Origin of the sequence: Lactobacillus sp. ESL0228 (assembly GCF_003692825.1) — a bacterium.
Classification (GTDB): domain Bacteria; phylum Bacillota; class Bacilli; order Lactobacillales; family Lactobacillaceae; genus Lactobacillus.
Map to the genome: position 1 here is coordinate 173,015 of NZ_REHJ01000008.1, position 113,697 is coordinate 286,711.

The 113,697-nt window shown below is 34.6% G+C and carries 132 protein-coding genes and 2 other annotated features (2 of these 134 only partly in view); of the genes, 20 read left to right on the top strand and 112 right to left on the bottom strand.

The features are described from left to right. A protein-coding gene (locus F5ESL0228_RS04225) for an SAM-dependent methyltransferase (protein ID WP_122018223.1) crosses the window boundary here: on the bottom strand, positions 1–309 show its start. Its footprint begins 444 nt before the window's first position; the window shows 309 of its 753 coding nt (coding positions 1–309); its start codon is at positions 307–309; the stop codon falls past the left edge of the window. 84 nt (positions 310–393) lie between these two features. On the opposite strand from F5ESL0228_RS04225, the gene lepB reads away from it, so the two are divergent. After that, the gene (gene lepB / locus F5ESL0228_RS04230) at positions 394–972 is read left to right on the top strand and encodes a signal peptidase I (RefSeq protein WP_122018224.1); all 579 of its coding nucleotides are present in this window, start codon (positions 394–396) and stop codon (positions 970–972) included. Positions 973–1,020: 48 nt separating this feature from the next. Next, positions 1,021–1,212, top strand: coding sequence for an LBP_cg2779 family protein (locus F5ESL0228_RS04235; RefSeq protein ID WP_122018225.1), 192 nt, complete (start codon positions 1,021–1,023; stop codon positions 1,210–1,212). A gap of 64 nt (positions 1,213–1,276) precedes the next feature. On the opposite strand, the gene F5ESL0228_RS04240 is transcribed toward F5ESL0228_RS04235, so the two are convergent. The 8 genes from F5ESL0228_RS04240 to F5ESL0228_RS04275 form a co-directional block, all read right to left on the bottom strand. After that, the gene (locus F5ESL0228_RS04240) at positions 1,277–2,101 is read right to left on the bottom strand and encodes a hypothetical protein (RefSeq protein ID WP_122022958.1); all 825 of its coding nucleotides are present in this window, start codon (positions 2,099–2,101) and stop codon (positions 1,277–1,279) included. After that, a complete protein-coding gene (locus F5ESL0228_RS04245) occupies positions 2,101–2,805 on the bottom strand; it encodes an ABC transporter ATP-binding protein (protein WP_122022959.1) in 705 nt (234 codons plus the stop codon). Before F5ESL0228_RS04245 ends, F5ESL0228_RS04240 begins: the two co-directional genes overlap by 1 nt. A 4-nt stretch (positions 2,806–2,809) precedes the next feature. Beyond that, entirely contained in the window at positions 2,810–3,169 is a 360-nt protein-coding gene (locus F5ESL0228_RS04250) for a GntR family transcriptional regulator (protein WP_122022960.1), read from the bottom strand. 865 nt (positions 3,170–4,034) lie between these two features. After that, positions 4,035–5,276 (bottom strand): peptidase T, encoded by a 1,242-nt coding sequence (gene pepT, locus F5ESL0228_RS04255; RefSeq protein WP_122022961.1) that lies wholly within the window; start codon positions 5,274–5,276, stop codon positions 4,035–4,037. 12 nt (positions 5,277–5,288) lie between these two features. Beyond that, on the bottom strand, positions 5,289–6,086 hold the full coding sequence (locus F5ESL0228_RS04260) for a Nif3-like dinuclear metal center hexameric protein (RefSeq protein ID WP_122018232.1): 798 nt from the start codon (positions 6,084–6,086) through the stop codon (positions 5,289–5,291). Next, entirely contained in the window at positions 6,079–6,762 is a 684-nt protein-coding gene (locus F5ESL0228_RS04265; RefSeq protein ID WP_122018233.1) for a class I SAM-dependent methyltransferase, read from the bottom strand. The genes F5ESL0228_RS04260 and F5ESL0228_RS04265 overlap by 8 nt, the downstream gene beginning before the upstream one ends. Before the next feature lie 180 nt (positions 6,763–6,942). Beyond that, positions 6,943–8,457, bottom strand: coding sequence for a hypothetical protein (locus tag F5ESL0228_RS04270; protein ID WP_122022962.1), 1,515 nt, complete (start codon positions 8,455–8,457; stop codon positions 6,943–6,945). Then, positions 8,450–9,322 (bottom strand): ATP-binding cassette domain-containing protein, encoded by an 873-nt coding sequence (locus F5ESL0228_RS04275; protein ID WP_122022963.1) that lies wholly within the window; start codon positions 9,320–9,322, stop codon positions 8,450–8,452. Before F5ESL0228_RS04275 ends, F5ESL0228_RS04270 begins: the two co-directional genes overlap by 8 nt. A 193-nt stretch (positions 9,323–9,515) precedes the next feature. Here F5ESL0228_RS04275 and F5ESL0228_RS04280 point away from each other — a divergent pair, with 193 nt between their 5' ends. Together F5ESL0228_RS04280 and F5ESL0228_RS04285 are read left to right on the top strand one after the other, a co-directional pair. After that, on the top strand, positions 9,516–9,956 hold the full coding sequence (locus F5ESL0228_RS04280; RefSeq protein ID WP_122022964.1) for an 8-oxo-dGTP diphosphatase: 441 nt from the start codon (positions 9,516–9,518) through the stop codon (positions 9,954–9,956). A 17-nt stretch (positions 9,957–9,973) separates the two neighbouring features. Next, entirely contained in the window at positions 9,974–11,170 is a 1,197-nt protein-coding gene (locus F5ESL0228_RS04285; protein WP_122022965.1) for a CPBP family intramembrane glutamic endopeptidase, read from the top strand. Positions 11,171–11,261: 91 nt separating this feature from the next. Here the strand turns inward: F5ESL0228_RS04285 and rpoD are convergent, their stop codons facing one another. The 10 genes from rpoD to rpsU all read right to left on the bottom strand — a co-directional run bounded on the left by rpoD (position 11,262) and on the right by rpsU (position 21,378). After that, positions 11,262–12,383, bottom strand: a complete 1,122-nt coding sequence (gene rpoD, locus F5ESL0228_RS04290) for an RNA polymerase sigma factor RpoD (protein ID WP_122022966.1) — start codon at positions 12,381–12,383, stop codon at positions 11,262–11,264. 13 nt (positions 12,384–12,396) lie between these two features. Then, a complete protein-coding gene (gene dnaG, locus F5ESL0228_RS04295; RefSeq protein WP_122022967.1) occupies positions 12,397–14,199 on the bottom strand; it encodes a DNA primase in 1,803 nt (600 codons plus the stop codon). Positions 14,200–14,224: 25 nt separating this feature from the next. After that, entirely contained in the window at positions 14,225–16,291 is a 2,067-nt protein-coding gene (gene glyS / locus F5ESL0228_RS04300; protein ID WP_122022968.1) for a glycine--tRNA ligase subunit beta, read from the bottom strand. Then, positions 16,284–17,201 (bottom strand): glycine--tRNA ligase subunit alpha, encoded by a 918-nt coding sequence (gene glyQ / locus F5ESL0228_RS04305; protein ID WP_122022969.1) that lies wholly within the window; start codon positions 17,199–17,201, stop codon positions 16,284–16,286. Before glyQ ends, glyS begins: the two co-directional genes overlap by 8 nt. 252 nt (positions 17,202–17,453) lie before the next feature. After that, complete coding sequence (recO, locus tag F5ESL0228_RS04310) at positions 17,454–18,209, bottom strand: DNA repair protein RecO (RefSeq protein ID WP_122022970.1); 756 nt, start codon at positions 18,207–18,209, stop codon at positions 17,454–17,456. A gap of 3 nt (positions 18,210–18,212) precedes the next feature. Beyond that, the gene (era, locus tag F5ESL0228_RS04315) at positions 18,213–19,121 is read right to left on the bottom strand and encodes a GTPase Era (protein WP_122018242.1); all 909 of its coding nucleotides are present in this window, start codon (positions 19,119–19,121) and stop codon (positions 18,213–18,215) included. Further along, positions 19,121–19,645 carry an rRNA maturation RNase YbeY gene (gene ybeY / locus F5ESL0228_RS04320; RefSeq protein WP_122022971.1) on the bottom strand — a complete coding sequence of 175 codons (525 nt, stop codon included), beginning with the start codon at positions 19,643–19,645 and terminating at the stop codon, positions 19,121–19,123. The genes era and ybeY overlap by 1 nt, the downstream gene beginning before the upstream one ends. Continuing rightward, positions 19,645–20,601: a PhoH family protein gene (locus tag F5ESL0228_RS04325; protein ID WP_122022972.1), complete on the bottom strand. Its 957-nt coding sequence runs from the start codon at positions 20,599–20,601 to the stop codon at positions 19,645–19,647. The genes ybeY and F5ESL0228_RS04325 overlap by 1 nt, the downstream gene beginning before the upstream one ends. 23 nt (positions 20,602–20,624) lie before the next feature. Continuing rightward, entirely contained in the window at positions 20,625–21,068 is a 444-nt protein-coding gene (locus F5ESL0228_RS04330) for a GatB/YqeY domain-containing protein (protein ID WP_122018245.1), read from the bottom strand. Positions 21,069–21,201: 133 nt separating this feature from the next. Beyond that, positions 21,202–21,378 (bottom strand): 30S ribosomal protein S21, encoded by a 177-nt coding sequence (gene rpsU, locus F5ESL0228_RS04335; RefSeq protein WP_046306945.1) that lies wholly within the window; start codon positions 21,376–21,378, stop codon positions 21,202–21,204. 200 nt (positions 21,379–21,578) lie between these two features. On the opposite strand from rpsU, the gene F5ESL0228_RS04340 reads away from it, so the two are divergent. Both F5ESL0228_RS04340 and msrA read left to right on the top strand, forming a co-directional pair. Next, the gene (locus tag F5ESL0228_RS04340) at positions 21,579–22,406 is read left to right on the top strand and encodes a pyruvate, water dikinase regulatory protein (RefSeq protein ID WP_122018246.1); all 828 of its coding nucleotides are present in this window, start codon (positions 21,579–21,581) and stop codon (positions 22,404–22,406) included. 69 nt (positions 22,407–22,475) lie between these two features. Continuing rightward, positions 22,476–23,018, top strand: coding sequence for a peptide-methionine (S)-S-oxide reductase MsrA (gene msrA / locus F5ESL0228_RS04345; RefSeq protein WP_122018247.1), 543 nt, complete (start codon positions 22,476–22,478; stop codon positions 23,016–23,018). A 224-nt stretch (positions 23,019–23,242) separates the two neighbouring features. Here the strand turns inward: msrA and F5ESL0228_RS04350 are convergent, their stop codons facing one another. The 4 genes from F5ESL0228_RS04350 to F5ESL0228_RS04365 form a co-directional block, all read right to left on the bottom strand. Next, positions 23,243–23,431, bottom strand: coding sequence for a type II toxin-antitoxin system Phd/YefM family antitoxin (locus F5ESL0228_RS04350; RefSeq protein ID WP_158592482.1), 189 nt, complete (start codon positions 23,429–23,431; stop codon positions 23,243–23,245). Between the two features lie 252 nt (positions 23,432–23,683). Next, positions 23,684–24,472, bottom strand: coding sequence for a hypothetical protein (locus F5ESL0228_RS04355; protein WP_122018249.1), 789 nt, complete (start codon positions 24,470–24,472; stop codon positions 23,684–23,686). Between the two features lie 15 nt (positions 24,473–24,487). After that, the gene (locus tag F5ESL0228_RS04360) at positions 24,488–25,036 is read right to left on the bottom strand and encodes a hypothetical protein (protein ID WP_122022974.1); all 549 of its coding nucleotides are present in this window, start codon (positions 25,034–25,036) and stop codon (positions 24,488–24,490) included. Further along, a complete protein-coding gene (locus F5ESL0228_RS04365) occupies positions 25,026–25,661 on the bottom strand; it encodes an ATP-binding cassette domain-containing protein (RefSeq protein ID WP_122022975.1) in 636 nt (211 codons plus the stop codon). The genes F5ESL0228_RS04360 and F5ESL0228_RS04365 overlap by 11 nt, the downstream gene beginning before the upstream one ends. Before the next feature lie 957 nt (positions 25,662–26,618). On the opposite strand from F5ESL0228_RS04365, the gene F5ESL0228_RS04380 reads away from it, so the two are divergent. The 3 genes from F5ESL0228_RS04380 to F5ESL0228_RS04390 all read left to right on the top strand — a co-directional run bounded on the left by F5ESL0228_RS04380 (position 26,619) and on the right by F5ESL0228_RS04390 (position 29,638). Further along, positions 26,619–27,497: a YitT family protein gene (locus F5ESL0228_RS04380; protein WP_122018253.1), complete on the top strand. Its 879-nt coding sequence runs from the start codon at positions 26,619–26,621 to the stop codon at positions 27,495–27,497. Between the two features lie 402 nt (positions 27,498–27,899). Beyond that, complete coding sequence (locus F5ESL0228_RS08305; protein WP_158592483.1) at positions 27,900–28,046, top strand: hypothetical protein; 147 nt, start codon at positions 27,900–27,902, stop codon at positions 28,044–28,046. Positions 28,047–29,278: 1,232 nt separating this feature from the next. Continuing rightward, a complete protein-coding gene (locus tag F5ESL0228_RS04390; RefSeq protein WP_122018254.1) occupies positions 29,279–29,638 on the top strand; it encodes a hypothetical protein in 360 nt (119 codons plus the stop codon). 188 nt (positions 29,639–29,826) lie between these two features. Here the strand turns inward: F5ESL0228_RS04390 and lanKC are convergent, their stop codons facing one another. The 6 genes from lanKC to msrB form a co-directional block, all read right to left on the bottom strand. Then, positions 29,827–32,424: a class III lanthionine synthetase LanKC gene (gene lanKC, locus F5ESL0228_RS04395; RefSeq protein ID WP_122022978.1), complete on the bottom strand. Its 2,598-nt coding sequence runs from the start codon at positions 32,422–32,424 to the stop codon at positions 29,827–29,829. A gap of 21 nt (positions 32,425–32,445) precedes the next feature. Then, positions 32,446–34,170 (bottom strand): ABC transporter ATP-binding protein, encoded by a 1,725-nt coding sequence (locus F5ESL0228_RS04400; protein WP_122018256.1) that lies wholly within the window; start codon positions 34,168–34,170, stop codon positions 32,446–32,448. A gap of 73 nt (positions 34,171–34,243) precedes the next feature. Beyond that, entirely contained in the window at positions 34,244–34,372 is a 129-nt protein-coding gene (locus tag F5ESL0228_RS08545; RefSeq protein WP_255409433.1) for a hypothetical protein, read from the bottom strand. A gap of 252 nt (positions 34,373–34,624) precedes the next feature. Beyond that, positions 34,625–34,963 (bottom strand): N-6 DNA methylase, encoded by a 339-nt coding sequence (locus F5ESL0228_RS04405; RefSeq protein ID WP_158592484.1) that lies wholly within the window; start codon positions 34,961–34,963, stop codon positions 34,625–34,627. Positions 34,964–35,496: 533 nt separating this feature from the next. Beyond that, a complete protein-coding gene (locus tag F5ESL0228_RS08620) occupies positions 35,497–35,595 on the bottom strand; it encodes a type I restriction-modification system subunit M N-terminal domain-containing protein (RefSeq protein ID WP_122018258.1) in 99 nt (32 codons plus the stop codon). A 264-nt stretch (positions 35,596–35,859) separates the two neighbouring features. Continuing rightward, positions 35,860–36,291, bottom strand: a complete 432-nt coding sequence (gene msrB / locus F5ESL0228_RS04415; RefSeq protein WP_199713315.1) for a peptide-methionine (R)-S-oxide reductase MsrB — start codon at positions 36,289–36,291, stop codon at positions 35,860–35,862. Positions 36,292–36,438: 147 nt separating this feature from the next. Here msrB and F5ESL0228_RS04420 point away from each other — a divergent pair, with 147 nt between their 5' ends. Together F5ESL0228_RS04420 and tpx are read left to right on the top strand one after the other, a co-directional pair. Continuing rightward, the gene (locus F5ESL0228_RS04420; protein WP_122022979.1) at positions 36,439–37,635 is read left to right on the top strand and encodes an aminotransferase class I/II-fold pyridoxal phosphate-dependent enzyme; all 1,197 of its coding nucleotides are present in this window, start codon (positions 36,439–36,441) and stop codon (positions 37,633–37,635) included. Positions 37,636–37,721: 86 nt separating this feature from the next. After that, complete coding sequence (gene tpx / locus F5ESL0228_RS04425) at positions 37,722–38,216, top strand: thiol peroxidase (protein WP_122018260.1); 495 nt, start codon at positions 37,722–37,724, stop codon at positions 38,214–38,216. Between the two features lie 76 nt (positions 38,217–38,292). On the opposite strand, the gene F5ESL0228_RS04430 is transcribed toward tpx, so the two are convergent. The 8 genes from F5ESL0228_RS04430 to prmA all read right to left on the bottom strand — a co-directional run bounded on the left by F5ESL0228_RS04430 (position 38,293) and on the right by prmA (position 46,664). Continuing rightward, the gene (locus tag F5ESL0228_RS04430) at positions 38,293–38,574 is read right to left on the bottom strand and encodes an SLAP domain-containing protein (RefSeq protein WP_122022980.1); all 282 of its coding nucleotides are present in this window, start codon (positions 38,572–38,574) and stop codon (positions 38,293–38,295) included. Between the two features lie 36 nt (positions 38,575–38,610). After that, positions 38,611–39,111, bottom strand: coding sequence for an NUDIX hydrolase (locus tag F5ESL0228_RS04435; RefSeq protein ID WP_122022981.1), 501 nt, complete (start codon positions 39,109–39,111; stop codon positions 38,611–38,613). Positions 39,112–39,219: 108 nt separating this feature from the next. Then, the gene (aspS, locus tag F5ESL0228_RS04440; RefSeq protein WP_122022982.1) at positions 39,220–41,067 is read right to left on the bottom strand and encodes an aspartate--tRNA ligase; all 1,848 of its coding nucleotides are present in this window, start codon (positions 41,065–41,067) and stop codon (positions 39,220–39,222) included. 4 nt (positions 41,068–41,071) lie between these two features. Beyond that, entirely contained in the window at positions 41,072–42,358 is a 1,287-nt protein-coding gene (gene hisS / locus F5ESL0228_RS04445; protein ID WP_122018264.1) for a histidine--tRNA ligase, read from the bottom strand. 274 nt (positions 42,359–42,632) lie between these two features. After that, positions 42,633–43,070 carry a D-aminoacyl-tRNA deacylase gene (gene dtd / locus F5ESL0228_RS04450; RefSeq protein ID WP_122022983.1) on the bottom strand — a complete coding sequence of 146 codons (438 nt, stop codon included), beginning with the start codon at positions 43,068–43,070 and terminating at the stop codon, positions 42,633–42,635. Then, positions 43,070–45,310, bottom strand: coding sequence for a bifunctional (p)ppGpp synthetase/guanosine-3',5'-bis(diphosphate) 3'-pyrophosphohydrolase (locus F5ESL0228_RS04455; RefSeq protein ID WP_122022984.1), 2,241 nt, complete (start codon positions 45,308–45,310; stop codon positions 43,070–43,072). The genes dtd and F5ESL0228_RS04455 overlap by 1 nt, the downstream gene beginning before the upstream one ends. A 14-nt stretch (positions 45,311–45,324) precedes the next feature. Next, positions 45,325–45,678, bottom strand: coding sequence for a hypothetical protein (locus tag F5ESL0228_RS04460; protein WP_122018267.1), 354 nt, complete (start codon positions 45,676–45,678; stop codon positions 45,325–45,327). 41 nt (positions 45,679–45,719) lie between these two features. Then, entirely contained in the window at positions 45,720–46,664 is a 945-nt protein-coding gene (prmA, locus tag F5ESL0228_RS04465) for a 50S ribosomal protein L11 methyltransferase (protein WP_122022985.1), read from the bottom strand. A gap of 62 nt (positions 46,665–46,726) precedes the next feature. Between prmA and ybaK the strand changes: the two genes are divergently transcribed. Both ybaK and F5ESL0228_RS04475 read left to right on the top strand, forming a co-directional pair. After that, positions 46,727–47,227: a Cys-tRNA(Pro) deacylase gene (gene ybaK / locus F5ESL0228_RS04470; RefSeq protein WP_122022986.1), complete on the top strand. Its 501-nt coding sequence runs from the start codon at positions 46,727–46,729 to the stop codon at positions 47,225–47,227. Between the two features lie 87 nt (positions 47,228–47,314). Continuing rightward, on the top strand, positions 47,315–48,259 hold the full coding sequence (locus F5ESL0228_RS04475; protein WP_122018270.1) for a sugar-binding transcriptional regulator: 945 nt from the start codon (positions 47,315–47,317) through the stop codon (positions 48,257–48,259). Here F5ESL0228_RS04475 and citX read toward each other — a convergent pair. From citX to F5ESL0228_RS04555, 17 genes are all read right to left on the bottom strand, one after another. Further along, positions 48,256–48,798 (bottom strand): citrate lyase holo-[acyl-carrier protein] synthase, encoded by a 543-nt coding sequence (citX, locus tag F5ESL0228_RS04480; RefSeq protein WP_122022987.1) that lies wholly within the window; start codon positions 48,796–48,798, stop codon positions 48,256–48,258. The genes F5ESL0228_RS04475 and citX overlap by 4 nt on opposite strands. Before the next feature lie 132 nt (positions 48,799–48,930). Next, complete coding sequence (gene citF, locus F5ESL0228_RS04485) at positions 48,931–50,469, bottom strand: citrate lyase subunit alpha (RefSeq protein WP_122018272.1); 1,539 nt, start codon at positions 50,467–50,469, stop codon at positions 48,931–48,933. Beyond that, positions 50,459–51,373 (bottom strand): aldolase/citrate lyase family protein, encoded by a 915-nt coding sequence (locus tag F5ESL0228_RS04490; RefSeq protein ID WP_122018273.1) that lies wholly within the window; start codon positions 51,371–51,373, stop codon positions 50,459–50,461. Before F5ESL0228_RS04490 ends, citF begins: the two co-directional genes overlap by 11 nt. Positions 51,374–51,378: 5 nt before the next feature. Continuing rightward, a complete protein-coding gene (citD, locus tag F5ESL0228_RS04495) occupies positions 51,379–51,672 on the bottom strand; it encodes a citrate lyase acyl carrier protein (RefSeq protein WP_122018274.1) in 294 nt (97 codons plus the stop codon). Beyond that, the gene (citC, locus tag F5ESL0228_RS04500) at positions 51,662–52,717 is read right to left on the bottom strand and encodes a [citrate (pro-3S)-lyase] ligase (RefSeq protein WP_122018275.1); all 1,056 of its coding nucleotides are present in this window, start codon (positions 52,715–52,717) and stop codon (positions 51,662–51,664) included. The genes citD and citC overlap by 11 nt, the downstream gene beginning before the upstream one ends. A 12-nt stretch (positions 52,718–52,729) precedes the next feature. Further along, positions 52,730–53,530, bottom strand: coding sequence for an alpha/beta fold hydrolase (locus tag F5ESL0228_RS04505; protein WP_122023202.1), 801 nt, complete (start codon positions 53,528–53,530; stop codon positions 52,730–52,732). Then, on the bottom strand, positions 53,530–54,996 hold the full coding sequence (locus tag F5ESL0228_RS04510; RefSeq protein ID WP_122022988.1) for a DASS family sodium-coupled anion symporter: 1,467 nt from the start codon (positions 54,994–54,996) through the stop codon (positions 53,530–53,532). The genes F5ESL0228_RS04505 and F5ESL0228_RS04510 overlap by 1 nt, the downstream gene beginning before the upstream one ends. Positions 54,997–55,011: 15 nt before the next feature. Continuing rightward, on the bottom strand, positions 55,012–55,710 hold the full coding sequence (locus F5ESL0228_RS04515) for an RraA family protein (RefSeq protein ID WP_122018278.1): 699 nt from the start codon (positions 55,708–55,710) through the stop codon (positions 55,012–55,014). 19 nt (positions 55,711–55,729) lie between these two features. Next, complete coding sequence (locus tag F5ESL0228_RS04520; RefSeq protein ID WP_122022989.1) at positions 55,730–56,659, bottom strand: L-lactate dehydrogenase; 930 nt, start codon at positions 56,657–56,659, stop codon at positions 55,730–55,732. A gap of 336 nt (positions 56,660–56,995) precedes the next feature. Further along, positions 56,996–58,393: a flavocytochrome c gene (locus F5ESL0228_RS04525; protein WP_122022990.1), complete on the bottom strand. Its 1,398-nt coding sequence runs from the start codon at positions 58,391–58,393 to the stop codon at positions 56,996–56,998. A gap of 24 nt (positions 58,394–58,417) precedes the next feature. Beyond that, positions 58,418–59,821, bottom strand: a complete 1,404-nt coding sequence (locus tag F5ESL0228_RS04530) for a class II fumarate hydratase (protein ID WP_122022991.1) — start codon at positions 59,819–59,821, stop codon at positions 58,418–58,420. Between the two features lie 153 nt (positions 59,822–59,974). Continuing rightward, on the bottom strand, positions 59,975–61,348 hold the full coding sequence (gene brnQ, locus F5ESL0228_RS04535; RefSeq protein ID WP_122022992.1) for a branched-chain amino acid transport system II carrier protein: 1,374 nt from the start codon (positions 61,346–61,348) through the stop codon (positions 59,975–59,977). Between the two features lie 61 nt (positions 61,349–61,409). Further along, positions 61,410–61,644 (bottom strand) — a binding site (T-box leader). Between the two features lie 69 nt (positions 61,645–61,713). Further along, positions 61,714–62,358 carry a copper homeostasis protein CutC gene (locus F5ESL0228_RS04540; RefSeq protein WP_122018283.1) on the bottom strand — a complete coding sequence of 215 codons (645 nt, stop codon included), beginning with the start codon at positions 62,356–62,358 and terminating at the stop codon, positions 61,714–61,716. Between the two features lie 216 nt (positions 62,359–62,574). Next, positions 62,575–63,990 carry a DASS family sodium-coupled anion symporter gene (locus F5ESL0228_RS04545; protein ID WP_122022993.1) on the bottom strand — a complete coding sequence of 472 codons (1,416 nt, stop codon included), beginning with the start codon at positions 63,988–63,990 and terminating at the stop codon, positions 62,575–62,577. Between the two features lie 20 nt (positions 63,991–64,010). Then, positions 64,011–65,057 carry an FMN-binding protein gene (locus F5ESL0228_RS08550; RefSeq protein WP_255409565.1) on the bottom strand — a complete coding sequence of 349 codons (1,047 nt, stop codon included), beginning with the start codon at positions 65,055–65,057 and terminating at the stop codon, positions 64,011–64,013. Beyond that, positions 65,054–65,821: an FAD-binding protein gene (locus tag F5ESL0228_RS08555; RefSeq protein WP_255409566.1), complete on the bottom strand. Its 768-nt coding sequence runs from the start codon at positions 65,819–65,821 to the stop codon at positions 65,054–65,056. Before F5ESL0228_RS08555 ends, F5ESL0228_RS08550 begins: the two co-directional genes overlap by 4 nt. A 14-nt stretch (positions 65,822–65,835) precedes the next feature. Next, the gene (locus F5ESL0228_RS04555; protein ID WP_369916848.1) at positions 65,836–67,629 is read right to left on the bottom strand and encodes an FAD-binding protein; all 1,794 of its coding nucleotides are present in this window, start codon (positions 67,627–67,629) and stop codon (positions 65,836–65,838) included. A 199-nt stretch (positions 67,630–67,828) separates the two neighbouring features. Between F5ESL0228_RS04555 and F5ESL0228_RS04560 the strand changes: the two genes are divergently transcribed. Next, a complete protein-coding gene (locus F5ESL0228_RS04560; RefSeq protein ID WP_122018286.1) occupies positions 67,829–68,719 on the top strand; it encodes a LysR family transcriptional regulator in 891 nt (296 codons plus the stop codon). A gap of 76 nt (positions 68,720–68,795) precedes the next feature. Here the strand turns inward: F5ESL0228_RS04560 and F5ESL0228_RS04565 are convergent, their stop codons facing one another. After that, a complete protein-coding gene (locus F5ESL0228_RS04565; RefSeq protein ID WP_122022994.1) occupies positions 68,796–69,416 on the bottom strand; it encodes an SLAP domain-containing protein in 621 nt (206 codons plus the stop codon). Positions 69,417–69,582: 166 nt separating this feature from the next. Between F5ESL0228_RS04565 and F5ESL0228_RS04570 the strand changes: the two genes are divergently transcribed. Together F5ESL0228_RS04570 and F5ESL0228_RS04575 are read left to right on the top strand one after the other, a co-directional pair. Beyond that, positions 69,583–70,437 (top strand): glycosyltransferase family 8 protein, encoded by an 855-nt coding sequence (locus tag F5ESL0228_RS04570; protein ID WP_122018288.1) that lies wholly within the window; start codon positions 69,583–69,585, stop codon positions 70,435–70,437. 165 nt (positions 70,438–70,602) lie between these two features. Next, a complete protein-coding gene (locus F5ESL0228_RS04575; protein WP_122018289.1) occupies positions 70,603–70,884 on the top strand; it encodes an HU family DNA-binding protein in 282 nt (93 codons plus the stop codon). A gap of 51 nt (positions 70,885–70,935) precedes the next feature. On the opposite strand, the gene F5ESL0228_RS04580 is transcribed toward F5ESL0228_RS04575, so the two are convergent. The 4 genes from F5ESL0228_RS04580 to F5ESL0228_RS04595 form a co-directional block, all read right to left on the bottom strand. Continuing rightward, positions 70,936–71,637: a methionine ABC transporter permease gene (locus tag F5ESL0228_RS04580; protein ID WP_122018290.1), complete on the bottom strand. Its 702-nt coding sequence runs from the start codon at positions 71,635–71,637 to the stop codon at positions 70,936–70,938. Next, positions 71,630–72,691: a methionine ABC transporter ATP-binding protein gene (locus F5ESL0228_RS04585; protein WP_122022995.1), complete on the bottom strand. Its 1,062-nt coding sequence runs from the start codon at positions 72,689–72,691 to the stop codon at positions 71,630–71,632. The genes F5ESL0228_RS04580 and F5ESL0228_RS04585 overlap by 8 nt, the downstream gene beginning before the upstream one ends. 18 nt (positions 72,692–72,709) lie before the next feature. Then, entirely contained in the window at positions 72,710–73,567 is an 858-nt protein-coding gene (locus F5ESL0228_RS04590) for a MetQ/NlpA family ABC transporter substrate-binding protein (RefSeq protein ID WP_122022996.1), read from the bottom strand. A 37-nt stretch (positions 73,568–73,604) separates the two neighbouring features. Next, positions 73,605–73,846, bottom strand: a binding site (T-box leader). 64 nt (positions 73,847–73,910) lie between these two features. Then, positions 73,911–74,414, bottom strand: a complete 504-nt coding sequence (locus tag F5ESL0228_RS04595; protein WP_122022997.1) for a dihydrofolate reductase — start codon at positions 74,412–74,414, stop codon at positions 73,911–73,913. Positions 74,415–74,501: 87 nt separating this feature from the next. Between F5ESL0228_RS04595 and F5ESL0228_RS04600 the strand changes: the two genes are divergently transcribed. Continuing rightward, the gene (locus tag F5ESL0228_RS04600; protein WP_122022998.1) at positions 74,502–74,837 is read left to right on the top strand and encodes a TipAS antibiotic-recognition domain-containing protein; all 336 of its coding nucleotides are present in this window, start codon (positions 74,502–74,504) and stop codon (positions 74,835–74,837) included. An 83-nt stretch (positions 74,838–74,920) separates the two neighbouring features. Here the strand turns inward: F5ESL0228_RS04600 and pnuC are convergent, their stop codons facing one another. The 6 genes from pnuC to F5ESL0228_RS04625 form a co-directional block, all read right to left on the bottom strand. Continuing rightward, on the bottom strand, positions 74,921–75,634 hold the full coding sequence (gene pnuC / locus F5ESL0228_RS04605; protein WP_122022999.1) for a nicotinamide riboside transporter PnuC: 714 nt from the start codon (positions 75,632–75,634) through the stop codon (positions 74,921–74,923). A gap of 112 nt (positions 75,635–75,746) precedes the next feature. Beyond that, positions 75,747–75,893: a hypothetical protein gene (locus F5ESL0228_RS08470; protein WP_233551593.1), complete on the bottom strand. Its 147-nt coding sequence runs from the start codon at positions 75,891–75,893 to the stop codon at positions 75,747–75,749. Between the two features lie 90 nt (positions 75,894–75,983). Next, positions 75,984–76,253, bottom strand: a complete 270-nt coding sequence (locus tag F5ESL0228_RS08475) for a MerR family DNA-binding transcriptional regulator (protein ID WP_233553535.1) — start codon at positions 76,251–76,253, stop codon at positions 75,984–75,986. Between the two features lie 357 nt (positions 76,254–76,610). Beyond that, positions 76,611–77,279 carry a hypothetical protein gene (locus F5ESL0228_RS04615; RefSeq protein WP_122023000.1) on the bottom strand — a complete coding sequence of 223 codons (669 nt, stop codon included), beginning with the start codon at positions 77,277–77,279 and terminating at the stop codon, positions 76,611–76,613. Between the two features lie 845 nt (positions 77,280–78,124). Continuing rightward, the gene (locus F5ESL0228_RS04620) at positions 78,125–79,249 is read right to left on the bottom strand and encodes an ImmA/IrrE family metallo-endopeptidase (protein ID WP_255409567.1); all 1,125 of its coding nucleotides are present in this window, start codon (positions 79,247–79,249) and stop codon (positions 78,125–78,127) included. Next, complete coding sequence (locus F5ESL0228_RS04625) at positions 79,227–79,895, bottom strand: hypothetical protein (protein WP_122023002.1); 669 nt, start codon at positions 79,893–79,895, stop codon at positions 79,227–79,229. The genes F5ESL0228_RS04620 and F5ESL0228_RS04625 overlap by 23 nt, the downstream gene beginning before the upstream one ends. A 527-nt stretch (positions 79,896–80,422) precedes the next feature. Here F5ESL0228_RS04625 and F5ESL0228_RS04630 point away from each other — a divergent pair. Then, complete coding sequence (locus F5ESL0228_RS04630) at positions 80,423–80,872, top strand: hypothetical protein (RefSeq protein ID WP_122023003.1); 450 nt, start codon at positions 80,423–80,425, stop codon at positions 80,870–80,872. Between the two features lie 67 nt (positions 80,873–80,939). Here F5ESL0228_RS04630 and F5ESL0228_RS04635 read toward each other — a convergent pair whose 3' ends face one another. The 33 genes from F5ESL0228_RS04635 to F5ESL0228_RS04800 all read right to left on the bottom strand — a co-directional run bounded on the left by F5ESL0228_RS04635 (position 80,940) and on the right by F5ESL0228_RS04800 (position 105,480). Beyond that, on the bottom strand, positions 80,940–81,485 hold the full coding sequence (locus tag F5ESL0228_RS04635; RefSeq protein ID WP_122023004.1) for a peptidoglycan recognition family protein: 546 nt from the start codon (positions 81,483–81,485) through the stop codon (positions 80,940–80,942). Then, positions 81,485–81,796: a phage holin, LLH family gene (locus F5ESL0228_RS04640; protein ID WP_122023005.1), complete on the bottom strand. Its 312-nt coding sequence runs from the start codon at positions 81,794–81,796 to the stop codon at positions 81,485–81,487. Before F5ESL0228_RS04640 ends, F5ESL0228_RS04635 begins: the two co-directional genes overlap by 1 nt. A gap of 31 nt (positions 81,797–81,827) precedes the next feature. Beyond that, positions 81,828–82,079 carry a hypothetical protein gene (locus F5ESL0228_RS04645; protein ID WP_122023006.1) on the bottom strand — a complete coding sequence of 84 codons (252 nt, stop codon included), beginning with the start codon at positions 82,077–82,079 and terminating at the stop codon, positions 81,828–81,830. Between the two features lie 11 nt (positions 82,080–82,090). Next, complete coding sequence (locus F5ESL0228_RS04650; RefSeq protein WP_122023007.1) at positions 82,091–82,474, bottom strand: hypothetical protein; 384 nt, start codon at positions 82,472–82,474, stop codon at positions 82,091–82,093. Next, positions 82,455–82,610 (bottom strand): XkdX family protein, encoded by a 156-nt coding sequence (locus F5ESL0228_RS04655; RefSeq protein ID WP_122023008.1) that lies wholly within the window; start codon positions 82,608–82,610, stop codon positions 82,455–82,457. The genes F5ESL0228_RS04650 and F5ESL0228_RS04655 overlap by 20 nt, the downstream gene beginning before the upstream one ends. After that, positions 82,603–82,977 (bottom strand): hypothetical protein, encoded by a 375-nt coding sequence (locus F5ESL0228_RS04660; RefSeq protein ID WP_122023009.1) that lies wholly within the window; start codon positions 82,975–82,977, stop codon positions 82,603–82,605. The genes F5ESL0228_RS04655 and F5ESL0228_RS04660 overlap by 8 nt, the downstream gene beginning before the upstream one ends. A gap of 20 nt (positions 82,978–82,997) precedes the next feature. Continuing rightward, positions 82,998–84,020: a hypothetical protein gene (locus tag F5ESL0228_RS04665; RefSeq protein WP_122023010.1), complete on the bottom strand. Its 1,023-nt coding sequence runs from the start codon at positions 84,018–84,020 to the stop codon at positions 82,998–83,000. Positions 84,021–84,031: 11 nt separating this feature from the next. Continuing rightward, on the bottom strand, positions 84,032–85,321 hold the full coding sequence (locus F5ESL0228_RS04670; RefSeq protein WP_122023011.1) for a hypothetical protein: 1,290 nt from the start codon (positions 85,319–85,321) through the stop codon (positions 84,032–84,034). 15 nt (positions 85,322–85,336) lie between these two features. Further along, positions 85,337–85,996 (bottom strand): putative phage tail protein, encoded by a 660-nt coding sequence (locus tag F5ESL0228_RS04675; RefSeq protein WP_122023012.1) that lies wholly within the window; start codon positions 85,994–85,996, stop codon positions 85,337–85,339. Then, positions 85,989–87,137, bottom strand: coding sequence for a baseplate J/gp47 family protein (locus F5ESL0228_RS04680; protein WP_122023013.1), 1,149 nt, complete (start codon positions 87,135–87,137; stop codon positions 85,989–85,991). Before F5ESL0228_RS04680 ends, F5ESL0228_RS04675 begins: the two co-directional genes overlap by 8 nt. Continuing rightward, positions 87,127–87,597 carry a DUF2634 domain-containing protein gene (locus F5ESL0228_RS04685; RefSeq protein ID WP_199713317.1) on the bottom strand — a complete coding sequence of 157 codons (471 nt, stop codon included), beginning with the start codon at positions 87,595–87,597 and terminating at the stop codon, positions 87,127–87,129. Before F5ESL0228_RS04685 ends, F5ESL0228_RS04680 begins: the two co-directional genes overlap by 11 nt. Before the next feature lie 2 nt (positions 87,598–87,599). Further along, entirely contained in the window at positions 87,600–87,977 is a 378-nt protein-coding gene (locus F5ESL0228_RS04690) for a DUF2577 domain-containing protein (protein WP_122023014.1), read from the bottom strand. Further along, a complete protein-coding gene (locus F5ESL0228_RS04695) occupies positions 87,959–89,014 on the bottom strand; it encodes a hypothetical protein (RefSeq protein WP_233553539.1) in 1,056 nt (351 codons plus the stop codon). The genes F5ESL0228_RS04690 and F5ESL0228_RS04695 overlap by 19 nt, the downstream gene beginning before the upstream one ends. Continuing rightward, entirely contained in the window at positions 89,011–89,697 is a 687-nt protein-coding gene (locus tag F5ESL0228_RS04700; protein WP_233553541.1) for a hypothetical protein, read from the bottom strand. The genes F5ESL0228_RS04695 and F5ESL0228_RS04700 overlap by 4 nt, the downstream gene beginning before the upstream one ends. 20 nt (positions 89,698–89,717) lie before the next feature. Further along, entirely contained in the window at positions 89,718–92,819 is a 3,102-nt protein-coding gene (locus F5ESL0228_RS08480; protein WP_233553543.1) for a tape measure protein, read from the bottom strand. Between the two features lie 199 nt (positions 92,820–93,018). Next, entirely contained in the window at positions 93,019–93,450 is a 432-nt protein-coding gene (locus F5ESL0228_RS04715; RefSeq protein ID WP_122023016.1) for a hypothetical protein, read from the bottom strand. A 13-nt stretch (positions 93,451–93,463) separates the two neighbouring features. Continuing rightward, a complete protein-coding gene (locus F5ESL0228_RS04720; protein WP_118896691.1) occupies positions 93,464–93,952 on the bottom strand; it encodes a phage tail tube protein in 489 nt (162 codons plus the stop codon). 16 nt (positions 93,953–93,968) lie between these two features. Further along, the gene (locus F5ESL0228_RS04725; protein ID WP_122023017.1) at positions 93,969–95,363 is read right to left on the bottom strand and encodes a phage tail sheath family protein; all 1,395 of its coding nucleotides are present in this window, start codon (positions 95,361–95,363) and stop codon (positions 93,969–93,971) included. Then, entirely contained in the window at positions 95,360–95,764 is a 405-nt protein-coding gene (locus F5ESL0228_RS04730; protein WP_122023018.1) for a DUF6838 family protein, read from the bottom strand. Before F5ESL0228_RS04730 ends, F5ESL0228_RS04725 begins: the two co-directional genes overlap by 4 nt. Continuing rightward, entirely contained in the window at positions 95,761–96,204 is a 444-nt protein-coding gene (locus F5ESL0228_RS04735; protein ID WP_122023019.1) for an HK97-gp10 family putative phage morphogenesis protein, read from the bottom strand. The genes F5ESL0228_RS04730 and F5ESL0228_RS04735 overlap by 4 nt, the downstream gene beginning before the upstream one ends. After that, positions 96,201–96,566: a hypothetical protein gene (locus F5ESL0228_RS04740; RefSeq protein WP_118898254.1), complete on the bottom strand. Its 366-nt coding sequence runs from the start codon at positions 96,564–96,566 to the stop codon at positions 96,201–96,203. The genes F5ESL0228_RS04735 and F5ESL0228_RS04740 overlap by 4 nt, the downstream gene beginning before the upstream one ends. After that, the gene (locus tag F5ESL0228_RS04745; protein ID WP_122023020.1) at positions 96,566–96,931 is read right to left on the bottom strand and encodes a hypothetical protein; all 366 of its coding nucleotides are present in this window, start codon (positions 96,929–96,931) and stop codon (positions 96,566–96,568) included. Before F5ESL0228_RS04745 ends, F5ESL0228_RS04740 begins: the two co-directional genes overlap by 1 nt. Positions 96,932–96,933: 2 nt before the next feature. Next, positions 96,934–97,902 carry a capsid protein gene (locus F5ESL0228_RS04750; protein WP_199713320.1) on the bottom strand — a complete coding sequence of 323 codons (969 nt, stop codon included), beginning with the start codon at positions 97,900–97,902 and terminating at the stop codon, positions 96,934–96,936. After that, positions 97,902–98,489 (bottom strand): phage scaffolding protein, encoded by a 588-nt coding sequence (locus tag F5ESL0228_RS04755; RefSeq protein ID WP_233553545.1) that lies wholly within the window; start codon positions 98,487–98,489, stop codon positions 97,902–97,904. Before F5ESL0228_RS04755 ends, F5ESL0228_RS04750 begins: the two co-directional genes overlap by 1 nt. Before the next feature lie 121 nt (positions 98,490–98,610). Then, entirely contained in the window at positions 98,611–98,949 is a 339-nt protein-coding gene (locus tag F5ESL0228_RS04760) for a YjcQ family protein (protein ID WP_122023021.1), read from the bottom strand. Positions 98,950–98,957: 8 nt separating this feature from the next. After that, complete coding sequence (locus tag F5ESL0228_RS04765; protein WP_122023022.1) at positions 98,958–99,167, bottom strand: hypothetical protein; 210 nt, start codon at positions 99,165–99,167, stop codon at positions 98,958–98,960. Positions 99,168–99,179: 12 nt separating this feature from the next. Beyond that, positions 99,180–100,595, bottom strand: a complete 1,416-nt coding sequence (locus tag F5ESL0228_RS04770; RefSeq protein ID WP_158592486.1) for a minor capsid protein — start codon at positions 100,593–100,595, stop codon at positions 99,180–99,182. Further along, complete coding sequence (locus tag F5ESL0228_RS04775) at positions 100,567–102,009, bottom strand: phage portal protein (RefSeq protein ID WP_122023024.1); 1,443 nt, start codon at positions 102,007–102,009, stop codon at positions 100,567–100,569. The genes F5ESL0228_RS04770 and F5ESL0228_RS04775 overlap by 29 nt, the downstream gene beginning before the upstream one ends. Further along, positions 102,000–103,250: a PBSX family phage terminase large subunit gene (locus F5ESL0228_RS04780; protein ID WP_122023025.1), complete on the bottom strand. Its 1,251-nt coding sequence runs from the start codon at positions 103,248–103,250 to the stop codon at positions 102,000–102,002. The genes F5ESL0228_RS04775 and F5ESL0228_RS04780 overlap by 10 nt, the downstream gene beginning before the upstream one ends. Then, positions 103,234–104,019: a terminase small subunit gene (locus F5ESL0228_RS04785; protein ID WP_233553547.1), complete on the bottom strand. Its 786-nt coding sequence runs from the start codon at positions 104,017–104,019 to the stop codon at positions 103,234–103,236. The genes F5ESL0228_RS04780 and F5ESL0228_RS04785 overlap by 17 nt, the downstream gene beginning before the upstream one ends. A gap of 73 nt (positions 104,020–104,092) precedes the next feature. Then, positions 104,093–104,473, bottom strand: coding sequence for a type II toxin-antitoxin system HicB family antitoxin (locus F5ESL0228_RS04790; RefSeq protein ID WP_122023026.1), 381 nt, complete (start codon positions 104,471–104,473; stop codon positions 104,093–104,095). 36 nt (positions 104,474–104,509) lie between these two features. Then, positions 104,510–104,698: a type II toxin-antitoxin system HicA family toxin gene (locus F5ESL0228_RS04795; RefSeq protein ID WP_122023027.1), complete on the bottom strand. Its 189-nt coding sequence runs from the start codon at positions 104,696–104,698 to the stop codon at positions 104,510–104,512. Positions 104,699–104,919: 221 nt separating this feature from the next. Then, complete coding sequence (locus tag F5ESL0228_RS04800; protein WP_122023028.1) at positions 104,920–105,480, bottom strand: hypothetical protein; 561 nt, start codon at positions 105,478–105,480, stop codon at positions 104,920–104,922. A gap of 401 nt (positions 105,481–105,881) precedes the next feature. Here F5ESL0228_RS04800 and F5ESL0228_RS04805 point away from each other — a divergent pair, with 401 nt between their 5' ends. Next, the gene (locus tag F5ESL0228_RS04805) at positions 105,882–106,160 is read left to right on the top strand and encodes a type II toxin-antitoxin system RelB/DinJ family antitoxin (RefSeq protein ID WP_158592487.1); all 279 of its coding nucleotides are present in this window, start codon (positions 105,882–105,884) and stop codon (positions 106,158–106,160) included. After that, positions 106,147–106,422, top strand: coding sequence for a type II toxin-antitoxin system YafQ family toxin (locus F5ESL0228_RS04810; protein ID WP_122023030.1), 276 nt, complete (start codon positions 106,147–106,149; stop codon positions 106,420–106,422). Before F5ESL0228_RS04805 ends, F5ESL0228_RS04810 begins: the two co-directional genes overlap by 14 nt. 28 nt (positions 106,423–106,450) lie before the next feature. On the opposite strand, the gene F5ESL0228_RS04815 is transcribed toward F5ESL0228_RS04810, so the two are convergent. The 14 genes from F5ESL0228_RS04815 to F5ESL0228_RS04875 all read right to left on the bottom strand — a co-directional run. Next, a complete protein-coding gene (locus F5ESL0228_RS04815) occupies positions 106,451–106,921 on the bottom strand; it encodes an ArpU family phage packaging/lysis transcriptional regulator (protein WP_158592488.1) in 471 nt (156 codons plus the stop codon). Between the two features lie 18 nt (positions 106,922–106,939). Continuing rightward, the gene (locus F5ESL0228_RS04820; RefSeq protein WP_122023032.1) at positions 106,940–107,416 is read right to left on the bottom strand and encodes a RusA family crossover junction endodeoxyribonuclease; all 477 of its coding nucleotides are present in this window, start codon (positions 107,414–107,416) and stop codon (positions 106,940–106,942) included. A gap of 71 nt (positions 107,417–107,487) precedes the next feature. Beyond that, positions 107,488–107,985 carry a hypothetical protein gene (locus F5ESL0228_RS04825; RefSeq protein ID WP_122023033.1) on the bottom strand — a complete coding sequence of 166 codons (498 nt, stop codon included), beginning with the start codon at positions 107,983–107,985 and terminating at the stop codon, positions 107,488–107,490. Positions 107,986–107,997: 12 nt separating this feature from the next. Beyond that, the gene (gene ssb, locus F5ESL0228_RS04830; protein WP_122023034.1) at positions 107,998–108,468 is read right to left on the bottom strand and encodes a single-stranded DNA-binding protein; all 471 of its coding nucleotides are present in this window, start codon (positions 108,466–108,468) and stop codon (positions 107,998–108,000) included. A 191-nt stretch (positions 108,469–108,659) separates the two neighbouring features. Further along, positions 108,660–108,803, bottom strand: a complete 144-nt coding sequence (locus tag F5ESL0228_RS08310) for a hypothetical protein (protein WP_158592489.1) — start codon at positions 108,801–108,803, stop codon at positions 108,660–108,662. Beyond that, a complete protein-coding gene (locus tag F5ESL0228_RS04840) occupies positions 108,800–108,991 on the bottom strand; it encodes a hypothetical protein (RefSeq protein ID WP_122023036.1) in 192 nt (63 codons plus the stop codon). Before F5ESL0228_RS04840 ends, F5ESL0228_RS08310 begins: the two co-directional genes overlap by 4 nt. A 19-nt stretch (positions 108,992–109,010) precedes the next feature. Further along, positions 109,011–109,130: a single-stranded DNA-binding protein gene (locus F5ESL0228_RS08485; protein WP_147441425.1), complete on the bottom strand. Its 120-nt coding sequence runs from the start codon at positions 109,128–109,130 to the stop codon at positions 109,011–109,013. A 2-nt stretch (positions 109,131–109,132) separates the two neighbouring features. Then, positions 109,133–109,384 carry a hypothetical protein gene (locus tag F5ESL0228_RS04845; protein ID WP_158592490.1) on the bottom strand — a complete coding sequence of 84 codons (252 nt, stop codon included), beginning with the start codon at positions 109,382–109,384 and terminating at the stop codon, positions 109,133–109,135. 27 nt (positions 109,385–109,411) lie between these two features. Further along, positions 109,412–110,230, bottom strand: coding sequence for a DnaA ATPase domain-containing protein (locus F5ESL0228_RS04850; protein WP_122023038.1), 819 nt, complete (start codon positions 110,228–110,230; stop codon positions 109,412–109,414). 11 nt (positions 110,231–110,241) lie between these two features. Next, positions 110,242–111,171 carry a hypothetical protein gene (locus tag F5ESL0228_RS04855; RefSeq protein WP_122023039.1) on the bottom strand — a complete coding sequence of 310 codons (930 nt, stop codon included), beginning with the start codon at positions 111,169–111,171 and terminating at the stop codon, positions 110,242–110,244. A 5-nt stretch (positions 111,172–111,176) separates the two neighbouring features. Then, the gene (locus F5ESL0228_RS04860) at positions 111,177–112,016 is read right to left on the bottom strand and encodes an ERF family protein (protein WP_122023040.1); all 840 of its coding nucleotides are present in this window, start codon (positions 112,014–112,016) and stop codon (positions 111,177–111,179) included. Beyond that, entirely contained in the window at positions 112,017–112,985 is a 969-nt protein-coding gene (locus tag F5ESL0228_RS04865; RefSeq protein ID WP_122023041.1) for a DUF1351 domain-containing protein, read from the bottom strand. Between the two features lie 230 nt (positions 112,986–113,215). Continuing rightward, on the bottom strand, positions 113,216–113,554 hold the full coding sequence (locus F5ESL0228_RS04870) for a DUF771 domain-containing protein (protein WP_233553549.1): 339 nt from the start codon (positions 113,552–113,554) through the stop codon (positions 113,216–113,218). Next, positions 113,547–113,697, bottom strand: partial view of a helix-turn-helix transcriptional regulator gene (locus tag F5ESL0228_RS04875; RefSeq protein ID WP_122023042.1) — the 3' portion only. The gene runs 68 nt beyond the window's last position; only the last 151 of its 219 coding nucleotides appear in the window; its start codon lies beyond the right edge, outside the window; its stop codon occupies positions 113,547–113,549. The genes F5ESL0228_RS04870 and F5ESL0228_RS04875 overlap by 8 nt, the downstream gene beginning before the upstream one ends.

Sequence of the window (113,697 nt, forward strand, 5' to 3'; positions counted from 1 at the left end):
TTCTTTGATTAAATCGGCGGTTGTTAAATTTGGCAAAGACCAAATGCCGTATTTAACAGATAAAAACTGACGTAAACTATTAAATAGTTGATTAATAATTTTAAATTGGTTAATTTGTTTAAAAGTAAGTGTCTGACTAATTTCTTCAACTTCGTTTGGTAAAAAGCCCAGTGGCTTTGGCGCATTGGGTAAAATATTTTTGTGTTTAACAAAAGAAATTATTTGCCTTACTTCTAAAGTTTGTTTATGAACCTGTTGTCTATTAATTGCAGCGTCTAGCTGGTTAATTTTAGTTAAAAAATCTGTCATCTTTAATACCTAATAATGATTTTACCATTCAAACGAGAGGATTTCAGTTATAATAAAGAGGAACTTGATAAAGGAGAATATTTTATGGCAAAAAACGTAACTAAAAAGCAAGATGAAAAAGAAGAAAGTTGGGGTAAATTTATTCTAGATGTTGTCGTTATGATGGCAATAATTCTTGGAATCTTTTATTTGCTATTTAATTTTGTTCTTTCAAATGACCGTGTTTCTGGTCCGTCAATGCAGCCCACCTTTGAAGATAACGAACGGCTGATTTCGGTAAGGCATTTTACTCCCAAAAGAAATGACGTTGTTGTTTTGTTAGCACCTAAGGCCGCTAACGATGTTCCGGGGGCTTTATATATCAAACGTGTTATTGGTTTACCTGGAGATAAATTAGTTTCTAAAAATGATAAAATGTATATTAATGGTAAATTGTTTAAGGAGCCATATTTAGATAATAGCTTTAAAAAAGCAGATAATGATGCTGGGCAGACCTACACATCTAATTTTACCTATAAGGTACCGAAAGGCTCATACTATGTAATGGGTGATCATCGTGACATATCAAAAGATTCGCATATTTTTGGTCCAGTAAAACGTGATGCCTTGGTTGGCAAGGTTGTGTTCAGATATTGGCCGTTTACAAAAATTCAAGGATTTTAACATTACTTTTTAAAATTTGTTAAAATAAATTGTAGAGGAGATTTTATTATGAATCAGCAATTAGAAGAATTGTCCGGTGCAATTATTAATTATGAAGTAAAGCATCACGTAACTGATACCGATTTGGCTTTTGCTAGTCATTTATCAGTTGAAAAGATTCATGCAATGAAAGCTGGTACTGGTGCGTGCACTACTGAAGAAATTAACCAAATTTACGATTATTTGGCTACTAATAATTAAAAATCATTAATATACATAACAAAAGCCATCAAGACTGTTCTTGATGGCTTTTGTTTTAAAATATTTACTTCTTTTCTTTAGCTTCAAAGTATCTAGTCATTAAAAAGATATTGATGCCCAAAAATATCAGGTCAATCACAACTAATGTTAAAATCACAATTATTAAACTATGAAAAGCATTCTGGATACCATAAAATCCTGAGTTAATAAATAACTGTCTGAGAAATTGGTTAGCCTTGCTTAATAACCACGCAAGAACCATTATAATTATGAAACGAATTACTTCCATTATCTTTTTACTTGATGATCCAGGAAGAAAATCAAGCAAGGCGCTACTGGAAAAATTAAAGAAGCTAATCAAAAAGTAACCAAGAAATGCAATTAAGATGGCTAATAATATTGCTTCTAACAAAACTGCGATAGTATTAATATCTACATTATGAAGCGAACGTTTAAATTCAGCTATGTTTCTTAGCGTATCAGTATGAAATTGTTTGTTAAGTAAAAATGTTGCACCAAATAATAGAAAGTTTGCCAGAAATTCTAAAATAGAAAAATAAACAACCGCAATAAAAGAACTTAAGGTATTATCAGCGTATAGTAAACTATCCTTAATCGGTGCTAACCGCCAAGTTTGGTTATTATTAATGTGCTCATTTTTAACACAAGTTACAACATAAAAAATAAGTATAACAAAAAAAGACAGCATTAAAAAAATAGCGCACAAACCTGCAAAAAAATCTTCAGCTTGAGTAGAATTAACAAAAACATGGCCTACAGAAAAAAATGCAATGCCTAACGAACATACAAATTGTAAGAGAAGCCATAAAAAGCAATCCTTAGTTTTTTGTTTAAAAAATTCGGTAAACAGTCGGTTAAAAATTGACATTATTCTTCCTCCCCTTGATAAAGACTTTCATAATATGTCTCTACACTAATGTTCTTTGCTCTTATATCATCCGCAGATTTATGTGTATAGATTGTCTTATTTTTAATAATCACGATTTCATCAAGTGTTGTTTCAATTTCATTAACAAAATGATCTGAAATTAAAATGGTTGCCTGATCTTCTTTCCAAAGGAGAATTGAATTAATAATTTTTTTACGAGCCATTGCATCGATTCCCGAAAAAGGTTCATCTAGCAAATATAGATCAGTTTTACGGGAAAAAGTAAGAGCAATAATTAATTTTTCTCGCATTCCTTTCGACATTTGCGATAACCGCATACCTAAATCGAGTTTCATAAATGAACGCAACTGTTCAAATTGTTCGCTGTTAAAATCTTGATAGATTACTTCATAAAAATGTACTATCTCATTTATTTTGGTTGACCCACTAAAACCAGTTAAACCATCAGTAAATGACAAGTGCTCTTTTCGTTCGGCTTCACTACTTCTACCGGCAACGGTAACTTCTCCTTGATAATTTTTAGCCATGCTGGCAATAATTCGCATGAGTGTTGTTTTACCAGCACCATTTTCACCTAGAAGTGCCACAATCTTGCCAGGCTGTAATTGTAAGTTAATGTTTTCTAATATTGTTTTATGATTCTTCTTGTAAGTTAAATCTTTAATTTCTAAAAGATTTTCCATGATTTTACTCCCTATTTAAATATCGTGTTAAAGATATTGTGATTTCTTTGTTAGTAAGTCCTAAAGCTGCCATATTGTCAACAAATTTATCTAACTCTTCTTCAATTAATTCCTGTTTAGTCTTTTCTAGCAGTTTAGTATCTTCGGTCACAAAATTACCTTCGCCTCTTTTAGTAAATAAAATTCCTTCAGTGTTCATTTGCTGCAGAGCACGTTGCACTGTATTGACATTAACTGTTAGTAAAACAGCTAATTCACGTACAGAAGGGATTTTACTACCTGGTTGCAATTTACCGGTAATAATCTGCCGATAAAGATACTGTTTGATTTGAAGATAAATAGGGATATTATCTTTAAATTCCACAACTCCACCATCCTTTTTTATACTGTATCACACTTCTAACACACGATGATAACGCACATTATTAGTTTATGCAATATTTAAGTTGGCTTTTTATAGTTTTTTGTCATAATTAACATATTAAAGGTCTAATAAGACTTTAGCTTTGCAATAGGAAAAGAGATAAATAAGCAAGAATATTAGGTCAGTACTAACAATCTGTACACCAGCCATGGTGTAAGTGCCTAAAAAGCAATCACTTCATCAGCTAAAAAATATATCTAAATCCAATAAAGGCAACTAACCCATTAAGCAGGCTAATAATCATCGTTGATAGAAAGAGTATTAAATTAGCAGTTGCGGCTATTCTGCGCAATTTCTTTTTACTATAACCAATGTTAACGAGAAACTTAAATTCCTTAATTACCTCAATGTTCTCCATAATTGTCGTAAACGACCAATGAAAATAAAGAACAAAACAGAAATCAGGGCTTGTATTAAAAATCTAGAACTATTATATTTAGCAACATCTCTATTTTTTTGAGATGAACTTATGAAGTTGATATTTATGTGCTTAAGCTCTTGGTAAAGTTGCTTACTATTGCATAAGTTAGTCTCATTAATCGTATGAATCATTTGACTAGAATGGAACACTAGGATTTTTTAATAACTTTTTCGTTGTTTCACAACTATGTAGAATTAGCACTTTAAAGAAAAAAATGCCCGTAAAACCATTTAAATCAATGATTGTATGAGCAATTTTTGCTTTCTATAGTAGATGTGTATAATTATCTGTGTTTTTCGTAAATCAAGCTTTGCTTGATATAAAAGCATTTTTTAAATTTAATTATTTTGCCAAGTAAGCGTATTCTATACAAAATTTGTTTCACTACTTATTATTGATAGCATTTAATGTAGCCATTTTCACCATAACGTCTACTGCCTTATACATTGATTCTAAGACAGTGTATTCATAGCGACCATGCATGTTTTCTTCACCAGCAAATAAATTTGGACATGGCAGACCCATATAAGTTAACTGAGACCCATCAGTTCCACCTCGAACGGGATCTTCATTAATTGGTAATCCCTCACTTTTGTAGGCCTCACGTGCTAAATTGACAATATCCATTCGTTTTGCCAATTCATCAGCCATATTGTAGTATTGATCCCACATTTTTAGTTTTATCCGCTCTGTACCAAATTTTTCATTCATTTTAGTAACAATCTCTTTGATTAGAGCTTTTCGTTTTTCTAAACCATCACGTTCAAAATCACGAATAATGTAATCTAAGTGAGCATTATCGACCGTTCCCTTAAAATTCATTAAATGAAAGAATCCTTGTCTACCTTCAGTTTTTTCAGGAACTTCCTCATGAGGTAATTGATTATGGAAGTCGATTCCAATTTGAATTGCATTAATCATTTGCTCCTTTGCTACCGCAGGATGAACATTGACGCCTTGAATATCAAGTTCGAATTGTGCTGCTGAAAAAGTTCCCCAATCAAGTTTTCCCGGTGCCTCACCATCTACAGTAAAGGCAAAATCAGCGCCAAATTCATCAACATCGAAATGACTTGCTCCAGTACCGATTTCTTCATCTGGGGTAAAAGCCAATCGAATTTTGCCGTGTTTAATTTCTGGATGATTCAAAAGATATTCTGCAAAGGTTACAAGTTCTGCGACACCACATTTATCATCCCCACCTAGTAAAGTATCACCTGAAGCCGTAATAATTGTTTGACCCTGATAATTTTTAAGGTTTGGAAAAACTTCTGGATCAAGATAAAATTCATAATCACCTAATTTAATTTTAGATTTTCCATCATAGTTTCTATGAATTTGTGGGTTAACATTTTCGGAATTAAAGTCAGCGGTGTCACTATGTGCGAGAAATCCCATTACGGGAACATCATAATCAATGGTTGCGGGTAACTCTGCGATTACGCAACCTGACTTTTGGTTATAATGGACATCATTTAAACCTAAGGTTTTAAGATCTGTCATGATTACTTGTTTTTGAAAATCTTCCTCACGTTTAGTAGACGGGAAACGAGAAGAATGTTCATCAGAACGTGAATTAACTTGAACGTACTTTAAAAATCTTGGTAATAAGTTTGGATATTCCATGGTTCTCCTTTATTAAAATAAATCTTGAAATGGATTTGTGGAAACTACAGATTTATCAATTTGAATATTCCAGTTGTTTTCATCATTCCATTGGTTTAGTTTTTCATACATTTTATCTTTAAACAGCTTTTCAGTATAATGCCCCGGATCAACAACTGTTAATCCAGAAGAAATCATATCATGTCCCGTATGATAGTAAACATCTCCAGTAATGAAGGCATCAAGCTTTTCTTTTACAGCTTGGTGCCAGTATTTGCTACCATCACCACAGATAAAACCAACAGTTGAAATCATTTTAGTCGGTTCAGCGGTAATTAATCTTACCATGTTGATTTTCATTTTATACTTAACATAATAAGCAAAATCATGCGCTGAAAAAGAGTGAGCTAACTTTCCTTTGCGTCCAATGGCAATTCCATCATCATCCAAACAAAATGGTTCGATTTCTTTTAATCCCAGTTCTTCTGCTTGCCAATCACTTGAACCATCCTGTGCTTTATCGGAATTAGTATGAATTGAATAAATTGTAATCCCATGTTTGATAATTTTGGCGTACATTTCATTTTGCGGATTGGCAAAATTGAGGTTAACTGCGGGATGGAACATTACTGGATGATGACTAATAATAAAATTAATTCCCTTGTCGATAGCTTCATCAACTACTTGAGGTCTTACATCAAGAGTAGTCATTAATCCGGTAACTGTCTGATTAAGTGAACCAATCTGTATGCCAACTGGATCTCCGCTACTTGCAATTTCTTCTGGAAAATATTGTCTTAAAACCGTCACAATATCAATAACTTTAGTCATTTAGTTCGCCTTCAATCATCCTTATTTCATTTTTAATTCGTTGAATGTGCGTTAAATCCTTTTTCTTAGCCTTATTTAAATTAGTTAGTAGTTTTTTTTGATACAGTAACTGTCCTCGCCATTTTTGATAAAAAATGGCATTTTTGTTTTTTAAAATTATTGGTCCGAAATATAATTGCTCTCTTGTTAATAATTCTTTTTTCTTAATTTTTATTGCTTTAATTAATTCGTAAATGTGCCCTGCTTCAGCAATAATTTGTTCATCTTGAATAAGATAATAATGCTCAATTAGCCACTCACGAACACCACATTCACCAATATTTGGCTCTAAAATTAGAGTATCAAAACTTAAATCATTTTCCCAAGAATTATTTAAAATTTGGGTCATGAGTTTTCCGCCCATCCCAGCAATTACCACAGTATCAATCTGATCTTCTTTAGTAATCGTGTCAAGCCCTGCACCTAAGCGTGGTTCAATCTTTTTTTCAAGTCCTGCCTCTACAATATCTTGCTTTGCATTGGCTAATGGTCCAGCAGCAATATCACTAGCAATGGCAAAATTAATTTTGCCAGATTTAACTAATTCAATTGGTAAATAGGCATGATCGGTACCAATATCGGCAACCCTACTACCTACATCTACCATGTTAGCTAACGTATTCAAACGTAAATTCACTTTCCACCCTACTTTCTGTATACTGAAATTTTAGCACATTACTTAAGTTGTTTTAATAATTAAATGTTTTTTAAAATTAATGAATTTAATTAAAAATCAATCTTTACCAAAAAGCTTCATTTTGAGTTTAATTCAAAATGAAGCTAATAAAGAATAATTTAATATGAATACTTATACGAATTATTTGCTTAACTGCTTTAAGCTATATTTTATTAAAAATAAAACTAGTGTTACACCAAGATATATTAACCAAACTGATGAATTTAGCTTATTTATGGGTAACAAGTTAGTAATCCCATTTAGATATATAAAGCAAAAAATAACCATTAAAAAGATAAACATCCGGTTACTTCTAGTTATTAATCCTAAAACTTGTGCTAGCATACAAATCATAATGCTAAAACATGTTAGTAATAAAGCAATATAACTTGACTTTATCATGAAAGGTAAAAGCAAGATTAGTGTAAATGTTAAACTAGCTACATATTCAAAAATTTGTTGCTTATTTTGTGCTTTAGGAATCGTTATCAGCCATTGATAGGAACCAGATTGAGTAATTTGTGAACCTAAATTACTTAGTAATGGTAATTCTGTTAATAAAATTAAAGGTAAAATTATTAATTGCTTTATGGTTAATGAACTAAACCATGCTGTTAACCACAAAATAATTAATGCAAGTTTATTATAAATAGATAACGGTCTCCATAATAAAGCAAACGAAGTCTTTAATAAACTACTACTAGCCGATTTTGAATGGATTTTAGAATTAATTGTTTTCAATTTACGATGATCGTGAATTAAGTTAATAGGGATTAAATTGTTACGAATTTTATTTGAGTATCTATGAGGAGAAAAAATAAAACCTGCTAAAATTAGCATTACAATACAAATTATGAGCTGAATAATAAAAATTAGTAGATCTTGATGAGTAAATTTAATCGGTTGAAAAAATAAATTCTGCTTTCCTGTTCCTTTAAAATTTCCTGAACTAAATAGCATTGTTTGCTTTAATGGTTGCCCTACCGTCTTAGCGCAAGTATCTTGAATCATTTTGAATAAATAGGAGCTACCAGATGGATTAATTATCTTTAAAAAAAGGGAATTATAATTTTCGATACTAACTCCATAACAAATTAATGAAAAAAAGCTAACAAGAATTATTCCTAGATTACCTCTTAGAAAAGGAACAATTTCTGTAAATATAGCAAGCGTCGAAATTATAAAAATACAAGGTAATAAAGTTAAAAATGGCGTTAAGAATTGATAAAAGTCAATAAATTTTCCTGGGAATTGTAAAATCACCATTATAATTGTCCCTAATATGATAATAATCCAGAGAATAAATAAAAGTAAACAATTCGCCAAAAATTTTCCACCAATGTACTTAATTTTAGAAAATGAAACTGACGCTAATAGAACATTAGTATGATTTTGATAATCAATTCCAATTGTATTTTTTAAAAACAGGTAACTAATAATTGGTAAAAACAAACCTAATACTAACACTACACTAACCGGAACCCAACTAGGATTGCTTGCTTGAATAAATACATTCGGCTCAAGTACAAATACCTTAATTGGACCTTTAATTCTTGGATATCCAATAACTGCTGCGATTAAGGCCAAGATTATTAGAGCCCAATATGACAAGCGTCGACTTCGTTCTAAAAATGTAGCTTTAACAATTCTAGTCAAACTGATCACCGCTTTCTAAAATAGCCAGACTGGCATCTTCTAAGCGTGGTGTTACATTAACGGCTTCTGCATTAGGTTTAGATTGAGAGATTACTCTAATATGAACACCATCAATTTCTTGCGTAATAGAACTAACTTTTTCTAGTTGATTAAGTACCTGATTAACTGGAGCAGTATATTCCCAAACTGAATTTGTTACCCTTTGTAAAAGTCCCTCCGGTGAACCTGTATATAAAATTTGACCCTCTTTCAAAACAATAATTTTAGAAGCAACTGCTTCTATATCAGAAATAATGTGGGTTGATAAAATAACAATATGATTAACAGCCATACCTGCCAAAACATTCCTAATAGTTACTCTTTCTAATGGATCTAACCCGGCTGTAGGTTCATCAATAATAATTACTTTTGGATCACCTAGTAATGTGGCGGCTATACCTACTCTTTGTCTCATACCGCCAGAAAAGTCGGCCAATTTTGTATTTCCTGCATTAATCAAATGAAATTTAGTTAGTAAATTTTCAATATTACTTCGTGTTTGTTTTTTAGAAATTCCTTTAAGAGCAGCAATGTATTGCAAATATTCAATTGCTGTTAAATGTGGATAATACGGAACTTGCTGTGGTAAATATCCTAATGAATTTCGCATCTTTTTGGGGTATTTAACAATGTCTGCTCCATCTAGAAATATATTTCCTTTTTCAGGTTTCAAAATAGTTGAAATTATACGCAGTAAGGTTGATTTTCCAGAACCATTTGGACCAATTAGTCCAATGAGCCCACCTGAATGTAAATTCAGGTTAATATTATCAAGTATTAGCTTTTGACCAAGCCTTAACGATACATTTTTGATATTTAACTCCATAGTCAATTCCTCCAGATGTACAAATTTAATACGGTTTTATATATTGTATTACTATGCTATTATAGTACAAAGTACAAATTGTTAATAGAATTATTGATTGTATGCAAATTAATGTATTATAAATTTATCTGGTTAATCTTTCATCTTTTTTATATAATAAATTCAATAAAAAGATGAAAGGAAGTTACACAAAATGAATAGAACTGAAAGAGTAACGTTAACAAATATGTGTATGATTAAAAATAATCAAAAAATATTAGTGATTAATCGTAACGATCCAACGTGGCCTGGACTCACCTTTCCAGGCGGACATGTTGAAGCGCATGAATCATTTCACGACTCGGTCATCCGAGAGATTAAAGAAGAAACTAATTTAACAATTAAGAAGCCACATTTAGTGGGAATTAAACAGTTTTATGACGATAATAATAATCGCTATATCGTCTTTTTTTATATTGCTACAAAGTTTAGTGGGCAGCTAAAAGCATCAAAAGAAGGAGAGCTTATCTGGATGACAAAAAAAGAATTGCAACAAAAAAAGCTTGCATATAACTTTGACCGCGATTTAAAAGTTTATTTTAATAATGATATTGATGAACATTTACTTGATGGCAAGCGTGATGAACTGTTTTAAGTCTAGAAAGGTTTTTAATGGTTACAGAGAAAAAAATAAGAAGTTGGCACCTACTGCAGACCTTATTACAATTGCTACTTGTAATATTTAGTTTAATTTATAGTTTATTTATTCATGCTGGTGGGACTACTACTTTTAAAGCATTTGTTTTGATAATTTTGATTAGTTTACAGTTTTCAGTATTAAATAAAAATGTAAATAGTAAGTTAATTCACTGCAATTATTATTTTCATGCAATTAGTATCACTAGTACCCCAATTTTTTTCTTTACTTTTGTAAGTGATCTTTTAATTAAGTATACAAATGCGACTATAACAACATTTGTTTTGTGTCTTATTACAATTTATAAAATTTTTATGTTTATTCCTATGGGCGAATTGGCTATGGGAAATGTTCAGAATAAATGGGGACGTTTTTGTTTACTATGGTTTATATATTTGATTGTCGAAATAGAATCTACTTACCCTATTCCCACTAACCCTTTTTTAAAGGCTTGTACCAATAGTGCAATTATTGGTAGTTTAAGTTTTGTTGTTACTACATGGTTTGTGATGAAAAAATGGGGATTTGTTACTCCTAATTTTAAGTTTAGTTCAAGAGTTTCAAAGTTAATTTTGAGTATTCTAATTATTTTTATTGTCATAGATTGTCTGTTTAATGGTTTTAATGATGCCAATTCATTGAACGGTATTCTTACTAACTGGAATTTTAGGGTAGCTTCAAATAGTAATCTTTTATATTTAACTTTAAATGCTTTTGCTGCTGGAATTGGTGAAGAATGGATGATGCGCTTTTGCATTTTAAGTTTTTTATTGAAGTTACTCCAAAATTCTAGTAGGCAAATCTTTTGGGCAATATTTCTTGATGGCTTAATTTTTGGTCTAATTCATTTTTTAAATACTCCTGTTCAACCATTATCAGCTACTCTTTTGCAAGTGATTAATGCAATGACAGTAGGTATACTATTTTCAGCACTCTATTTATACACTGGTACAATTATTAGCAATATTGCATACCACCTCTTATATGATTTAGCGGGGATGATTGCGTCTGGGAGTACTTCGATGTTAAGTCCTACAATATTTGACTGGCAATTATTAATTTTCATAGTTTTAATTTACCTCGGACTAGCTTTGTTTCTAGTTACAGGTAAACGTAAAAAAGTTGTCGAATATAATTTGAATCTTCAAGGATTAAATAAAAAAGCATTTTAAATTTATAAGAGAAAAAGTTAAAATTAAGATAAAGTAAAAAAAGCTTCACTTCGTTTATTGCGCGAAGTGAAGCTTTTTGTATAGTATAAAGTTAATCCAAAAAATCACGTAACTGATTGGAACGACTAGGATGACGCAATTTCCGTAAAGCCTTGGCTTCAATTTGGCGAATACGTTCACGAGTAACACCAAAGACTTTCCCGACTTCTTCTAAAGTTCTAGTTCGGCCGTCATCAAGACCAAAACGTAATCGTAAAACATTCTCTTCTCGATCAGTAAGTGTATCTAAAACTTCTTCTAACTGCTCTTTCAACATTTCATATGAAGCATGTTGTTCTGGACTAGTTGCATCTTTATCTTTAATAAAGTCACCAAGATGAGAATCGTCTTCTTCACCAATTGGTGTTTCGAGTGAAACTGGTTCTTGAGCAATCTTAAGGATATCACGTACCTTGGAAGTTGGCATATCCATTTCGGCACCAATTTCTTCAGGTGTTGGTTCACGACCTAAATCTTGCAATAACTGTCTTTGAATTCTGATCAATTTGTTGATTGTTTCTACCATGTGAACCGGAATTCTAATTGTCCGTGCCTGATCTGCGATTGCACGGGTAATGGCTTGCCTTATCCACCAGGTCGCATAAGTTGAAAACTTGAACCCTAGGCTATAATCAAATTTATCTACAGCCTTCATTAATCCCATGTTACCTTCCTGAATTAAATCAAGAAAAGACATTCCACGTCCAACATACCGTTTAGCAATTGAGACAACAAGACGTAAGTTAGCTTCAGCTAATTCCTGCTTGGCTTCTTCATCACCTTTTTCAATTCTTTTAGCTAAAGAAATCTCTTGATCGGCGTTTAAAAGCGGTACACGACCAATTTCTTTTAAATACATCCGCACAGGATCATTCATCCTCACGCTTGATGGAGCCGACATATCTTTTAGCTCGGCTTTTTCAATGTCTTTTTGTTTCTTTAAGGCTAATTTAGAAGGATCACCATTTTCATCAACGATACTTATCCCATTATCTTCAAATTCCTGAACTAATTGATCAACAGCTTTGCCCTGTAAATCATAGGGCTTAACAAGACGGTCAACAAATTCAGTTTCTGTAATTGCTTTATTCTTTTTAACATCTTTAACAACTTCTTTGACTACCTTATCAAGTGGTAATTTTTCAGTATTGTTAGTGTCTTTCTTTTCTACCATTATAAGCCCCCCTCTAACCTTGGATTCGCTTTAACTGTAAGATTTTCTGAGTAATTTTAATAATCTCTTGGTTATCCATTTTTCTTTTGGCTTCCTGAAGATCATTCATAAGATCATGCAATTGAATATTAATTTGTCGCATTTGTAAGGAATGAATTTGCTCATCAATCTCCTTGTTTGAAAAATCCTGAGGCATGTCTATCATTTCAGTATTAACTATTATACCTTGAAGTTCGCCAGGAATAAAATTTAAGAAACTATTAGCAGACGGATTTTTATGTATTTCACAAAAATTTAACCAAAGCTCCGCTAATTTTTGATAATCCTGATCGGGAAATAAAAACTTGTTTTCCAACAAATAATTACGTGCATGTTCAGAGTGAATGAATAAATATAGCAATCTGGTTTGAACAAGATCGATTTTACTAGTACCATTTCCCTCAATTGGAGAAATAATATTATCATCATTTATTGAATCTGCTATAAAAGAACTAGCTTTATGCTGTCTTGCTGTATTAAATTGTCTGCGATATTTCACTAAATTTATTTTAAGTGAATCTTTTGACACATTTTGTTGCTTAGAAATTTTGTCTAAATATAAATCCTGTTCAACGGGATTAGGTAATTGAACAATTTCTTTGACAGCTTCGTCTAAATAAACAAGTTTTTCTCTATCATTATCTAGGTTGTATTTTTGGGCTAAACGTTTTAAGAAAAAATCAGTTGGTGTAAGTGCTGCTTTAATCTCATCACGGTATTTAACAGTACCGTATTTTTTTACATACTCGTCTGGATCAAGTTTTTCAGGTAAAACAACAATTCCCAAACTGAAATTACCGGTTTTAGCAAACATTTTTGCCGCTCTTTCCTCTGCATGAATGCCTGGATCGTCACCATCGTAATTAATAATGATAGTATTAGTGATACGTCTAAGCATGTAAACTTGCTGGTCAGTTAGACTTGTACCCATAGAAGCAATCCCAGACTTAATTCCAGCTTTATAAGCAGCAATCACATCCATATATCCTTCGTATAAAATTAAATGACCTTCTGATTTTGCCGCTTTTTTAGCTTCTGCAAAGTGAAAAAGCAACTTTGATTTACTAAAAATTTTTGTTTCAGGACTGTTAATATACTTGGCCTCAGATTTATCATTTGATATCCGACGCCCAGAAAAGGCAATGACATAATCGCCTTCATTACTTAAGGGAAACATTAACCGATCACGGAAACGATCGAACATTTCCCCCTTATTAGATTGAACAAATAAACCACTTTTTATTAAATCCTCATCTTTATATTTACGTTCACGTAAATATGTTAAAAGTAAATTGTTTTGTTTAGGTGCATAACCAATACAAAAATGATCAATAATCGCAGAATCAAGTCCTCGCGAAGTGGCATATTCTAATCCTCTTTTACCCGCATTAGTTGAAATTAATACGCGATGATAGAATTTAGCTGCTTCTTCGGTAATTTCAATTAAAACATTAGAGTACCTAATTGAATGTTGCTTAAATTCAGAAATTTCAATATTGGCTATATCAGCGCCCTTTTGAACACTCTCTGGAAAAGTCAGATTTTCCTTTTCCATTAGAAAAGTAAAAACATTGCCACCTTTACCACAACCAAAACATTTGAAAAACTGTTTTGGTTCATTGACTGTAAATGAGGGTGTCTTTTCTTGATGAAAAGGGCACAAACCAACATAATCTTTGCCTTTTTTCTCAAGCGTTACATATTGACCGATTACATCTACGATATTCAGATTTTTACGAACCTTAGCAATTGTTTCTTCAGAAATTAATCCTGCCATCTTTTGATCGCCCACTACTTCATTATTATTTAATAACCAGTTTACTTAAGTCTCCTAAATAACCAGCAAGATGTGCAACAGCACTGAGTTGAGCCAATCGATTATTTTTAACTTTCACATCTTTGTCCATAATCATGTTAGTTTCAAAATAACGATTAATTAGTGGCTGTAATCTAACAAACCCATCATAAAGGTCTGTTAAATCAGTAACTTGACTTAATGACTGAACACCAGCATTTAACTCATTCTCACTATCATTTTCAAATAATTCTGAATTAACTGAATCCTGACCCTGATATTTTGCCTTCTTTAAAATATTATTAATCCGAATAAGGCTTTCAACAACTGGTTTGAATTTTTCATCGTCATGATGGATTTGTAAAACATTTGCTGCCGCCAAAATTTGAATTGGATCTTGCTGCCTTGAAGCTAATACAGCATCAATGATGTCATATTTAAAGTTGTTTTTCTGTAAGTATTGATTTATCCGATCTCGAATGAATGAAGCAATTTCTTCATCTTGGGAATCAGTGTTAGGTAATTTAGCACTTGTTTTACCATTGAGTGCAATAACAATCGCTGGTAAAACTTCATTAAACGGTAATGACCAATTTTGTTTAAGTAAAATGCGAACAATTCCGTAAGCATAACGTCTTAGTGCGTATGGATCGTTGGAAGAACTTGGAATCATACCTGCTGCAAAGAAAGTAATAATAGTATCTAGTTTATCAGCAATTGATAAAAGTGCCCCTACCGTTGTTTGAGGTAATTCACCTTCTGAAGTCGTTGGCATGTAGTGCTCTTTGATTGCAATAGAAACACTATTTTTTTCTCCTGCCAATTCGGCATAGTGCATGCCCATAACGCCCTGTAATTCAGCAAATTCACCAACCATTTGAGTAACCAAATCAAATTTATATAATTCACTGGCCCGGTCAAAGTCTACTTTTGTTTGTTCATCAAGATGCCATTTTTTGACCAAAAATTCGCCAATTATTTTTACTCGTTTAACTTTCTCGGACATGGATCCGATTTTATCATGGAATGAGACGTTATCTAATTTTTGAACAAAATGGCTTAATGGATATTTCCGGTCTTCATCATAGAAAAATTGGGCATCATCTAGTCGAGCAACGAGCACTTTTTCATTTCCTAAAATCACATTTTCTAAGAATTCTTTGTTTCCATTACGAACTGCAATAAAATGGTTAACCAATTTACCATTTTGATCATAAACTTCAAAATAGCGTTGATTATCTTTCATTGAAGTAATCAGTACTTCTTGTGGCATCTGCAGATATTTCTTGTCAAATGAGCCGGCAAACACAGTTGGGTATTCGACCAAATTAGTAACTTCTTCCAACAGGCTTTTATCTAACTTAATTTGCCAATCATGCTTCTTGACGAGACTATTTATTTGGTCAACAATCATTTCTTTACGTTTATTAGCATCAACGATAACAAACTGATCTTTTAAGGCATCTTCATAATCACTTGTTTTTGCTAAAACGATTGATTCACCGAGAAAACGATGACCATAGGTTTTTCGACCAGCGGTAATATCAAGTAATTTTACGGGAATTACGTCATTACCAAAAAGAGAAACAATCCAGTGAATTGGACGTATAAATTCAAAATCATTTGTATGCCACCTCATTTTGGTTGGAAATGTCATAGCTTTAATGACGTCACTCATTTGCAAAAGAATTTCGCTGGCAAGCTTACCTTCTTTTTTGATATGAAGATAAGCATATTCAGTGCCTTTTAATTCTTCGAAATAAATATCGTCAGTGGTCATCCCTTGACCACGTGCAAATCCTTGTGCAGCTTTAGTCCAATTTTCATCTTGATCTAAAGCTATTTTTTTCGCTGGTCCTTTCTTAATTTCGTCGATGTCTTCTTGCTTTTCTGCTAGGCTCTCAACTAAAATTGTCAATCGTCGTGGAGTTGAAAAAGTTTTAATATTTTTAAACTTTAAACCATTATCAAGTAAAAATTTTTGGGTTCGATCAGCCAATTGTTTTACACTTCGAGAAACAACATGAGCTGGCATTTCCTCTGTACCAATTTCAAATAAATAATCTTTAGTCATTTTTAAGCCCCGCCTTATTATCTTCCGCGCTCTTTAATAGCGGGAAGCCTCTTTTTTCACGTTCTTCGACAAAGCAAACTGCTACTTCATGAGCTAAATTTCTAATTCTTGATAGATAGCCAGCCCGCTCCGTTACCGAAACTGCTCCGCGAGCATCAAGCAAGTTAAATGTATGAGAACATTTTAAAATATAATCATAAGCTGGTTGCACTAAGTTTAAACCAATCAATTCTTTAGCAGTTCTCTCATATACATCAAAAAACTTTAATAAATCCTGCTGGTTTGATTCTTCAAATGCATACTTAGAGTTTTCATATTCTGCTTCTTTGAAAATATCACGGTACAAAACTCCATTGCCCCATTCTAAGTCAAAAACAGAATTAACATCTTGAATATATGATGCCAGCCTTTCGACACCATACGTAATTTCACTCATTGTTGGCTTGACGTTAAGTTCCCCCACAACTTGGAAGTAAGTAAACTGACTAACTTCCATACCATCAAGCCAGACTTCCCAACCAACACCGGCACAGCCCATTGATGGATTTTCCCAGTTATCTTCAACAAACCGAATGTCATGTTCTAAAGGATTAATCCCAAGAACCTTTAAACTATCTAAATAATATTGTTGAATTTCTTCTGGAGAAGGCTTGATTACGACCTGAAATTGATGGTGCTGGAATAAACGATTAGGATTGTCACCATAGCGACCATCTGCAGGTCGTCTTGAAGGCTCTACATAGCAAGCAGCCCATGGTTCCGGTCCAACGGCGCGTAAAAAAGTATATGGACTCATTGTTCCCGCCCCTTTTTCAACATCGTAAGAAGGCATTACCATGCAGCCTTTAGATGACCAAAATTCTTCCAATTTAAAAATCATATCTTGAATAGTTAATTTTTTCTTTGCCATTTTATATCCTTCCTGCATAAGGCCATAAAAAAAGCCTATGCAAAACTTGCATAGGGACGATTTAATCGCGGTTCCACCCTAATTCAGGGATGTTTTGTTTATTATTCCCTGCTCTTAATTAAATTGACTAGAGGTGCCTTTTCCCAGATGTCCTCACACTATCTGACACTCGCTTAACTGGTACTTTTTTAAATCCTCATCTTCATCAAAGTACAATAATATTTTATCATAATAACTATGTGAGCTAAAGGCTTAGGGCAATAAATTTAACTCATCAAGAAATTTTTTAGTCTTTAAATTTAAATCAATTGTTTCTTGATAAATTTGATCAATTGCCCGACGAGTTGCTTTTTTGGTATCTTTATTAATTGTAATGGTGCCTAATCGTTGAAATGGTACTAATCCAATTGTTCTTAAAACGGCGGTTTGCTTAGGTTGAAGATGGAGTCTGTGAGCATCCGTGTAAAAATGTTGCTTACAAAGAATACCACCGTACTTAATTGAGTAGTCAAACTCGCCATTTTTTTCCCCACAAACAACACATTTATGAAGCTCTGGTTCAACTCCATAAGCTGCTAACAATTGCATTTGTACAATTTGTGAAATCATTTCTGGATCGGATTGTTCGACGATTTTTTGTAAAGCAAATTCAGCAAGATCATAGTATTTACCCACATTTTGATATTCGACAAATGCATGGTCAATTAAATCCAAAATAAATGAGGCATAAGCATTCATTGTCAAATTGTTAAATATCCCATCAAATTGTCGTATGTTTTTGTAGGTTCGCAAGTTACTAATTCCCTGCCCAGTGGTCGAGATGACATAAGTACCGTGGGAAAAGTTAAGTAGAGCTGCTCCTAATTTTGACTTAGGTTTAAGTGCCCCATGAGCAATCATTGTTAAGATCCCGTTTTTTTGGGTTATGATCTTAGCCAATAAATCAGCTTCATTGTATTTTTGCCGTTTAAAAATAATTCCCTGAACTTCGATCAGTTCGCGTGACATGGTTTAAGATAAATCCTTTTTGTTGTATCCAATCTGTTTTAAAAATCGCGGATCAGACCGCCAATTTCGTTGAACTTTTACCCATAAATGAAGGTTTACCTTTTCTCCGAGTAACTCTTCAATTTGTTTACGAGAATTAATGCCAATTTGCTTAAGCATTTTCCCACCTTTGCCAATGATGATGCCCTTTTGACCGCTCTTTTCAACGTAAATTGTAGCTTCAATCTGGAGTTTGTTATTTTCATGCTGATTCATTTGTTCAACCCAAACTGCTGCAGCATGAGGAACTTCTTCGTCTGTTAAATTTAGCAATTGCTCACGAATTAATTCAGCAACCATAAAGTATTCCGGTCTGTCTGTGATTTGTTCTGCGTCATAGTATGCAGGTCCTTTGGGAAGATACTCATGCAAAACTTGTGTTAAATCCGAAATGCCGATTCCTTGAGTTGCAGAAATGGGAAGATATTCTTTGAAAATGTTTAACTGGCGATATTCATCAATTATTTCTAATAGATCATTTGGGTTTACACGGTCTACTTTATTAATTAATAGAAATACTGGTATTTTTACTTGTTTTAGCAGATTTACAATATAAGCATCACCCTTGCCCATCTTTTCTGGTTCGACCATAAATAATATTAAATCCACATCGTTTAAACTAGATATACTAGCCTTATCCATGTAATCGTCAAGATCACCATGTGGCTTAAAAATACCTGGAGTATCAACAAAAACCACTTGCATATCATCAGTTGTATAAATGCCAGAAATTTTATTTCGGGTTGTTTGTGGTTTATTCGAAGTTATTGCAACTTTTTGACCAACTAAATAATTCATTAACGTTGATTTACCAACATTTGGTCGACCTAAAAGGGCCACAAACCCTGATTTGTTTTGTGTGTTGCTGGTCATTACTTACCCCTGCCTTCATCTAATTGATCTGGATATAGTGGTAATCCATAATCCTCTAAAACTTTACCTTGAATACCAAACATTACTTTTGCTTCCGCAGGTTTAATATGGTCATAGCCATTAAGATGTAAAAAGCCATGAACTAAAGTGTAACCAAATTCTCGCCGCCATCCAGTTTCGTATTCCTCGCTGTGACGCTTAATAACACTAGGACACATGATTAAATCACCAATATCTTCACAAAAATTGGGATCTGAGGCAAATGCTTCTAAATCTACTTGATCATCGCCATCCTCAATTGCAAAAGAAATGACATCGGTTGGTCGATTTTTGCTGCGGTATTTACGATTAATTTCTTGGCTACGATTTTCGTCAACAAAACTAATACTCATTTCCAAGTTGTTTTTTTTAGCAATTTCTTTTTTTGCAAGTAAAAGCAACTTGGAAATCCACTTTGTCCAATCAAGCTCTGTATTTTGCAAAAATTGCACTTCATCATTATATGTGATATCGATTGAACTCATTAAGTTCGGTCTTCTCCTTTTTCATAAGCATTAATAATTTTAGCAACAACAGGATGACGAACAACGTCATTGGCAGAAAAATCAACAAATTTAATTTGATCAATATTCTTTAAAATATGTTTTGCATCAATTAGTCCACTTCGTTGACGTCCGGGCAAATCTACTTGAGTCATGTCTCCATTAACAATCATCTTGGAATTAAAGCCTAATCGTGTAAGAAACATTTTCATTTGTGCATCCGTTGTATTTTGTGCTTCATCAAGAATAATAAAGGCATCATCAAGTGTTCTTCCGCGCATGTAAGCAAGCGGGGCAACTTCAATTACACCCCTTTCCATCAAGTGATCGGTTGTATTGGTTCCTAAAATTGAGTAGAGCGAATCATATATTGGACGTAAATATGGATCAACCTTTTCCTTTAAATCGCCGGGTAAAAATCCTAATGATTCTCCTGCTTCAATAGCTGGTCGAGTTAAAACTATTCGTGAAACTTCACCTTTTTTAAATGCTGCAACAGCACAAACAACAGCAATAAAAGTCTTACCTGTACCGGCAGGTCCAATACCAAATACGACATCATGCTGTTCAATTGCTTCAACATAGTTTTTCTGACCTATATTTTTAACTCTAATCGGTTTGCCTTTAGCATCCCGAATTAAAATTTTTTTATATAAATCTGGAAAATATTCAATCGTTCCTTTATCAGCCATCTTCATAGCACTAACAATATCGGGTGCGCCAATATTAATATCAGCACTAACCAAATTGTCTAAAGCTTCTAAGACGGCAATAACTTTGCTAATTTGGCTTTCGCTACCGTCAATCATAACTTGATTTCCAGTATCAGTTATACTAACGTCATAACCATTAGCCAATAAATCAAGGTTATGATCATTAACACCTACTAGTTTTTGGATGTTTTCTGGTTTTTTTGGAATAAAATTGGTTTGAGCCAAATTAACTATACTCCTTTTCTCGTCTAGCTCAATTGAGCTTTGACCGCATTAGCAGCCATTTTACCATCAGCTCTACCTTTAATTTTCGGCATTATGACTTTCATTACCTTGCCAAAATCAGCTTTGTTACTAGCATGCACTTCATCAATTGATTCTTTAACGATTTTTTGTAGCTCTTGCTCAGAAAGCTGCTCGGGTAAATAACTTTCAATAATTCTTAACTCCGAACGAGTTTCATCAACTAAATCATCACGCTTTGCCTTCTCAAATTCTGCAATTGATTCCTCACGTTGTTTTTTTTCACGATTTAGAATAGTTAATTCTTCGTCTGGTGTTAGCTCATGACCAACTTCTATTTTTTCATTCATTAAAGCAGCTTTGATCATCCGAACAGTATTTAACTTAACTTTGTCACGCGACTTCATTGCAGTTTTCATATCAGTCATAATTTGTTCTGCTAAACTCAACTTAATTACCTCTTTCTAAACAATGTCTACTTAGATTATAGCAAATCTTTAGTTCAGTATAAAACAAATAAAAGATTATTTAACATAAAAAAACAACTTTAATCAAGGGATCAAAGTTGTTTTTTATTATTAATTAATAATGCTTACGTTTACGAGCTGCTTCAGATTTAAGCTTTCTACGTACACTTGGCTTTTCATAAAATTCGCGTTTACGGTATTCTTGTAAAGTACCACTTCTAGAAACGGAACGTTTGAAACGACGAAGAGCATCATCAATAGACTCGTTTTCGTGAACGACTGTCTTTGCCATATGTGATCCCTCCTTCCATTTCTTGACGTTACCGTCATGCATTTATTTAAATTATATCAAACCATTGTAATCGGTCAATACAAACATGCAATATTTTTTAAAATTATTTTTCATCATCGCAGTTTAACTTTAATTAATTTATACTAAATATGTTAAAGATTTCAGTTAAATTGTATAATTTAAGTAAAAAGGAGTTCAATATGGTTGAAGAAGCATCCAAAAAAGAAGTTAATATCGTAATTATTTCTGATTCTGCTGGTGATACAGCTTTTAATAATGCTGTAGCTGCAACTGCTCAATTTCCAGATATTAAGTTTAATTACAGACGTTATCCATTCATTTATACAATGGATAAGTTGAAGGAGACTTTTAATGAAATAGAAAGCTTTCCTAATCTTGTGTTAATTTATAGTTTAGTCAAAGCTGAGATGCAGTTAGCAGTAATTCGCTTTGTTAGAGAGCATCAGATTGCAAGTCATGATATTTTATCACCTGCCATGGAGGTAATTCAGAAAGTTACGGGTGTTAGACCAACCGAAAAAATTGGTGCGCAACATAAAATGAATCAAAAATACTTTGACAGAATTTCAGCTATGGAATTTGCAGTAATGTATGATGACGGAAAAGATCCTAAAGGATTTTTGGAAGCTGATGTTGTTTTACTTGGGGTTTCTAGAACTTCTAAAACACCGTTATCTCTTTTCTTGGCTAATAAGAACTTAAAAGTAGCTAATCTTCCTCTAGTTCCTGATACTCATATTCCAAAGGAAATTTATCAAATTGACTCCAAAAAAATTATTGGTTTAACTAATGATTTATCAGTTTTAAATGAAATAAGACGGCAAAGAATGATTTCCTATGGGCTTAATCCTGATACCGCTTATTCAAACACTGATGCAATAAAAAAAGAACTAGATTCTGCTCAGAAATTATATGATCAACTTGGTTGCTTCGTCATTAATGTGGCAAATCGCTCAATCGAAGAAACGGCAGCTCTAATTATGAATCATCTAGGGATTGAAGAATAACAAACAGGAATTGTCTTATTAGTATCTGTTTGTGGTTAAATAAGAACTAGGAAGAAAGAGGTTCTAACAATGGTTGATAAAGAAACAAACTCAAATTATCAAACAGCTATTTTTGCTGGTGGATGTTTTTGGTGCATGGTAAAGCCATTTGACACCCTGCCGGGTGTTAAACGGGTTATTTCAGGTTACACTGGTGGACATGTAGTTAACCCCACATACGAACAAGTTGCAAGTGGTACTACCGGTCATACAGAAGCTGTTGAAATCACTTATGATCCAAAGTTAATGTCATATGAAAAGCTACTGGACTATTATTGGCAAGTAACCGATCCAACCGATGCATCGGGACAATTCCAAGATCGAGGTGATAATTACCGTCCGGTAATTTATTATAATTCTCCCCAACAAAAAGTAGCTGCAGAAAAATCAAAGCATGACCTTCAAGCAAGTGGTAAATTTGCTGAACCAATCGTAACAAAGATCGAGCCGGCAACCGCTTTTTATCCTGCTGAAGAATATCATCAGAATTTTTACAAAAAAAATCCTGGTCGTTATGCTTTAGAAGAGTCTGGTGGCCGTGAAGCTTTCATTGAAAAAAACTGGAAAAAGTAATCCTTTAGCCAAATAGAAAGAACGCAATCTACATTTTTGATATTTTGCGTTCTTTTTTGCTTTTTTAAATATATAACTAGCTATTAAGCTAGGTCTTGAGTGGTTATTTATTAGTGGCCAAATCTTTCATCAATGATTGCAGCTGTTTCTGCTTCACTAATCATATTTCCTTTAATTGCTGCTGACAACCAAACATGTTCAATTCTAATATTTTTTCTAATTGCTTAATTTCCAATGCTGATAAAAAAACGGAATGAATCCATGATATTATCATAATCTCGTTTTGATAATAAAACGGCATCATTTTCAGTATCATCACGATTAGTAACTAACAATGCAGTAGAATCTTCGTTAACTTCAAGGATATAGTGTTTAAAATTTCTCCTAAACTCAGTATAAGAAACAGCTTCCATATGTTGTGCCTCCATTTCTATACATTGAATACTTAAAAAGACATATAAGTAAGCGGAACCTTAAACTATTTCTTAAAAGTCTTATTTATCTTGTACTTAACTTTTTCTTTCTTTGTTGCTAAAAAAAGCATTACTTTGTAGTAATGTATTTTTATTTTTACTGTTCGTAAAAATAGCGTTATTAATAATTAGCTACGATTTATAATTGATAAACAATGCTAGTACCAAAATTAGCTACTAACTTTCCTTTTTCTAGCTAGTTAACCTCTTTTCATCTATTAAGAACATTACAGTGCAGTAAATTATCATTATTAAAGTTACGCTAATTGTAACCCCTAAACTAACATTACTTGGTGCTGATTCACGTAAAAAGTCAATCGGTGAATAACTAACAAAGTCTGGTAAATAAAAAACACTATTCAATAAGAAAATTAATATTTGCAATATTAAGCCTGAACACACCGCAACAAACTGATTTTTAATCCAAATAGATGTTGACGTAACTTGCATCGCAAATAATCCACCCCAAAAAGATGCAAAACAAATGGCAATAAGTGCATGGACAAACGGATGAGAATAATAAAGGGCAACAAACATTGTATTAAATGAAGCAACCCTGATATTATAATTTATTAAATTATCCGGTTTAATATTGGGAACAATCATAAACCATGCCAAAAAGTTAATAATTAAAGGGATGGCGATGACAATTGCTCCCATGCAAAAAGCTAAACCAGCATAACTACATATAACTTTTCTAATTGGTCTTTGTAATTTAATCTTAAATAGCAAACCGCTGTTTAAATCTTCTTTTAATAAGATGGAAGCTGGTAAACTGGCAATTAATGGCAATAATAGATAGAAAATTTTGGGAAAAATGGTAAATGGATCTATCCCTAACCATCGAGTATATGGCGAATCTTCTGGATATACGGATAATATAAGGTTTAAAGGTAAGAACTGTAATAAATTAATTATTATTCCAATAATTATGGCCCAAAAAAGCCAACGTTTATTCATTCGTGACCATAAGAATTTCATATTGTACTCCTTTTTTTATTCCAACAACAATGAATATTTAAGATAATAGCTTTTATCCGGAACCAAAAAACTAAAGCGAAGTTTTTGCTCTCGCTTTTTATATAAAGATCTAGGAACCGTGAAATAGACAATGTATTTTCTATTGGTATTAATGAAATGAGGATTTCTTACTATTTTTAAAATTATTGAATGATTAGAACTATCTAAAATTTGGGACGGAGCATTATTGTTTACATAGGGAACGTTAAGAAACATATTACATGAAAAATCAGTATCTTTAGTCCATTTACCATAATATATTCCATAATAAGCTGGTCCCGTTTGCTGAAGCAATAGTTGGATTTTGACCTTTACTTCCGTCTTACTTTTAACAAGCTTAGTGCTATTAACAACAAAATTAACATTCGGTGCATAAACTAATTCGTGTCGTTTAAAAAATCTTTCTTCTTTTATTCCTCTTAGTTGCGGACGAGCATTGACCTGTTGGTAACGCTTATAACCAATAAATGTAGATATTAAGCAAAAGAATAAAATTAGAGAATAAAGTATTCTTTTATTTTTCATAAGTTATTGTGCCTTCTTCTACATTCAAACGACTTGTAGCAACTTGGTCAATAAATTGAAGGTCATGTGAAGCAATGATAAATGTAGTTCCCCGTTGGTTACAAGACTTTATCAAATCGACTAACTTAAGAATACTTTTTTGATCTAATGCGTTTGTAGGTTCATCTAGTATGATTAACGGGTATTCACCAAGAAACGCTTGTGCAATTCCTAACTTTTGTTTCATTCCTAGAGAAAATTTTTTGACCTTTTGCTTAGGAAATCTGTTGAGATCAAAATATTGAAGCGAGTCATTTATTTGTCCTATTGGAATGCTAGGATCCAATTTAATTAGTAATCCTAAATTTTTATAAGCAGTAAAATCTTCAATTAAACTTGGCTTTTCTATTAAAATACCTGCTTTAACAGGAAATGGCTTATTAGGTAGCACCTGTTGCTGATTTACTATGACGGAGCCTGTTACTTTAATTAGACCGAGAAGAGCTTTTAAAATTAAAGTTTTACCGGATCCATTAATGCCCTCAAGAACCGTAATGCTATTTTGATGAATATTGGCATTGATATCATGTAAAAGTGGCTGCTTTTTAATTACTTTGCCTACTTGCTTTAATTCAATAAAACTCATTTATTTTCTCCTTAAAGTTAAATTTGGGTAATAAATAAACTTCGTGCGATTATTAAAAATCTTTCTGCTTAATACCTATTTTCAACAATTTATAAAAAAGACCGATTAGAATAGTTACAATTATTATTCTTAGAAAAATATCTTTACCTGTATTAGGTACAACAAAGTCATAAAACAATGATATTTGTTGAGAGTCCTGTAGTCCTTTCGATAAGCAACTAATACCTAAACAAATAAAGAACGCCATAATTTTATTTTGTAAATAAAAATAAAAAATTGCAGCAATTATAGCAAAAGCCAAACAACTAAGCCACATAAAAATGCTGCGGATAAGCAGCGAAAACCAGATTTCTTTTAGAAGTATACGATATTTTCCTAGCAGGATAACCATTAGGTTAACAATCATCCAGCTAGTCTCCATTAACAAATAAGGAAATAATATTCGGTAAAGAGTTTGAAAAAAATCACGTTTCTAGTTTGGCATCTTAAAATATCTCCATTTTTAAAATTGAAAGTTGTTAAAATAATCATTATTAAAAAAGGAACAAGACAAAATGCCATCTGGTCAGTTGACAAAACTGCAAGCATTAAACTGTCAACAGAGAATTTAGAAAATTTTAGCTTTTGATATGTAACAAGACCTACCAAGACAGCAATTAAACAGGTCAAAAAATAATTTTTATAATATTTTTGACTAAGTTGATATTCATGTTTTATTACATTAGAAATCATTTATATTTTCCCCAAATACTATAAATCGCTTACAATGTCAAAATACAATATAGCAAATTACTCTTTATCTAGCAAATGCGTCAATGAATCCAGCTTTTTTAAGTAATAAATTTATATCTAAATAAATACCTTACTAATAGGATTTTTCTATTGGGTTTAAGCTACTCTTTTGTTACACTGAATTAAGTTTATTAATTATATTTTAGCAAAAAGGATAAGGAATAAATGGATCGACTTGATAGTTTTAACAGAAGATATAGTCTACTTTCAAAAATTTCTGCGGCATTTTTCTATTCCATTGCTGTTGCTGTAGCTTTAAATTTCTTTTGGGCTCCGGGGCACATGTATTCATCTGGAATAACTGGGTTTGCGCAACTAGTCAACACTTTGAGCGAACGATATTTGCCTTATACATTAACTACTTCAACGATGTATTTCGCCCTAAATGTGCCGTTACTTTTGCTTGCTTGGTTTAAGATTGGCCATAAGTTTACATTATTCACGATTATAACTGTTATTTTGGGGTCAATTATGATGCATGTTTTACAACCGGTAAATATGCATGTTGACCCATTAATTTGTGCGATCTTTGGTGGAATGATTAATGGTCTGGGAACCGGGTTTGCCTTAAAAAACGGAATTTCAACTGGAGGCCTTGACATTATTGGTATTGTCATTCAGAAAAAGACAGGTACTAGTTACGGTAAGATTAGTATTTTGATAAATCTTGTAATTATTGCAGCTGCTGGTTTTGTCTTTGGTTGGAATCGTGCACTGTATTCAGCCTTGACAATTTTTATTAATGGTCGAGTAATTGACGCTGTTTATACCCAACATCAAAAATTACAAGTGACGATTGTAACTGATCAACCCAATGCAATTATTGATGGTATTCAGAAAAAAATGCACCGAGGCATTACCATCTTTCATGATGTTGAGGGAGCATTTAGTCATAGCGAAAAAAAGGTTCTAATTACGGTGATTGACCGTTACGATATGTATGATGTTTTACAAATAGTCAAAAAGAGTGATCCGTATGCATTTATGAGTGTAACAGAAGTTGAACGCGTCTACGGTAGTTTTAAGGAACAAGAAATAGTTTAAAATGATTTCTTAATTGATATCATATGGGAAAAGCTAAACTTTTTAGACCAAAAATATAGATCAAGAATTTCTTTTTAGAGATGCTTGATCTATTTTTTCCTATTTTACTTTGAAGAGTGGCTTTGACTTTAGTCTTAAAAATTGTCAGCTGGGATTATATTGAACCTACCTTTGACGCCCGCACTTAGTTTTGGATAGTTCGATTAGTTTATCTGTTATTTGTTTCTCATATATACCTACATAAATAAGCGATTACATCATTACTTTTATAATTATACTAATAAAACTAAAACAAAAAAATTACTTATTGGTAAATTTTAAAAGCGCTTTAATGCTTAATATAAATTTGGTTTTTAAAACTATATAGTCACAAAATTTTATATATTTTAACGGAGGGAAATTATGGCAATTACAACATTATCTGATAAAGATCTAGTAACTGTCGTTGGTGGCAAAAATAACTGGGTAGACAACGCACTTGGACTTGGCCTTGGTGCAATTTGGTTGGACTGCTATAACCGGCTTAACAGGTTGATTCAGTCATACTAATCATCATAAAAAATAATTAAAAATTTGGCGAACAACTTATCAATTACAGCGAGATTAATAAAACTGAACTTTCTTCAATCATTGGAAGAAATAAATGAGGAGATGCATTCAACAATGCATTAGGAGCTGGTGGGGTTGCCGCTGGAGTGGCATGCCTTACGCTTGAATCACATAAAAAGCATAAGCGTTAATTAAAATATAGACGAAACCAAGGAATATCCTGTGTATTTCTTACTTTTTATTAAATTTGAAAGAACTTCATACAAAACGGGATAAAACTATGTTTAAAACTAAATTAACAACAAAAAAATTGAGACTTATTAGTTTTCTTCAAGTTATAATAAGTTTTATTGGTTTTATTACACTAGATTCAAATATAAAATTTACATTTATATTAAGTTTTATGTTTTTTCAATCGCTATCTGGATAACTTCTTTTCGTAAATCAGTTGCTCTAATTAATTTCTTTAAAACAAAAAATCATTTTAATTTAAATATTTTTTAGGTATGCTCTTTCTTTTATTTGGAATTCTGCAATTCATTAATAATAAAGAATTATTTTCCTTGCTACTTACAATTGATATTGGCTTGAGTTTTATGATTTTATACCTTAATTTCAATAACTATATAAAAATTAGGAGGGTCCTTAACATGAAAAAGTAATTAAATGTTTAATAATTAGTGCTTCCTCTTTACTTTTAGCACTTTCTATCTTTCCCTCAAATTAAGTCTCTAAGGATATAAATGATATAAATTATGAAAATAAACTTGATAAAGCAGTACTTAAATATTCTTATAAGCATTATTGATTAACTTTAGGCTACATTGGCTATCTTTTAAGTGATAAAACTTAAAAATATTTATATATATTTGTTTTTGGAAGTTTAGCAGCAATTTATTTAGCTAAAGCTTTTGCAAAACATTTAAAAAGATTAGAAACTAGATTTAAAAAAAACAATGTAAAAGCTTTTCGTTTATTTTGCCTAACATATTCAATCTTTGCATTATGGACATTTCTTTCAGTAAAGAGTGTATTATTTATCACTCTTTTTTTATTAATTTTTGTTTAAGTTTTATTTCAATAATATTTATAGATTTATTTAAAACCGTATAATTACATTGCTATTCTTTAGATGTCTAGCTCAATGTATATTGTTAATGAATGCTGTAAGAGCAAATCGAAGCATATATACTTCTTTATTCATTAAATTATTAAACGGAGTAGAAATTAATATGTTTGAAAATAAATTATCTAATAAGTTGGCTTTTTTTCTTTGTGGTTTGATGCAAATATTTATAGGAATAATATTTCTATTTATTGAAAGCAAGAAGTATCATTTCGTATATTTTATAATTTTTATTTTATGTGCAATTTTATTTTTCTTTGCTTCCTTTTCTCCTAAGATATCTTTTAAAAAGAATGCAAAAAAAGGTGAAATGACTGCTATAGACATTGGAGATCAAATTTTAGGAATGATTTCCTGTCTTTTTGGATTAATTACAATAATTATAATAAAAGATCCTTATTCCGGTTTACTCGCAATAGATTTTGGATTCTGTTTATTAATCCTACCTCCACTTAAGAAAGAATGATAAAATTCAAAATATGATGATTGGCTATACTCTTTAAAGTAGATCAACTTGAACAATTATATAAGCCTTACCTGAATAGCGGTACAAAGTATAGTGAAAATATTGATATGGGAATATCAAACCTACCATTTAGAGCATTGAAGTGTCTAGTTTTTTCCCTGATACTTTTAGCTATATTAATTAAAAAATCACTTACTTCTTAGAAGCGGTAGCCAAGCATTCCATGTATGTTGTTTAATATCTGTTAAAAGTAGCAGTAACCCACTGCTTCCAGTAGTCAAATCTAGGGAACACTTAAAGCCAAATCTTCCAGGGACCATTACCCCACCGTTTTGAGCAACTAAGTAATTATTAAGTAAATTGTACTTTTTATTTAAAGTTTCCTTATTATTGGTACAAATAGCAAAGGCATTATCTAAAATTAGTAAACTAAAAAAGCCATCGAATAATCCAGCAAAAAAAGTTACAAAAACATCATTTTTCTTTAATATTTTTAACAAAATTTCTAATTCTTTTTTAGTAAAAACTTTCGGATCATCTTGTAAAAATTCTATCATTAATAAAGCTAAACCAGCACTACCATGATTGACATACGGTATTAAACGTTCATATGAGTATGAATTATCCTTAATAAATGCACCATCGCTTGTAAGCAGTAATGAATTTTTAATTACTAACTGGTAAATTTTTAAAGCTTCTTGCTTGTATTGCTTTGTGTCTGTAGCAATACTTAATTTCCATAAAAATAATGCTGCACCCAACCAACCAGTAATTAATCCACTATCAGTTTTTTCAGTATAGTGTTCACGCTTAATAATTTCTATGATTTGTTGAGCAATCGCAATTGCATTTTGTAAGTAAATAGTTTTTTTAGTTTGGACATAATAGCATAAAAAAGCAAGTCCAACTCCTGCTAAGCCAGAATAAATTGAAATATCATTACCTAACTTAAATATATCAGTAGTTTGTATCTTTTCCATTATATTACAACTAATTTTAGCATAGCCTTGTTCCCATAAAACGGTTGCAATACCACTTAGACCAGTAAATAATCCAATATCTGTTGTTGGCGCAGCTAACAACTTTTTTAAATTTGGTAATTGTTGTTCAATCCAAATATTAATTTTTTGCTTATTTTTCTGATTTAAAGTTTGTGATCTGTTTAAAGCCATTATAGCCCCAAAAGCGCCATTGGCTATGGAATAATAACTAATTTCAGAACTATATTGCGGAATATCACCATAAATTAATCCTTTAAAGTTAAAGTTCAAGTTATCAATGATTCCCTTAGCTACTTCTGCAATATTTTGATTTAGCTGACTCAGTGAAAACGATGTAGACGGTACTGCTAGATTTTTGTGATAATACTGCGGGTGGCGTAAGTCAGAATTAAAATTCAAATTTAATTGTTTTTTTAAATTATGCAAAAATTCTACAATTTGATTGCCAAATTCATTGCTAATATTCTTATCTTGCACCGCCTCTAATTCAGGAGCCCAATCAAAGCCAGTTGCTGTTGGCAAAATCATATAACGTGCAATTTTGTATAACGCAATTCTATCATCTTCTTCATAAGTCTTCGCATTAAAATCTGAATAGCCTGGCGTTGCCAGACCTGGATTGTACGCAGCTGAAGTTTTTTGAGCATTTTCAAAATCAATTAACTTTAACTTATCTGTATCCAGTATGACTATATTATCCGGTTGTAAATCGCCAACTGCGATTCCCTTTTGGTGAATTTGGTTAATTGTATTTAAAAGTGCCGTAATAATTTTGACCATCTTCGTAAGATATTCATTTTTCTTTTGTTCATTTGCGGTAAAGGGATATTGGCTATCAATAAAATCAGCTAGAGTATCTCCTTGAAGATATTCTTCAACTAAATACATATGTTTCCATGCCTTAAAACTTTCATAAACATTGACAACTGTTGGTATATCAGCTAGTTGTTTTAATATCTTATACTCGTGTTTAATACGATTAAAACCATCATTCCCATTAGCATCTAAGCCCGCAAAAGAACGACCTTCTTTTAGAACCCATTCTTTCCCCTTGGAAACTGCATGATAAACTCCACCAGCATTGCTATAGTGTAAAGAAAAATCAACATTATAATTCATTAGTTTTTTGAATTCATTTTGATCATAATGTTGCACATTATTTTTCAATTGTTCAGGTTCTACAATAAAATCAGGCTGATAATAATATGGTAACCGTTTATCTTCAACTAAGTTATGTTTATTATCAATAATGGCATAAACTTCTTTACCTGCAATCACCGTTTTCATTGCCTTAAAGGCACCATAACGGTAAAAGACATGACTATCTTGCCACTCTTTATCACTTAATATATATGGCCCCTCTAAAAAATCTTGCGTAATTTCTGCTAATGCAGTAAGAAGTTGTACAAACTCAGTAGTATTTACGGGATAAACTGTAATAAACTTTCCCGACTCTGTTCGGTCACCATATTTGGAATTACTTAAAAGCATTGCATCTACTGTATTAATAAATTTATAACTAACTTTTTTATTGTTTAAGTACTGGCTTACTGTCAATAATAGTTTTTGTGCATCATTAATATTAGCAGTTAGATGAATTTTCCAGCCTTGTTGGGGCAATTTATGATCAAATAAAATATAATGCCAATAGTTATCAGTTGATTCTTGAAAGCTAGTTTTAGGCTTTATGAATTTAAATTTATTTTGGATTTTATTATTCGGATAATAAAAAAGTGAACGCTCGTTTTTAATAAATTCCAGATATTCATTACCAGTTAAGTCCATCTGTATGTTCTCTCCTTTTAATTATTTTTCAACTGCCAATATTTCTTCATTAACAAATTGTTTATATTTAGGAACCAATTGCATTAGCTCTTGATGCGTACCACTGCCGGTAATTTGATGATTATCTAAAAAATAAATTTTGTCTGCATCAACAATTGTCGATAAGCGATGCGCAATAACAATTAGAGTTGTCTGGTGATTGGCTACCAACTTATTCAAAGTATTAGTAATAATTTTTTCCGAATTGGGATCCAAGTTAGAAGTTGCTTCATCTAGAATTAAAAAATGGGCTTGGCGCAAGTATGCGCGAGCAATCTGTAGTCTCTGCCTTTGCCCACCCGATAAACCGATTCCTTGTTCACCAACCAAAGTTTGTAAACCATTAGGCATTTTTTGTACATCTTCTAATAAATTAGCTTTATCTAGGGCTACCCAAATTTCACTTTCTTCAGGAATAGCTGTCAGCCCAAAAGTTAGATTTAGATAAATTGACCCTGAAATAATGGTGTTTTCTTGAGTTACTACGGCAAATAAATTACGCCAAGTATTTAAATCATAATTAGTAGCATTTACTGAATTTAATAGGAGCTGTCCTTCATTCAATTCATACAACCTAGTTAATAAATTAATAATTGTTGTTTTACCAGCACCAGAGGGACCAACTATTGCTATTTTTTGGCCACTATTAAAACTTAAAGAAATATTTTGTAAAACCGGTTCCTTTTGATATGAAAAAGAGGCATTTTTCAACGTTAAACAACTATTCTTAGCAAACAATATTTGAGAATTAACTTGATAAACATTTTTTTCTCCTGGTGTATTCAAAATCTTATTTAATTCCAAAGTAGCTCCTTTAGCTTGCTTGTAACTGGTATAAAAATTACCCAACATATTAATTGGCTCAATTACCTGAAAGAGATAAATTAAAAAGGATACTAAGGTGCCAATACTCAAACTAGCCTGTTGTACACGAATACCACCATATATAATAATTAAAAGAATAATTCCTAAAGTAAAAACTGTTTGAATGGGACCTACAATTGAAAATATGAGATCAGTTTTATTTGAAACTTTAAATAATTCAACTACTATCTGCTTAAAATTTAACAAGACTGGGCGATAAGCATTATTCAGCTTAATACTGCGGATATTATATATGTTTTCTGTACTTTGACCAGAAAGTTCGCTTAATTTATTCTGGGTAGTGAGCGACAATTTTTCACTAATTTTTCCAATTGGATATGCAATTAAGATAATTAGTGAAAAAGATAAGACAATAAATACCGTCAATTGCCAATCTAAATGAAATAAAACGATGAATGATCCTAGCACTGTAATTAAACTATTAATGGTGGCTGGAATACTACTAGTCATGAAGCTTTGAACTACTTCAGCATCATTAATTAAATGACTAGAAAGCTGTCCGCTTTTTTTATTAGCAAAAAAGCTCATAGGCAAAGTAAGTAACTTTTGCTCAATTTCCATTCTGACTTCAGCAATTTTTAAATTTCCGGCCACACTAATTAGATATTGGCAAAAAGCACTAATAATCGCACTGAAAATAATGGTTAGTACGATTAAGGTAACTAAATGAAAATTTAAATGTGCGATTATTTGCGTTTTACCATCAATAAATCGCCGTACTATTAAAGGTATCAAAACCTCAATAAAGGTACCTAAAATTCCTAAAATTATTCCTAAAATGAACTGCCAAGAAATTGAATATAACTTTATTTTATTATCCATAAATCTCACATTCTTTTTAATTAATAAAAGGCATATCTTGTGTTAGAGATATGCCTTTTATTAATTTGTTTGCTTAAAATATACCAAAGAAAGTATGCCCGCAAATTAGCGACTTTCGTTTTTCGTTATTGTATTTATTATGTTTTTGATGCTTGATCTTCTTCTTTTGTAAGCCAAAAATATGTCGCATTAATGAATCCATATAATCGCTCCCTCTCATTCGTATAATAGCATATTTATAAAAAAACTCAATATTTTTTATCATTATTTAATACTTACACTCGTTTATATGCTTACTGCTTTATAGAAATTAACTAGTCTCTTTTAATTTCTAAGTCTTTAGCAATTTTAACTTCTAATATAGCGTTTTCTTCGATGGGAGTTAAATGAGCATATTTTGATAAGTCTACACGTTTTTGAAAGGAAAAACGAATCGCCATAGTTCATTTTTTGTTTAAATAATAAAAAATCCCTGTAAAACGAAAGCAAAACCAGCCTTAGAGCTAATTTGCCATACATAATTGTGAAAACGGGGATCCGTTAACTTATTTTGGTTATTATTCCAAGATTGAGGCTCTGGTGGATTAGTCACAACCGCATCAAAGGTACGTGGATAATCAATTTCCTTAGTATTTGGTTCGGATGGCCAATCACTTTCAAGCGCATCAGTGTTGAACAATGTCGTATTAGTAAATAAAACATGATGCAACATTAGATTCATTCTAGCTAAATTGTAAGCGGTTGAATCTGATTCTTGTCCATACAGCTTAACAATTCCTGTTTGGTGCGTCATTTGTACCGCTAACCAAATTGAACCTGTCCTACAGATAAGGATCATATACTGTGAAAGATTGTGTTGCTTTAGGTAAAACTGATGTCACTATTTAGCTATTAATTTTGAAATTTCATGTGGTGTGTAAAACGCATCCCCCTCTTACCTGCTTCATCTTGATAATCAATACTATCAACTAATTTGACACTCTTCGCTAAAGACTTCGCTCGCTCATTAGCTGATGACTCCAGTTATGAGTTGTCTAAGTTAAGCCCATTAAAGATGCCCTTGAAGTATTGACCTGCTGCTTTTATATAGCGCAGCATTCTTATCAAAATTAGCAAAAATAGTTTGATCGACATTTAGATTTGCTTGGCCATTGTCAATTTTATTTACTAATCACTTCCAAGTGTCAAGTGATGCAATTGTATTACCAAGACTTGAAAAGATATCCTTAAGATAACCATTTAATTCAATATGCATGCTTGTTCTAGGTAAGCATCATTAATAGCTTGGTTTTTCTTAACATTTATAGCACTACTGCTAACAAGATACTATTCTTGCTGTTCGGATAAGTAACGATAACATATGAAAGCCAAAATATAATTTTTATATTTAGTTGTATCCATATTAGTTCGGAAGTTATTGGTCATCTTCCATAACTAGGAACTAACTGTCTGTAATTTTGTCATTATTCTTCCCTTCTCACGTACACATTTATCGCAATAATACTTTTTGCTTTTGAAGATGGACTTATTTCTATTGACTCATACTAATTAGCTTATCAGGCTTTTAAAAAATGTTAAATTAAGGGAGGTAATAATAATTTTTACTTATTAATAAAATCAAAATAAAAAAGCTATCTAATTTATTAAAGAAATCGATTGGCTTTTTATACTTTACATAATTATTATTATTTAAAAAAGTTTACGATATTCGCCATATCCTTCTTTTTCTAATTGATCAAAAGGAATAAATTTTAAAGCCGACGAATTAATACAATAGCGTAACCCTCCTTGATCTTGTGGTCCATCAGTAAAAACGTGACCTAAGTGCGAATCAGCCTCTGGGCTTTTGACCTCAGTTCGTTCCATACCATGTGATTGGTCACGATGATACACTAATTTTTGAATAGGCTTACTAAAACTAGGCCAACCGCAACCAGCATCATACTTATCTTCGCTGGAAAATAAGGGTTCACCAGAAACTACATCAACATAAATGCCTTTTTGATAAAAGTCATCATACTTTCCTTTAAAAGGAAAATCAGTAGCTGCATGTTGAGTAGTTTCAAATTGTTCTTTTGTTAAATCCTTAAGTCGTTCTTGTTTTTTATTTTCATCCATCATAATCACCATCCTAAGCTAACTATAACAAACTTATTTAAACTACAGTAAAATAGTGCTTAGTAAATTAATATTAATTTAAATTCTCGAAAAGGTTGCTCTGCGGTATAATGAACGTTGTATCAAAATCTTAGAAAGGTTCTTTTTATTATGCCGATTTTAGCAAATAATCTAGCTGGAACAATTAACACAAGAATTAAAAAATTACCTAAATCCGAAATTCGCTCATTTAACAACCAAATCTCCCAAATTCCGGATATTGTTAAGTTAACTGTCGGGGAACCCGATCTAAATACGCCTGATCATATTAAACAGGCAGCTATTAACGATATTAACAAAGACGATTCGCATTACGCCCCTGAAGCCGGCAAAACTGAATATTTAAACGCTGTAAGTTCATACTTGCAAAAAAGCCTCAAAGTTTTTTATGATCCACAAAATGAAATTTGTGCAACTGTTGGTGTTTCTGAAGCATTAAATGTTTCTTTTATGGCAATCTTGAATCCGGGCGATAAAGTCATTGTCCCCACTCCTGTTTGGGGCGTTTACTTTGGAATTATTGAAATGGCAGGTGGTATTGCGGTTCAAGTAGATACCTCTGAAGATAACTTCATTTTGACAGCTGAGCACCTATCTAAGGTAATGGAAAATGAGGGTAAAGGTGCTAAAGCAATTATTTTAACTGACCCTTCAAACCCTACTGGGCGTGTCTATAATAAAAATGAACTTGAAAAATTAGCACAAGTAATTGTTAACTATAACTTATATGCTTTAAGTGATGAAATTTATGCAGAACTAATTTATTCTCAAAAGAAACATTATTCTCTTACTCAGATTATTCCTGAACGAACAATTTTATTGTCGGGATTATCTAAAAATTTTGCAATGACGGGGTGGCGCATTGGTTATATTGCTGGTCCAAAAGAAATTATGCAAACAATTATCAAAATTAACTCATTCATGATTACTTCAGTAACCGATAATGTTCAAATTGGTGCCGCGGAAGCAATGGCTCATGGTGAAGAAGATTACATAGAAGCAAGGAAAATTTATGAAAAGCGCTTGCATATTATTCAAACAGGCTTGGAAAAAAATGGCTTTACAATGGCTACACCTGAGGGTGCCTTCTATATTTTTGCTAAAATTCCTGCTAAATTTGGTTGTGATGATGTTGCCTTTGCAAAAGATTTAGCTACTAAAGCAAAAGTTGGTGTAATTCCGGGAAGCTATTTTGGACAAGGTGGACAAGGGTTTGTAAGATTATCTTATGCTTCTTCGGAACAAAATCTTTTAACTGCCGTTCAACGTATAACCGATTATGTTAATGAGCATCTTACATGTAATTAAGGTGCTTATTGTTTGGGAATATCTAATTATTAGTCTAGACTAATAATTAGATAAAAAGCATGTTATTTATCAGAGAAAGGATAAAAATGCAAATTACAAGAAATAATACCCCATTAGCAACTAACGGACAACCACCTTTAGTTGGGACAACTCTTCCAGATTTTCAGGTTGAACGAGCAGATAAAACTAACGCCACTTCTTTTGATCTGATTACTAAACCAACTTTAATCAGTGTAGTGCCTAATATTAATACAAGCGTATGTAGTATTTCAACTAAACACTTTAATAGCGAAGTTGATACATATGAGGGAATCAATTTTTATACTATTTCTACTAACACATTAGATGACCAAAAAAATTGGTGTGCTGCTGAAGGTGTCGAAAAGATGGAACTTTTGTCAGATAACCAGCGGGATTTTGGTAAAAAGATGGGTCTGTACATTGAAGAAATGGACGTTGATTCAAGAAGTATTTGGATAGTTGATGTCAATAAGAAAATTCTTTATCAAGAATTAGTTCATGAAATGACCGATGAGCCAAATTATGACGCAGCTTTAGAATTTTTAGATGGTCTAAAATAAAAAAATTAAATAAACAAAAAAGAACTTCGACGGTATCTAACTTTCGAAGTTCTTTTTGTTATCTGATTTAAATTTTTTACTTAAAATTTCTTACTTTGACGTATTGTTTCTTCGGTCCACCAATGCGGTAATATAACTTACCGTTTTTAAATTGATAAGGTGCACCATATGTTCGAATATATCTGCCCTTACGTAGCAAGCGATGATTAGCACGCTTGCTGCCAGTTTGATAAACATAAGCATTATGCTTTAACTTGCGCAAGGTGCCATCAATGTTAGCTGCAAGCACGTATTGGTTATCAGCTAATTTATAAGCTAAAACGCCATCAGTTAAGCGCACGGTTTCAGGATAAACCATGATGTTTTCATATGAGTGAAACTTCGAATTACCAACTTAGAAAGCTGGTTTATCTAATACTTTCCAACTTTTAAATATTTGGTCATCTAGATTAAAAGTTAAAGGATTAAGCAAAAACTCTTTAGCTTTCAGGACCAATGGAGACGAATTATTAATATCTAAACAAGCTAGAGGTACTAAAATGGCTCCAAGTGAATCTTGACCAACAAATTGTTCTACCTGTCTAGCAATTTTACCAGTTACCTTCTTTATTTCATAAAAAACACAGATATGCTGATTATATTGCCACTGTTGATAATTCCAAGGATATTTAAAGGAAGTAACCCCTATCTGGTGATATGTTAAGGCCATTAAGCCTGTTTCCTCTTTTACTTCACGTAAAACTGCGTGGTTAAGGCTTTCACCATCCTCTAAACTCCCACCCGGTAAATCATAACGATTAGTGTATGGGCCACCATGCTTTTTAATGACAACAAGTTCGGACTGATTTCCAATTATTCCATAACAGCCAAAGGCGTAATGATATTTTTTAAGCATTGTTTTGTTTCCAATCTTTTATTAAACACATTATAAAAATAAGCCACAAAACTAGAAGATTACATCAAGCAGTCAGTTTTGCGGCTTATTTTTCTTTAAATTTATCTATTAATTTTCATCCCAAGAAGTATTTTTAACAGCAGTTTCTTCTGCTTGCTGCTTAAGAGTTGTTTCAATTTTAGCTACACTTTCGTGATACTGTGCTTCAACTTCAATCCCCAAATCAGCTAATTGCTGCTCAGCAACTGGGGCTGGTGCGTGCATCATTGGCTCCGAGGCACTTGCATTCTTAGGAAAAGCCAAGACATCACGAATATTATCTTTTTCTGCTAATAGCATAGCAAAACGATCAAGCCCAATTGCTAGCCCAGCATGTGGCGGAAATCCCATATCCAAAGCATCAAGAAGATAGCCAAATTGTTCATAAGCACGCTTCTTAGTGAAACCGAGAGCCTTAAGCATTTTTTCCTGAATTGAGCGTTGATGAATTCGAATTGAACCACCGCCCAATTCATCACCATTCATTACAATATCGTAACTGCGTGCATGAGCCTTGTGGGGATCCGTATCAAGCAGTTTAATTCCCTCATCATCAGGCATTGTGAATGGGTGATGTGCAGCAATCCATCTGCCAAAACCTTCATCATATTCAAATAAAGGCCAATCAACGACCCAAATGAAATTAAACACGTGTTTAGGAATAATATTTGTTTCTTTTGCAAATTCACGCCGCAAGTGATCTAAGGAATCACAGCAAACTTTCCATTTATCAGCCACAAAGACCAATAATTCACCACCTTCAAGATTAAATTCTTTAGATAAAGCGGCTTGATTCTCTTCAGTTAAAAAGCGTGCCACCGGCCCACTAAATTCACCATCTTCAAATTTTACCCATGCAAGGCCTTTTGCGTGATAGCGCTTAATATAATCTTGCTTCTTCTCAATTTGCTTACGTGAATATGATTGAGCAGCATTTTTAACCGCAATGCCTTTGACAAAGCCGCCAGCTGCAATTGCTTTAGAAAAGACTTTAAAGTCACTGTCTTTAAAAATTGAATTCAAATCATGAATACACATACCATATCGAACATCTGGCTTATCGGTTCCATACTTATTCATTGAATCTGTCCAAGAGATCCGATCAATTGGGGTTTTTAGGTTGATGCCCATGACGTCTTTCATGATTTTCTTTAACAAGCCTTCGGTATATTCTTGAACTTGTTCTTCATCTGTAAATGAAGTTTCCATATCAATTTGCGTGAATTCGGGTTGCCGATCTCCACGTAAATCTTCATCTCGGAAACATCTTGCTAACTGATAATATTTATCAAATCCAGCTCCCATTAATAATTGTTTGAAAAGTTGGGGCGATTGTGGCAATGCGTAGAAACTTCCCGGATAAATTCTAGAAGGAACAAGATAATCACGAGCACCTTCAGGTGAAGATTTTCCTAAAATTGGCGTTTCAATATCAATAAATCCATTTTCATCGAAGTATTCATGAGTAGCGCGCAAAATTTTGGAACGCAAAATAATTGCCTTTTGCAAACTTGGACGGCGCAAGTCAAGGTAACGGTACTTTAATCTTGTTTGTTCACCAATTTCGGCACTATCCTTGATTTCAAATGGCGGATTTTGGGATTTATTTAAGATATTAATTGCGCTAGCATTAACTTCAATTTCACCAGTTTTCATATCTGGATTGACGCTTGCTCGTTTGACAACTTTTCCTTTAACTTGAATAACATATTCATTACCTAATTGCGCTGCAATAGCCATTAGTTCTTCGCCTGAACTGTGGTTAATAACAACTTGAACTATCCCTGCGCGATCACGCAAATCAATAAAAATAAGGTTCCCTAAATTCCGGATGCGTTGAACCCATCCATACAAATTAACACTTTGTCCAAGATAGTCAGCAGTGATATTACCACAATAGTTTGTTCTTTTTTCCATTTTCTTAATCCTTCAATTTTTCAATAACTGAATTCATGTTATCAACAGCGGATAATTCTAAATCGAGTGTCTTACCATCAGCTAAACGTTTAATATTCAATACACCATTAGCAAGTTCTTTTGCACCCAGAGTAATCACATATTTTGCATTTGAGCGGTCGGCTTTTTTAAACTGTGCCTTCAGTTTTTTCTGGTCTACATCGTATTGAACCTTGTAGCCTTGCTTGCGTAAGGTACGTGCAATTTCGACGGCTTTAATGTCAGTTCCTTCACCAATATTGGTAATGAAGAAATCAATTCCTTGATCAGCAAAGAGAGTCGGATTTTGCTTTTGTAAAACCAGCATTAACCGTTCTTCACCAATTCCAAAGCCGACAGCTGGTGTGTGCGGACCATCAAACTCTTCAACTAGGTTATCGTATCGTCCCCCGCCTAAAATGGTTGTTGCTGATTCCCATAAGCTCTTATCTTCAACCATAAATTCAAAAATTATTCCAGAATAGTAATCAAGCCCTCGAACTAAATCATTATCAATTACGTAGTTAATCTGAAGCTGATCGAGTATTTCGGTTATTTGATCAAAATTATTTTTGGCATCCGTGTCCAAATAATCAATTATCTTCGGTGCACCCGGAAGAAATTTTTTATCTTGCTCATCTTTTGAATCCAAAATTCGTAACGGATTTTTTTCAAGACGACGTTTAGAATCATCAGAAAGTTGGTCCTTAAGTGGCTGGAAGTAATTAACCAAGGCATCATGATAGTCTTGACGCACTTGTGCATTACCTAAAGTATTTATGTGCAACTCATAATTTTTAACGCCTAATTTTGCTAATAAATCATGTGCCAAAACAATTGTTTCAACATCAGCTAATGCATTATTAGAGCCAAAGCTTTCAATTCCAATTTGATGAAATTCTCTTTGACGCCCAGCCTGCGGACGTTCATAACGAAAAGTCGATTCAATATAATAAACATTAAACGGCTTAACCATTTCCGGAGCATATAACTTATCTTCAACATATGCTCGGACGACACCGGCGGTTCCTTCAGGACGCAAAGCAATGTGGCGTCCACCCTTATCGTTAAAGTCATACATTTCCTTTTCAACTACATCTGAAGTTTCTCCACTTGAACGTGAAAAAACTTCATAGTTTTCAAAGCTAGGTGTACGAATTTCCCGATAATTGGCTTGTTTGAAAAAATCACGTAAAATTTGTTCAACCTTTTCCCATGAGCCAGATTGTTCTGGCAAAATATCAACTGTTCCTTTGGGTCTTTGAACTTTCATTTAATCATCCTTTTTTAAAAATAAAAAGCGCTCTTGAATAAAATCAAGGGCGCTCTAGATTGGCACGGTACCACCTTTTACCTGCTGCGAATAACGCTCGCGAAACGAATATTATCTGGTAAAGGGGTCACAGTCAGTTTTTTATCCGTTCTTGCAGCTTCATAAACGGTCTCTAAAATAAAAATACTGATCTTCAATCTTTGTCATTGATAATTCTTGTTTTAGCTTATAGTTTTAAGGGCAAAAAGTCAATATCTTAGTTAAGTAATTGCTTTTATAAATCCAAAACAATGGTAAAAGGACCATCATTTTCTAAATCAACTTTCATATCTTCACCAAATTCTCCGGTTTCAACATGTAAACCTTGTTTTTCTAGTTCTTTATTAAATTCTTGCCAGAGTTCATCAGATTCTGGTGGTCGCATTGCTTGAATAAAGCTTGGACGGTTTCCCTTTTTGGTATCAGCAAGCAAAGTAAATTGACTAACACTTAAAATCTGTCCGCCTACATCTTTTATTGCTAAATTTGTTTTGCCATTTTCATCTTCAAAAATTCGCATTTTTGCAATTTTAGTTGCAGCCTTTTTTGTAACTTCTATATCATCACCGTTTTTAAGTCCGACTAATAATAACAGCCCACGCTCAATTTGTCCCACAGTTTGTCCAGCAATTTTTACATTTGCTCGATTTACTCTTTGAATTACAATTCGCATTAATTATCTGCTCTCCTTGTTTGATATACGTCTGGAATGTCTCTTAGTTTGGCTAAAATTCCCTCTAATTGTCCTGAATTGTTAACAGCTACCGTGGCATAAATATGGGCAATGTTTTCTTCATTAACTTTCCCAGAAAGATTATTAATATTTGAAGTAACCGAATTTAACTTATTGAGCACATCGCTTAACAATTGACTACGGTTATAGCCAAATATTTCAATTTCCGCATTGAATGTTTGAGTGCTACTCTCACCAACATTTTCCCATTCAACTTCAATTAATCTTCCCTGATTAGAGTCACTATTAACTATATTGCGACAATCTTTACGGTGAATTGTAACCCCTCGACCCTTAGTCACGTAACCAACAATCTCATCACCTGGAACCGGATTGCAACACTTGGCCAAATGCTGCATAAGATCACTAATTCCTTGAATCATGACACCATCTTTATGTTTGACTTTCATCGTAGATGAGTCATTTTTAACGCTTTTAGTATCAACTGTCGATTTTTGTCCCGAATTTAAGATTTCTTCTTCAAGCTGTTTCTGCTTTTTCTTCTCATCCTTGTGTCGCATATCAGCAGTTAGACGATTAACAATACTTACGGCAGATAAATCACCAAAGCCCACTGCTGCATACATTTCATCAGTTGTATGATAGTTCAATTGCTCAATAATCTTATCAAGGTGATCTTTATCCATAAACTCTTTAGGCGTCAAATCTTGTTCACGCAGTTGATTAATAATCATTTGTTCACCTTGCTCGATACTATGATCACGATCAAGATTTCGATAATAGCGTCTGATTTTATTACGCGCACGTGAAGTTTTGACCATATCGATCCAATCACGTGATGGCGAAGCATTAGATTGGGTCATAATCTCGATAACATCACCATTTTTAAGTTTATAGTCCAGTGGCACTAACTTTCCGTTAACTTTAGCACCTACTGCATGACTGCCAACCTGTGTATGAATTTCATAAGCAAAATCCAGTGTAACCGACCCCTTAGGTAGCTCATAGACTTCACCTTTAGGTGTAAAAGCATATACTCTGTCAGAAAAAATTTCACTTTTGACGCTTTTCATAAATTCGTCTGCATCTTGGGTTTCATCTTTTAATTCAAGAATTTCACGTACCATATCTAGTTTTTCATTAGAACTAGTTGGTGTTACTCCACTGAAATTTCCTTGTTTATATGCCCAATGAGCAGCAACACCGTATTCGGCAACCTCATGCATTTGCTTAGTGCGGATTTGAATTTCTAATGGACGTCCTCCTGGACCAATAATGGTTGTATGCAAAGATTGATACCCATTTACTTTTGGAACAGCAATATAATCCTTAAAGCGACCAGGCATCGGTTTCCACTTAGTATGAACTGCACCTAAGACAGCATAACAATCTTTAACTGTTGGAACAATTACCCTCACAGCGAGCAAGTCATAAATTTCATTGAAATCCTTATGTTTATCTACCATTTTTTTATAAATAGAGTAAATATGTTTTGGTCGCCCATGAATTTCATATTTAATTCCTAGACTTTCTAAACTTGCTTTTAAAGTATTTATTGCGTCATTGATATATCCTTCACGTTCACTGCGTTTAGCATCCATCAAATTAACAATCTGATAGTATGCCTTGGGGTTTAGATAGTGAAAACTCATGTCTTCAAGTTCCCACTTGATTGTTCCAATACCCAAGCGATCGGCTAAAGGAGCATAAATGTCCATTGTTTCAGAAGCAATTCGGCGTTGCTTATCTGGTCGCAAATGCTCTAATGTATGCATGTTATGCAAGCGATCAGCTAACTTAACCATAATTACTCTCAGATCTTTAGCCATAGCAATTAGCATTTTTCGGTGATTTTCGGCCAAAAATTCTTGGTGTGATTTATATTCGTATTTATTTAGCTTAGTAACACCATCAACAATAAAAGCAACATCTTTTCCAAAATTATTTTTGATATCCTCATTAGTCACTGGTGTATCTTCAACTGTATCATGTAAAAAACCAGCAGCAATCGTATCAGGATCAAGACTTAAGGTAGCTAGAGTTCCAGCTACCTGTGTTGGATGTACGATATAGGGCTGTCCAGAAGCACGCTTTTGATCATGATGAGCTTTAAACGCAAATTTATATGCTTTTTCGACAAAAGCCAATTGTTCATCGTCCATATATTTTTTGCAAGCTTCGATTACCTCATCATGTGTCATTTCTTTATATTTTGACATTTAAAACGCTCCTCTTAGTTATATATTTGTTGATCCATCAATCCGAAAATTTCAAAAATTAAATAAACTATTCCAAATAGTAAATTGTAATTTGCATATTTGATTAAAACAATCAGACAAAAGCACACTGGAAAAAATAGTAGCCAATAGCGCTTTAAATTAATTACTTTAATCAAATTACCAACATGATAGCTGACAATACTATTAAAAATAATAAACAAAATTCCAATTCGCCACACAGTTGAAATTCGTAATAAGCCAAAAACAAGTGGTAATATGTTAACGAAAATTGTCCACCAGACAATAGGCATTGAGCGATACTGATTCAACTTTCTTATAAATGGTATTTGTTTTAGTTTATTAATCAATTTTTTAAGTCCTTATTCAATTTAGTTTCATATTATACTCTTTAGTTGTCTTTTCGTTCAATAACTAATCCAACCCAACGCTTCTGTTTCATGGTTAATGTAATTTGAAACCCAAATTTATCCAGTGCCTCTTTAATCTTATCCAATTGCTGATAATCAATGCCTGAAAAAACAATTTGACCGCCCAGATTTAAATGACTATCTAATTGTGGAATTAACTCTAGCAAAATCTCTGCCAGAATATTAGCGACAATGATATCAAATTTGCCTACGATATCTTTTAATAGGCTTGCTTGTTTAATTTTAATATTTGGCAATTGATTTAAAGCAACGTTTTCTTTAGCTGCTGTAATAGCTTGACTAGAAATGTCCGTCGCTAAAACAGATTTGGCACCTAATAAAGACGCAGCAATGGCTAAAATTCCTGACCCAGTTCCAACATCAACAACTGATTTAGGAGCAACTAATGTTCGTTCAAGTCCCATTAGTGATAGTCTAGTAGTAATATGTCCACCTGTACCAAAAGCCAAACCCGGATCAAGCTTAATCAATTGCTGATCGGCAAATTGAGGTTCATAATTTTCCCATTCTGGGACAATTGCTAAATGTCGTGAAAAATTGATAACATGATAGAATTTTTGCCAAACTAAATTCCAATCCTTATCTTCTATATACGATGCGGCAACTTGAGCTTGACCAATTTTCAGGCCATAACCTTGAAGCTCAATTAATTTTTGCTGATAAGCATTAAGTAATTGTTTACGGTCAGCATGTTCATCATAATAAGCAAAGAATTGCATGTCTTGAGGTAAGTTTTCAATTTCATTAAGCTCAACTACTGTTGAATCTTTAAGCCAACCAGCTTGTTCAAAATCAGAACGCTTACGTACTTGTGTACCCAAGCAGTGTAAGACATCTTGGCTAAAAATATTGAGGGCATCTTCGACCTCATGACTTGTTTCTATCTTGATGATCAACACTTTCATTATTATAAAACTCCCTTTTTATTTCTTATTTATCAATGCTATCATTATAGAAGGTGATTATTATGGCAAAGAAAAAACATCAAATTGAAAAAACACTTGTAGAAAAAATACTTGACCAAAATAAAATTTCTTACCGGCAAACTGAATTTGCCACGCACGAAGATTCTGGTGGTGTGGCACAGATGGATACCTCTATTTTAAACGAGAATGAACATTTGGTCTACAAAACTCTGGTCTGTTATGGAAATAAAACGGGGATAGTTGTTGGTGTCATCCCCGTAACTGAACACTTAAATATGAAAAAGCTTGCCAAAAACTCGGGTAACAAAAAATGTGAGCTGCTTCCACTAAAAAATTTAGAAAAAACAACCGGATATGTTCATGGAGCAAATACCCCAATTGGCATTTATTTTAAACATCACTTTCCAATTTATCTTGATGAAAAAATGAAAGCTGAAGAAGAAATTGCTGTTTCCAGTGGTAAAGTTGGGCGGAGTGTCTTTTTAAAGCCAAGCGATTTACAGAAAATAACACATGGTATTTTTTGTGATCTGCTGGAGTAAATAGATCACCTTATTCTAGCTTTATATATTATAATATTTTAAAAGTTGAATAGAATTTAAATAACAAAAGAATTAAGGAACACAAAAATGACATTATTAACAAATGAGCAACTTGCCAATATTGCACATGATTATTTTTTGAGTCATCTTAACATTGCTGATATCTCTAAAAAATATAATCTTTCACGTTATCTCATCACAAAAGCAATTGAAGATGCTCAAGATAAGGGAATAGTTAAAATTAGTATTTACCAAAGTCCAAAAAGATCACAAAATTTAGAGCGAGAATTACAACGGCTGTTTAATCTCAAGGAAGTTGATATTTTAGAAGATTTAGAAACTAAAAATCAAGATAACGAAATGATTGTTAACTATGCTGCTAAACAAATTCAAAATTATGTTAAATCTGCTAGTGTTATTGGTTTAACATGGGGAACACTACTTCGTGATATTATTAATAATTTTGCTGAAGAAAATCGTGAAAATTTAACTTTTCTGCAATTGGTTGGGCAACCTGTCAACACCAGTAAACGTAAGCGCCAGCTAACACAAGTTGCCGCTAATAAATTTAATGCGCAGTGTGTTGACTTCTCCGCACCTTTATATTCCTTAAACCCACAACTAATTACAGATATTAAGGAAGAACCATATTATAAATTTGTTGAACAATACTTTCCACGCCTTGATTTGATTTTTGCAAGTATTGGGACCGCTCAATCGCTTGAATCCGGACAATTTTTTATGGAGCACTATGCAGACAAATTGTTTGCTCATCTAGATAGAACACAAATTGCAGGGATAATTTTCGGAAGACCATATGATATCAAAGGCAACTTTTACCAGCCTATTGAAAACCATATCTGTGGTATCAAATTGGCTGATATTATGAACGTACCTGACCGCTTTGTCATCGTTAAAAACCGTTTCAAAGAAGACGCTTTATTAGGTGCTTTGCGCAGTGGCATTATTACTCATCTAATAACCACAAGTGGCATCGCTAAAAGAGTTTTGCTAAAAAATCAAACTCTTTAATTAAAATATTTATTATAAAGATGAGTAAGATAATTCTGGAGTTCGTCAATTGAATGACGCCGTGAACGAGCACAATCTTTCGCAGGTCGATTACATAAAAAGCAGCGACGACTGATCTGATTAAGTTCAGATCTCGATAAAGCCTGCTTTTTATTTTTGACTAAAACATCAGCATCAAATAAACGATTTAACTCAGTCTTGTCCTCAAACCTAATTGCAACCTTTTTTACAAGTTGACTATTCTCAAATAATAAATAAAAGTTTTCCATTCCTGCAGGTTCGTCCCATGTGACCATTACTGAATATTTTAGCCCATTTTTTAATAATTCTTGTTCCAATTGATTACAACCATGCTTAAATATTTGCTTTAAATAGCGATTGTTTTTAATCGGTCCCGGAACATTTAATTTCACATCAAGCAATATACCTTGTGGATATTGCTCGAAAATTTTGTTTTGTAATTGAACCCTCCTATCTTTTTGTGCCAATACCTCAGTAATTCCCTGCTTTTCTCCTTCACCAAAAATTGATTTAATCATTAACTAACCTCAATTCTAATTATTTTGGAATTAGCAATTATATTTCCTAAAAACTTATTTTATTGTAACTTAATTCAGCTATACAAAAACCCCAAAATTTAACAATTTTGGGGTTTGTAATAAATATTATTATTAATCTTTAACTTCTTTAATGGTATCAATAATTGTACCATCACGATATTGAATTAAAGCAACTGTCCGATCAGTATATTCAAGAGCCTTAGGAACACCAACTTGTTGTTCTGCCATCTTTTGTAAGTCTTTGATATCAACAATCTTGAGATCAGGAACTTTACTAAAGGCTTCAAGTAAGTCAGGACGATTCGGGTTAATTGCTATGCCACGTTCAGTTACTAAAACATCAATTGATTTTCCTGGAGTAACAACAGTTTCAACTGCTGGAACTACCGTTGCATTGCGTCCACGAACTAATGGAGCTGTGATAATTGTCATTTTAGCAGAAGCAGCATCTTGGTGACCACCAATTGCACCGCGAATTACGCCGTCAGAGCCAGTCATCACGTTAACATTAAAATCAGTATCAATTTGCAATGCTGACAAAATTGCAACATCTAAATTATTAACCACTGCCCCTTTATTATGAGGATCAGCATACCATGAAGCATCAATTTCTTGTTGATTCTTATTCTTAGCCATTGACGATGCAGCACCCTTGTCAAAGTCCTGAACATCCATAATCTTCTTAACTAGACCCTCATCAAGTAAATCGGTAGTTGGTTTAGTAATTCCACCTAATGCAAAAGATGCGGTAATTCCGTCATCTAGCATTGATTGGCGCAAATAACGAGTTACAGCTAATGCTGCTCCACCAGAACCAGTTTGGAATGAGAATCCTTCTTTATAATATGGTGAATTAACAATAACTTGATTAACCATTTGGGCAATCTTTAATTCTTTAGGATCTTTCGTGAACCGAGTAGCACCGGATCCAATTTTATCAGGATCACCAATTTGGTCTACCTTAACAACATAGTCGACTTGGGTTTGCTTGATTGAAGCTGGTGTATTAGGATAATCAACAACATTATCAGTAAGCAGGACAACTTTATCAGCATATTGCGCATCAATTAAAGCATAGCCAAGTGACCCGAAGACTGCGTCTCCTTCTTGGCCATTAGCATTTCCCGCAGGGTCAGAGTTTGGCACACCCAAAAAGGCAACATCAATTTTGATTTCACCCTCTTCAATAGACCGTGCCCGATTACCATGTGAGCGAAAGATTACAGGATTTTTCAAGCCACCATGAGAAACGAAGTCGCCTAAACTACCACGCATTCCTGATGAAGTAATATTTGTAATTACACCCTTTTTGATTGCTTCAATAACTTTGTCATTCATTACACCGGTTAGAGATGATGGTGCCAGTGTCAAATCTTGATATCCTAATTTAATTATTAGATCCATGACCTTATTGAAGGCAAAATCACCATTTCTAAAGTGGTGGTGGAAAGAAATAGTCATACCATTTTTAAGAGTCTTTTTAATTACTTCTTCAAGTGAATTAACAACCTTATTTTCACCAGTGGTTACATGAACCTTAGGTGCAACCCGATTTACATCAGGATTACCGATTTCAACTGATTCAAATGGTTTTAATCCCATTTCAGACATTAAGTTTTCTGGTAATTCACGCTTAACTTTATTCTCCAATGTAATTACCCTCCTCATCGATCAAATTAGATGCTTTGGCTGTTTCAATTACGCGATTGGCTTTTTCAACTACTGGCTTGTCAACCATCTTACCATTCATTGATATAACACCAGAACCCTTAGCTTTGGCTTCACGAATCGCATTTTGAACTGCCTGAGCATTTTCAATTTCATCTTTAGTTGGATTAAAGACTTGATTAACCATTGCTACCTGTCGTGGATTAACTAACGATTTCCCATCATAGCCTAATTCATAAATATAGTTAGTTTCACGGAAGAAACCTTCTGTATCATTCATATTTGAAAAAACAGTATCGAAAGCATAAACACCAGCAGCACGAGCAGATTGTAAAACCATATTACGTGCAAACTCTAATTCACGCCCATCAGGATAACGATGAGTATGCATATCAGCTGTATAGTCTTCACCCGATACGGCAAGTCCCATCATCAATGGACTTGCTGTGGCAATTTCTGGGGAATTTAAAACACCCTTTGCACTTTCAATTGCGGCCATAACACCAATTGAGCCTTTTTCAACACCATATTCTTCTTCAGCTGCTTCCATATCTTTTACAAGTTTTTGAATCATTGCAGCTGATTCAGTTTTAGGTAAACGAATCACATCAACACCAGCGCGAACCATTGCTTTAACATCTTCATCATAAAATGGTGTATCTTGACCATTGATCCGAACGACAATTTCAGCACCACCAAAATCAACGGTTTTGATGGCATTATAAACAAGCATTCTGGCAGCATCTTTTTCTGTTAAAGAAACCGCATCTTCTAGGTCAAGCATGATCGAATCAGCACCGTATATTCCAGCATCTTTAACCATAGCTGGGTTATTACCAGGAACAAACATCATTGTTCGACGCAAACGATTTTTAACATAAGTCATTTTTACTATAATACCTCCAATTCTGGATGATTTGAGGTTTCTGTGGCTCTTTGTGCAGCAGCTAAAGTTCTAGCAGCAATTACACAGTCAAGGGCACCTTTATCAGTAGCCTTAACCTTTGCATTTTCAATACCGTACTTAGTTAGAGTATCGATAATGACTTTCTTTATTTGTTCGCCGTAAGCCTTAATAACTTCAGATTCCAAATCTATTTCAATTCCATTATTTCCTTGAGTAATCATAATTTGGATATCTGACGATTCCAAGGTGCCTGCAACACCAATCGTCTTAATTTCCATCTATTTTCATTCCTTTCTTAATCCTATCTTGTAATTCACGATAATGTTCATAAATAAATTGCATTGTTGTAGTTGGAACATAGGCTTCAATATCGTTGATTTTATTTTGCTTAATCAGTTGACGTACTTGAGTAGCTGTTATGACTTTTTCATTAACTGTAAAGCGATCAACAATTTTAACCTCAATATTTGGTCTAAGGATTCGAATCAAGCTTTGATTATAAACATTAGTAGTATTAGAAAATGGTTCTGTTCCTAAATATCGCCGACTAATTGCTAAATTAGGAGCAATCTTATTTTTAAAAACAAGTGCATCAATTTCTGTTTGAGTAGCAATCAAATCATCTGGTGACTTTAAAAAGTAAGCAGGAAAAGTTGATTTCGATACCAGATAATCGCTTCCACTTAAGACGATTACATTCTTTAAATCTGCAGTTCCAGATTTAACTAAGTTCATTCGTTCATTAGATGAAAATAATGAGGCATCAGTTGAAACTACAAATAAATAAACTAAATCATTTTCTTGACTCGCCAATTGCACAAGTTGCCTGTGCCCCATTGTAAAGGGATTAGCATTCATTACTATTGCCGCTATTTTCTTTTCATTCTGCTTTTCGATTCGCGGAATTGCCTTCACAAAATCATTAATGTCTGGCGTGCCACTTTCTAAAAAAGCGGCAACATCATTATGAGCTAGTTCCGTAAATCCAAGATGAGAAAAACTTTGAGAATACTGTGTTTTTGTAAAAACAAAACTATGAAAAATTTTTTGAGCAAATAAATACTGTTGTAAAGCTGTTACAATCTGATTAAATCTTGCACCTGAAACTGCTTCATCCTTTGAAACAGCAACATATTTGAGAACATTATCGGCAACGCTACCAGTTCCTACGAGCTTACCATCGTCATTAACTAATCCGAATGTATGATCGATAACATCAATTTCTCGTGGACTAAAATTGCTTAAGCCGTGTTTCTTTAAAAAGCTTTGCCACTTTTCACGTGTCTGCAAGTTATTTAAATATAAGTCAATGATTTTATCCATTACTTATTCTTTCTATACATTAGAGCAAGATAGGAAATTACATATTTCGTTATACATGATTTCAGGCTGCTCTGCTTGAATCAAGTGACCACAATTTGTAACTACACTAGTTTTAATATGAGAGTTCATTTTTTCTAGTGCACCTGCAAAATGATAGTCAAAGAACGGTGAATTTTCACCTGCTAAAACCAGCATTGGTTTCTTTAAATCAAGCAACACATCGCGCCAATCTTGTTCAGCATGATCAATTCTACATTGAAAATTATCTTCTGCTCGATATGGAAAATCGTGTGCAGCTTTCTTAGCTAGCGCAAACATATCATCGTCAATATGAGCATATATACCGCTACCAAAATCAGCCTTTAAATAATTAGGAAAATTATTCCACGATAAGCCTTTAAAGCCATAATTCCAACTGTCATCATTGATCATTTTAGGTGGCTGATCGAGATCGATTAAGCACGCCAAATGACTATCTCCGTACAGTGAAAGGTATGCCCATAAATTAGCAGCTCCCATTGAATTCCCAATTCCAATAATATTGGTTAAGTTTAACCTGTTAATGAGTTCAGCAAGATCTGCCGCATGGCGACTAATTCGTTGCCCTCGATAAGTCCGTGCTGATAATCCTTGATTACGTGGATCAAGAATAATGAATCGATATTGCTTTCGGAAAAGTTCAAATGCTTTAAACCACATTTGAGCATAACCACCAATTCCAGGAATAGCTAAAATAGGTTGTTTATTTTCTTGACTATCATAATAATGTAACCTGATTCCATCATTGGTTATCAGATTAGCTTCATGTAACATTACCAAACACCGATAACTTTCATCCAAAGTGTCCCAATCACTCCGAAGATTAACAGATAAATGAGACCAAGAATAAAGTTATATTTCCACCATTCACCCTGTTTAATATATCCAGTTGTTGCAAGAATTGAAGCTGGACCATTAGCATAATGAGTAGTTGATGCATTGAAGGCACCAGTAAAAGCAAGTAACATAGCTGCCAATCCGATTGGAGCACCTGTCGCTACCGCAACAGATAAAAATGGTAAGTACAAAGCAGTCATGTGAGCAGTACCACTTGCAAAGAAGTAGTGAGTATAGAACATTAGAATAACTAGAATTGCTAACACAATTCCCCAACTAACTCCGTGCAATCCACCTTGAATTGTCTTTGAGAACCAATCAATAAAGCCAAATGAAATTAGCTTACTTGCCATATAAACTAAAATTGAAAGCCAAATTAGAATATTCCATGCGCCTGTCTGCTTTAAAGCATCATTCATTGTTAACACACCAGTTAATAACAAAAGACCAACTGCCAAAAATGCAATAAAGGTTGAATCTAACTGTGGAATATCAAAAATTCCGGATAAAACCCATAAAACAATTGCTAATAAGAATACTGCAGACATGATTTTTTCGGGCTTAGTAACAGGACCCATCTTTTTAAGCCGATCATCTGCCCATTTTTCTGCATTAGGAGTTTCCTTAATTTCTGGTGGGAAAATTTTGTAAATGACGATTGGGATAACGATTGTAGCAACTAAAACAGGTACAATTGCTGCTGTAAACCAACCTATCCAAGTCATGTTATAACCTTTTTGGGCAGCCATTTGAGATGCCACCATATTAGGAGCAGCACCAGTAATAAACAATGCCGTAGATAAAATATTTGCATGAAACGCAATAAAGCTCAAATATGCACCAATTTTTTTTCGTGATGGGTCATTAGGTAGTGAATCATAATCTTTTGAAATCGATTCAGTGACTGGCCAAACAACGCCCCCAGTTCTAGCACTGTTAGATGGGATTAATGCTCCCAAGATTAGTTCCAAGGCAGTAATCGCATAGCTAATTCCAATTGAACGTTTTCCAAATTTACGAATCATCCAATAAGCAATTCGATTACCTAAACCAGTCTTACTAATACCATAAGCCATGATAAACGCCATCGCAATTAGCCATGCAGCCGAATTACTAAAGGCACTTAAAATTCCTGCATTAACAACACCTGTTTTAGGATTAACTTCGTCCTTTATTGGTGCTAAACCAACTAAAACTGTAACAATTAATCCAATTAAAGTTGTACCCCCAATTGGTAATGGCTTTGTGATACAACCAACAATAGTTGCTACAAACACAGCAAACATTTCCCATGCTTGTGCAGACAATCCAGCTGGTCGCATAGGAGTAAAGCACCATAAGGCAATACCAATTATTAATGGTAAAATAAAGCCTTTGTAATTTACTTTTTCTAATTTCTCCATAATTACCCTCATTAATTATGGGCGATAAATATCGTCAATAATCCTATAATTCTTTTTCTTTAATTCTTCATCAAGCCAATTCAAATTGCCTGTTCCATCATGAAAGCTCGCTGCTTTGGCATCATCTTCTTTATGAAACTGTTGAACAACAGGTAATAGCTCGGCTGCTCTTTGTCTAGCAACCTTGACTACACCATCAGCATCACCTAGGATTAAATCGCCTGGATTAACACTAACATTACCACAAGATACCGGAACATTTATCTCTCCAGGGCCTTCCTTATATGGTCCATTAGGTGTTGTGCTTACAGCGTATATCGGTAATTCCCAATTTTGTAAACTATCAATATCACGGATAGGGCCATCAACTACAACTCCAGCAACATGCCTTTGGTCACGTAACCATGTCATCATTACTTCACCGATAACTGCACGGGTGTTATCACCCTCATTGTCAATCACAATGACATCGCCTTCATGGCAATATTTAAGAGCAGCATAAATAGTTAGATTATCACCAGGACGATTATGTACGGTGAAAGCCGGTCCACACATTTGTTGTTTCGGCTTGGACATCAAGTTAATTCTTGGTGCCATTGCTCCTCTTCTATTCATACAATCTGCCACATTTGAAGTAGGTAGTGTTCGATATGCCTCAATCAAATCTGGATTTGGAAGATTTCTCTTTAAAAATATTCTTTTACCAACTTGCATTAACTAGGCCTTCTTTTGATTAATCTAAATTAATATCTGCTAAAACTTCCTGCATTTTATCAGCTGAATTAACCATTTTCTTCATTTCTGCATCTGATAAATTAGCTTCAATAACATGACTAATTCCTGAACCATTAATTGCAGTTGGAGTTCCTAAGTATAAATCATGCTTAATACCATATTCCCCATTAATTGGTGCTGAAAGTGGTAAAACAATTGAACGATTATCCAAAATTGCACCAACAATTTGTGCCAACATCATAGCAATTCCATAGAAAGTTGCACCTTTATTTTCAATGATTTGGCCACCTTTTTGACGAATATCGCTTTCAATTCTAGCTAATTCATCATCATCAATTCCATTACAATCTTTTAGTGATTTGCCTGAAATTGTTGACTCATCGAAGTTTTCAAATGAAGTATCGCCATGTTCGCCAAGAACCATCGAATTAACTTCTGATAGTGATACGTTCATTTTCTTAGCTAATTCAACTTGTAAACGAGCCGAATCAAGTGACGTCCCTGTACCAATAACTTTTTGTTTAGGAAAACCAGATAATTTTTGGGTTAACGTTGTTAAAATATCGACTGGATTAGCAGAAACAACAAAAACACCATCAAATCCAGATTTAACTACTGGTTGAATAATACTCTTTAAAATTGAAACATTTTTATTAACAAGATCTAATCTTGTTTCGCCTGGTTTGCGTGGAACACCTGCTGTAATTACAACCACATCAGCATCCTTAGCATCGGAGTATTCACCTGGATGAATATCGCAATCACCAGCAAATGGTGTAATGTCTTCTAGATCCATTGAATCACCAACTGGACGTTTCTTTACAACATCTGTAATGATTAATTCATCAACTTTAGTATGTTGCAACAGGTCATTAGCAAAAGTAGAACCAACTGCCCCATCACCTACAAGTAATACTTTTCTAGTCATAAATTATTTCCTTTCATTTACAAAAAATGTAATCCTTTACAAAATTAATTATAGAAGTGATTGTTATAATTTGCAATATTTAAAATAAATATTCTTATTTTTGAAATTTATAAAAGCAAGAATTAATCGATATTAGTCGTTATAAACATTCCTAATATCAAGTGATTAGTAATTTGTTTTATTAGAAATAGTCTTGAATCTTAAATTATTAATTTAATAATTTATATTCAAGTATGTCATTCTCGATTGCCACTTTAATAATCACTCTTATCATACAAAAGGGTACTAAAACCCTTTATGGATCTAGCACCCTTTCAGCTTTCAAATTATTAATAATTATTTTTCGTTGCGAATAAACTTTGTCATCTGCATCCCAGCTTGACGACCAAAGACAACCGTTTCAGCAACTGAATTACCACCAATTCTGTTATTACCATGAAGTCCACCAGAAACCTCACCAGCAGCATATAACCCATTGATAACATTACCATTAGTATCCAAAACCTCGGTCTTAGAATTAATGTGAATACCACCCATTGTGTAGTGAATTGCTGGATTAATATGAATTGCAAAGAATGGTCCCTTTTCAATCGAACGATCCATTCCAGTAGTTCTGCCAAACTCACCATCATTCTTGGTATTTACGGCTTCATTCCAAGTTTTAATGGTTTCTTTTAGATTAGAACTATTAACATCAATTGCTTGCGCAAGATCTGCTAAATTATCACCATGTTTAACCAAGCCAATGTGATCATAAAATTCAACGGCTGTAAAATTATCACGAATACTTTGATCAAAAATAAGGTAAGCACCTTCTTCATTCAAATTTGTAATAGCATTGGAAACAATTTTACGAGTGTTCATTTCATTAACAAATCTTTTACCAGATTTATTAACTAAGATAGCACCCTCACCACGCAAACCTTCGCCAATCAAATAAACGTGATCAGTATCCGTTTGAGCAGTTGGGTGAACCTGAATAAAATCCATTTGTTCTAATTGAGCATCAATTTGATCAGCTAATTTTAGTCCATCCCCAGTTGCACCTGGTTGATTAGTTGTCTTGTAGTCAACTAAGTCAGGACGATATTTCTTGATCAATTCATTGGAAGAACCAAATCCACCTGATGCGAGCAAAACAGCTTTAGCATTAACAGTCTTTGTTCCCCCTTCAGTTTCAAGTTGAACACCAACAACATTCTTATTCTCATCTTGCAAGAGTTTGATTACCTTAGTGTTATTAAAGACAGGGACACCTTCTTGCTGTATTTGCTTTAACGCCCCAGTTATCAGATAGTTACCAACAGGAGCCATTGATGCCGGACGGTGAGCACGCTTTTTACTCATCCCACCAGTAATGGTTAAGTTAGTTAATTCGATTCCATGGTTGAGCAACCAGTCAATTGCAGCAGCTGAATGATCGACAAAGTATCGTAATAATTCACGATCATTCAGCAGTCCTCCACCTTTGAGAGTTTCTTGATAAAAATCTTCTTTATTATCAATGATTCCCTCATTTAATTGAACTAAACTTTCAGAGGCATTCATTCCAGAAGATGCGCGAGTTGTGTTACCACCTAAGGATGCGTTTTTTTCAAATACAGCCACATTCAAGCCTAGTTCATGAGCCTGAATTGCAGCGGTTAAACCTGCTCCGCCGGCACCTACGATAATTGCATCGTAATAACTTGCGATTTCAGAACTTTTATTTGGGGTAAAGACAAATTTTGCCATTTAAATAATTCTCCTCTGTGTTTCTTATTCTTCAGGCTCAGTCCGATCAATATTGGTCATTTGCATGTAATCCATCCATTCATCGTACTGTTCCTCAGTTACTTCACCACTCTTAAGAGCGGCTTCTTTTAGGGTAGTACCCTCTCTATCAGCTGTCTGCGCAATTTTAGCAGCTGCGTGATAGCCAATATGTGGTGATAAGGCTGTAACTGTCATCAGTGAATTTTCAAGTAATTCATCCATCTTTTCAGAGTTGACAGTTAAACCAGAAATCATCTTATCAGCAAAGCCAGTGATTGTACCAGTTAATATATCACAGGTATCAAGAAAAGCAGCAATCATTACCGTTTTATAAACATTCATTTCAAAGTTACCTTGAGAAGCAGTAAAAGTAATTGTTGTATCATTACCAAAAACTTTCGCAGCAGCCATGGTAACTGCTTCAGCTTGAGTAGGGTTAACCTTACCTGGCATGATTGATGACCCCGGCTCATTAGCTGGAATATTCAGCTCATGATAAGCGGCTCTTGGACCAGAAGCCAAAAAACGAACATCTTGAGCAATTTTGAACATATCAGCTGCCAATGTTTTAAGGGCACCATGAACAACAGCAATTCCAGAGTGGTGAGCTAAGCCCCAGAATTTATTAGTTTTAACTTTAAATTCATGACCGTAGACTGCGGATAATTTGGTAGCAATCTTTTCGGTCATTCCTGGTGCAGCGTTCAGACCAGTTCCGACAGCAGTTCCACCAATCGCTAATTCGTAAAGCGTTGGTTTCAATTCTTGAATATAAGCCAAATCATGCTTTAGTGCAGCAATATAACCGGAAACTTCCTGACCAAAAGTAATCGGTGTTGCATCTTGCAAGTGAGTCCGACCAACTTTAACTGTCTTCCAATATTTATCCTGTTTAATCTTTAATTCATCAATCAAATGCTGAACAGCTGGCTCCAAGTTATCAAGAGCCTCAACAGCAACAATATTCATTGCAGTTGGGAAAGTATCATTAGATGATTGACCTCGGTTAACGTCATCATTAGGTAAGATATTAAGTCCAGGATGAAGTTTGTTAGCTAGATTGGCAACAACCTCATTCACATTCATATTACTTTGAGTACCCGAACCTGTTTGTAAAACGTGTAAAGGAAAATCTTTACGTAAGTCATCATCACTTAAGGTTAACAAATGATCAATTGCATCTTCTATTGCTTGACCCTTTTCTTTAGGCTCATCGCCGACTTCAACGTTTGATTCGGCTGCTGCTTTTTTTAAATTCAAAAAAGCACGAACAATTGCTAATGGCATATATTCACCACTTGGGAAATTATTTCGACTTCTTTCAGTTTGAGGTCCCCATAGGGCATCTTTAGGAATTTTAACTGGCCCAATAGTATCACTTTCGATACGATATTCTTCTTCACTCATCGTAATTCTCCTTTAAATTATTTTTTAATTTTAACTATGTTCTGTCATCATCGACTTTTAAACTTATAATACCTAGTTTTTATCATTTTTTCAATATTTTAAAAAATAAAGCGCTATTATTCAAAAATTTAAAATGCATCACAACTACGGCTTTTACAACTTATTCTTCTGTGCTAAAAAATGACTGACCAGTCCAAGCAATAAACCCATTAAAGCAGGAATTACCCAGTCCATCCCAATATTTGCTAGTGGTAAAAATTTCATTTGCAAATATTCCAACTGCAAAGCCCAGGATTGCCGACTAATAACTGGTGGAAACGAGGTAATCATATCTAGGATCGCTGGAATTACTGTTAAGCTTACCCCCCACGCATAAACTTTTTTATCATAATTAAAATAAATTCCCGTGATTGATAAAATAATTAGTACAATTGCAATTGGATAAAGGAACATTAGCATTGGAGTTGACCAAGAAATGATTGTATTTAACCCAAAGTTGGCAGTTATAAAAGAGGCAATTGTCATAATGGTCAACCAGACATGATAATTAACTTTACTGAAACTGCGATGAAAATCTTGTGCAAATGCCACGAGAAGCCCGACAGCAGTGGTTAAGCATGTTAAAGTAACTAGCGTTGCTAACAATGCATGCCCAAAACCACCTAAATAATATGTAATGATTTGATTAAAAGCTGTTCCTCCTTCTGACGAAATTTTAAAATGATTAAGTGTTGTAGCACCGAGCCAGATTAATCCAATATAAATAATTCCGATTGCTCCAGTGGCCAAGATACCGGCTTTTGCCGTTATTTGTGCATTACTTTTGGCTGAAGTTTTACCTAAATGCCGAACAGCTGAAACAATTGTATAGCCAAATGCTAGTCCAGCCAAAGCATCCATTGTATTGTATCCTTGCAAAAAGCCGTTAAAAAAGCCCTGTCTTTGATAAGCACCCGTTACAACTTGCTTACCAGCTACTCCCATTGGAGAAAGAAAGCTCAATAAAAAAGCAAAAAATAAAAGTAATAAAAAAATAGGATTAAGAATGCGTCCAATGCTATCCAAAATTGTCGACTGATTGTAAGAAATTAGATACGCTAAAATAAAAAAGATTGCCGAAAAAGCAAGAAGACATGGTCTACTATACTTTTGTGGCAAAACCGGCTGTATGCCAACTGCAAAAGAAATACTAGCTGTTCTTGGGGTAGCAAATAGTGGGCCGAGTGTTAAATGAATCAGGATCATAAAACCAAGTGCAAACTTGTTTCCCAGAGGACGACCAATATCATAAACTCCCTTAGCATGACTTGCACTAATTGCCAAAACAGCCATTAACGGTAATAAAACTGCCGTTAACAAAAATCCGACTGTAGCTATTCCCCATTCAGCACCAGCTAACTGTCCCAAATGAATAGGGAAAATCAAATTTCCTGCTCCAAAAAATAATCCAAATAATAGGGATGCAACTGCTAAATATTGTTTCCAAGTTAAAGGTTCAGTATTTAAATCTTTTTCTATTTTCCTCATTTTATATCCTCTCTTCTCCAATCAAACTATCAGCAATAAAAAAGGCATCCTCGAACTGTTGTTCAAGGATGCCTTAGCATGGTACCACCTATCTTACAATATCAATTGACATTGTCACTTTACGTACAGCATCTCTACGATACGCTAACACGATAATGGGTGTTACCAAACCAAGCTACTGTATTTTCACTCGTTAGCTCCAAGCTACTTTCAAATTGCCTTTACGATTCTTTTTCACCTAGCAGAACTCTCTTATACGTTACCAGCAATTTTACTCTTCTTTTCATCACTTTTGTATTAATAATATTTTAATATTAAACTTATTTTTTGTCAAATAAAATTCAAAGATATAAATAATATTTGCTTTAAATCATCGAAACAATTTTTGTTCCATGCATTTGAGAAACTTTCAACTTAGTTGCTAAACTAGCAAAATTATTGCTAGTAATTCCTCCTCCAGGTAAAATTTCGATTTGATGATCGGCCCAAGTAATTATTTCTTGTAAATGCGTTAAATTCTCATCAATTGGCTGTTCAAGATTTCCCCCATGAGTCAATATTCGGCACACTCCGTGGCTTGCGAGCCACATGAGCGAATCGTGTTGTTTTTCGCGTTTAATTTCATCAAAGGCCATGTGCATAACAACGGGCATTTTTAATGAATCAGTCAATGAAAGTAACCTTAACATTCTAACCTTATCTAACTCTTTTGAAGTAGTTAAACAACCAAAAGTAACTGCATCTGCCTTGAGCATACTTGCAATTTGTATATCATTGACCATGATTTTGATCTCATCATCATTGTAGACAAAATCATCTCCACGGGGTCTAATCATCACAACAACTGGCACATTCTTATTATGCGCAAATTCGATTGAACTCTTAAGAACACCAAAAGATGGTGTAATACCTCCTACATCTAAATCACTATTAAGTTCAACTCGATCTGCTCCCGCAGCTATTGCACGAGTAAGATTAGTAAAATTTTCTACACATGCTTCTTTTAACATTGAATTACCTTCTTTTTTAATCAAACGTATCTAAAAGCTGTTCTAAATGCCTTTAGATAACATTTTTCAAGTTGAGATAACTGCCTAAGTCATTAATTATTGCGTGCTTTTATATTTTAATCTTATCCTTGCTTAGAGGATCAGACAAGTAATCTACTAAAAATTTATAAATAAAAAACACTAGACTATAAATAAAATAGACTAGCGTTTAATTAACTACCACATGCCAATGACTTTAGTCCAAATAAGACCACCGCCAAGCCAGATAATATTTAGGATAACCCCAATAATCGCACTTAGTTTCCACCAATCTTTGTTGGAAACATAACCAGTTGAAGATAAGAGCGCTGCAGGGCCAGCAGAATAACTAGAAGTTGATAAATATAGTGAACCATCTAAAGCCAGCATGAGAGCTGCCATGATTGGTGGAACTCCAGCACCAATTGCGATTGACAAGAAACCTGCATATAATGCAGAAATTTGTGTTGAAACACTCGGGAATAAATAATGTAAATAAAAGTATGCTAAATACAAAATTACTAAAACCCAAATCCAGTTCATTCCATTTAAGGCACTGCCTAAGGTCTTAGAGAACCATGGAAAGAATCCTAATTGCATTAGTTTTTGGGACATTAACATAATAATTGAAAGCCAAGTTAAAATATTCCAAGCAAAGCTTTGGCCAAGAATATCTTTAACATTGATTACTCCGCAAACTAGTAATAATGCAACGGCAATAAAACTAACAAGAGTAGCATCAATTCCAAATTTTGGTCCAACCAGCCAAAGTGCTACAGCTAGAACAAAAACTATGGCCATGATATCTTCTGCAAGGGTCATCTTGCCTAATTCTTTTAATTTGTTATCTGCCCATGCATGAGCGTTGGGAGTTTCTTTAATTTTAGGTGGATAAATTTTATATAAAACAAATGGAACAATTAATAATGAAATAATACCAGGAACAAGTGCGGCTAAGAACCATTGCATCCATGAAATCGTAATATTTTGTGTTTTAGCAATTCCCAATGCAACCATGTTCCCAGCTAATCCAGTCAAAAACATTGTTGAAGTAACAATATTAATCTCATATTCGTTAAAAACAAGGTAGGCTCCCATCTTATCTTGAGTACCTTGTTTTGGATCAGAACCCATTTCTTTAGAAAGATTATCAATTATTGGGTACATAATCCCATTAACTCGAGCATTGTTACTTGGAATACCGATTGCTAAGACTGTCTCAACTATTGATAAAGCATAAGCTAGTCCCAATGTCTTTTTACCAAACGTCTTAACAAAAAAGTAAGCAATCCGCTTGCCTAAGCCTGATTTTATAAAGCCAGCTGCCATAAACATACACATTGCTACCATCCAGGCAGTCGAATTTCCAAAACCAGCAGTAACCTCGTCCATTTTAAAAATTCCTGTTAAAGTAGCAATCACAATCGCAATAATTGTTGTTGCCATCATTGGCAATGGCTTAGTCACACAAGCAATGATCGTTGCAATAAAAATTGCAAATAAATGCCATGCTTGAACATTAATTGCAGTTGGTCTAAATGGCGTTAAGACCCACAGGATGATGCCAATTGCAACTGGCAAAATCCATTTTTTCCATTCAAATTTATCTAACATTTTTACTTCTCCTTAAAACTTTATTGTTTTGCTTTTTTGATAGCTTGGTTAACAGCTTCTTTAAGTGCCTTTGTAGTAGTTGATGCTCCTGATATGGCATCAACTTCAGTAGAATTCTTCAAAACCATTTCTTGGGGAATCTGCTTAATTGCTATTGCACCTATCCCCTCAGTTTCATGACTTTCCAAAACTTCAATCTTTTTAATAGAATTATCTTGATAAGTTACACGTACCAAGATTCGTCCGCCGATCCCACCTTCTGAAGAGCCAAGATACTGGTGTTCACGTAGTTCTATTTGGTCAGTCTTATTACCATCTAGAAGATCATTAATCTTAGGAACTTTTTCAGAAATTGTAATTTGCATATCATTCATTGATGTTTTAGCTGCATTCTCACCAGCAATTTTCCCAAATATTAAACATTCCGCAAGATTACCGCCGCCTTGATAATGATTGGCACACATACCACCAAGCTCACCAGCACCAAACAATCTCTTAATCGGTTCTTCGTTAACATCCAAAATACGTGCCTGGACGTCATGCTTCGGTCCCCCTTGTGTATTTAAAACAACAGGGGCTAACCTAATTGCATAAACTGGCCGTTTCATATCGAATTCTTCTAAGGATTCGGGCTTACGATTGAACTGCATATCATTACCCTGACGGGCAAACTCATTAAATTGTAGTACTGTTTTTCTTAAATTTTTTTCTGGCACGTGTATTTTCCTTGCCAACTCTTGAATTAAATCAGCTTTAACTACCTTTTGGAAAAATTGTTGATACTTAAGTGTATGCTGTTTTTTTTCTTCAATAAATTTTTCAAATTGTTTACTATCGAAAACTAACCATACATTATTGTATGCATGAGGTAATAAATAATCACCATGTTGAGCAATGTGGCCATGTCTATATTTGGCATCTTCTCGCATAAAGCGAGTACCATCATCACCCACTACAAAAATAGAGCCGGATTTAACATTTTTCCAGCCGCTTATTTGCCTGCCACGCTCATTGGCATCTTCAGCAATTACGTAGCCAGGAACAATCCCTAAAGACTCATAATTCACATTTTTGCTCCTACTTCAGCTGCCATTTTCACGCCATCACCATTGTTATACAAAGTTCCTAATGGAGTTAACTTGTTGATATGAAGATAGTCTTGTTGCATTTCTTCATTATTTTCAAATCCGCCCGTAGCTAATACCACACCTTGTTTAGCATGAATATAGTACTGCTTGTGGTTGCGTGAAATTATTACTCCACAGATTTCCCCATTTTCGGAATTTTGTATCAAGTGTTTAGCTTTTGAATTTAACCAAATATCTATTTTATCTGCCCGCTTAATTACTTCATTTCGTATTACCTGCCATAATGCAGCATCAAAATCTTGGTTATGAATTAAGGCAAAATCAAAAGTTTCTGAGCCTTGATATTCGGGATACTCACAGAGAAATTTTTTGTTTGCCAAATGATCTCCAACATGGTAGTCACTTGACCAAATAAATGGATCTATTTTAAAGTATTTTCTGAAATAATCAGGCATTTGGATAAAACCATTAAGATAAACATCCAATATATCTTTATCCATCATAAACGGGGCATTTAGCTGTTTATAATAAGCCGTTATTTTGTCCTTGTCATGAGCCATTGCAACATGTTGAGCGGAATAGCGTGTATTGCCACCCTCATGTCCATAAGGGGCAACATCGACTAATAAAACTTTAGCACCATTATCGGCAGCAAATCGAGCAGCTGTACCGCCAGCTCCGCCAAAGCCTAATACAATTACGTCATAGGTACCATTCCACTTAGTTTTTTCATCGATCTTCATTTTTATTTTTCTTTTTACTTTTGAATATTTTTAATCGCTTTATTAACAGCTTCCTTAAAAGCAGCACTAGTGGTACTTGCTCCACTAACAGCATCAACATCAGTAGTTTGCTTGTCTAACATTGCTTTAGTTAATACAGGTATAGCCTTACCACCTAAAGAAGGTGTTTCTTTTTGTTGCAAAGTTTCAATATTAATTAATCGATTGTCATCAGTTGTCACCCGTACAACAATTGGAACATCATTAATACCATTCTCACTAATTCCAATTCCCTGGTTTTCGCCCGCTTCATAATCAGTTGTTGTTGCATGTGCATCCGATTTAAGATCAGGATTTTGAGAAGCACCCGTTATAACAACAACTTCTTCAATTTTGCGTTTAGGCCAAGCTGCATTTTCACCAGCAATTTTCCCAGAGATCAGCAAATCAGCAATACTATTTGCTCCAACATATTTTGTAGCAAATATATCTCCTAGTTCTCCTGCCTCATATAAATGTGGAATTACATTGTTTTGCATATCAAGAACTTCACACTTTTCATTGCGCTTTGCACCACCATGTGTATGCAAAATATTATGTCTAATGGCAATGGCATAATATGGTCCATTGCCGAAAGCACGCATAGTGTCAATGTGACGATTCAAGAACATATCACGCTTTTTGTTCTCAGTAAGGTAGTTAAAATCAGCAACTGCCTCAGCTAATTTAGGAGCTGTAATTTTTTCTGCTAATTCTTTAATTGAATCTGCCTTAACTGCATATGAAATCAATTGCTTAATTTGGTCGGATTTGTCAGATTCATCACTTGACAGTTGATCATATTGCTTTTGATCCATAATAATATGCGGATGATTTTGGTTAGGAAGCATAATCCAGTTACCATGGTTATACTTATAGCCGTGTCTGTCTTCTTCATCTTCGCGGTAATAACGGGTACCATCATCACCAGCTATAAAAATACTGCCGTTAAATAGACTCTTCCAATTAATCATATATGCAAATTTTTCTCTTGGTTCACCCCTATTAAGAGAAAAGCCATGAGAATCATAGTTTGACATATGCCACAGGCGAGCACCCGCTTCAATTGCAAGGTCGATTCCCTTTCCTTGATTATATAGGGTACCAATCGGTGCTAGTGAACCCTGTCCCAAAAAGTTTTGTACCATATTCTGATTATTTTCAAAACCACCACATGATAAAACAACGCCATTTCTAGCAGCAACATTTCTAATCACATCGTTATGCTTAATTTGCACTCCTAGAATAGTTTTGTTTACAGGATCTTGAATAAGATGTTCTGCTGGGCTTGAAAACCAAATATCAATTTTATCTAAACGTTCATAAACTTTTTTGCGCAATAATTTCCAAAAACCGCCATTATACATCCCAGCAGTCATACTTTGGGAACGCATTGTTTCTGCATGTTTATATTCCGGATACTCACCCTTGGGTCTTCGACCAGTATATTGTGCTTCAATTCCAAAATACTTCTGCGAATATTCTTTCATTTTCATAACATTATTGACGAACGCATCTAAATCTCTGGGATCATATTTGAAAGGATAATATGTTTGTTTGTAGTAATCCCTTAGATCATTATAGTTGTCACTCCAAGCAAAAGCACCACCAGCATAACGTGTGTTACCACCTTCATGGCCCTCTGGCGCAGAATCAATTAGTAAAACGTGAGCATTTTGATCAGCTGCAAATCTTGCAGCTCCAGCTCCAGCACCACCAAATCCGACAACAATTACATCATAGACAGCGTCCCATTTAAGAGTTGAGTCGTAGATCAAATTAATTACCATCACTTTCTTATTAAAAATTCTTATCACAAAAAATATAACCGTTAAAGTAGGTTTAGTCGAACTAATTTTTTAAATAAAAATAATAACTCTAGTTAAATAATTCCTTGTGCTGCAAGACTCTATTGCAATTTTTGATATTATTTAATATAATTCAAAAATATATACTTATAAATATTTTTTATTTACTTTAGGACTTATTATGAATGAAAAAGACCTGTTATATTTTTGCAAACTAGTTGAAACTGGAAGTTATACTACAACTGCTAATTACTTTAAAGTTACCCAACCAACAATTTCAATGGCAATTAAACGTCTAGCTGATAAGTTTGATGATCCGCTTCTCTTACAAAAGAACCGTAAAAGCAAGATTACCTTGACTGATGCAGGAGATTTACTTTATCAAAAAGCTAAAATTTTATTGCATCAAATTGCCAGTATTGACTACGATGTAAGGCATGCGAGTGATAAAAAAATCCGGCTGGCCTTTTCTGGTGAAGCAGGTAATTATTATATTGCCGATATTATTCAAAAATTCTATCAAGCCCATATAACCAACTTAATTGATGTTAATATAAAACGCTCTGCAGATGCTTTTGCCGATTTAACTAATGGAGATGTGGATGTTGCCATCTATTCATGGATGGTTCCAATTAATGACCCTGAATATTTTATTCATAACCTTCAGCGGACAGAGTTGGTACTGATTACGAGTCAAAATCACCCATGGCACAATGTCCATGAAATTAAAGCTGCGGATTTACGTTGCTGCAAATTTATTGCTCGTAAACGTGGATATTTAACTCGAGAATGCCTAGAACAGGAAGCAAAACTGGGTGACTTTTCCCCTAATATTGTTTACACTTCCCCAACAATGAAGTTAATGATTGATCTAGTCAAAAGAAACGTTGGCACTGCACTTGTAATGGAAAGTAGTGTTAAAGAAGAGAATGGTGTTCACATTATTCACTTAAAATCAGGGCAACGACTCTGGGCCTATATGCAAATTGCTATGAGGAAAAGTTTTGTTCCCAACAAATATCAACGAGCGGGAATTGAGATCTTAAGAAATTTTCGTCCAAAAAATAAGTGAACATATTTAAAAAGGCAGCAACGTCTAAATGTTGCTGTCTTTGTCTATCTGTATTTGAATAGAATGATTGCCATTGTTATTGGGCAATGATTTGCGCACTCTTGGCATCAAGATCTGTCCACTTGAGATATCGCGTTTCTGAAATTGCTACAAACTTAGTTTTCTTTATTTCCTTAGTTGCTAAAACTATAACCTTTCGGCCCTTAGGAATATAGTATTTCTGATTAATAACGCCCTTGCTGCTATAAATACGGGCATTACGCTTCACTTTATAACTTACTGCCTTAAAAGGCACAACATTTGTTGCCAAGATGTACTGCTTTTTCTTATTTTTGGCATTAGTGATGAATCTAAGGTAGTTTTCACCTTTTCGGTTATTAAAACCATTAATATAAACAACGGTTCCCTTTTTTAATTTTTTATTCTTAATTTTCTTAAAATCTTGATTATAAATTACACTGTTTTTAGTAACCTTAACGTAGCGGTTAATTAAAGTTAGTGCATTTGCATTGTTCTCAGTTGGTTTCTTACCAGTTTCATTTTGATTTCCATTGGGCTGATTGGTATCAGTAGTTTGGCTTTTCGCAATATTTTGGTCTGTAGTTAAAGCATTTGTTTCCGTAGCCAAGACAGGTGTTACCATACCTAGGTTCAATAGAGTAGCACCTATTATACTTAACAAAATTTTTTTAGTCACTATTATCCCTCATTACTAATTAAAATCTATTTACTTTAATTTTACTACATTCCTGAATAGATATCTGCTCTGAACTAAGTTAAATTAATTTTACGTTAGCAACAGGATTGCTATATACTGATTAAGATGGCTTAGAGTATATTGAGATGTATTTTAGGAGGTTAAAATGGCAAATCCCACAAATAAGCCAATTGAAATTTTAGTAACAATTGATCAGAATTACATAAAACCACTTGAAGTAATGCTATATTCCCTAAAAATTAATAGTTTTACAGACAAATTCAGGATTTGGTTAATTCACGACAATATTGCAGATAAAAAATTAGTTGCATTGACAACTTTTGCGCAGAAAATTGGTATTGAAATTCAACCAATAGCAATGGCATTAAATATTTCTTTCCCGGATTCACTTCTTAATTTACATGATTATCCTAAAGAAATGTACTTTAGACTACTATCAAGTCAAATTCTTCCTTCAGATTTACACCGCATTATTTATCTTGATCCAGATATTTTAGTAATCAATACACTTCGTCCACTATGGGAGCTTGATCTTCAGGGCAAAATGTTTGCTGCTGCTGTCCATGAAGGATTAACTGATATTATGAGTTCAATAAATCAACTACGCCTTGGTACGACAACTGATTATTTTAATTCTGGTATTATGCTAATGGATTTAGATCAAATGCGTGCAAAAGTTAATCTGGAGGACATTTCTAAGGCAATTGCCAAGCATCATGACACCTTAATTTTACCCGATCAAGATATTCTAAATTATCTATACGGTGAAGAGATTTTAAAAATACCTGAAACTCAATGGAATTATGATGCTCGCTCCTATTCAGTATATCTTGCACGAAGTACAGGTAAAATTAATACTGAATGGGTTATGAGTAATACAGCAATTTTACATTTTTGTGGTAAATCGAAGCCCTGGCAAAAAGAAAATCATTCTCGCTTTAAAGCGCTTTACCTCAATTACCTACATTTAACTGCTCGAATTAAAGATTACCAAAAATAAATATAACATTTAGCTTTTTTCTATTGAAGGACGCAATAACTGTGATAAAATAATAAAAGTTAGAAATATCAAGCTATACCATGATTCAAATGTATTTTTATAAGAAATACATTTGAAAATTGCGTGTGCTTTGTATAATAAGTTTTATAGAAAAGAGAAGGAAATATGGCTTCAATCAATAAATCTGAACTTACTAAAGAAGTTGCAGCAAAGACTGAACTCAAGCAAAAGGAGACCGAACAAGTCATCGATGCCTTAATCGAAACAATTAAGGAAAATTTGGCTAAAGGTGAAAAAGTTCAAATCATCGGTTTTGGATCATTTGAAGTTCGTGATCGTGCAGAAAGAAAAGGTCGGAACCCACAAACTGGTAAGACTTTAACTATACCTGCTACAAAAGTTCCTGCTTTTAAGCCAGGTAAGGCTTTGAAAGATGCAGTTAAATAAGTAATCTAGTTAAAACAAAAAACAACGGGATTATCTCCCGTTGTTTTTTGTTTAGCGTTTTTGATGATTTAACTTCTTGGCAAAAAAATCGCCAACTATTTGAACTATAAAAATCAAAATTACCACAAGAGCAGTTGCAATAAATGTCACATCATTATTAAAACGATTGTAGCCATATGAAATTGCCGTATTTCCTAACCCACCAGCACCAATGGCTCCAGCCATTGCCGTTAAACCGATTAAACTAATAATTGTTACGGTTGAAACACGAATCAGTTCAGAACGTGCTTCATTTAAGTAAACATTGAAAATTATATCCCATATAGTTGCCCCTAAACTTTCTGCAGCTTCAATTTTTCCTTGATCAACACTTTCTAAAGCAACCTGAACCTGCCGAGCATAAAAAGGAAAAACACCCAAAGTTAAAGGTACTAGTGCAGCATTTATTCCAATTTGGGTCCCAACAATTTTTTGCGTTACTGGTGCAATAAAAGCGAGTAAAATAATGAAAGGAATTGCCCGAAAAATAGAAACAACTTTATCACAAAGATTAAACAAAAATTGGTTTGGTCGAATTCCTTCTCTTTTTGTTAAAACTAAGATAATTCCAAAAATTATGCCAAGAATACCACCAAAAATGCCTGACCAGAAAGTCATAAACAAAGTTTGACCGATACTTGTCGCCCAACCAGTATCACCTAGCCAGCCAAGTTCAACGACGTTAGGAAAAGCCCTGCTAAACCAGTTAATCATACAAATTCCCCTTTTCATTTAAGCGCGTAACTGCCACTTTTGCTTCTTCTAAAAAGCGAATCGTTTCCTGCTGTTTATCTTCATTCCCTTTTACTAGAACAAGAAGTGTCCCAATTGGTTCTCCATTTAAAAGTTCAACATTACCGTATAACATGCTTACTTCAACACCAATTTTACGGTAAAGGTCAATGACAATTGTTTTGGTAACATTATCCATACTATAAACCAGTTGGTAAATAGCCTCATTTTCAGTTAATTTATCTAATTTAAGTGACTGCAGGGTACTAATTACTTCACCTGAACCCCCAACAAAATTTTGGGTTAATTCAGTTTGAGGATGAAGAACAACGTCACGCAGTGATCCTTTTTCAATTATTTCTCCTCGCTGCATTAAGGCAACTTGGTCACAAACCTGTTTGACAGCGCTCATTTCATGAGTAATTAAGACAATCGTTAAGTTTAACTCATCCTTTAATTTTTTTAATAAAGTTAAAATTTGTTGAGTATTTTGCGGATCTAATGCACTGGTTGCTTCATCTGAAATCAATATATCTGGTTCATTAGCAAGAGCTCGAGCTATTGCAACACGTTGCTGTTGACCACCGGAAAGTTGAGCAGGAAAGAAGTCAGCCTTGTCTTTTAAATCAACTAAATCAAGCAGCTTTAACGATTTAGCTGTTATTTCTTTTTCTTTAAGACCTGAATGTTTTAATGCAAAAGCAATATTTTCAATCACACTAGTCTCATTTAATAAATTGAAATTTTGAAAAATCATTCCAATTTTTCTACGTGCCAGTTGTAGCTGCTTAGTTTCGATTACTTGTTTTCCATTTTTTACAAAGTCAGTTCCATTTACTCTGACATTACCTGCAGTTGGTTTTTGCAAAAGATTAATTGTTCTAACCAAAGTTGACTTACCTGCACCAGAAAAGCCTACTATGCCATAAATACTTCCTTTTTCAACTGTTAAGCTAACGTCATGCACAGCATGAACTGTGTCTTTATCCCGATCAGAAAAATCAACGTTGACATGCTCTAACTCGATAATCCCCATAAAAATTCGCTCCGTTCACTAAAACTTGATGTCCCACGCAGGCTGAGTCATATTACCATAGTACTTCTTGACTAAGCGTTTAGTTTCAGCTGTTTGATATGCTTTAACCACTGCCTGGTAATCCTTGTTATTTTCTTGACCTTTTTTCGCACAAATAATGTTTACCCATTGGAGTGAATCTTTATTTAAAGGTTCAATAAAGATTGTTTGCTTTTCTCCTAAACCAGCAGGACCCGCAAAATCGTTATTAACAACAGCAGCATCGACTGAATTAATTACCCGACCACATTGATCAGCACTAATTTCTTTAATTTTTAAATTTTGTGGATTTTTAATGATATCCGCAACAGTAACTAGTGCCTTATTGGGACGTAATTTAATTAAGCCAGCATTCTTTAACACTAATAATGAACGAGATTCATTAGTGGCGTCATTAGGAACAGCAATTGTTGCACCCTTAGGTAATTCATTCAACTTATGATATTTTTTTGAATATAATCTGATTGGATTAACCTCTGTTCGACCAATTGCTACAACACCACCATGATTAGATTTATTCCATGCCTTTAAGAAGGCATAATGCTGAAATGAATTCAAATCGATATCACCGTTTTTTACTGCTTTATTGGGTTGATTATAATCCGTGAAATTCTTAATCTTAATTGTTACCCCGTACTTCTTTTTAGCAAGAGCAGCGGCATGATTCCAAATATCTTGTTTTGCTTTAGTTTCACTAACAATTCCTACTGTGACAATATGACTTTTCTTTGACTGATTAGTGTTACTACTGCTACGTCCAAAACTAAACCAACCGCCAACAGCAATAAGCAAAATAACTACAGTACCAATAATAATATTCCTACTCTTCTTCGTCATTTTAAAACCTCCAAAAACAAAAAAGCACTTATCCTATCATAAGGACGAGTGCTTCGTGTTACCACCTTTAAATTCATTTACTACTCACGTAATAAATCTCATTAGCTATCAACCAATAGCTTGCAAGGATAACGGATGCAATTCCGCCACTAGCTAAATATCACTAGTAGTCATCATTTCAAGCCCATATTCACCATCAACCACCAACCGATTCTCACCACAATATCGGCTCTCTTTATTAGTAAATAAAATAGTTACTCTGCTTTTCAAGATGTATTAATTATTTAATTGTTTATTAATTTAACACTTAAAATATGAGCTGTCAACTATTTTCTTAAAATTACTACTTGCGTTGATAAGTTAAGAAATCATAATAATAAGTATTATTTGCATCTGGTTGATGAGCAACGCTTTTGATTAAAGCAAACTTGTCATAATCAATTTGTGGCATTGTAACGTTCGCAATAAAATTAGCTTTTATAGCCGTTTTTTCTAAATAATCAACTTGTGAAATTAAAGCTTGAAAAACTGACCGCCCTCCAATAACATAGTTTTTTTCATTTTTATGATATTTTAGCCATGAGTTTAACTCGGTAAGTGAAGAAACAATCTCAACTTGGCTATTTCTTTGATATTTTTGAACCAACTTTTGATTCTTTGTTAGAATAACATGATGTCGCTTGGGTAAAATATTTGGCAAACTGGTAAAAGTTTTTCGGCCCATAATTATTGAATGTCCCATTGTTAATTCCTTAAAATGTTTCAAATCAGCAGGCAAATACCATGGTAATTGACTATTAAAACCAATTTGATGTGACAGATCTTCGGCCCAAATATAAGTAAGCATAATTTCACCTCCCTTTAATTATAAAAGCTCTTTAGAATAAATTACTTAAGACATGCTTTTTCTATTTAAAATTGCTATAGTAAATATATGGCAAAAGATAAGGAGAATGATATGACTAAGAAAGCAGATCAACAAACCGAAAAAAATTTCAATAAAATGAAGGTAACTGAAGCAGATTTGGTAAGAGATTTGCAAGCCGTAGTAAAAGATCCGAGCCAAATCGGTAAATTAAGCGATAAAATTTTTCAGAATCATCAAAAATGGTTAAAAACAATTATGCCTAATTATACACCTGAAATTCATTTGGCAATTGTCAACTCCTATGAAAAAGATAAACGATATCAATCCTATTATGATGATAAGGCTGGTAAAGGTGCAACTAAAGCTTTGATTAAAATTGTTAATGAACATTTAGCAAGTTAACCTTGGTAGTTGATATCAATATTAAAAAGCGTCCCTTAATTTAGGAACGCTTTTTAATATTATCTATTTATGTTTATCAAATATCAGTGAAACCAATGAATATGCTTATCTGTAAACGCTAATAAGTCATTACTTAAGTATAAAATATAAGTAATAAACAATGTTAAGTTTGCATCACCTTGAAAAGCTGTAACTCCCCATAAAATAATTGACATAATACCCTGAATTGTCCAGAAATAATATTGTTCCCGAAAGCGCATTGTACATAGTAATGACCCAGTAATCCCGATTGCTCCTGCAGTAGCATCAATCCATGGACGAGGACTAATAAAGATTTGGGTGTCCATATAATAAAGCATGCTAGTTACAATAGCAAAGAAAATAGCCGTCAATAACCATTGCAAAAGTCCCATCCCTCGAATACTTTTTTCTGTTTCTTGCTTCCAGACTGGTAGAAGTAATACGGGCAAATCAAGAAGTATAATGTATGACGCTTGTAAAACAATATTCGCATAATTTCTTGCGTAAATAGAAATAATTATATAGATAATTGCTGATAATAATCCAAGAATTCCATTTATTTGCTTAGCATTTGTAATTGCCAAGGTACAAGTAAATCCCATAATTGCGGCAATCATAGTAATCACTGCAAGAATATTAAGCGGCGAGGAAATTGTCGTTCCAATAATAATCCCAATACCAAGCATAAGTAGCATGTATGTCTTAAAACTCCATCCACGCAACTGATTTATATACCATTTAAGCCGAAAAATATCAGTATTAAGCTGTAGTTTCATAGTTTAATCCAACCTATTTTAAGATTTATGCCAAAAGCACGTTTTCCATCATATCATTAACAGACATAATTTAAAAATATTATGACTAATATTCAGCTGATTTTAAAGTTGGTCAATCTACTTGTTCATATGCTAATTTTTCGTTTTCATAGGTTAATAATTTATCATCAAAGTGGGCAATCTTATAATTTAAATAATTAATTGTCTTTTGTAATTCTTTAGCTTGCATTTGTAACTGTTGTCTTTGACTTATTAACATTTGCTTACGCAGCTTAGAAGGTGATTGCCTATGATATTCAGAAACAAATTTTTTAATTCCTGAATAGACATTCCTGCTTGACGCAGAGCTTTAATATAAAAAAATCCAGTTTTTATCATTGTCACTATATATCCTATACCCCTGCTGATTGCGATGAATTTTAGGGAGCAAACCGATTTTTTCCCAGTAACGTAAAGTATCTTTTGTTAATTCAAATTCTTGACTAATTTCATTTATGTTTAGTTGTTTATTCACTTTGTTCATTCCAATCATGAATTCTTTGAACTTGAGCAGGATCTCGATGATTGAAAATGAATTGTCTTCGGGATAACCATAATATCCCATTGAATCAATTAGCATAATACTACCTGGTCAGTCTACTTCTTAATTTATAGAAAGAATACTCCTTAATATGCACTCCAAGGCAACTTTTAAGTTAAAAGCAACAAATTAGTGGATTTAGTATGAATAATAGTTCAAATTAAATGAATTCATTATTCCAACAATGTCAATTTCTGCCCTTCAAAATAGTTGGAATTAAATTAAAAAGTGCAGTTTATATTGTTAATGAATTAATTTTCTTTTTTTAAAAATGGTTAAAACTCCAAATTAATGATAGATTAATGCAATTTGATTTAAAAGCAATTAAAAAATAGTGTCTTTCATCAGTGAAAAACACTACCTCTTTTAGTTAATAATTATAGTATAACTTAACTTTTATTTATTTTCAGCTTTCTTAGCTACTTTTTTAACGCTTTTATTAACATTCTTTTTAACGTTTTTAGCAGCTTTCTTAGCCTTTGCTACGGTCTTTTTACCTTGCTTAGAAACAACTTTTTTGCTATCTGCTGGGTGATCAGTTGGAACATCTGGCAATGGGTTAACAATCTTACCTTGTTGTTCTTTTTCAACAACCGGTGCTAACCAATTTATTTCTGCAGTTAAATTATCACGGTATTTTTTAGTGTAACTAGCCTTGTCATTAGTAAAGTGCTTCAAAGTATCTTTATATAAATTTAAACGCTTTAAGTTAGATAATTTTGCGCCTTTTTTTACAGCAACATTGTAATAGCGATTAGCCCGCTTATGAGCCTTTGACCATTTAGCATTGACTTTGATTGGCTTTAATTTCGGCTCTTCAATCTTCTTTTCATCTTGCTTTGGTTTTTGTTCATTTTTTGTAGTATCTGTCTCATTACTATCTTTACCAGTCTTAGCATCCTTGTCCGGAGCTTTAACCTCATTCTTTTGCCCATTATCAGCAATTTTATTTGTTGAAGTTGGATTTGTTTCTGCTGCCAATGTAACAGCTGATTGACTAACTACAGGGGCAATCGAGGTTACTCCAGCAATTGCTAATTCAATAATTTTTTTATTTAATTTCATAATTTGTACACCTTTCTTAAATATGTGACACTTATTATAATGACTATTTATCATTAAGTAAACCTATTATGCAAATTAATTATCAAAATATAATTATATATACTAGTATAATTTAGTGTGGGACTGAGTTCTTTCTACATTAATACACAAAAATACACAAAATGACGCTACTAGCTCAATCAGTGAGTTGAATATTTAACAATAATGATCTTTTTAAAGGTTAAATTATTTTTTTTATTTCTTTTTTGCCGTGCGAAAGCAATAAAAAAGCTTGTAATCATTGATATCACAAGCTTTATAAAAGCATTTAAGGAGAGTACAGTCTAATTTATTAAAAATAAATAATTTAACCATCTCACAATCACTGAAATATCAATATTTATAAATTGATTAATCATAATTAATAACAACTAATTACAAAGTTGGCGAACATTTTGGCGAACATACAAAAAGCACCGTTTAATCGGCACTTTTTTGATTTGTTTTTGGATGGCTTATTTTTGGTGTTCTAGTTTATCGTTTCGTTTTCTTACGCAAATATTAATGCCCCGTTTTGGCTTTTTTTATGCCTAAATTTTATGTTATACTGATTTTAATTAATGCAATTGTCATACAGTACACGCATTAAGCTTGATATTTGTAACTACAAAGGCGATCCTCTTGGATTGCTTTTTTTTGCAAAACAAAAAAGCCACCCTAGACTAACGTCCAGAGTGGCTTTATAAATAACCCCACATACATAGGAAAATTTATATTTGGACTTAAAAAGCAAAATTAAGCATACAAAAATACCGCTCGAATAAACAGGCGGTATTTTGTGGTTCAGAACTTGATCAATTATAACATCATTTAATAATTTTGAGATGTGGTTCATTATAAGAATGAACATCATCAGCAAAGGACATTCCAAAAATAGTCTCTAAATCTTCTACAGGAAATCCCAAAGTCATTTTTAAATCTTGTTTAGATACAAGATTTACATTTAAAAGCATATTCAAAGCCTTTTTGAAAATGATTGGATGCTCCTGAGCCAATTTTTCATCATCTATTTCATGTTTACGCCAATGATTTGCAGAAATTTGTTTTTGTAAATATAAATATTGATTCTCTGACAATAAGTGCAATGAATTTGCTCTATAAACTAAAGCCCCAATAGAAACATTCCAATATAATTTAGCTTGTCTAAAAAAGCTCATACTTGTTGAAGTCAGGTAATCAATAAATGCATTATCCGGCATTAATAAATTAGATGCAAATTGATTAGCCTGCTTTTCTAATAAATTCTTATACTCATTATTATTTAAGTCAAAGACATTTTCTATGCTAGCATGTAATAATATATGACCTAACTCATGAGCAAGATTAAACCGTCTTCTCATAACAGATTCATTATTATCTGTCAAAGCTATTATTGGTCTACCATTTGCCCAAGTTGAGACTGCATCCATTTTTTCATTATGCATAGTAGTTTCAGTAATTATTATACCATTTGCTTCCATAGTATTGGTTAAATTTTTAATTGGTCCATTGCCTAAATGCCAAATTTCACGGACTTCAAATGCTTTTCTTTGAATAATTTTATTAGAAATTTCTTCTATTTCTAAATTAACTGTATCAGGAATAGTAAGCTGAGGCAGTTTTATATAATCAGAAATATATCTTATACTTTGAGCTGCAAAATCTAATCTAATTTTTTGCATTTTTCTTAGTTTATTAGTGCTAGCAGCTTGACTACGAAAAAATATTGTCCCCATCGGGATGGTCGTATCGGATTTTCCAAAAAAAATAGTAGGAAATTGTAAAGCATTAGCGAGTTTTAAAATAGAGTCACCCCTAGGTTTAGTAACTCCCTGTTCATACTTGCTAATTGACTCACGAGAAAGAGAAGATTTATTCGCAAGTTCTGCCATACTGAGTCCTCTCATTAACCTAGCCTTTTTTAATTGGTTAGGATTGAATTTTACCTCCATTATCTTCTTTCTCCTTTTTTAGCAGTTGTTTTACTTCACTACGAAATTCCAATTCAATATCTTGCTTTTCTGAAGCAGTAACTGGAGGAACAATAGTTAATGCATCAGTTATATCTTTAGTGTACAACCAAGAGGTTACACCAGGATTTGGTATTCCTAATTGAATATAATCTAATGTATAATTTTTTCCCCCGTAAGTAACCATTATATACATATTATATGACTTATCTTGTGAAATGTTTTCTTCAAATAAAGATGTCTCAATTGGTACAATATTTTTATTTTGTTCACTTCTTAAAGTACGATTCTTTGCTTTCACAGGTAAATCTTTTTCAGAATTAGTCTTATGAACTGTAATTATACAATTTCTATGTTTTATAGCTAAATATGTATAACCGTTTTTAGATACTTGCTTTGTAAAAAAATTTAAATCTATACCGGATGTTTTAGCATCATGCTTTAACAAAATATCGATATAAACATGCCGTAAATAACCATAGGCATTACGTGCAGCTTGTAACTGTAATTCTGGTTCTCTAGCTATTAACTCTTGAAATTCATTATACCCTCTCTTAACAGAATTTGATAAAAAACCTGCTAATTTAGGATCTGCGTCATTGCTTAAGAAATTTTCTAATGGATTCATGTAAAGTTCCTTTCTAAAATAATATATAGCCGATTCGCGTCTATATTTTTACTTTTTTAGTGCTTTTTGTCAAGTTTTGTTCTACTAGACATATAAAATAGAATTAAAATTAAATTAAAAAAAGCCGCTCCAGAGCGGTCTTTTCCTTCGCATTGGTCTCCCTAAAGATACTAACATTTGTTAATTAATTATAAAATAATCATGGCTTTTTCGCCATTAATCCACTTATCTTTGCCAACAACAATCGAATTAATGGGTGACATTTTGCTTGATGTGACTTTACCCATTTTTTGCTGTATCAAATAGTAATGCATTAGCATCTATAATTTTTTATTATAGCACGAAAAAAGTCCTTAGATTTAATATATTTGCTATAATTTTATAAAACAAAAAATATAATATATTAGAAAAACAAAGTTGTGATAAAATTTATTTGGGGTGATATAAATTGCTTAGCAGATGCTAATAGAAACTATGAAAAATTATCCATAAATTTAGTGCTTTACTTATGAAAGAAGTGATTTTAAATGGAATCTATAAAAGATATGTTTAAATTATTCTTTTCTTTATTAAAATCGGTAATTAATTTTGCTATATCTACCTTGAAACCTTATGTAAATCCTTATATAAAACTCTTAATTATTTTTTTTGTTTCAATTATATTTATAGTTATTGCAGGTTACTTTATAGACAAAAATAAACACTATACTTCTGAAGATGTATTAAAAAAATTAAATAAATATGATTGGATAACTAATTCCCAGCCAGGTAAACAAGTTTATTTGATAAAGTATTGGATTTGGCAGAGAAATAAAAGAAAGGTCATTGTTCATACATTAAGTTATTTATCACGTGATGGCAGATATTACCCGAAACAGAAATTTAAAAAAGTTGGTCCGGTTCGTTTTCCATTTAAAAGAGTTTGTTGGCTTCTTTATGAAGATATGGATATGGATAAATTGAATCAGTATAGATAATCTAATTAAAACACAAAAAATACCGTTCATAGAGTCTTTTCTTAGACTTTACGAACGGTATTTTAAATTATTTAGTTAATTCAATATTTACTCCACTGAAACCATGTTTCAAATCGTGCTGGAATTGCTCTTTTGTAATTCCTAGCTTAGCTAGATACCCCCATGGGTCAGTGTGGTTGGTATTGCTGTACCCATGCTGGACTAACCAAGCGTGAGTTTTGATACCTTTAGCTTTGCTGTCATCCAGTGTTAGCGGAATACCATATTTTTTAGCACTCCAACGGAGCCAGTTTACATAGTGCTTGTAAGCTTTCATGGCACGCTTATGGTTGGTAAACTCGCACAACTCAATCTGCACCGGCGCCATACCGTTTGCAGGACTGCCTGCTCCCCATGCTACATAGCCTAGCTCGCCCACTTGATAGATATTTTTATCATCGATAACTAAGTGCACGTAAGTCTGAGCGGTGCTAATACTCGTCTTCATGTTGCGAGCCACAGCCCACGCTTCACCGTTTGGTGTAGCTGTCGAGTGAGCAATAATAAATCTCGGTGTTGCCAGTTGTGAGCTACCTTCGTTATCACTTAAAGCGTATTTATAATTCCGCTTCATTATTTAGCCTCCTTTGTTTCGTTATAGGCTTTTTGAATCAAGCCTGCTGCAGTATCACGAGTGATTTTGGTTTTAGATAGCTTTGCTTGCTCTAATAAGGCAGTAGTTGCCGTTTCTTTTTTATCTGCACCACTAGCATCACGCGTGGCTTGCTGTGCCACGATGTACTGAGCAACGTCATATAGCCATTTCATTTTGTCAGCGATTGCTGGATTATGTTGCTTAGCATATGGATAGATAGCCACAATCCCTACAGCAAGCAGTACAATGTATGGCAGTACCGAATTTAGAATATTAGTAATTTGAGTCATTTTTAAATCCTTTCTAAAAAAGCACTAGATACTATGATCTAGTGCTTTTCAATTCCTTTAATTCTTTTTCTAGCTTTTTTCGTAAAGCTTTTTCTTCATAATAGTCTTTTTTAAATTCATCTCGTTCGAGGCGAAGTTCTTTATTAATTGAGTCTTTGCTTTTAATGATTGCATCCTTTTCCTTAAAAATGGCATCATAGTCTGCTCTGTTAGTTTTATGTGCTACAGCAATAGCAGTTACTAATGCACCAACAGCGCTGGCAAACACTTGTAAATCGTGCAAGTGATCGCCTCCTAGCTTGTATATGCACACCTGATAATCAAAATAAATAAAACAGCATCAAAGATTACTGCCATTGTCATCTCTATGTTATGGGCAAATAAAACATGCCACAGTTGCTCTGTCAGCAGCACAAATGTCGCACCACCAGCAACAGTAATTGTAATATCATGTATTACTTTATTTTTATTACCAGTAACGGCACAATAGAGCAACACTAATCCCAGAATAATAAAAAAGATGTCAGAATACTCGCTATTCATCATTGGTCTCAATTGTGGTGGCCATGTAAAGTAATTTTTATCAGCAAATAAAAACCCACCAATTAATACAATTGATAGGCCTATTACTACTTGGTTAAAATTTTTATTAATATTACTAATTAGTTTGTGCCACATAGTCGTCACCTGTGATCTCTTTATAGTCGCTACTAGTAAGCAGCGTTAGCCCTACAAAGGAGGCAACATCTGCCTTAGTGTAAAAACCCTCATTATAGAATTCTTGGGTCATTTCTTTAAAATAATCATTAAGCATTAGGCTTACCCCCTTTGGCTAGTAGTGGAGCCATCATCTTAAGCATTTTAGCTTGATTTTCAGCAATCGAATTTAAGCTAGTAGCCTGACTCTGCCCCATTTGTTCTATCTGCTTTTTCTGACTCTCAACTTTGTTGGTTAATTGAGCCACAATCTGGGACTGACTTGTCGGGTCGTTTTCAACCCAGCCGTTAGTTTTATTGTCCCATACGGGGTCGACCAGTGAATCGTCAGGCTTTTCGATGTGCCAGCGCCAAGGTAACTCTCCATCCAGTTTTAAAACGGACTGTATTACCAAGTGGTGCATATTAATGTCTGAACTGTCTGGGTCGCTGAAATAATATGTGTGATATGTTTCTTCTGTCATAATGTTTTCCTTTCTAATTTTCACGCTTTAATAAATTTCTGCATATGTAAAAAGTTATCGGCACCTTCATAAAAAAAGTAAATATTATCCAATTTATTACTACATATACAGATACTATATAGTGTGTCATTTGAGCCATCCCAAAGCTGGTTGTTAAATTTTTGTTTCCCTTTAGAATCGTATTTTTGAAAATAGGTGCCACTGTCATAACTTACGCCATAAACATTTTCATAATTGTCTATTAGCATTTTGTCTGCAGTACCGAAAGAACTATTTATATTACCTATCGCCTTTGCAGTTTGGTTAAGGATTTGTATATTCCCGTTACTTAATAGTACAGCCATCCTGCCCCACGCATTAACTTTAATGGCAAGCAAGTCATAATCGGCAGTATATATGACCTGATAATTTACTGGATTAGCTTTAGAAATTCTATAAACTTGTTTTGCAGCTACAGCATAGAAATATAATTTGTCACTTGCTGTAATGTAAGTTAAGCCAATTACAGTTTTAGTTGATGATAATTTTTGTAAATTTTGATCATATTTAATTATTGCACTATCAGTATAAATATATAAATAATTTTCATCTAGAAAAAATCGATAATCTTTTGTTATTGATGCATCAGATCCGATTGCTATCTTAGCACCTTGTGAATTATATTTATCAAAAAATAATCCATTTAAATTTTGATAAATCGTGTAAAGATTATCAGTATTATCGATTTGGATTATAGGCTTTTGGCTATAACCAAGTTTCGATAGTAGAGTCCCGTTTTCTGAGATTTTATAAACACAAAAATTCCCTGATGAATACAGTTTGGCTACAACATATACATCATTATGACTATCAGCCATTGCTTGTTCAGGCCAGTATGCCTTGTCATCATACTTAACCGTGGTACTAAGGCTATACTGATACTTAGGATCTTGACTTCGGCTATACACTAGTTCTTTGCCTCTGTATGCCTGCGTAATTGCTTGCTTACCGCGATAAATCTGTTGTACTAGCTTATCCCCCACATAAATTTTTGATAAATCCACCGTTTTCACTCCTAGCCATCAATGATATAGTATGTAGTTTTGCCATCAATTGAAGATAAAGCTTGATATTGTGCCAAAGTACCTGACCAACTTTTTGTGTAACCGTCCCAAATAGCACTTAGCTTATTTTTAACTTCTTCAAAATCTACTTGGTTAGTTTTTTTATTTACGCTACTGATAGTTGCATAGGTATCTTTCAAGCTAATGTTTCCATTTGAATCCGGTCCATATCCATCTATTGTCTTAACTCCACTAGTATCATCTGGACTTGGCAGCCATATCATGTCAGGTGGCGTGGCGTTGTCCTGCCATTGACTAGCTTTAAGACAGCTATACTTCCCAACATAGCTGCTGTTACTACTCAGCACAAAAGCAACCCATGAGCAATCGGGCGGAGTTGTAAAAGTTACACTTACTCGTCCTTTACTGCCTGCTGTAATTTGTTTGCTTTTAATAACGGTACCACCGTTGTTTACTTGCAATTCTGCACCTGCTGCATCTGAAGGAAAACTAGAGTAATCAATATCAACGGCAACCGTGTACTTGGTGTTGCCTAAAGTTGTTAGATGGACAATATCAGTTGCTACATTGGGTGGTATGTCTTGACCTTTATTACTGGTGCCTTTCAGTAAATTTGGTGCGAAAACTGGTATTTGTAAAGGAGCGGTGCCTGTGCTATCAGGGCTTATTGGCGTGCCACCATTAACACTAATCTGTTTTAATTTACCAGCTCCTGCAACAAGTTCATCAACTTTATTCTTTGGGTAAACGTCAGTAAGATTCGCTTTGTCGTCTAATTCATTTTTGACTTTATCTAGCTCTGCTTTCGTCGCAGAATCTGAGTCATCCACACTTACTGTAACTTTATCTGTACGTCCAACAACAATAAACATTGTCAAGTTAAATTTAAACAGGACTTCATTTTGATAGTCTGGCATCGTTTCTGGCTCTGCTGCTGTAGTTATCGCATAGAGTATATCTTTATCACTCCCCTCTTCTTTGGCATATACACCAATCGTGTTTAAATCATAGCTTGTTGTCAGATCTTGGTTATCGAAATATAATCCTACGCCTATCACAACACCTTTATTTTGTGTTGAATCAGCAACATCTATAATCTTGCCATATTGGACAATATCTGATAATTCAGTTAATTTTTGTAAATCTTCATTACTTTTATCAGTCATTTTTTTACTAGAAGCTGCAGCCTTAGAAATCGTAAATTTAGTAACTCCTTTATTAGCCCTAGCGGCTAAACTTAGACCTTCATTCGTTAATATTGTTTTATTGTATTCTGACAATTAAAATCACTTCCTTTAATTTTTTATTTGTGAGAGATTAGCCTGTACAGTTACATATGTTTTAAGCCATTTACCAATACCTATTGTGATATTAGAGCTAATTTGATATTTACTATGCGTCAGCAGTTCAATGTAATCCGAATTAAATTGAGCTACTGCCTTAGCTCCTACTTTCATCCCAATACCAATTTTAATGTTATTAGTAATTTGTACTTCGTTTAAAGCCACTCTAATCTCATACATCATGTTAGCCGGTAAATAGATATTAAGCAGATACTTGACATTATCAATTTGTTTATCGGTAATTTCTGCGCTCTTAGCCTCAACAATTGCATCTCTTTTGGGATAGTCAATCATAATAGTGGCAGGTATTTTCAATGTTGAGAATAGTTCTCGCATGTACCTAATAGTAATCGGTCTGGGTGGTAGTAATCGCATTAGTACCTTGTTCTGGCGCATTTGTAAAGTATCGCTTGGTGCAGGTTTAATACCAACTTGATCTTCAAAAACCGAAATACCTTTAGCGTCAGTTTGCGTTACAAACTGGTTCATTAATAATCTTAACTGCTTGGACTCTAACTCATCTAAAACTCCGCTTTGAGCATGCATGATTGCTTCCATTTCATAGATGCCATCATAGTAATCGGGCAAATAGTTCATTAGATTGTTAGCCATCTAGCACCACCTCTCCTAAGATGGGCAATTGCGATGTTTGGTTGTCAAATGTTAAAACTATATCTTGGTCAGTTTCATTAAGCTTTGGCACAGATGAATTAACCACGCCTTCAGTCATCATTATTTGCGACAATACCTTAGAGCGATAGATTGTCTGTGAGTAACCACGGCCAGTTATAGGATTTACACTCTTCCAAGTCTGTCTTAGCAACTTAAAGTAGGCTTCAATTGCCATCTTAATTTTTGACTTAACAATATCTACACCATGATTGCCATCAATATTGACGGTTGCCGAAATATTAACCGTTAACAGTGTAGGTGCTACAACCGTTACTTGGTGGTCAATTGGTGCTAGACCATAGCCGTTGCCCTCGCTGTCAACAGGGTCAATGATGTTCTTAACCTTTTTAACCAAGTCGGCACTAGCAGGCATTAGATTATTGTCAACAATCACTAGCTTGACTGTGCCTGCTCCGTTCCATACAGGGTAAACTTGACCAGCACCGACTTCACTAATTTTGTTGAGCATGGCTAAGTAATCCGTAATATTACCACCGTAGGCAATCCAATCATTCGCTCTTAACAGACGGTCACGCAAATGGTCGTCTGTTTCTTCGTCCCTTGCCGGTGCCACTATCTCAGTTATTTCTGCCCAATTTAATGAATCATTTGATGTAACTGGGAGAACTTGACCTAAATAAGAATTAGCATTTGTTCCTAGTTCATCAGCAGTTAATTCGCCTGTCAGGTCATCATTAATCTTTTGTACGGTATAAAAAATAGGCGTTTCACCAATACTGGCAAATTTATCGCCCATTTGTACATTATTAATCGGATTACCATCTGAATCTAAAAACTTAGCTTTAACTTCTGTCTGTGTAGCGACATAGCGAGCAGTTCCATGTTCAGCTGCTCGATAATCTAAGAACGCTCCTTGTGCCGTCTTAATATATGTCTGTTTAATGATGTTAGCTCTGTCTAGTGACTGTTGTGCCATTACCATTGCAGCTGGCGCTAGTGCATCATAGACAATCGAGCCTTCACGTTGGTCAATGTCATCTGGTACATTGTCTAGCATTAAACTTAGCCAATAATCAAAATCTTCAGCCATATAGCTAGCTGCTAATTCATCAGGATTCATCAAGACTCACCTCACTGTCTATATTAATATCACCAAAAACTGTTATGCATATTCCTCTAACAGCTAGCGTATCATTGGCTGTCTGCATTACTTCATCAATCTTGAGATCGATTACTCTTTCATCTGCTAGTAAAGCTTCTTTTAACATTCTTTCTACTTCAACTTTGGCAAAAGCCATATTTTTGCCAATCAAATCATTAAAATCATTACCATACTGGTCTGAATAGATAGGATAGACTAGACGCTCTGTGCGCAATATCTTATCAACTGCTTGAATCATAGCTTCTTGTTCGTCAATCTTGCCATGAATACGTCCATTTTCAACTTTAAAAGTCAATGATGGTTCATCTTCGAGCGATTCGTCATCGTCATCATCTGTATCGATATCTTCATCTTCCAATTCTGCATCATCAACTTCATTATCGTCATCAGTGACTACAATGTTGTCTTCGTTATCCATGACTATGCCTCCTCTCTCTCGAACAAGTAAAATTGCTGTCCACCATCCATTCGTATCATTGTAACTTTGTCACCTTTTTTAAGGCTATTATCAAATTCCATTTCTTTAAAGGTAATATCTTCACTAACTGTCGGACGATTCCCTGATACACTACCAACCTGATCATTGTGGGATTTAACTTCAATTTTTGCTTTACCAGGCAGCTTAAATTTGCCAATATATTTACCCAGAACAATAAAGTTGTCATCAATTATCATGTTATTGGCTAGTTGCACTTTTAAAGGTTTTACAGAAGTAACCAAACCAAATACTACATCAGAATATTCGCTATCTTTACCACCTCGTTCTTTTAGCATCTTAATTAAGAGCTCCCCAGCCATTCTGCACCTACTTTCATTGTTAAATGACAATTATAATCAGTACCAAAATTATGTTCTGCCTTTAGAATTGGACAGTTTTTCAGGGTTTTCCCAAGATCATTAATTTTAATCGTAACTGCGTTACCAGCTACTAAATCAATATGCCCAATACAGTCAATTGTTAACTCCTTGTTAGCTCTATTTTTCTTGCGTAGCTCGTCTTTAGCTTGCTTGACCATCTGCGCATGATTAGCTTTATTTTTCTTATTAACTGTTTCTTGCAGCTTGCCCCACTGTTCGGTAGATTTACCTGCAGCACTGGTCGACTTAAAACTAGTCCGCTTAGGATCGTCTTGTTTGGCAGTAGCTGATTTTGCTTGTGATTTCTTGGTATCTTTCTGAATTACTTTGACCACATTTGCCGTATTATTAATATCAACGGCATAAGAAAAGCCGGTCATTGCCGACTTACTACCAATAATCATTTTTAACTTTTTATATGGAGCGCGCCTAAGCTCCACCACATCATAATTGCAGTATATGTAGTACATATGCTTAGTGGCTGTCCTAGTTTTGGTTATAGCGCTCTTGACCATATCAAAGTAAGTCTTGCCATCACATACTTCAGCCGAGACCTTATGAGTAGGCTTATCAACCACTTTATGCTTAATGCCAGCTCGCTTGCATACATTGTTGAACCGGTCAGCAATCGTTCCGGATTGCCAAACAATTGAATCCTGATTCTTGAGATACCTTGATTTGTCATAGCACGTTACGCTCACTACATTGTCTTCTTTTACCTCGTACTTAAAAACATATCCATAAAAAATCTTGTGATGATCCCATCTGAAGGTAATAATGTCACCAGTATAAGGGATAATTGGATGAGCATTTTGAATAAGATCAAAAGTAAGCTCTCCTGCAGAAAAATTTAGGTCAGTAGACCATTTGATGTTGGTAACTACTTCCCTCAAATCATACGTGGTACCTTTACCGTTACTTTTAGATTTACGATACATATTACTACGACGTTTAAGTTTAAAAGTTGTGACTGTCATGCTTTCTTCACATCACTTTTTCTAACCCAGCCACGTGCAGAGCCATTAATACCAACACAAATTGGATACTTATGACCTGTTGCAATGTTAATAACCTTGCGCTGAGCATTTTTTTCGTAAGCACCAGGTCCATTTCCGTTTGAATCCATATACAATCTGCCGTTAACTACAACACTTGAGCCAACTCCGAATTTCTTTGGTGGCGAAATCCGCTTTTTACCTTTTTTGGATTTTTTCTTTTTCTTTTTTGATTTAGAGATTTTTGTTGCCTCAAACTCACGATATTGCTTCAATTCTAACGTATATTTGTACTCTTCATCGTAGCCATCTTCAAAGCCATATTCAAAGCTTTCTACTGTCATTGGCAGACTGATTTTAGTATTAGCCACGACAACCTGCATATGTCCTTTAGCCTTTTGAATTTTTTTGATGAAATCAATATAGTAGTCTGGTTCTTGAAGCTCATCTACAGCTATATAAGTGGTTTCAGTTAACGGAAACGCACTTTCAATTGTTATATCAACCAATTTTAGATTACCCAACTGATTAATCTCACCGAGATTGACGACCGTTTGACTTTTGTCGTCACCTTCATATTTGAGCTTTAACTCAGCCGGGTTAACCGGCAATTGGATAGTCTTGTTATTTTTGTAATTAGTTAAAAATATGCCAAAGCCATCCATTAATATCACCCTCTATCTTTTTAGCCCAAAGATTTCTCTTGTTGAGCAATAATTTTATTTTCTAACGCTGCTAAAAGCGTATCTGCATCATACTCGGCACTACCCGAACTATTTATCTGAATGGCGCCACTCTCAATCGTTAGTGTTGAACTATGGTTGTCAGATGTTGTTGTATTGCCACCAAATCTAGTATTAATCAGATTGCCACTTGGGGCATCACGATTATAACCGTAGCCAATACCAGAAGCATCTGGTGTTGCTGTTGCAATCATTGCGTCACTAGCACTTGCTATTAAACCTTGTGTACCGTTCATCCCAAGTGCCATACCTTGACCAAGATAGTCACCAATTTCAGCAAATAGCCTTGACGGTGAGTGCACTTTAGCTTTAGCACGTGCTGCGCGGTCAGCCTGAGCCACTAATGCGTTAGCAGCCGTAGTAACTGCACCAAGTGCTGACTGCATCCCTGCAGCTAGTCCTTGACCAATCATTGCACCCGCACTGTACATTGGGCCAACTCCAGACTGAGCAATTGCAGCAGCTTTACTAATTGCTGATTGAACGCTTGCTAAAAATTCAGCAGTTTTTGCTCTACCCATTCTAGGACCTGGAATTGGTCTAATTTTAGGCATTGTTGGGGTTGGCACTTTTGGTCGTGCTACTTTAACATGAATTGTTTTGACTTTAGGCATTATAGGTTGCGGCACTTTAGGTCTGGCTACCTTAGCGTGCATAGTTTTAATCTTAGGTGTCTTAGGCGTTGGTATCTTAGGCTTGGCCACCTTAGCGTGTAGAGGCTTAATTTTTGGAACCTTCGGCGTTGGTATTTTTGGTGTTGAATACTTGGCCTTTAACGGTTTAGATTGCAATAATTTTTTAACATCCGTAGTCGAATCTAATTCAGGCTTAATTTTCGTTTTTATTGATTTTGACTTCAAATTGTTCAATTTTGTTGGATCAGTGAATTGATAATCAACTTTAACTTTGGCTTTTTTAAGAAGCTGTTTGTTGGCATATACATTGTCTAAATTGTTGATTTTTTTGTTTTGCTGAACAATATCTGGCATCTTGATGTTATCAAGATTAGATTTAGTTGTTTTAGCTTGTGCATCGATTCCCTTAAGCGAACTAATCACTGTGCCCGTTGCTTTGAATTCGTGCGCGCGATTTAAAGAATCGAACATATGACCAATGTCATTACCCGCGTCACTAAAAGCCTTACGCATCCCGCTGAAACTAAAATCGCCGTTTTTAATATCGTTAATGGCAGAACCAAATGCTTTAACACTATTCCCAGCCGCCCTTAATGAATAAACAAATGCTGAGGCTGTGCTTATAATGCTTGTCAGCGCATCCGCAAGCGCACCAACGCCAATAGCAATACCGTAAATAGCTCCAATACTAATAGTACCTAATGCTTTACCTATTGCTGATAAAACTCCACTCGCTGGTGCAAGCGCCTCACCCAAATTACTAAAAGCACTACGTAGTGGTTCAAAGATTGACCCGAAATTGCTAAAAAGATTACTAATTGTATTTCTAAAATTAAAAAGATTGGTCTGCCAAGCATAAACAGCTCCAATAATTAGAGCAGTTATCCCTGCAATTACAAGAGCAACTGGCCACGTGATTGCCGAAAAGGCAACCTCTATCATGCTTCCAATTTGAGCAATCTTTTGTGGCAAGGTCATTATGGTTGAAATAATTGAAACCAAATTGGTCGAAAAGCTACTGATTCCGCTAAAAATCTTTCCAAATATTCCGGTTATAGCACTAATACCTTTCATTGCAACAAAGGCAGTTGCCAATGCAGTGACAGCAGTTGCAACGTGCTGCAACTGTCCTGGATCTAATGAGCCAATTATTTTTAAGCCTGCTGCTATTGCGGCAAGCTTAAGACCGTTAGTACCAAGTTTTAATGCTACAAACGCAGCTGCTAACATTTTTAGTGCACTAGGATTAATTTTTGATATCGCCTGCACAACGTTAGCGATACCATTAGCCATGGTTAGAGCAAACCTCCCAACGCCTTGGCCAATACCATTAAACAGTCCTTTCAGACCTTGATTATTAGACAGGCTGCTAAATAGCGTCCTTATGCTATCTCCAATATCTCGGATTATGTCGACAAATTGGTTTTTGCTAAATTGGCTAGTAAAGCCTTTTATAAAAGCGCTGCCTGCCGTTTTCACACGATTAATGCCATCAATTATCTTATCGGCAAAGTTGGTAAAGTTAACTTTCCCTAGCTTGTCAGTAATGCTACTGATTGCCTTAATACCAATCTCACTCAGTTTCTTAAATTGCGGTTGAACCTTGTTTGCCAACGTCTCTTTTAATCCGTCTAATGCTTGACCAATGGTCTTGTATTGTGTTGCCATCTTGGAGAAGTTGGCATTAGTCCCTGTTTTTGCTACGGCATTTAAGAAGTCTTCCGTTTTAATGGTACTAGCCTGGACATTTTTAACTAATTCCTTGGTAGACATTCCCATTGTTTTAGCAACGGCTGCCATACCTGCTGGTGTTTGTTCTAGCATTAACTTGAAGTCTTGCCATTGCACTGTTGGTTTAGCAGCCATTTGCGTAGCCTGTTCAGACAACGTCTTCATAGCTTGTTGTGGATCAGTAGCGGCTGCAGCTAAGCCGCCAAATCCTTTAACTAACTGGGTAGTGTTTTTGACGCCTACCGCAGCTAATTGACTATATGTTTGCGCCATATCAGACGATGAGTAGATCGTATCCTGTGCGAACTTTTGCAGTGAGCTTCTAGCAGCATTAATCTGTGCTGGACTCTTGCCAATCTGCCGCATATTGCCTTCAAATGTTGACCAAGCAACTGTTGAGTCGTTTAATTCACCAACAAAGGCACGAACACCGTTGCTAGCAACCCCCATTGCTGAACTAATCATGCTACCAATTGCAGAACCAGCAATTAATTGTCTAAGTCCTATATTGGCTGTATTAGCACTATGTCCCATGCTTTCAATTCCAGCTGAACCCTTGTTCATTTCTGCTTTAAGCCTATTAGCAGCAGACATACTACGTTGCATGCCGGAATTAAACTTGTTCAAGACATTGCTAAAGGCATCTTTAATCATAAGTGTTCCACTAATTGTAGCCATTTTTTACCTCCTTTCTATTTATATCTTCTAGCCTCACGTTCTGCTTCTTTACGCTGTTTTTCTTCAGCCTCAACACGTAAGTCAATCGTAGCCTGTACCATTGCTTTTTCTCTTAGTGTTAAATTGCCATATTGACTAGGTGTCCAATGATATTCGTTAATGCAGTAATAGCAATAGTTGAAGTCCCGATTGGACTCAATTAGTTTTTTGCTATTTCCACAAAATTACTTAATTTATCCGCATCAAAGCCAGAAATTTCCGAAATGGCTTCTAATAAGTCGCCGTATTCTCCCGCCTTAGCAATCATTTTTCGTAACATCTTAGCTGGTTCCGCAATACAGCCCCAGCTTTTTTGTAGTTTCTCGTCATGTAGATTAGGCACTACAACAGACTTTTCGATTAATAAGTCAGTAAACTTGTTACTGTCTGACTTTTCAACTTCTTGATAAGTCTTCTTGCTAATCATTCTAGAAGTCGCTTGCTTTTGTAATTGATCAAATTCTTCAGAAGTAATGCTCTGAATTACAAATGGCTCCTTATAGCCTGTAATTTTGATTTCTTTTGTCAGACGCTCTTGCTTTACGTTTTCAGCTAAAAAATCGTTAACGTTATATTCTTTTTTGATAGTCATTTATTATTTCTCCTTATAAATCAAACCCAGTGAACGGTGTTACCAAGTTAATCTGTTCAAAAGTAAAGTCTGTCTTCCATTGCATAACTCCATCATCAGCTTTAAAGTCCGCCAATGGAATATCGTTAAGGTTAACTTCTCCTAAGTGGATTGTCTGAGTACCAGCCTGGCTAGTTGGGTCGTTAATCGTAAAAGTAATCTCAAAATATAGATCCTTTCCGCCTTGTACGTATGGCAAAGCGTATTTTGTCCAATTGGAACTAATTAAATAGCCCCCAATTGAACCAGTACCTTCAACTGAAGTGACCTTCTTGTGCTTCCAACGACTGCCTAAGGTTTGAACATCTTCTTTATTTTTTTCGAGTTTTGCTGAAAATTCATTACATTCAATCAATGGAATGACATTGCCGTTAATCGTGACATATACTTTCGCATCTTTGGTTGAAATCGTATCTCGACCATTTAGAAAACTGCCTACCGTACTTACTGTTTCGTCTGCCATTTAAATTCCTCCTATTCTATTGCACAACCATTGTCATGTAGAGCTTCTCCATCGAGTCCAGCGGCGTCACAGCTAGATTTACCACAATTGAGTCTCGGTCATTGCCTGGTTCCACCGTGATATCATCAGATTTAAAGTTGTCAATTACGTTTGCATCCATCAATCCTTGCAGGTAACTCACCCGGTTAGCCTTAAACAAATCTCGGCCGGTAGCGTTGTTGGTAACCTTGCCGATGAACATGGTGTTGAAAGTCTCCTCCGTGTTAGTAACAATGGTGTCCATCGTCCGTACAACCCGGTTCTTACTGAAGAAGACGGGCTTTTCCTCAGTGATCTTAGTTAGTGAGTTGATATCCTGTTCAATCAGCACTGTCTCATTGCGCTTAGTTGTAAAGACAATCTGCCCCTTCTCCAGTGCTTCAATCGTCTTGTCATTGCTAAACTTGGGATATGCACTGATTGCATCCGGGTACTCCACGTAGGTCAGTGACTTGGCCGCGTCGGCTGAACTTGACATACCAGCAAAGAAGCCCGCTGCGACTGTTGCTGGCAATTCTGTGCCATCACCTAGGACTACACCGTTAGCCACCGTTGAGATACCCTCGTAGTTGACCTTGTCTTTGATTGCAGGAATAACTCCGCGCACCTTGACACCAATATCTTCACGCAGGTGCTTGATTTGATTAATCAAAATCTGATGAATTGGGTCGTCTAGGTCAAAGCCAGCTGTAGTGGCCACATCGTAATCCTCGTTCTCTAGGGCATCTCCAAAGAGGTCAGCCATTGGGCTTGGCGCAGTGGTGCCGCCCGTTAGGTTGACGGTAATGTCACTCTGCAGCTGCTCCAGCTTTGAACCAGGCACATTAGGCTGCTTACCCTTGCCATTGTCGTCCTGGCCAGAGGGTTGCGGTGCCAATTCGCCATTAAGTTTGACCTTGATATATTCGTTATCAAACAGGTTGCCTGGCTTAGTCACGCTGATAATCTGCTCGTCCACCATCTTGGTGCCAAACAGGGTTGCAACTGTTACCTTGTCGTCTTCCTTCTTAACGCTGACATGCAATTCATTGCCCTTGGTGCCTGGATACTGGGCGGTAAAGGTCCACGGCAGGGCTGGGTCGGCATTAGTTGCTGCTTGTCCGTCATTATTGTTTAAAAGCAGCACTGTATTGGCACCTTTCAGTACCTCGTGCAATGTTTGTAGCTCTGGGTCATTAATATCGTGACCCAGCTTAGCCTCAAAGTTTGAGTCGCTGTCTACTTTAATAATTCCTTTAGCGCCCCAATCAAGCTGCGTATTGATCGGCAATAGTGTCCGACCAATCTCGGTGTTGAGTCGCCCGTTACCCTTACCAATCACATTGATATAGGCACCTGGCCGGCGCTTATTTTGTGTTTTCCAAACTGTCATTTGAAACTTCCTTTCACTTCTTCATTTTGTAATTTAATTTCGTCTTTTTCGGGGTAAAAACGGCCCCATACTTCGAACTGGTAAACCAAAGTGTTGTCTTCCTGCTGGGTCATCTCTTTGTGCCGCAAGGGCGCATAGTCCTTTAACTCCAACAGACCACTGAGCAGGTAGTCCTCTACGCGCTCCATGTCAGTTTTAGGGCTTGTAGGATCCGGAAAGTAGATAACTTGATAGCTTTGCTTGCGCATTTGCCGATCAAACAATTCACTACTTGCAGATGTCCCAATTTTTTCGATAAAAAAAGATGGCTCATTAAAACCATCTGCTTGATTTTCGGTATAGATTACTGCATTCGGGAATATCCGTGCAATCTCGTCAGCAACACGTTCGATTATTGTCAATCATCCATCAACCTCCTCATCATATCCCAAACAACCGGTGTTAATAGCTCTGGCATTTGACTACTTGTTTGGTCCGTTGCTCTTTGCAAAAAATGCTGACCTGGTACCCAACTAGCTTTTAGTCGCTTGCCAATAGCTGGCACATATTGCCCTACTTTTTGCCGGTGGCCATTTTCCACAAATGAAGCATAATTTTTACTATTACGCAATTCGACTGTTATGTCTGAACCCGAAAAGAATGGTCCCTTGAGTTGCCAACTGCGTCTTAGATCGCCAGTTTTAACTGGTGTGTTTGCTTGAGCATTACGCTTATAAGTCTCCCCAACATTTTTTACACTCTTTTTGACTTCATTTTTTAACTCTTCACCAGAAACTACGGCATTAACATGTTTAGCAAATTCTTGAAATTCTTCATCGTCAAAACTTCCAAATGCGCTCATGCTTTCTCATCTCTTGTCATCGCTACTTCTTGATGGCTAACATAGCCTGAATATCCCTTACTTGAACGTTTGTACTTGGTAACCTTGCCATTGATATCAGTCACTTCAATTGTTGCTCCTGCTGGAATGTATAACCCAGTTCTGATTAACAAAGTCGCATCATACTCATCTGTGCCAAAAAACGACTGTTCACCACTTTTTAATCCTTTGAGGATAACCTTAGCTGGCTCATCGGAAACAATCGTCACAGGCTCGCTTGTGGTTATATGATGTTCATTAACCACTTTCTTGGTGGTTTTTATGGTCACCTTATCAGTCCATAGCTTAGGAGCAATGTCCTTTAACTTGTTAAATGCATCAATTACCATTGCAGTCTCCTAAAATGGTTCAAATCTACAAAGAAATCATCTGTAATTGGATTAATTTCTTGCACCTTTGCATATATCTCTGCCGGTGAAGCAAAATTAACCGATACATCGCCTTCACTAATTGAATTAACTGCGTCACTATTGCCACTGATCCAATTGTGCGTCTGAATTAATTGCACACACATTGCTGTGATTGTAGTGTCAATTTCAGGTGGTAGTTCCTCCATCGGAATGTTAGTATAGTTGACCACTGACTGAATTACTCTGTCAATGCTAAAGTCCACAATATCAGCATTAGCCTTGTCACCAAGTAATTGGGTGACCTTATCCTTAATTTTTTGTTTTCTTTCATCGTTCATTTTTACTTCCCACTTTTGGCAGTTTTAGTACCATCTTCTGGTGATTGACCACTAACACCTTGCGCTGGCTTATCAGCAATCACGAATTGAATACCTGCTGTCTTAGTATTTAGCAGTAAAACATCGTTGTATGACTGCTCATAGTAGAGATAGTTACCGCTTGAAGCTGCACTTGGTTGGTCAAAACCTGCAAAACTATACTTTTCTGGGGCAATTTGAACACCATTGTAAATCAACATCATTTCAATTTGTTTAGCTGAGTCAATGGTTTTGGCACCAACAGTAAAGTCATATGCGGTCTGCATTAAATCGGATGGGATAACCACAATCGTTACATCATCTAAGCTGTAAACTGTCCGTCGAATGCTGTTAGGGTCTTTTAATGTTAAGCCGCGATTCAGTGCCTCGGCACGCTTCAAAATTGCGTTAATCTTTGGTGTGACATATAAGTATCTATTTTGGTTTGGTATACGTGCTTCATCAAAATCAACCATCATATTGTCAAATGCGGTTAAAATGTTCTTTTCATCAAGCGTATTATTAGTAATTCCTTTGCCACCATCTTTAGTTTGTTTTTCTAAAAACAGCTTGCTGAACATGTACTTGTCCATTTCAGGCATTTTTTCATCTAAGTTAAATTGACGAGTAATATTGGCCATTGAAATAACATAATTAGATTCATCTACGTCTGATGGGTCAACTAATGTGCTCCAATATCTTTCATTTTTGAGCTCATAAGTATCCCATTCATTGCTGTAATTTGGCGTAATGTCAGTAATAGTACGTCTTGCTCGATTTTTACGGCCTTCTAAAATGGTTAATCTTGGTAACTTGATATGTTTGGCGCCATCAAACGTAATCATTGAATTTGATGGTGAATTCCAGAGTGGTGCTGTATAAAGATGACCATCATAAAATCCTTGTTGAATTGCTTGTTGATATGCTTCTGCATAATTAATTGTTGCTGGCATTATTTATCTTCTCCTTTAAATATATTAGCCATAGTTGCTACCAAATCAGGGTCAGTCTTAGCTCCTCCACCTTGTGGTTGATAAGGTTCTTTCTGACCTTGATCAAATAGGTAACTATCAGATTTTTGCAATGAACTAATTTGATTGTCTAAGCCTTCTACTTCTCCTTTGTCATTGAGTTTTACTTCGTCCATGTTGAGCAGAGCTTTAGCAGCCTTAGTATTACGAACCTTGGCTTTACCTAATTCACTGTCTACCGCGCTATTGAGCTTAGTTTGCTGCAATTCTTTTGATAGATTTTCTGTGTCATGCTTGTATTTGCCCTGAAGTTCCTTTAACTGATTACCGAGTTCTTCGTTATCACCTGCCTGCTTTTTGAGAGATTTCAAATCTTTGTCTCTTTCTGCAATCTGAGACTGCAAGGACTCATTAGCTTTTTTCAATTCCTCAGTTTTTGAATTAATTAATTCATCGGACTTGGCTTTCAACTCTTCAATATCTGCACCATGAAGTGCAACAATCTTTTCCATTTGTTCATTACTTAAACCAATTTTTATTAACTTTTCTCTTGAAATTCTATTTGCCATTTTATTTCCTCTCTCGCAATATTTTTACGTGGAGCGACCACAAATTAAGGTATAAAAAATAAGCCTTTTTACGCCATGCTTGGGGCAAAATAAAAAGCAGCTAATTTGGCTGCTTTAAATATCATTTAATCAATGGAAGCCAATCTCTGACTTCTTTAAAAATTCTATATGCTTTCTGCATCATTGAGTTTTCTGCAAGATACTGCAATCCATCACTTGTTATAACTGTACTTCTTCTATTTCCTAACAATGTGCCGCCATCTAACACTGGTGAGAACGTAAGTCCTTTAATGTATCCATCATCACTTAGCATCTGTAGCGTGCGAACGAATTGTTGCTGAGATATATCGAAAGTATCAGCTTTCAATATATTAGGGTCTGCATCTTGACCATTTTCATAGCAATATTTTAGATAACTCAATATTTTGTAAGCAATTGTAAAATAATCGTTGTTACTCATCACTCTACCTATGCTGGTACCGCACTAACTACATCCGAAATCCAGACATCATCTTTAGGCTCATCCGCCATAAACAGTAGCTCTGGTTGATCATCAGATTCATCTTCAATTTCATTAACAAAAATTGTTCGTTTTGTACCGTCTTTCAATGTAAAAGTTACTTTTCTAGCTCTAAAATTGTCTAAAATCTCAACTAATGACATTTTATGTGGATCCATAGTATCAACCTCCTATTTCAAATAATCTGGTTTAACAGGTGTAATGTGTGCACCCTTCCTTTTACGATAAGAAATACGCCCTTTTTTAGTTGGATATAAATTACCATTTATATCAGACCACAAACCAATATATGATTTATGTTTAAATAGAATTTGATTCTTACTATTACTTTCTCGTTTCTTGCCATATTTCTCAATCAACGCTTGAGTTTCAGCGGGTGAGATAATTAATTCGCTTACTGGCCGTTTACGACCTTTAGCATAGTTATCAAATTCGGGCGTTCCCTTTACATGTTTATTATACTGCTCAGCGTTGAGTTCGTTCCAGTTATATTTTCCAGATTTTGGAATATATCTAGCAGTAGTATTCGGTAACGACTCATTTTGCCTTTGATACTCAATTGCTTTTTTCCATTGGTCAAAAGTCATATTATCAACATAAGTACCTTTGCCAGTTTCTGGATCTCTTGACCACCTTACTCGGTCATCTGGTAAGCCTTCAATATAAGGAACTGTCGTACACCTACAATAAGGATGAATTAACGGATAATTAATTCCGTCTTTTCTATCTTTCAGGTCGAAAATCTCACCATCAAGATGTGCACATTCTTCGCATGTATGTGACTCTAGAGTTGCCAAATATTGGTACTTTTCAACTCCCTCTTCTTTATATGCATCAGCTGTCGCCTCTTCGGCAATATGTCCCATTTCGGTAATGACCAAACGGTGCAATTGATAGTCTTCAACGTCTCTCAATCGCTGGCGCATCATTTTGAATACTTGTTGATGAGAATGTCCTAAAACGGAGCCCCTTAATAAGGCATCACCTAATTCATTAGGCAAGACCTCAGTATAGTTTTTCCAGATTCGTTTAGAGAAGTTGCTACCACGCCAGGGCTTGTTGACTATTGCTTTGACTTGATATTCATTAACGTTAGCAAAGTTACTAGATAATTTAGCCTGCTCTAATTGCGTTAAGTAGATGCTGTGCATGTATGTTTGTTGAAATTGGTTAGATAGACTTTGTTCTAATTTGTCACTCTCAGATGTCGCATATTGGCTTAATAGGTTGGTTAACTGCTCGTCTATGTTCTTAAGTCTTGATAATTGGCTTTTGAAATATTCGGCATCTAGTTCTTTGTCAAAGCCGCCTTCTTTAGCTTTACGTTCAAACTCCTTAAGTGTCATGTGCCAATCACGAGTGCCAATTGTACTCAATATCTTGCGTGCATCTTCGTGGCTAATCTCTTGATTGTTGGCATAGCGTTTAAGCCAATAGTCAACTTCATGTTCTAACACCTTTTCGACTTCTTTTAGACGTGCTCGCATTGCTGACTCATATTCAGCCGCATTACTTAACTGATTGTTCTTTTCCTGTAAAAATCTCTTTTGCCAGTAATTACGACTTCTTGCTGTCTTCTTGCTCATCGTCATCATCACCGTTTAGGCTATTAGGATTACCAAACTGGTCATTTCTATCTTTTAAGTCTTGCTGTTGATCTTTTAACTCTTCCTGCCAATCTTCGACAATCGGATTAGCTTTAGCAATTGCTTCTTTACTTGTCCAGTTAGCTAATTGACTAACCACTTGAGCTCGTTCAACATCGTTTTGGATAGCTGTTCTGGTCCAGGTCTGATTAATCCGTCTACTATCCGCATCTGAAACATTTAGCCAATGCAGGATAGCTCTAACTAACTCGGTTAATGCATCTCTGAAGTAAGCTTCGGTTTTGGCTGCTTTTAGTTCAAGGTGAGAATACAGCATCTTAATTGCAGTCCCAGTTGCATTATTAGTTTTAAAATCAGTTGGGTCGATTCCTTGAGCATGAACAAAAATGTTAGTCTTAGTTGTTTCTAGCATTGAGTTACGAGCTTCAGTAGGGATATTAATGGCTAATTGATCAACACCTGAGTCATCGCCACTACCCATACTTCTAACTCTAATGGCCTTATATCGTTGGAGATCTTTTCTGAATTCGTCCAGACCTTGACCGCCATAATTCTTTAAAATTAAAAATATTTGTTGAATATCATCTAAATCATTAACGTAACCGTTATAGATTTTGTCGTAAACGTCAATTAAGCCCTTGTAATGGAACAAATCCGATTGCTGTTCCTTGTTCTTAGGAAACGCAATAAACGGTATCCGTCCCATACCATGATGATTAACACTTGAAGTACCTGCGGCATCATCAGTTGACGCATCATAAATCGTAAAGCGATCATTAATTGGCTCTAAATTGTTAAATTGCTCGTCACGTGATTTAAAAACCGTGACTGTTTCATCATCCCAATATTCATGTACCCAGTAAGTTTTAGCGGTTTCTGGTTCAAGTTCTTTATATGAACGCCTCAAGGCAACCAACTTACGATTTAAATCGGTCGAATAAATTGGTGTTACTTGGTCTGGTGGTACAATCGCATATCTAAACTGGCTATTTTCATCAAGCCAATAATGTAGCCATGCTATACCGGCATTAGCTGCATCAACAACCAATTCATTTAGTCTTAAAGCAAAGTTGTCGCCTAAAACATCTCTGATTTGGTCATTGATTTTATCTTCACCCACATCAATAGTGGGGGGCTTAGTAGCCAAATAACCTGCTTCTTGATCAACCAACAACTGGTGAAAGTTAGAACTCACACGGTTATCAACTGGTCTTAACGGATTCTTTTCCTTTTTGGCAGCATCGTCATCTTTAGTTTTAGATTCACCATTGTTTTTGATAGTTATATCATTCTCATTAAGATAATAATTTTTAGATTTAGCATATTTAGCATTGAAATTAACCCGTCTTGTTTGCGTGTTTTGTAGCAATTTTTTCATTGCTTCTAATTCCATTTAATAAAACCTCCTTTCCTGATTAAACTTTCAAGAGCATATCGGGTAGCGTCCATAGTGTGGTCGTTGCCATCTGGATAGCCTGACTTGTAATTTCCGTTTAAATCTATCTCAAATTCATAGCTAGTAAATTCACGCCAGGCATCGGGACAACGGCTGGGGTCAATGATAATTTCACGCAAATCCTCTAACCACTTGTAGCCGTGATCTCTTGAACCTCCTCCTTTGATAGCACCATAGATGTTTAAGCCTTGGTCTTGGTATTCCGCAATCATGTCAGGGGATGCAGAATCAGCTGTCACTGGTTCATTGCGCACATTGCGCTCTTTAATCATTGCAACAGCGTCACGCACCTTTAAGCCAACTCTTTCGAACTCATCAAAGATAAAAATACGCCTTCTTGCTGAATCCCAATAAATCTTTACAAATGCTGTTGGATCTTTCGCAAAACCAAAGTCCAAGCCGTAGTAAACCTTATCAAACCTAGCAATTTCATCATCAGTAATTGGCCTAGTTGTAATGTTGTTGAACACTTCCGCCCCAGTACCAGTTACCTCACCCAGATATTCATGACGATATGCTTTCTCGTTATCCTTTTTCAGCTGTTCTGCATCTGCCAGGAACTCAACTCCAAGCCAACTTTTAGGAACTGAACGATAATCTGACAGGTTCACTAGTGTATCGTCACGCATTTGTTCACTATCGACTGCTTGATTAACCCAGTTAGATTGTCTTGCTGGTGGGTTGTATGAATAGAAAGTAATAATACCGGAACCACCACGCCCTAACGACTGGTTGATTGAACGGATTTCTTCCATGCCCTTAAACTCTGTGACCTCTTCAAAATGTTTAAACTTGGTGTAACCTTGCCTAAACGTTTGCGACTTTATCTTACGTGGGTCGTCTGCACCCTTAAATCTAACTTGCTGACCAGTTGGTTTATATGTCAACTGCATCGGGCTTACTGATGACTGCCAGTAGTCATCAACATGGAGTAAGTCAATCGCCCACAAATATTGTTCAAAAACCGAATCACGTAGAGTGTTAGCCACCTTACGCAAAACAATCGCATTAGCGTCCTTGTCTTGCATAATTCCCAGCACAATCATGAGCGAAATAAAAGAGGACTTGGTACTACCACGTCCTCCTTTGAGCCAATAATTGGCATGTTTTTTGTTATGAATATCCCAAAAAAGCTTACAGAAAGCCGGCGAGATATTATCTTTAAGACTTACCTGCATCGTTATTCTCCTTTGGAATATCAAAATTAATGTTCACCGTTGTGTCCTTATCAGTTGCTTCGTCTTTAAGCCACTCCAGCAGCTTGTCACGAGCCTTGGTCTTGTCAAACAGCTCAATGGTTGCACCATCTTTGCCCTTGGTTATCTTCTTAATAACGGAAGTGTCAACCTTTGATTTGTCCTTGAAATATAAAAAACTGTGGTGGATAACAACGTGGTTGCCGTCAGCATCAGTCACAGTTTCTTCTGTTTCTCTATCTTTTATTTCTTCGGGCCAACTGCCGAATTCCATGTAGTCGCCAATGTCAGCCTTGGCCTCCTTGACAACGTCCTTAATCAGGTCAAACGGTTCAATCGCCAGTTCTTTTAGTCGGGCCTCACGGATGCACTTGATTTCTTTTTGAATCCTAGCATTTCCTAGCAACCTGGGACCATTGACTGTTGCAACCTTATAGTCAGCATCATAGACATTGATGTATGCCTGCGTTGCGTTATAAATCCTTAGATACTCTAAGACAAACTCCTTTTGCTTGTCCGATAACTCACTGTCATTTAAGTCCGAAATTGCTTGTTCAGATGGTGAATTAGGGTGCACCCTTTTTGGTTTTGGGTGCACCCCTTTTTGCGCACCCTTTCGGGTCCAACCATTTCTTTTGCGCCATGATTTGACCGTGTTGATTGACACGCCATACTTTTCGGCAATATCCTTATACTTCATGCCAAGCATATAGTCATGCTCTGCAGCTATCCGTCTTTCTGCATCAGTCACATCATTTCACCACCTCCTGATTTTTAGGTATTAAAAAAGTCGAGCTATTAACTCGACTATGAAACACTTCGATTTAAACTTCCAATTTGGCTTTTAAAGCCTCCGTTAGAAGAGCAGAAAAGTTAACGTGCTGCTCTTTTCCCAATTTAACAAGGTACTCAGGTACAGAAACGTTTTTTCTGATTGTTTTAGGGTTTTTACGCCGATATTCATCCATATCAACACTGACAATTGTCTTAATGTCATCTTTACCAGTTTTAATAGCATCCAAATCAGACGCCAACGGGTACTCTGTTTTATCTTCAAGGGCCAATCCGATTAGATCTGCAGCCATCATCAGTGCTTCTTTCATGTTTTCGCCTTGAGTCCAGCCACCTTCAATATCAGGAATTTCGACAGTATAGCCTTTTTCCTCCGAATGCAAAATTACTGGATACACTAAAACTTTTTCCATTTTTACAACCTCCTATGGGGTATGAGAAACAAGGGCTTATTTCAGCCCTGCTTCTCTAAAAATTGCTTGTTCCAACCCTTTTTTAAGTTCCTTTGCATGTATTGGAACGAATACAGTCACGTTAGTATTGGGATTGTATAGCTTCAAATGTGAACCTCTTTGTGACTTTTCTTTAAAACCGTTACTTTTAAGCAATTTCACGATTTCTCTGGGTTTCATTGGCATTTTCTTTTACCCCCTTCTTTGCTGTTATTATTATACACAAAAATGTGTATAACGTAAATAGGAGAATAATATTTTTTTAAATATTTTAGTAAAAATACTTTTCATTTTTCAATTTATAATTTTTGCTAATTTTTATGTTTACCTTTTAATTCAGTAACATCATTTCACAACCCCTAAATTTTGCGCATAAAAAAGCACTCGTGAGAGTGCTCTATAAAATATTAGTAAATCCCTTCAGGACTTTTTTCTATTTGCTCTTGACAATTTTTTATTATCTTATCCAACAATTTTTCAATATTTTCAAAAATACAACTACATTCTGAATAAGTAAAATCATTTAAACTATTTAATAGTTTAGACAGACTCTTATAATCATCTTTAAGGCTATCAAGATTCTTCTTCGCATCCCTATAATCACTTCTAGTTATATTTTTTAACATGTCTAAAAGTTTAATGTTTGAACCTAAAGAAGCTAGTAAGTCTATTTTGTTTTCTCCCAATAAATATTTATTATCAATTTCTTGATTTAAATAGCTGTCAACTAAATGCTTATATTTATTTGAACTATAAATAATTTTTTCTAAATACTCAGTTTTTTTACTAGATAATGCACTATTATTATCATGATATATAGTAACTATAATTGTAATAAACGTAATAATAATTGTACCTAATGAAACCACTACATTATTTTTTATTCCTTTTAATAGTGATATTGACCAAGAAATTATTAAAAATAACACGAACCAATATGCTTTTATTATTCTAATAAAATTTCTCATAAAAAACACCATCCGTATATTAAATCTATAATTAATATAGCATATTTATAAAAAATTATAAAATTATGGCTATTGCGGCAACAGGATTCGAACCTGCTTACAACCATTACCGCAACTCACAAGAAAGATTTTTAAAATATGAGTAAAAATAATTTTTAAAGACCACAACATTAGTTTAACGTCGTTTCGGACGGTCCTAATAGCTATTAGGAATTACCCTAATCTTTCGACAATACCAATATAACACCTATTAATTACGATTCATCTCCGATTCCGACCCGATTTTGACCCGATTTTTAAAAAATCATGCCAAATATTTATCCATTTTTATTTATAATACTTTATTAAAGAATGAAATAAGGATATAATATCCCTAGAATAAAAGAAAGAGGGAAATGTTAATGTCAATTAAAACGAGTAAAAAAACTAACTTGAATGTTAAAATTGATACCGATCTAAAAAATGAAGCGGATTTAGTTTTTAAAGATATGGGCTTAACTTTAAGCTCAGCAATTACAATGTTCTTAAAGCGTTCCGTTGATGATCGCGAATTACCCTTTCAGCCACGTGTGACTAGCGAATTAGACCAAGCTTTGGATGAAATCAAATCAGGTAATATTGAATCATTTGATTCTGTTAAAGATTGGGAAGAAGATTTGCGTGAGTATGTACAAGATTAAGCAATCACGTAAATTCAAAAAATCTGCCAAGCAAGCTGTCAAACAGGGGAAAGATATTAACAAACTATTTGTTGCTGTAGAAGCTATCATTACAAACAATATTAGTCCCCAGTACCATGACCACGAACTTAAAGGCAAATGGCAAGGAGTTCGCGAGTTGCATATCGAACCGGATTGGTTATTAACTTATCAAATCAAAGATAATGAACTAATACTTTATTTAGTCGATACAGGCTCACATAGTCAATTATTTGATAAATAAAAAAGCTTAAGTAACTTTTTATGACTACTTAAGCTTTTTTATATTCGTAAATATTTAATTCAGGTATATCTACATCATATTTAATCTTCCAAGTTTCAATTGAATCGGCAAATTGGCATAAGGCATATCGTTTCAAATCGCTATAGCGAGAGTCACTATATTTGACTTTGTTAGCAACTTGCCAGTCTTTAAGTTCATCTATATATAGTGCTTTTAAAATCGTCTTAAATGGCTGGCTTGGACTATCTGAGCAGTGATCTATTGCTTGATAAATAGCCTTGCATCTGTTTTGCATGTCTAAAATTTTCATCATCTTATTCTCAACGCCATTACCACTACGGGAGGCAACTCCAGTTAAATCGAGCTGTGGACTGCTAAGATCAGTGCGATGAAAACCAGCCTTAATTAAATAATTCGGGAATGTATATTTAAAAAATATGCGTACTCGATTAGCTGTTTCTTTTTGATTAATATCAAGCCCTAAATCAGTGTTTTCCACAAACTCAATCCTTCCATTTTATCTGCTATCTTGCCAAGTCGCTATAATTTCAACTCGTGGCTCATCTGAGTACCACTTCTCAACACGCAACTCCACTACCTGTTTGTCGTCTCTGTATAGCCCTTCGTGTACACATTCTGCCTTATGCAAGGCATGATTAAGCTTCATTTTAGGATTTAATCCATCTAAGATAGCTTTAGCAACATTGTCACTATCTGGCTTCTTACTAGGTCTTTCTTGACCACTCAAGCATTCTTTCTTACGCTTCTTGGAATACGACTTGGGCACTTCAAAATAAGCTTTAATCATTAATGCCATATCACACGATATTGGCTTTTTTATTTGTGCCTGTTGCCTAGCAATCAATGCACTATACCGGACTTGATTTTCATAACCGTGAGTATCATCTGGAGTGTAGGTAATTACGTGACCACCTCGTCTAGAAAATCTTGGTCTTGCTTTTCCCTTAGGTTCTCCTGGCACTATAAACTTCAAACAATGCTCCGTTTAAACATTAATCTTCCTTTCCTGCACCTTAAAGGCTGCTTTAAGACCTCTTTACATTTTTACTTAACGAAAATTGTTTCGTTGTTCCCTTTGACCATATAATTATCTCCCTGATTCAAATCAAACCAGTGATTATCAAAACGATATAATCTAAAGCCTCGCTTACTAAATTCTCTTTGATCAGCTTTAAAATTCTCGCGTACTTTGCCAAATGGTTTTAAATTAGATAATCCTCCTAAAAAGAACCGACAGCCGTACGGATCAACTAGCATGTAGCTAAATTTAGGTTTAATTTCTAAGCAACGTTCTTTGACAACTGTTTTAACCTTTTTCCAGCTAACTCCTAGTTCGTCTTCAACTTCTCTAACGCTGTAACCTATCTCAATATGACGTGCGATACTGTCTTCGCTTTTACTACTAGGATTTAAAATCAAGACTATTTCATTAAGCTTACGAATATCATCTGCATTGCCGCTCTTTTCAACTTCAGCTAAATCATTGTTATATTTATCTTCAAGATAATGAAGTTGGTCCCACGGTATTTTTGTCTTAACCATTATTTTATCTCCTTAAAAAGGCAAGTCATCGTCACTAATATCAATCGTGTCACCCGAACCGCTAAATGGGTCTTGTGGGGCGTTGCTATTGTTGCTAGTGGAATTATTACTGCTGTTATAAGAAGTGCCGTTATTACCCGTATTTGCGTTATTCTGCCTATCCTTTTTCGACTCAAGTAATGAAAAGTTATCAACAACAACTTCAGTCACATAAACCTTTTGCCCGTTTTGGCCATCGTATGATCTAGTTTGAATTCGGCCATCAATGCCAACAAGTGAGCCTTTCGATGTAAAGTTGCAAAAATTCTCTGCAGCTTTGCGCCAAATGACACAACTGATAAAGTCAGCTCCTCGTTCACCCTGAGAGTTGGTATATTGCCGATTAACAGCAAGCGTAAACGTTGATACTGACAGACCACTCTGTGTTGTTTTCAATTCAGGGTCACGTGTCAAGCGACCAGTTAGCACCACTCTGTTAATCATTTTTATCCGCCTTTCTGTTTAAGTAGTCCACGCACCAGTCATAGTCTTCTTTGCTGACCTCATATCCTCTATCCACAAAAACTAGCATGTAAAACACTATGTGTGCTCGTACGTATATGGTCGCACCACGCAACTTTTTTAAAGGCTGTTCACAAGTTTCGCCATTTAGAACATCATTGAAGACAAGTGTCTTATTCCCTTTTATTTTCATTTGTGGTTACCTCTGCATCTTCGAATTTCTCGTTTTCATCAAGCGGATAGTTGTCCGGTACGTGTCCTAAAAACACGTACTTGCCGTTTTTGTTTTTTCGATATAGTTTTTTAACGTGTGTCATTGCTTAATCCTTTTAAAACCAATGTTGATATTTAACTCTTCTGAATTTTTATTGGAAGTTTTATTAAATGACAATTCACTTAAAGTTAAATCCCTATCATTTGCAATATTAGATATTGCTTGTAGCTGCATAAATACACCTGATAATTCAGGGTAATCTGTATCAATTAAAATTTTTTCTTTTTTCATTGCTAGTCCTCCTATACATTCAATCCCACCAAACGTCATCACATCCAACTGCCATACGGGTATAATACCAGCAACCATCTTCAAACATTTTTTCTGCATCACTTGCTAAAAATCCTGTTAATGTTACTTTGTTAACCATTATTAGTACTCTCCCATATACTTCTTTTCAAAATCAGCGAAGAACTTGTGTGCCTTTTGTAGTCCTTCTTTTTCTTTGCGTTGAAATGCGCCAATACCATGCTCACAATCGTATTCATACTGCTGGTCTGCTCGCTCATGCCATATCTTTGAGTAGATACTGTCCCAGTCAGAAGTCCACTTATACTCGTGAGCGCTTGTCTGCGATTTTCGTAAAATCAATGACATGGCCTCTGTCTCCTTCAATATATGCACTTAGATATCTCACAATCACATTACTGCTCATTTCAATAATCTCTTATCTTTCATATTTTCAAAATTAATTACCGAGTTTGCACTGCCTTCAAACATTCGACTAACTACGCGACCATGATCTTGGTATGTTGCAAGTAGCTCTTCTTTATTCAAGTTAGTAGTCGTAATCACTCGTTGATTACTTTCATAAATATTAAATAATGTGCGCTGAACAAAGTCTGTTGCTTCTTTGTTGCCAGTTTCAGCACCTAAATCATCAAGAACTACTAAATTTGCTTGTTTAGCAAGTTCATTAACATATTCTGGTGACCACTTGCCCACTTTAGTCGCAAAGTAATTTCGCATCTTATCGATTAACTTATCAACGCTAAGAAATAAACACTTTTGCGGTGGATTAATATGATCATTAACAGCATTTAAAATAGCAACTGCTAAATGTGTTTTGCCAGCACCTACACATCCCATCAACATAGTATTAAATTGCTTATCAGGATTGCGAAAATATTCAGCAGCAATAGCATGTGCAACCTCTTTTACAGCTATCTCTTTTGAACCTGATTGGGCTTTAAAATTATCAAATGTATAATTATGTTCCTCTCTGCGATTAAATAGTGAGTGATGCTTTAAATAGTTCCTATTCGAATACTCAAATTTAACTTTTTCAGCTATCGGTTTAAGTTCCTTTTCTTGCATACACTTAATGCAGAACGGCTGACCAGCATTAAAGCCATCAATTAGCATTAAGTATTGCTGATAGGGATGCTTACAGTGAACTGGGCAAACTTGCTGCAATACGTGAGTTTTAGAACCGACTTGGCTGATTAATTTTTTATAACTTATTGCCATAATTAACCTCTTTAAAATGGCGTTTCTTCATTATTAGTGACAAATCCTGCCTTACGCTGTTTTTCCAATAATTCTTCAGGTGACATTCCGGTTCCTTCAATTCGTTTAGTTTCTAGCTTCTCAGTTTCAAGTTCATCATCAAATCTACCATTAAACCATGTACCACCATTCATTGGATGATACCAAGATGGACCATTAGCACAATAATTGTTATAAGCATCTAATCGGGCTTTCATATACTCAAAAGTATGTGTTTTTGCCTCTTTTCGCCATGCTTTATAATGTCTAGATGCATCTTTTTTACCTTTTTTGTTTGGGTATGCCGACCATAGTTTTTTAAATTCATCATTTATAATCGTTGACTTTACAGCATCGGTAGATGCAGTGGCACGAATCGTACCACGATTCGTAGCTACGTTACTGTCATTGTCATTGTCATTGTGTATGTCATTGTCATTATTTATTTCTTTTGCTTCTTTTCTTCTTTGAAACTCAAAAATAAATAAATTACGTATTTCATGATCAACTGTCCGTGTTGATGCTTTCCACCAACTGTTTAGATGATTAATAACTTTAAAAATCAAATCATCGCTTTGTACTTCTGCTAAATCTGCCCGAATACAATCAAGAACAGGCTTACCACCCTTAATAACTGAATATTTAAGCGAGTTCATTAAAGCAATTTCTTGTGTTTCCTTTGAATAACAAATGACTTTGTGTCGTTCTTCAAAGCGTTCAATTAAAGCCCTTGTTGCCTCAGTTGAGTAACCTAGCTCAAAAGCAGCAACTTTATACGGTAAACGGTAAATTCCAGCTTGTGTCGTATGTGCATTTGTCATTAGATAAAGCATGAAATAACGATCTTCCGGAGTAAATTTATCAACTACTTTTGGATCATCCCAAAATGAAGTTGCAACTATTCTCTTAATTATTTTGCCCATTTCAATCACTTCCCAACTTGATTAGCAAAAGGATCTGTAATTGCATCTTGCTGAACTTTGTTAACAGCTTGATTTAGTAACGTATTTTCTGATTCTCGCTCTGCCTGTTTGGACTTTGTGTCAGTATCCACTGTTGACTTAATCAGTTTGTAAGCATCGTTAATGGCATCAACATACTTAGCAAATTTCTTGCTCTTTTTGCATTCATTTTTGATATACTCTTCGGCTTTTTGATTACCTGATACAGCTAGCATATAAACTTCAACTAATCTCGTCTTTTTATCGCCAACCTTGACAGTAACTTTGCTTAAAGCCTCATTGTCAATAAAATTAGTTTTAACTTGTACCTGTTGTGGTTCTTGTTTAGCGCCATTACCGTCAGTATCTTCCTCCGAAGCAATTCCAAAGATTGCACTGATCGAGTAACGTCTGGCATAAGTTAAGACAGCTCCTTGGTCTTGCGTCTTACCACTGCTTTTTTTGATACCAACATCAAGCAAACATTCACCAAAATCGATCAGTGCACCTTGACTATTAAAAATAATATTTCTAACGCCAACTTTACCGTCTTTAATAACCGGTAATTGACTGATTGCAATATCCTCATCTTCAGTTGCTTTATAAATTGCTTTAAAAACTTGGTCTAGAGAGGTGTAATCATAGCCATAACCATGTGCGCCTTTATTAGGTTGCTCAATTTTTTGTTGAACAGTGCCAAACGCTTTCATCAAAGCTTTTTTTGCTTTCACCGCTTCTTCTTGCTTCATATCAGCAACTGTCTTAATTTTGGGAAAACTACAGTTATTAACTGACTGACCTGTATTATGGATCGCTTCTTCAGTCATTTAGTCCACCACCTTATACGCAATTTTATTTTCTCTAAAGAAACTTGCTAAGGCAGTTAACTGCTCTGACGTTCCACTAACTACAAACGTATGCTCATAAATCTTAGGTTCTGACTTAGCAACTGCTTGCTTTACTTCTCCAGTTTCTGGATCAATTAACTTATCACCATGTTTCTCTAACTTTTGAGTCGCTAATTTTCGCTTCTGTGCATCTTCGGCTTGCTGTATTGCAAACTCTTCTTGCCTTCTCTTTTTGTCCTCAACGACTTGTTTTAATTCTTTAGCGTGATTATCCATTGCTACTAAAATATCGCTTACGGGCTTGATTTTTAGTTCGTCAATCCAATGCTGAACAGGCAATGCTAACTCATCTGCTCTTTGTGATATTTGCTTTACACCGTCTAGGTATGTGGCCTGTTGTTTTACAATTACTTCAAGCTGCTGACTAACTTCATTTTCAAAGGAAACATTTGAATAACTCTTGTTATCCCAGCGTTGATTATATTTAAAGTTGAATTGCCTTAGATCGCCGTCAGTTAATCCAGCTTGACTTGCAAACTCAGAAATTCGCTTAATATTTCGATTATGCTTATATTGTTTAACTTTGTTGTCATAGTATGACAATCCACTGCCAATTTGGGTATAAATGTCGTCAAGTTCAGATGTCATTGACTTAACTTGTTCTTTAAAAACTGTAATTGGTTTACTAGCTTCATTAACGACTCTTTTTTTCTCATCATTGATTTGCTGCCTAAATTTACTAATTTTAGTCCGCAGCGCTTTATCACTTTTGTACGTTTGCGGTGTAACCTTGTAACCGTCTAGTTGTGCATGTAGTTCGTCAACTTTAGCCTTCATTTCATCATAACCATGGAATTCCAGTTTTGCCGGTTGAAATGAAACTGTCATTTCATCATCAACATTTTCCAACGAAATTAATTGTTGCGTTTCAGTTTTTGCTTCATTCATGGTATAATCTCCTTAAATATAATTATCTTAAAAATTTAGTCATTGAGTCCGATTGCCGTCGGACTTTTTTTATGTTCCGGGAAGTCTTTCTGGTAGGGTCAATATGTAGATCGTTCCTACCAAACCAAGAATTACTAGTAATAATGAGATTGTTAGTGACATCCTGGTGTGTATCTCTAGGTCTGTGTAAGTAGCTAAAAAGTTTGCCCATTTTTTCAATATCCTTTCAATCATGGTAATTTTGCATCCCAGTCTATTTCTAATTGGTGTTCTTCCATCCATTTGGCTCCCCTATTCTCAAAAATAATTGTTGTCTTTCCATTCTTAGTGCGTCGAGGATGGACTACCCAACCACCATTTTTAACGTCCACTTCAGGATATGCATCAAAAACAAACGTCCGTATCCACTCAGGTGCTCTATTTCCGCAATAATTTTCGCTAAATTCTTTCATCTTGATGGTTTTGCCCACCAGTGACTCAGCTGGAACGTAACCACGTTCTTGCATGATTTGATCAACCAGTTTAACCAGAGGCCCCACTTGTATTTGTAGATTTACTAGATCAGTCAATTGATTTCACCTCGTTTTCCATTAGTTTTTTCTCTCTTAGTTCGTCTAAGCTGATTTCTAATGCATCAGCAATCTTACATGCATTGGTAAAGGACATTTCTGAACCATTTCTATAGTTATTGATGGTGCTCCAAGGCAGCCCT

What these genes read in the sequence shown, in the direction of transcription:
- lepB (WP_122018224.1), top strand. Translation starts at nt 394, where the DNA reads ATGGCAAAAAACGTAACTAAAAAGCAAGATGAAAAAGAAGAAAGTTGG.
- F5ESL0228_RS04235 (WP_122018225.1), top strand. Translation starts at nt 1,021, where the DNA reads ATGAATCAGCAATTAGAAGAATTGTCCGGTGCAATTATTAATTATGAA.
- F5ESL0228_RS04240 (WP_122022958.1), bottom strand. Translation starts at nt 2,101, where the DNA reads ATGTCAATTTTTAACCGACTGTTTACCGAATTTTTTAAACAAAAAACT.
- F5ESL0228_RS04245 (WP_122022959.1), bottom strand. Translation starts at nt 2,805, where the DNA reads ATGGAAAATCTTTTAGAAATTAAAGATTTAACTTACAAGAAGAATCAT.
- pepT (WP_122022961.1), bottom strand. Translation starts at nt 5,276, where the DNA reads ATGGAATATCCAAACTTATTACCAAGATTTTTAAAGTACGTTCAAGTT.
- F5ESL0228_RS04260 (WP_122018232.1), bottom strand. Translation starts at nt 6,086, where the DNA reads ATGACTAAAGTTATTGATATTGTGACGGTTTTAAGACAATATTTTCCA.
- F5ESL0228_RS04275 (WP_122022963.1), bottom strand. Translation starts at nt 9,322, where the DNA reads ATGGAGTTAAATATCAAAAATGTATCGTTAAGGCTTGGTCAAAAGCTA.
- F5ESL0228_RS04280 (WP_122022964.1), top strand. Translation starts at nt 9,516, where the DNA reads ATGAATAGAACTGAAAGAGTAACGTTAACAAATATGTGTATGATTAAA.
- F5ESL0228_RS04285 (WP_122022965.1), top strand. Translation starts at nt 9,974, where the DNA reads ATGGTTACAGAGAAAAAAATAAGAAGTTGGCACCTACTGCAGACCTTA.
- rpoD (WP_122022966.1), bottom strand. Translation starts at nt 12,383, where the DNA reads ATGGTAGAAAAGAAAGACACTAACAATACTGAAAAATTACCACTTGAT.
- dnaG (WP_122022967.1), bottom strand. Translation starts at nt 14,199, where the DNA reads ATGGCAGGATTAATTTCTGAAGAAACAATTGCTAAGGTTCGTAAAAAT.
- glyS (WP_122022968.1), bottom strand. Translation starts at nt 16,291, where the DNA reads ATGACTAAAGATTATTTATTTGAAATTGGTACAGAGGAAATGCCAGCT.
- glyQ (WP_122022969.1), bottom strand. Translation starts at nt 17,201, where the DNA reads ATGGCAAAGAAAAAATTAACTATTCAAGATATGATTTTTAAATTGGAA.
- recO (WP_122022970.1), bottom strand. Translation starts at nt 18,209, where the DNA reads ATGTCACGCGAACTGATCGAAGTTCAGGGAATTATTTTTAAACGGCAA.
- era (WP_122018242.1), bottom strand. Translation starts at nt 19,121, where the DNA reads ATGACCAGCAACACACAAAACAAATCAGGGTTTGTGGCCCTTTTAGGT.
- ybeY (WP_122022971.1), bottom strand. Translation starts at nt 19,645, where the DNA reads ATGAGTTCAATCGATATCACATATAATGATGAAGTGCAATTTTTGCAA.
- rpsU (WP_046306945.1), bottom strand. Translation starts at nt 21,378, where the DNA reads ATGGCAAAGACAGTCGTTCACGAAAACGAGTCTATTGATGATGCTCTT.
- F5ESL0228_RS04340 (WP_122018246.1), top strand. Translation starts at nt 21,579, where the DNA reads ATGGTTGAAGAAGCATCCAAAAAAGAAGTTAATATCGTAATTATTTCT.
- msrA (WP_122018247.1), top strand. Translation starts at nt 22,476, where the DNA reads ATGGTTGATAAAGAAACAAACTCAAATTATCAAACAGCTATTTTTGCT.
- F5ESL0228_RS04350 (WP_158592482.1), bottom strand. Translation starts at nt 23,431, where the DNA reads ATGGAAGCTGTTTCTTATACTGAGTTTAGGAGAAATTTTAAACACTAT.
- F5ESL0228_RS04355 (WP_122018249.1), bottom strand. Translation starts at nt 24,472, where the DNA reads ATGAAATTCTTATGGTCACGAATGAATAAACGTTGGCTTTTTTGGGCC.
- F5ESL0228_RS04360 (WP_122022974.1), bottom strand. Translation starts at nt 25,036, where the DNA reads ATGAAAAATAAAAGAATACTTTATTCTCTAATTTTATTCTTTTGCTTA.
- F5ESL0228_RS04365 (WP_122022975.1), bottom strand. Translation starts at nt 25,661, where the DNA reads ATGAGTTTTATTGAATTAAAGCAAGTAGGCAAAGTAATTAAAAAGCAG.
- F5ESL0228_RS04380 (WP_122018253.1), top strand. Translation starts at nt 26,619, where the DNA reads ATGGATCGACTTGATAGTTTTAACAGAAGATATAGTCTACTTTCAAAA.
- F5ESL0228_RS08305 (WP_158592483.1), top strand. Translation starts at nt 27,900, where the DNA reads ATGGCAATTACAACATTATCTGATAAAGATCTAGTAACTGTCGTTGGT.
- F5ESL0228_RS04390 (WP_122018254.1), top strand. Translation starts at nt 29,279, where the DNA reads ATGTTTGAAAATAAATTATCTAATAAGTTGGCTTTTTTTCTTTGTGGT.
- lanKC (WP_122022978.1), bottom strand. Translation starts at nt 32,424, where the DNA reads ATGGACTTAACTGGTAATGAATATCTGGAATTTATTAAAAACGAGCGT.
- F5ESL0228_RS04400 (WP_122018256.1), bottom strand. Translation starts at nt 34,170, where the DNA reads ATGGATAATAAAATAAAGTTATATTCAATTTCTTGGCAGTTCATTTTA.
- F5ESL0228_RS08545 (WP_255409433.1), bottom strand. Translation starts at nt 34,372, where the DNA reads ATGGATTCATTAATGCGACATATTTTTGGCTTACAAAAGAAGAAGATC.
- F5ESL0228_RS04405 (WP_158592484.1), bottom strand. Translation starts at nt 34,963, where the DNA reads ATGACGCACCAAACAGGAATTGTTAAGCTGTATGGACAAGAATCAGAT.
- F5ESL0228_RS08620 (WP_122018258.1), bottom strand. Translation starts at nt 35,595, where the DNA reads ATGACCAATAACTTCCGAACTAATATGGATACAACTAAATATAAAAAT.
- msrB (WP_199713315.1), bottom strand. Translation starts at nt 36,291, where the DNA reads ATGATGGATGAAAATAAAAAACAAGAACGACTTAAGGATTTAACAAAA.
- F5ESL0228_RS04420 (WP_122022979.1), top strand. Translation starts at nt 36,439, where the DNA reads ATGCCGATTTTAGCAAATAATCTAGCTGGAACAATTAACACAAGAATT.
- tpx (WP_122018260.1), top strand. Translation starts at nt 37,722, where the DNA reads ATGCAAATTACAAGAAATAATACCCCATTAGCAACTAACGGACAACCA.
- F5ESL0228_RS04430 (WP_122022980.1), bottom strand. Translation starts at nt 38,574, where the DNA reads ATGGTTTATCCTGAAACCGTGCGCTTAACTGATGGCGTTTTAGCTTAT.
- F5ESL0228_RS04435 (WP_122022981.1), bottom strand. Translation starts at nt 39,111, where the DNA reads ATGCTTAAAAAATATCATTACGCCTTTGGCTGTTATGGAATAATTGGA.
- aspS (WP_122022982.1), bottom strand. Translation starts at nt 41,067, where the DNA reads ATGGAAAAAAGAACAAACTATTGTGGTAATATCACTGCTGACTATCTT.
- hisS (WP_122018264.1), bottom strand. Translation starts at nt 42,358, where the DNA reads ATGAAAGTTCAAAGACCCAAAGGAACAGTTGATATTTTGCCAGAACAA.
- dtd (WP_122022983.1), bottom strand. Translation starts at nt 43,070, where the DNA reads ATGCGAATTGTAATTCAAAGAGTAAATCGAGCAAATGTAAAAATTGCT.
- F5ESL0228_RS04455 (WP_122022984.1), bottom strand. Translation starts at nt 45,310, where the DNA reads ATGTCAAAATATAAAGAAATGACACATGATGAGGTAATCGAAGCTTGC.
- prmA (WP_122022985.1), bottom strand. Translation starts at nt 46,664, where the DNA reads ATGAAAGTGTTGATCATCAAGATAGAAACAAGTCATGAGGTCGAAGAT.
- ybaK (WP_122022986.1), top strand. Translation starts at nt 46,727, where the DNA reads ATGGCAAAGAAAAAACATCAAATTGAAAAAACACTTGTAGAAAAAATA.
- F5ESL0228_RS04475 (WP_122018270.1), top strand. Translation starts at nt 47,315, where the DNA reads ATGACATTATTAACAAATGAGCAACTTGCCAATATTGCACATGATTAT.
- citX (WP_122022987.1), bottom strand. Translation starts at nt 48,798, where the DNA reads ATGATTAAATCAATTTTTGGTGAAGGAGAAAAGCAGGGAATTACTGAG.
- F5ESL0228_RS04490 (WP_122018273.1), bottom strand. Translation starts at nt 51,373, where the DNA reads ATGACTTATGTTAAAAATCGTTTGCGTCGAACAATGATGTTTGTTCCT.
- citD (WP_122018274.1), bottom strand. Translation starts at nt 51,672, where the DNA reads ATGGAAATTAAGACGATTGGTGTTGCAGGCACCTTGGAATCGTCAGAT.
- citC (WP_122018275.1), bottom strand. Translation starts at nt 52,717, where the DNA reads ATGGATAAAATCATTGACTTATATTTAAATAACTTGCAGACACGTGAA.
- F5ESL0228_RS04505 (WP_122023202.1), bottom strand. Translation starts at nt 53,530, where the DNA reads ATGTTACATGAAGCTAATCTGATAACCAATGATGGAATCAGGTTACAT.
- F5ESL0228_RS04510 (WP_122022988.1), bottom strand. Translation starts at nt 54,996, where the DNA reads ATGGAGAAATTAGAAAAAGTAAATTACAAAGGCTTTATTTTACCATTA.
- F5ESL0228_RS04515 (WP_122018278.1), bottom strand. Translation starts at nt 55,710, where the DNA reads ATGCAAGTTGGTAAAAGAATATTTTTAAAGAGAAATCTTCCAAATCCA.
- F5ESL0228_RS04520 (WP_122022989.1), bottom strand. Translation starts at nt 56,659, where the DNA reads ATGACTAGAAAAGTATTACTTGTAGGTGATGGGGCAGTTGGTTCTACT.
- F5ESL0228_RS04525 (WP_122022990.1), bottom strand. Translation starts at nt 58,393, where the DNA reads ATGGCAAAATTTGTCTTTACCCCAAATAAAAGTTCTGAAATCGCAAGT.
- F5ESL0228_RS04530 (WP_122022991.1), bottom strand. Translation starts at nt 59,821, where the DNA reads ATGAGTGAAGAAGAATATCGTATCGAAAGTGATACTATTGGGCCAGTT.
- brnQ (WP_122022992.1), bottom strand. Translation starts at nt 61,348, where the DNA reads ATGAGGAAAATAGAAAAAGATTTAAATACTGAACCTTTAACTTGGAAA.
- F5ESL0228_RS04540 (WP_122018283.1), bottom strand. Translation starts at nt 62,358, where the DNA reads ATGTTAAAAGAAGCATGTGTAGAAAATTTTACTAATCTTACTCGTGCA.
- F5ESL0228_RS04545 (WP_122022993.1), bottom strand. Translation starts at nt 63,990, where the DNA reads ATGTTAGATAAATTTGAATGGAAAAAATGGATTTTGCCAGTTGCAATT.
- F5ESL0228_RS08555 (WP_255409566.1), bottom strand. Translation starts at nt 65,821, where the DNA reads ATGAAGATCGATGAAAAAACTAAGTGGAATGGTACCTATGACGTAATT.
- F5ESL0228_RS04555 (WP_369916848.1), bottom strand. Translation starts at nt 67,629, where the DNA reads ATGGTAATTAATTTGATCTACGACTCAACTCTTAAATGGGACGCTGTC.
- F5ESL0228_RS04560 (WP_122018286.1), top strand. Translation starts at nt 67,829, where the DNA reads ATGAATGAAAAAGACCTGTTATATTTTTGCAAACTAGTTGAAACTGGA.
- F5ESL0228_RS04570 (WP_122018288.1), top strand. Translation starts at nt 69,583, where the DNA reads ATGGCAAATCCCACAAATAAGCCAATTGAAATTTTAGTAACAATTGAT.
- F5ESL0228_RS04575 (WP_122018289.1), top strand. Translation starts at nt 70,603, where the DNA reads ATGGCTTCAATCAATAAATCTGAACTTACTAAAGAAGTTGCAGCAAAG.
- F5ESL0228_RS04580 (WP_122018290.1), bottom strand. Translation starts at nt 71,637, where the DNA reads ATGATTAACTGGTTTAGCAGGGCTTTTCCTAACGTCGTTGAACTTGGC.
- F5ESL0228_RS04585 (WP_122022995.1), bottom strand. Translation starts at nt 72,691, where the DNA reads ATGGGGATTATCGAGTTAGAGCATGTCAACGTTGATTTTTCTGATCGG.
- F5ESL0228_RS04590 (WP_122022996.1), bottom strand. Translation starts at nt 73,567, where the DNA reads ATGACGAAGAAGAGTAGGAATATTATTATTGGTACTGTAGTTATTTTG.
- F5ESL0228_RS04595 (WP_122022997.1), bottom strand. Translation starts at nt 74,414, where the DNA reads ATGCTTACTTATATTTGGGCCGAAGATCTGTCACATCAAATTGGTTTT.
- F5ESL0228_RS04600 (WP_122022998.1), top strand. Translation starts at nt 74,502, where the DNA reads ATGGCAAAAGATAAGGAGAATGATATGACTAAGAAAGCAGATCAACAA.
- pnuC (WP_122022999.1), bottom strand. Translation starts at nt 75,634, where the DNA reads ATGAAACTACAGCTTAATACTGATATTTTTCGGCTTAAATGGTATATA.
- F5ESL0228_RS08470 (WP_233551593.1), bottom strand. Translation starts at nt 75,893, where the DNA reads ATGTTAATAAGTCAAAGACAACAGTTACAAATGCAAGCTAAAGAATTA.
- F5ESL0228_RS08475 (WP_233553535.1), bottom strand. Translation starts at nt 76,253, where the DNA reads ATGCTAATTGATTCAATGGGATATTATGGTTATCCCGAAGACAATTCA.
- F5ESL0228_RS04615 (WP_122023000.1), bottom strand. Translation starts at nt 77,279, where the DNA reads ATGAAATTAAATAAAAAAATTATTGAATTAGCAATTGCTGGAGTAACC.
- F5ESL0228_RS04620 (WP_255409567.1), bottom strand. Translation starts at nt 79,249, where the DNA reads ATGGAGGTAAAATTCAATCCTAACCAATTAAAAAAGGCTAGGTTAATG.
- F5ESL0228_RS04625 (WP_122023002.1), bottom strand. Translation starts at nt 79,895, where the DNA reads ATGAATCCATTAGAAAATTTCTTAAGCAATGACGCAGATCCTAAATTA.
- F5ESL0228_RS04630 (WP_122023003.1), top strand. Translation starts at nt 80,423, where the DNA reads ATGGAATCTATAAAAGATATGTTTAAATTATTCTTTTCTTTATTAAAA.
- F5ESL0228_RS04635 (WP_122023004.1), bottom strand. Translation starts at nt 81,485, where the DNA reads ATGAAGCGGAATTATAAATACGCTTTAAGTGATAACGAAGGTAGCTCA.
- F5ESL0228_RS04640 (WP_122023005.1), bottom strand. Translation starts at nt 81,796, where the DNA reads ATGACTCAAATTACTAATATTCTAAATTCGGTACTGCCATACATTGTA.
- F5ESL0228_RS04650 (WP_122023007.1), bottom strand. Translation starts at nt 82,474, where the DNA reads ATGTGGCACAAACTAATTAGTAATATTAATAAAAATTTTAACCAAGTA.
- F5ESL0228_RS04655 (WP_122023008.1), bottom strand. Translation starts at nt 82,610, where the DNA reads ATGCTTAATGATTATTTTAAAGAAATGACCCAAGAATTCTATAATGAG.
- F5ESL0228_RS04660 (WP_122023009.1), bottom strand. Translation starts at nt 82,977, where the DNA reads ATGACAGAAGAAACATATCACACATATTATTTCAGCGACCCAGACAGT.
- F5ESL0228_RS04675 (WP_122023012.1), bottom strand. Translation starts at nt 85,996, where the DNA reads ATGGCTAACAATCTAATGAACTATTTGCCCGATTACTATGATGGCATC.
- F5ESL0228_RS04680 (WP_122023013.1), bottom strand. Translation starts at nt 87,137, where the DNA reads ATGAATCCTGATGAATTAGCAGCTAGCTATATGGCTGAAGATTTTGAT.
- F5ESL0228_RS04685 (WP_199713317.1), bottom strand. Translation starts at nt 87,597, where the DNA reads ATGGATAACGAAGACAACATTGTAGTCACTGATGACGATAATGAAGTT.
- F5ESL0228_RS04690 (WP_122023014.1), bottom strand. Translation starts at nt 87,977, where the DNA reads ATGGCTGGGGAGCTCTTAATTAAGATGCTAAAAGAACGAGGTGGTAAA.
- F5ESL0228_RS04695 (WP_233553539.1), bottom strand. Translation starts at nt 89,014, where the DNA reads ATGACAGTCACAACTTTTAAACTTAAACGTCGTAGTAATATGTATCGT.
- F5ESL0228_RS04700 (WP_233553541.1), bottom strand. Translation starts at nt 89,697, where the DNA reads ATGGATGGCTTTGGCATATTTTTAACTAATTACAAAAATAACAAGACT.
- F5ESL0228_RS08480 (WP_233553543.1), bottom strand. Translation starts at nt 92,819, where the DNA reads ATGGCTACAATTAGTGGAACACTTATGATTAAAGATGCCTTTAGCAAT.
- F5ESL0228_RS04715 (WP_122023016.1), bottom strand. Translation starts at nt 93,450, where the DNA reads ATGACTATCAAAAAAGAATATAACGTTAACGATTTTTTAGCTGAAAAC.
- F5ESL0228_RS04720 (WP_118896691.1), bottom strand. Translation starts at nt 93,952, where the DNA reads ATGGCAGACGAAACAGTAAGTACGGTAGGCAGTTTTCTAAATGGTCGA.
- F5ESL0228_RS04725 (WP_122023017.1), bottom strand. Translation starts at nt 95,363, where the DNA reads ATGACAGTTTGGAAAACACAAAATAAGCGCCGGCCAGGTGCCTATATC.
- F5ESL0228_RS04735 (WP_122023019.1), bottom strand. Translation starts at nt 96,204, where the DNA reads ATGAGCGCATTTGGAAGTTTTGACGATGAAGAATTTCAAGAATTTGCT.
- F5ESL0228_RS04745 (WP_122023020.1), bottom strand. Translation starts at nt 96,931, where the DNA reads ATGAACGATGAAAGAAAACAAAAAATTAAGGATAAGGTCACCCAATTA.
- F5ESL0228_RS04750 (WP_199713320.1), bottom strand. Translation starts at nt 97,902, where the DNA reads ATGCCAGCAACAATTAATTATGCAGAAGCATATCAACAAGCAATTCAA.
- F5ESL0228_RS04755 (WP_233553545.1), bottom strand. Translation starts at nt 98,489, where the DNA reads ATGGCAAATAGAATTTCAAGAGAAAAGTTAATAAAAATTGGTTTAAGT.
- F5ESL0228_RS04760 (WP_122023021.1), bottom strand. Translation starts at nt 98,949, where the DNA reads ATGAGTAACAACGATTATTTTACAATTGCTTACAAAATATTGAGTTAT.
- F5ESL0228_RS04765 (WP_122023022.1), bottom strand. Translation starts at nt 99,167, where the DNA reads ATGGATCCACATAAAATGTCATTAGTTGAGATTTTAGACAATTTTAGA.
- F5ESL0228_RS04770 (WP_158592486.1), bottom strand. Translation starts at nt 100,595, where the DNA reads ATGAGCAAGAAGACAGCAAGAAGTCGTAATTACTGGCAAAAGAGATTT.
- F5ESL0228_RS04775 (WP_122023024.1), bottom strand. Translation starts at nt 102,009, where the DNA reads ATGGAATTAGAAGCAATGAAAAAATTGCTACAAAACACGCAAACAAGA.
- F5ESL0228_RS04780 (WP_122023025.1), bottom strand. Translation starts at nt 103,250, where the DNA reads ATGCAGGTAAGTCTTAAAGATAATATCTCGCCGGCTTTCTGTAAGCTT.
- F5ESL0228_RS04790 (WP_122023026.1), bottom strand. Translation starts at nt 104,473, where the DNA reads ATGGAAAAAGTTTTAGTGTATCCAGTAATTTTGCATTCGGAGGAAAAA.
- F5ESL0228_RS04795 (WP_122023027.1), bottom strand. Translation starts at nt 104,698, where the DNA reads ATGCCAATGAAACCCAGAGAAATCGTGAAATTGCTTAAAAGTAACGGT.
- F5ESL0228_RS04800 (WP_122023028.1), bottom strand. Translation starts at nt 105,480, where the DNA reads ATGAGAAATTTTATTAGAATAATAAAAGCATATTGGTTCGTGTTATTT.
- F5ESL0228_RS04805 (WP_158592487.1), top strand. Translation starts at nt 105,882, where the DNA reads ATGTCAATTAAAACGAGTAAAAAAACTAACTTGAATGTTAAAATTGAT.
- F5ESL0228_RS04810 (WP_122023030.1), top strand. Translation starts at nt 106,147, where the DNA reads ATGTACAAGATTAAGCAATCACGTAAATTCAAAAAATCTGCCAAGCAA.
- F5ESL0228_RS04825 (WP_122023033.1), bottom strand. Translation starts at nt 107,985, where the DNA reads ATGGTTAAGACAAAAATACCGTGGGACCAACTTCATTATCTTGAAGAT.
- ssb (WP_122023034.1), bottom strand. Translation starts at nt 108,468, where the DNA reads ATGATTAACAGAGTGGTGCTAACTGGTCGCTTGACACGTGACCCTGAA.
- F5ESL0228_RS08310 (WP_158592489.1), bottom strand. Translation starts at nt 108,803, where the DNA reads ATGACACACGTTAAAAAACTATATCGAAAAAACAAAAACGGCAAGTAC.
- F5ESL0228_RS04840 (WP_122023036.1), bottom strand. Translation starts at nt 108,991, where the DNA reads ATGAAAAAAGAAAAAATTTTAATTGATACAGATTACCCTGAATTATCA.
- F5ESL0228_RS08485 (WP_147441425.1), bottom strand. Translation starts at nt 109,130, where the DNA reads ATGGTTAACAAAGTAACATTAACAGGATTTTTAGCAAGTGATGCAGAA.
- F5ESL0228_RS04850 (WP_122023038.1), bottom strand. Translation starts at nt 110,230, where the DNA reads ATGGCAATAAGTTATAAAAAATTAATCAGCCAAGTCGGTTCTAAAACT.
- F5ESL0228_RS04855 (WP_122023039.1), bottom strand. Translation starts at nt 111,171, where the DNA reads ATGGGCAAAATAATTAAGAGAATAGTTGCAACTTCATTTTGGGATGAT.
- F5ESL0228_RS04860 (WP_122023040.1), bottom strand. Translation starts at nt 112,016, where the DNA reads ATGACTGAAGAAGCGATCCATAATACAGGTCAGTCAGTTAATAACTGT.
- F5ESL0228_RS04865 (WP_122023041.1), bottom strand. Translation starts at nt 112,985, where the DNA reads ATGAATGAAGCAAAAACTGAAACGCAACAATTAATTTCGTTGGAAAAT.